This window comes from Nonlabens sp. YIK11 (assembly GCF_001413925.1).
In the GTDB taxonomy this organism is placed as follows: Bacteria; Bacteroidota; Bacteroidia; order Flavobacteriales; family Flavobacteriaceae; genus Nonlabens.
Genome location: NZ_LBMJ01000001.1, coordinates 1 through 115,343, shown reverse-complemented (window position 1 = coordinate 115,343; position 115,343 = coordinate 1). Strand labels below are relative to the sequence as shown.

The window sequence follows — 115,343 nt, the reverse complement described above, 5'->3', positions numbered from 1 at the left end:
GCTTTCCAGAAAGACAAAATATGGAATTAAGGCCTTATCGTTTTTGGCCAGGAATTCAAGTCAGACCACTTTTGCGATCGCTACTATCGCACAGGCAGAAAATATACCGCATAAATTTCTTGAAGCGATTCTTTTAGAACTTCGTAAAAATTCCATCCTGGGCAGTCGTAAGGGAAAAGGTGGTGGCTATTATTTGCTGCAGCCACCAGCACAGATCAGGATGTCCACGGTACACCGTATTCTTGAAGGACCCATTGCGATGTTACCTTGTGTAAGCCTCAATTATTATGAAAAATGTGAGGACTGTCCTGACGAGGACGCGTGTACCGTCAATCGATTAATGCTCAAGGTGCGTGACAATACCTTAGAAATACTTGAAAACCAAACTCTCGCCGACTTGATCGGTAATTAAACTGATTGCTCCACGATCTCAAACTATCATTATTACCCTAGTAACTATATAGGGTTTAAACATTATGTTGTTTATTTGTAGCTCAAATCGGTTTATGATTTTAGATCAGTTTTTATACACCTCGCGCAAGCAAGAACAAATACAGGATGTTAGTGCAGCTATGTCGCAGGATTCTACCATGCGCAGCGTGATCAAATCCATCACCTGGCGTGTTGTTGGGACGATGGATACCATATTGATTTCATGGATCTTGACAGGTCAGGTGCGCACGGCTTTTGCCATCGGTGGTGTAGAATTGATCACTAAAATGGTGCTGTATGTCGCTCACGAGCGCGTATGGAACCGCATAAAATTTGGCAGACGACCATGATAGATCAAAGCAATTATCAAGAATATAATTCCGCTTTCGCGAAAGCGGAACCCAGCGAAATCATTGCAACTATATTAAAACAGGCGCATAAACCAGTAGTTACTACCAACTTTAGACCCTACGAGGTTGCGATATTGCACGCCGTGTCAAACGTAGATGCTACTGTACCGGTCATCTGGTGCGATACAGGATACAATACGCCACAAACCTACAGACATGCTATTTATGTGATCGATACTTTAAAACTGGATGTGACCACCTTTGTACCAAAACAAACCGTCGCGTATAGAAATGAAGTGATGGGCTTGCCTACCGTAGATGATCCAAAACATGCAGAGTTCACCCAGCAAGTCAAACTAGAACCATTCCAGCGAGCTATGGAACAGTTTCGGCCGGATGTCTGGTTTACCAACCTGCGCGCGGGACAGACCAGTTTTAGGGACTCCATAGATGTACTGTCCTATAGCAAGGACGGCATATTGAAGGTAGCACCATTTTATCACTACAGTGATGCGCAGCTGGACGATTACTTGCAACAATACCAATTACAGAATGAGCACAGATATTTTGACCCTACAAAAGTCGAAGCGAACCGTGAATGCGGTCTCCATGCCTAAAGTTTTACCACTTAATGCACTAGAGGCAGAGGCGATTTATATCATACGCGAGGTCGTCGCGCAGTTTGAGAAACCGGTGCTATTGTTTTCTGGCGGTAAGGACAGTATCACACTGTTGCATCTTGCCAGAAAGGCCTTTTTTCCGGCTAGGATTCCGTTTCCATTATTGCATGTAGATACTGGTCACAACTTTCCCGAAACCATTGACTTTAGAGATGAATTGGTGGCCAAATATGATTTAGATCTGATCGTGGCTCATGTGCAGGACAATATCGATGCAGGAATCGTCAAGGAAGAAACCGGTCGTTATTCCAGTCGCAATCAACTGCAGACACAAACGTTGCTGGATGCGATTGAAGAACATGGGTTTGACGCCTGCATGGGCGGCGCCAGACGTGACGAGGAAAAGGCACGTGCCAAGGAGCGCATCTTCTCCGTACGCAACGATTTTGGTGAATGGGATGAAAAAAACCAGCGACCTGAACTTTTTGATTTGCTCAATGGTATGATCGAGCTAGGTCAGAATGTGCGTTGTTTTCCTATTTCCAACTGGACAGAGCTGGACGTTTGGAACTATATAAGAAGCGAAAAAATAGAAATACCATCGATTTATTATGCGCACGAGCGATCTGTTTTTGAGCGTGACGGTTTGATCTGGAGCGATTCACCTCATGTGTATCGCGACGATCATGAAGAGGTGGCAATTCGATGGGTGCGATTTAGAACCGTAGGCGACATGTCGTGTACCGCAGCGGTCGCAAGTACAGCAATAGATATTGATACGGTTATTGAAGAGATAAGCGGCAGTACCATTTCAGAACGTGGCGCACGTATTGACGACAAGCGCAGCGAGGCTGCCATGGAAACACGCAAGCAACAAGGATATTTTTAAATGGATGTATTGAAGATAGCTACCGCAGGTAGCGTAGATGATGGGAAAAGCACCTTGATAGGCCGTTTGTTGTACGACACGCAATCGCTGCCTACAGACAAACTGGAAGCCATTAAAAAGAGCAGTGAGAAGAAAGGCTACGATTACCTAGACCTATCACTGGCTACTGATGGTCTTGTGGCAGAGCGTGAGCAAGGAATAACCATAGACGTGGCGCACATTTATTTCTCGACACCAGACCGCAGTTACATCATTGCAGACTCGCCTGGTCATGTGGAATACACGCGCAACATGATCACGGGCGCCAGTACCAGTAAGGCCAGCATTATATTGATCGATGCTAGAAAAGGCGTTGTGGAGCAGACCTTCCGCCACTTTTATATCAACCATTTGCTGAAGACCAGCCATTTGATCATTGCGGTAAATAAAATGGATCTGGTGGATTATGAAGAGTCCGCTTTCGCGAAAACGGAACAACAATTCAGATCACTGCTGGATCAACATCCCTTGGAAAAACGAACCGTGCATTTTGTGCCGGTCAGTGCGCTCAAAGGCGAAAATGTTGTAGATATATCAGGTGCAATGCCTTGGTACACTGGAAGTACCATTTTGGAAATCCTGTCCAAGATCGATACAGTGGAAGAAAGCACGCAAGGATTTTTACAAGTTCAAAACGTGATACGTCCCAAAACCGAAGAATACCATGATTACCGTGGTTTTGCGGGTCGCATCAAAGGCGCGCACTTATCCACTGGTGACGAGATTACCGTGTTGCCTTCAATGAAAACCAGTACGATTGATGGTATTTATTTTAATGGCGATAGGTATGATGAGGCTCCAGTAGGCAGCTCAGTCAGTGTGACGTTGAGTGATGAAGTCAATGTGGATCGTGGTGATGTCTTGATGACGCAATTGCCAGCAGATTTTGAGCTGACTAAAACGATTCAAGCGACCATTTGCTGGATGGATAGCACACCACTACGTCCACGCACTAAATTCCATCTTCAATATGGAACGCAGCGCATGACTTGCCGTGTGCAACACATCCTTTCCAAAAAGTCTACCGATTTCCGCCAGGACATCACGGAAGTCGAGATTTTGGAACTCAACGACATTGCAAGGATTCAGCTTAAATTGAGCAAGCCCATTCCAGCAATAACCTACGATCAATCTAAAGAATTAGGTCGTTTCATTTTGATTGAGCCGCAAAGTAGAAACACCGCTGCGGTTGGGTTTATTGAGTGATTTATTAGGTCTTAGTTAAGCAATTACTACAAACTCTTGTTTCCTGTTTCTTGATTCTTATCACTGTCAAAACCATCATCATAAACACTTGTTTAGCTGCCGTTTGGTAACGACCTTTGCAATTCCTTAAAAAGGAAATTTATTGCTATGGAGAAAGAGATGATTACCACAGATATTTTAATCATAGGCGCTGGCCCTACAGGTCTTTTTGCGGTTTTTGAAGCAGGATTGTTAAAGCTAAAGTGTCATATCATAGACGCACTAGCCCAACCTGGAGGTCAGTGTACAGAATTGTATCCTAAAAAACCCATCTATGATATTCCTGGTTTTCCAGAAGTTCTAGCTGGTGATCTGGTGGATAATCTCATGAAGCAAATCGAACCGTTCCAGCCTGGTTTTACTTTGGGAGAGCGCGCCGAAACCATTGATAAACAAGAAGATGGTAGCTTTATAGTGACGACCAGTAAAGGAACTAAGCACCATGCTAAAGTAGTCGCCATTGCTGGTGGTTTAGGATCTTTTGAACCTCGCAAACCATCCATTGATGGAATCGAAAATTACGAGGACAACGGTCTAGCTTACATGATCAAAGATCCCGAGGTTTATCGCGACAAAAAAGTAGTCATTGCCGGTGGTGGCGATAGTGCTTTGGATTGGTCTATATTTTTGGCAGACGTCGCTAGCGAAGTAACTCTGGTTCATAGACGAGAGGAATTCCGTGGTGCGCTGGATAGTGTAGAGAAAGTAGAGGAACTGGTACAACAGGATAAAATAAGATTAGTCACACCTGCCGAAATCTTAGATATCAATGGAGAAGGCAAGGTCGAATCGGTGCTCCTACAGCACAACGACGAGGCAAAACGAATGGAAGTTATCGAATGCGATGCTTTTATACCGTTATTTGGTTTGGCGCCTAAACTAGGCCCAATAGCCGATTGGGGACTTGAAATAGAAAAGAATGCCATCAAGGTGGACAATACACTGGATTACCAAACCAACACTCCTGGAATCTATGCCATAGGTGATGTGAATACATATCCAGGGAAATTGAAACTGATCCTTTGTGGTTTTCACGAGGCCACTTTAATGTGTCAAAGTGCTTACCAGCGCATCTTTCCAGACAAACGCTACGTGATGAAATACACAACCGTTGGTGGTATTGATGGATTTGATGGTTCGCGCAAGGAAGCCGAAAAAGCAGTCGTTAAAAAAATAGGCAACAAGCAGAATGTCTGATATTAAAATGACCATCATCGACCGCGATGGCCAGCGCCACGAGGTCGATGCGCCTACGGACATGAACATGAACGTCATGGAAGTCTGCAAGGCTTATGATTTACCAGTACAAGCCGTTTGCGGCGGTATGGCCATGTGTGCCACTTGCCAGTGCTACATCATCAGTGATCATGATCTAGGTGAACGCAATGATGATGAAGAAGCCATGCTTTGGGAAGCCCAAAACGTCAAAGAGAATTCCCGACTAGGCTGCCAGATCCCGATAACCGAGGAATTAGAAGGATTGGTGATTGAATTGGCTCCTGAAGAATAGTGAATTACTAAGTTAGGCTTAGCCTGTCGAAATCAATTCGTTTTAGAAAAGTATCAAAAGGAGGCGCTCTGGTTTAAAAAATGGCTGGTGCCACAAGGTCGAAGTCTAAAGTATAGGTAAAATCAATTTTATTTTTCACTTTAATTTTGTTTTTGACTTTCCAAAGCCCATATTTGCATCAGTTCATTGCATTTTGAGTTATAAAGAAAGGTTCAGGGATTAGACCCGTTGAGACCTTGGCAACCCTACGATTGTAGAAGGTGCCTCATTCTACCATGCGATTGCGTGGAAAGATAACGAGCAAATTATCCGCACATCTTTCTTTAATATTTGATTTGTTTTCGCTTTCGCGAAAGCGATATCCAACTCAAACATCAAGTTTATCTGTAGCTCATGCTATGGATCCAACTTTTATGCAACTGGGCATGATCACATAAACACAAAGATTGAAGAATACTACATTATATAAGGCATTGCAAGAGCGCATCCTCGTACTGGATGGTGCCATGGGAACCATGTTGCAACGGCATAAATTCACAGAAGAAGACTTTAGAGGCGAGCGCTTTGCAGACTACGCATCTGATGTGAAAGGGAACAATGATTTGCTGTCTATCACTCAGCCAGAGGCCATTGCTGGTGTCCATGCCCAATACTTTGCGGCTGGAGCAGATATCGTAGAGACCAATACGTTTAGTGCAACGACGATCGCCATGGCAGATTATCACATGGAATTTTTGGTGGATGAACTAAATGTTGAAAGTGCTCGAATTGCCCGCAAAGTAGCCGACGATTTCACTGCAAAAGAACCACACAAACCTAGGTTTGTTGCGGGCGCCATAGGTCCGACCAACAAAACCGCCAGCATGTCGCCAGATGTCAACGATCCTGGCTATCGAGCCATTACGTTTGAAGAGTTGCGAAAAGCATACAAACAACAGGCGGCTGGATTGATCAAAGGTGGCGTAGATATTTTGTTGGTAGAAACCGTTTTTGACACACTCAATGCTAAAGCTGCTCTTTTTGCCATCGAAGAATTAAAGGAAGAACTTAAGCTTGATATACCAGTCATGGTAAGCGGTACGATTACAGATGCCTCTGGAAGAACCTTAAGCGGTCAGACAGCCGAGGCTTTTATGATTTCGATTGAGCATATACCGCTGTTGTCTGTTGGGTTTAATTGCGCCTTGGGTGCCAAACAACTCACACCTTATTTAGAGACCGTAGCTAGTAAGTCCAGTTATGGAATAAGTGCATATCCCAATGCGGGATTACCTAACGCCTTTGGAGAATATGATGAGTCGCCAGAGCAGATGGCTTCACAAATTAGAGAATATCTCGACAAATCTTTGGTCAATATCATAGGTGGTTGTTGTGGTACCACACCAGAACACATTGCCGCTATTGCAAAAATAGCTGCCGAATATCAGCCTAGAATTATTCCATCCCTACAAACTTTGGCGCATGGATAAGAAAGAATTTAGACCTCTAAAACTTAGCGGCCTTGAGCCGTTAGTCATAACTCCAGAAAGCAACTTTGTCAATGTGGGCGAGCGCACCAACGTTGCGGGTTCCAAGAAATTTTTACGTCTTATTAAGGAAGAGAAGTTTGATGAAGCATTAGATGTTGCTCGCGACCAGGTGGATAACGGTGCCCAGATCATTGACATCAATATGGACGACGGCCTGATCGATGGTAAAGCCGCCATGGTCAAGTTTCTCAACCTGATCGCTGCAGAACCTGATATTTCTAGAGTGCCTATCATGATCGATAGTTCCAAATGGGAAATTATTGAGGCTGGATTGCAAGTGGTACAAGGTAAATGCGTTGTCAATTCTATAAGCTTAAAAGAAGGCGAAGAAGAATTTATAAAACATGCTAAGGCTATCAAGCGTTATGGCGCGGCCGTGATCGTTATGGCTTTTGATGAAGTAGGTCAAGCAGACACCTATGAACGCCGCATCGAGATTGCCAAACGCAGCTATGATATTTTGGTTAACGAGGTCAAGTTCGCTCCAGAAGACATCATCTTTGACCTTAATATCTTTCCGGTAGCTACGGGAATGGACGAGCATAAACTTAACGCCCTAGACTTCATTGAAGGGACTCGATGGGTGCGTGAAAACTTGCCACATGCTAGTGTCAGTGGTGGCGTGAGTAATGTGAGTTTTAGCTTTCGTGGGAATGATAAAGTACGAGAAGCGATGCACAGTGCCTTTTTATATCATGCCATCAAGGCTGGTATGAATATGGGAATCGTGAATCCTGCATTGCTAGAAGTCTATGACGATATTGATAAAGAGCTACTCGATCATGTAGAAGATGTATTGCTCAACCGCCGTGATGACGCTACAGAGCGTTTACTGGATTATGCAGAAAACGTTACGCAAACCACACGCACGAGCACTATTGACAATAGCTGGCGGGAATTGCCATTACAGGATAGAATCACCAGAGCTTTAGTAAAAGGAGTGGACGCTTTTATCATTGAAGATGTAGAAGAAGCGCGAAAAGCCTCAAGCGCACCCATCGAGGTGATTGAAGGTCATTTAATGACAGGTATGAATGTCGTGGGTGACTTGTTTGGTAGTGGTAAAATGTTCTTGCCACAAGTGGTCAAAAGCGCTCGGGTTATGAAAAAGGCGGTTGCTTATCTGTTACCCTATATTGAAGCTGAAAAAGAAAAGAACTTGAAAGAAAACCCTGACTTTCTTTCCAGCACCAGTTCGCCAAAGGTATTAATGGCCACCGTAAAAGGCGACGTACACGACATAGGGAAGAACATCGTTTCGGTAGTTTTAGCCTGCAATAATTACGAGATTATTGATCTTGGTGTGATGGTGCCGCCAGAGAAAATTCTGGATGCTGCGATCGAGCATCAAGTCGATATCATCGGCCTGAGCGGTTTGATAACGCCATCGCTGGACGAGATGGTCTATATCGCCAAAGAAATGAAGCGCCGCAACTTCAATGTGCCACTCATGATAGGTGGCGCGACGACCTCTAGGGCACACACGGCCGTGAAGATTGCCCCAGAATATGATGGCACGATCGTTCACGTCAACGACGCCAGCCGCGCGGTAACGGTCGCTGGAGAATTGACAGGCGATAAGGATGAGGATTATTTCGCTTTCGCGAAAGCGAAAAAAGAAGAGTACTCAAAACTGCGTGATGAGTTTCTAGGTAGAGCCAAAAAGAAAGATTTCTTAACCATCGAACAAGCCAGAAAACACAAATGGACCACAAATTGGGATACCTATCAGGCTGTAAAGCCCAACAAATTGGGTGTTCACGAATTGACAAACTTGGACCTCAAAGAAATTTCAGAATATATCGACTGGTCGCCCTTCTTCCGTAGTTGGGATTTGCACGGTCGTTATCCAGATATTTTGACAGATCAGGTCGTGGGTGAGCAGGCTACAGATTTGTTCGCAGATGCACAGGAAATGTTGAAGCAGATTATTGATGAGAAATGGCTGGATGCCAAAGCGCTCTACGGTTTGTTCCCAGCAAATTCCAACGATCAGGACGACATTGAGGTACAGGGAATAGATGCTGAATTTATTTTTAGAACCTTACGCCAGCAGTCTAAAAAAGCCGCTGGAAAGCCTCAAATAGCACTATCTGACTTTATCGCACCGGCAGCTTCTGGAACACAGGATTACATTGGGGCTTTTTGCGTGACAACAGGTTTTGGTGTTCCAGAAAGAGCAAAACAGTTTGAAAAAGATCATGACGATTACAATTCCATCATGCTCAAAGCTCTTGCTGACCGACTCGCCGAAGCGCTAGCCGAATATCTGCACCTAAGAATACGCAAGGAATTCTGGGGTTATGCCAGCGACGAGCAGTTGGAAAACAATGACTTGATCAAAGAAGCCTATAAAGGCATACGACCTGCGCCAGGTTATCCAGCTTGTCCAGACCACTTAGAAAAAGAAACCATCTGGAAACTGTTGCAAGTGGAAGAAAAAATAGGAGTAACGCTTACAGAAAGTCTTGCTATGTGGCCAGCAGCAAGCGTTTCCGGATACTACATCGCGCATCCAGAATCACGCTATTTTGGATTAGGCAAGATCAAAGAAGACCAAGTGGAGGATTATGCTAAGCGGAAAGGAATCTCTCTTGCCAAAGCAGAAAAATGGCTCAACCCCAATATTGCGGATTAATACACAAAGGACTACATGAAGATTACCGACCATATCAAACAAGCAGATCAAGCGCTGTTTAGCTTTGAGATCATACCACCAGTAAAGGGCAAGTCTATACAGGAACTCTATAACAATATCGATCCCTTGATGGAATTCAAGCCGCCATTTATAGATGTGACAACTTCTCGAGAAGAGTTTATCTACATAGAGAAAAAAGGCGGTTTGCTGGAGAAAAAACTCACCAGAATGCGACCTGGAACGCTGGGAATTTGTGCTGCGATACAGAATAAATATGACGTAGATACCGTACCACATTTGCTTTGTGGTGGTTTTACCCAGCAGGAAACAGAATATCTTCTAGTAGACTGTCAATATCTTGAGATTGATAATGTCATGGCGCTGCGCGGCGATGCCCGTAAGGAAGAAAAGCGCTTTGAGAGTACAGATGGAGGTCATAAATATGCCATCGATCTGGTGAAGCAAATCAATGATTTGAATAAAGGACACTACTTGCATGATGTTATTGAAATTTCCTGTGATGTGGATTTTTGCATAGGCGTGGCTGGTTATCCAGAAAAGCATGAGGAATCACCCAGCATGAAAACCGATTTAAAGCGTTTAAAGGATAAAGTGGAAGCCGGTGCACATTACGTAGTGACCCAGATGTTCTTTGACAACCAGAAATATTTTGACTTTGTAAAAGCGGCTCGCGACATAGGCATCACCATACCTATTATCCCAGGAATCAAGCCTATCGCGACTAAGGCACATTTACAATTGCTTCCTAAAACGTTCCATCTGGACATCCCGCAAGATTTAGTGGATGCGGTAGAAAACTGTAAGACAAATAAAGACGTACGTCAGGTAGGCGTGGAGTTTTGCGTCGAGCAGTGCCGCGAGTTGCTGGCGCACGATGTACCGGTGCTGCATTTTTACAGCATGGGAAAAAGCGATAATATTTATGACATTGCCAAAGCTATTTTTTAATGTAGTTTCGCCCTAATGACGAACCGTTTTATCATTCTTGTGGTTTTTTTCGCTTTCGCGAAAGCGATAACAGCACAATCCCAAGAACAATTTCCTAAGATTGCGACCCTAGATGTATCCTTGATGCATGGGACTATCCTGCAGCACAATCCAGATATTTCCCATCTCATTACAGAGCATCCCAAAGGTGTTTTGCTTAGTTACAATCGCAAGACCTTTGGAGAAGAAGAATGGGAATCGCGCTACGGTTTTCCAGATTGGGGTTTCAGTGCTGCCTATCAGGACATGAAAAATTATAATCTGGGCGAGGCATATAGTGCCTATGCACATTACAATTTTCACTTCTTCAACAGGAATTTGCAGTTTAGAGTAGGTCAAGGACTGGCCTACATGACTAAACCATTTGATGTGGAGACAAACCCGCAGAACAATGCTTACGGTACGACCATCACCAGTTCTACCTATTTGGTGGCAAACTATAGAAAGGAGAACATCTACAAAGGTCTAGGTTTTCACGCTGGTGCGAGCATTATACATTATTCCAATGCTAATGTGCGTGCGCCCAACAATTCTACCAACACCTGGTTTTTTAACGCAGGAATCAACTATACCTTGAATCGTGACGAGATTCCAGAATATAAGATCTGGGAAAAACGTGGTTATACAGAGGCTATTGGCATCAACGCCATGGCTCGACTAGGTTTTAATGAGAGCGATTACCGCGGTAGCGGTCAGCATCCGTTTTATGATTTCTCTGTGTATGCTGATAAGCGCATCAATATCAAAAGCAGTTTACATGCTGGTGTGGAATTATTTGTAGCCGAGTTTCTTAGAGAATTCCGCGATTATCAAGCCAATAGTTTTCCAGAAAACGGCATCACCGGTGATGAAGATCATAAACGAGTTGGACTTTTTATAGGTCACGAGTTGCATTTAGGAAAAACGAGTGTGTTATCGCAATTTGGGTATTATGTGTACCAGCCTATCGAGTTCGAATCCAAATTTTACAATCGATTGGGATTACAAAGAAGGTTGACAGACAACCTATTTGCCAGCGTCACCGTAAAAGCACACGGCGCCAAAGCAGAAGGCGTGAGCCTAGGAATAGGCTATAGATTCAAAGAAGTCTTTAATTCTAAAGCGGAGTTATGAAGGAAGTTAGGAGTTCAGAGTTAGAAGCTTATGGTGTGTTCTTTGAAAAATTCAGAATGTATATTCACTACTTATTTCAATGTCTTTTCGAACCACAGCGCCGCACTGAGCCTGTCGAAGTGTCGAGAACAGTTCAGTTTCTACAGTTTTTTTCATTTGCAATAATCTGTTTAGTAGCAACTACCAGCTGCGACAGTGAAGAAGGCCTAAATTGCACTCAAACCGCTGGTGACATTCAAAGTTTTGAAGTAGAAGTGGAGCCTTTTGACAAGGTGGTCATTTTTGAGCGCATGGGCGCTACCTTCAAACAAGGTCCTGTTCAAAGAGTAGTGGTGACTACCGGCGAAAACCTATTCAATGACATAGATGTCAAGGTGATTGATGGGCAGCTGCAAATTGTCAATAACAACGGCTGTAATGTAATCAGAGATTATGGGATCACTCAAATTGAAATCACATCACCTAATCTTACCGAAATCAGAACCAGTACCGGCGAGGACATTAAAAGTGAAGGCGTTCTCAATTATCCCAATCTAACATTGCTTTCTGAAGACGCCAGCGTTGAGGAAGATTTTTATAATACAGATGGCGACATGCGTCTGGAACTCGACACGCAAAATCTCACGATTGTTTCCAATAACTTAAGCTACTTCTATTTGAATGGAACAGTAGAAAATGCAGATATCACCTTTCTAGAAGGCGATGGCAGAATCTATGCTGAGGATTTGGAAATTCAAAACGCCCAGATTTTCCATAGAGGAACTTCAGAATGGCGTATGGACGTAAAACAAAACATCGCCGGTACCATTAATGGCTACGGCGATGTAATATTAAAAACAAGACCTACAACCGTGGACGTGGACGTCACCTGGCAAGGCAAGCTGATCTTTTTAGATAACTAGAGAATCGTGATAGGAAGCTCAGCTCTATAAGTTCCCCAACCCATTTTCATATGCACAACGTTGTCGTTGTTAGGAGAATACAAGGCAATGCTCAGGTTTTCAAGACTTTTATCTTCTGTAGTTACAGGAATAGTTGTGGTCAACACATCCATCTCTGCCTTGTGAGAGAAATTTCCCCATCCATCATTTTCTGCATTGATGTGGAACGTCCACTCATTCTCAGTAGGTACTACAACAATAGAATAACGACCTGCTGGCAACACTTGGTCACCTATCATCGCGTTGGACATTAAGGTGATTTCTGTACTTTCATTAGCACCTAATCTCCATTTGGATCCATATTTTGTTATACCAGAACCTTTCTCGTCAGTTGCCGTGAATACGTTACGACCGTTAAGACTAGGTCTGCTGTATAGCACTCTGATTTGTGGTTGCAGGGCTGCTTTTTGCTCGTCCGTTTTCGCGAAAGCGCGCTTAGTAGCTTGCGCTGGATAGTAAGCGGCATCCATTGGGCTCTTGTCCAATTCAGCAAATTCCTGAGCGGTTGCTGTAAAAGTGATCGCCATGGCAGCTGCGGCTAAAAGTATGTTTTTCATGATGTTGTGATAAATTATTTGTTGGTACAATAATAAGCGGTAAGCGCTCTTACTGTGTTAATTCCGTTCTAAAAAGTATCAGTCCGCTGCTGGGAGCAATGTGCGATAAATGAATCTGATTGGAGCCATCTAGCGTTTGCTCGAATTCAGTCCAACTCATTTTTCCCATTCCCAGATCAAAAAGTGCTCCCATCATGAGTCGCACCTGGTGGCGTTTGAAACCTTTACCGCTTACGCGAAAGCAGAAACTCTCCTCAGGGAAAAAGTTTGCTGTAAAGAGATTGTTTTCTTCTATATAACAACTTTCTACCACGCTTGTCGTAGTGGTTCCCGCAGTAGGTTTATAGGTATAGGACCAGAAATCCTTCTCGCCCACAAACAGTCGGGCTGCTTTTTTCATGAGCTCAATGTCAAGTTCTGTTTTCATGTACACCATGAGCGGCGCGCAAAAAGGATGGAATTTCTCACCATGCGAGAAAAGATAGATGTACTCCTTGAGCTTGGGCGCATTGATGATATTAAAGTCTGCTGTGGTAGGCTCAATGCTCAATGCTCTAATGTCACTAGGCAAGTTGAGGTTGAATTCTTTTAGAAAGACCTCAAGATCGGCAATGGGATCGTCATCAAGAAACAATTCAATCGCCGTTTCATTGACGGACACTCGAGCATCTGTTCTACCTGCAGCAAGCACTTTAAAATTGGAATGATCAAAAACAAATCGCAACGTGCGCTGCACCATACGTTCCACGGTAGGAAGGTCCGGCTGCTTTTGCCAACCATGAAACCTGAAACCTAGGTACTGGAATTTGATTATATAAAAGTATCTTTCTTTTCTGAACATCCTGCAAAGATGTGGAATCCTTTTATATCAACAGGAATAATATTTTATACGTATATTTAAATAAAGTACACGTATCATGAAAAAGAAACTCACATTAAGTATCGACGAAGCTGTAATTCAAAAGGCAAAGGAATTTGCTCAAGGAACGGATCGTAGCTTATCTGAATTGATAGAAAGTACCCTTCAAAGGATATTGAATGGCTCAACTATAAACGAACCTGATACATCATATAGAACTGAAAACCGAAAACAGAAAAAACAAAATGGTGAATGGAAATTACCAGATTTTCTCAGTGGAATTGCGGGTGTCGCTCCTTTAGATATTGATTATGTAAAAGATCGTGATATGATTAGAGAAGAGCGTTATTCAAAGCAATAGGATGAAATATTTCCTTGACACCAACATACTAGTCGATCTTGTGACTATGAGAGCACCATTTGGAAAGGTTGCCGCTCAATTATTTGAAACCGCAAAAAAGGAAAAGTGGGAGCTATTTTCCTCTGCGATTAGTATCACGACAACACACTATATCTTGTCTAAATCATTGGACAATAGATCTGCTACAGAGGTTATTGGAAAAATTCTAGATCTGTTGACCATTGTTCCCGCAGATTCTTCCATCTTACGTAGAGCGGTTTCTCATCCAATTAGCGATTACGAAGACGCTGTACAATTTGAATGCGCTGCATCCCTAAAAGGCGTCGATGGCTTCATTACCAGAAACAAAAAGGATTTTAAACACGCCAGCATTCCAGTGTTTGCGCCAGAAGAGGTTTTGTTTTAGGTTTTTTGTTATTTAGTAAGAAGTACAAAGGACAAAGTTAGATTTTTATTCACCCGTCAACTCCTGAAACATCGCTTCCAGATTCTTGTTTCTTTTATTTAAGGAAAGAATCTTCAATTCATTATCATGGGCAAAATCAAAAACGCCGCTGCGCTGGTCTTTTTTGGTTTCAAAACGCAATCGGTAATTGAAGCCGTGAAGTTCTTTGACTTCGCGCACTAGAGGTATGCGCTGTAACAATTCTGGTTCCACACGATAGTCAAACTCAACATCGATTACCTGGATCTCATCGCTTTTGAGATTCTTTAGATAATCATCGGCGACGATTTGTCCTTTATTGATGATGATCACTCGATCACACATGGCCTCAACTTCTTGCATAATATGCGTAGAAAGTAGGATGGTCGTGTTTTGGGATACTTTGCGTATCAGACTGCGTATCTCTACCAGTTGATTGGGATCTAGACCTGTGGTAGGTTCATCAAGGATCAAGACTTTGGGCTCGTGCAGCAAGGCATTGGCCAGACCTACACGTTGTTTGTAACCTTTGGAAAGCTCTTGGATCTTTTTGTTCTTATGTGATTCCAGACCCGTTTCCAGAATCACGGCTTCAATGCGCTGGGAAGCGTTTGAAACCTTATAAATACTAGCGCTAAATGCGAGGTATTCCTTCACATACATATCTGGATATAGCGGGTTGTTCTCTGGCAGGTAGCCTATGGAACTTTGTACCGCTCTGGATTCAGTCGTTACATTTTTTCCATTGACTGTCGCGGTGCCTTCATCTGCATTGAGATAAGTCGTTAGAATACGCATCATGGTAGATTTTCCAGCACCATTGGGCCCCAAAAAGCCAACGATCTCTCCAGATTTAATGGAGAATGAAACGTCATCCAGCGCCTTTTGGCTGCCGTATGTTTTAGTGATGTTGGAAACTTCAATAGACATAAGGTAAAGATAGGAATTGTGAAGAGTTCGCTTTCGCGAAAGCGATAACATTATCCACAACAATAACGTTATCGTAATCTTTTTATTTAAATATTAAGTTTTTTCTATGTGTTTTAAATAAAGTATTTTACATTAGCCACTTATTATGAATTCAACAACTTACTTCTGGTCACGTTACTACTTCTATTTTATGGAAGAACGGACTCTATTGAAGTAATTTAAAATATATCACTCACAATAAAGTCCTGAATCATTCAGGACTTTTTTTATAGGACCAAATGAAGGTTGCAATACAAGGTGTAAAGGGATCGTACCACCATCAAGTGGCTGATCTATTGTATGGAGAGGTCGAGCTGCTGGAGTGCAGCACTTTTGACCAATTGAGTCGTGCCGTGGCTCAAGGCGATGTGGATAAAGGCGTCATGGCCATAGGCAATTCCATCGCTGGTAGCATCTTGCCTAATTATACACTGATTAGTGAAAATGGGCTGAACATTACTGCAGAGTGCTATCTGGACATTGACCACCAACTCATGGCTCTCAAGGGTCAATCACTGGATGATATTGTCGAGGTGCAATCGCATCCCATGGCTTTGTTGCAATGCAAGCCATTCTTTAGAGACTATCCTGAAATAAAACTGGTAGAAACTGATGATACTGCGGCAGCGGCCTACCGTATACAGCGCGATGGCAAAAAAGGTATCGCAGCCATAGCGTCCAGCATCGCAGCGACCATCTATGATCTGGACATTATTGCCAGTGACATTCAAGAAATCAAAAACAACGCTACCAGATTTGTAGTGGTAGAAAAGGAACAAGAGGATCAACAGGAACCCAACAAGGCGACGATCAACTTTGTGAGCAGTCACGAGGCTGGATCGCTGGCGCGTATATTGACGATTTTTGGCGCACAGCGCATCAACCTTACTAAAATTCAGTCCATTCCAATTGTGGATAAGCCTTTTCTATTCTCTTTTGTGGCAGACCTAGAATTTGAGGCATTAGATCAATTTACCAAAGCAAGACAGCAAATCCAGCCGTACATAAAAGAGTTGACGGTCTTAGGAATTTATAAAAGCGCTACATTATGATAGCAACAGCAAAAAGACTTGATAGCGTTCAAGAATATTACTTCGCCACAAAATTACGCGAGGTACGCGCATTGATGAATGAAGGCAAACCTATTATCAATGCAGGTATAGGCAGTCCAGACTTGCTGCCTCCAGATCATGTGATCCCAGCACTAATAGAAGCATTGCAGGATGACAAGGCGCACGGCTACCAGAGTTACCTGGGCTTGCCAGAATTGCGCCAGGCGATGGCAGATTTTTATCAGTCGTACTACCATGTTCAGCTTAACCCAGAGACAGAGATCATACCCTTGATGGGAAGTAAAGAAGGTATTTTGCACATCTCACTTGCATTTTTAAATCCAGGCGATCAGGTCTTGATTCCAGATCCTGGCTATCCTACCTATGCGAGTGCGACCCAATTATGTGAGGCGCAAGCCGTGACTTACCATCTTACTGCAGATCACCACTGGATGCCAGATTTCGAGGCTCTGGAACAATTGGATCTATCCAAAGTAAAACTTATGTGGACCAATTACCCCAACATGCCTACAGGTGCCGCGGGAAATATTGAAGTTTTTGAAAAACTAGTCGCGTTTGCGCGCAAGCATGATATTCTGGTCGTTAACGATAATCCATACTCTTGTGTAGGTTATGAAAAAAAGATCAGCATCCATCAAGTAGAAGGATCATTGGATTGTGCGCTGGAGCTTAATTCCATCAGTAAAACCTTCAACATGGCTGGCTGGCGTGTTGGGATGTTGACAGGAAATGCAGAAGTATTGAAAGAAGTTCTTAAAGTCAAGACCAATATGGACAGCGGTATGTTCTACGGTGTACAAAAAGGCGCCATCGCAGCCTTAAAAACCGATGCGCTATGGCTAGCAAATCAAGATGAAACCTATACCAAAAGAAGAGAATTGACACTACAAGTTGCACATGCTCTCAACCTAAAACCAGAACCGCAAACTGGTGGTTTATTTGTATGGTGCAAGTTACCAGATGGCATACATGACGATAAGGAGTTTGTGGATGATGTGTTGCATAACAAGCACATCTTCATTACACCAGGAAGTATCTTTGGTAAGAACGGTGCTGGCTACGTTCGGTTTTCTCTTTGTGTAAAGGAAGAGGAAATAGCTACAATGCTTGATAGGGTATCCAAAAAAGAGAACGCATGAAAAACGTATTTCTTATAGGAACCGGCCTGATAGGTGGATCCATGTTGCTAGACTTGCGGGAGCATTTCAAGGATGCTGTTTTTTACGGTGTTGATCAGAATGAGTCGCATGCAAAACGTGCGGTAGAAAATGGTATCGTGGATCAGGTAGCTAGTATAAAAGACGTGGTTAATGCAGACCTTGTTTTGATTTCGGTTCCTGTAGATGCAGCTCTTGAAGTATTGCCACAGGTGCTGGATCTTGTGCCAGAACTGGCGCTGGTCATGGATGTGGGCTCTACTAAAGAAGAGATTTGCAAAACGGTAGAGAACCACAAGAATAGAAGACAGTTTCTCGCGGCACATCCCATTGCGGGAACAGAGTTTTCTGGGCCAGACGCCGCGATAAAATCCCTGTTTAATGATAAAACCATGATTGTTTGCGAGGTAGAAAAAACCGCATTCAAGCTGCAAGAAATGGCCAAAGAAATATTTGACGTACTTGGAATGAGAGTGAGATACATGACGCCACTTACTCACGATAGGCACATCGCATTTGTTTCCCACCTATCACATATCTCAAGCTTCATGTTGGGAAAGACGGTGATACAGGAAGAACAAGTAGAGCAGGACATTTTTGACCTCGCCGGCAGTGGTTTTGAAAGCACCGTACGCCTGGCCAAAAGTTCGCCAGCGATGTGGACGCCCATTTTTGCGCAGAATAAGAAACACGTCCTGGACTCGCTGGACGGATATATTGAAAATTTAGTTCGCTTTCGCGAAAGCGTAAACAACAATAACTACAAAGCCATATTTGACGATATGGAACAAACCAACCGAATAAAAACGATTTTAAAAGGAATACAAAATGGAAAATAAGAAAGAGTACAGTAACTGGCTGGACGCCCATCAATTGAACCATCCGTTAGTAATCGCGGGACCTTGTAGTGCAGAAACTGAAGAACAAGTCCTCAAGATCGCCCATGAACTGAAGGAAAGTGATACCACATATTTACGTGCAGGAATCTGGAAACCTAGAACACGACCAGGAAACTTTGAAGGAGTAGGCGCCATAGGATTGAAGTGGCTTCAAAAAGCCAAAAAGGAAACTGGACTGCTTACCGCTACCGAGGTAGCCAACAAAGCCCACGTGGATCTTGCTCTAGAACACGATATCGATCTTCTATGGATAGGTGCACGATCTACCGTGAGTCCATTTATTGTCCAGGAAATTGCAGATGCACTGGAAGGAACTGATAAAGTGGTTTTGGTAAAGAATCCAGTCAATCCAGATCTAGCTTTATGGATTGGAGCTTTGGAGCGATTATATACTGCAAACATCAAAAATCTAGGTGTGATCCATAGAGGTTTCTCCACCTATGATAAATCAAAGTACCGTAACAATCCAGAATGGCAAATTGCTGTGGATTTTCAAACGAAATATCCAGACATACCGCTTATCTGTGATCCATCACACATTACGGGAAAACGTGATATGATTCTAGAAGTATCCCAAACCGCGCTTGATCTTAACTATGATGGTTTGATGATCGAGACGCACATAGATCCAGACAATGCCTGGAGTGATGCCGCACAGCAAGTAACACCATCGAGTTTGATCCAGATCACCAAGGATTTGAAAATACGTAAAGAGATGGACGATGAGGCTGGATATCAAGCAAAACTGGGACAATTGCGTGCACAGATTGATGTAATTGACAATGCCCTAATTGAGACGTTGGGCAAGCGTATGAAAACGGCAGACTCCATAGGTGAATTGAAAAAATCCAGAAACGTAGCCGTATTACAATCCAAAAGATGGAACGAGATTCTAGGGAAAATGATCCTGGAAGGTGAAGGTCATGGTTTAAGTGAGGAATTCATTCTTAAGGTTTTCAAAGCGATACACCAGGAATCCATCAATCACCAAGAGAAGATTGTAAACATTTCAAAATAAGAAGCATTGAAGCAAAGGTGTTTGAGAAGAGTTTACTTTCTCTTTTCAAATACCTTAATTTTGAATATGAAAAACTCACTCAAAAACTAAATGACGGGAATCGTTTACAGGTCGACCGGTAGTTGGTACGAGGTAAAAGGAACTGATGGTGCTTTTTATTCTTGTAGAATCAAGGGTAAATTCCGTTTAAAGGGAATCAAGAGTACCAATCCTGTTGCTGTAGGTGACCAAGTTGATTTTGAGATCGAGAAAAAAGGTGATGAAGAAATAGGCATCATCAATGTCATTCATGAGCGCGAGAATTACATCGTTCGCAAATCAGTAAACCTTTCTAAGCAAACGCACATCATCGCGGCAAATGTCGATCAGGTTTTTCTTCTGGTCACCTTAAATAATCCGCCAACATTTACCTCGTTCATTGATCGATTTTTAGTCACGGCAGAGGCGTATCATATTCCTGCTGTTTTGGTATTCAACAAAATTGATACCTATAATGACGATCAGGATCAAGTTGCCATCGATAAAGAAACGGGTGAAGAGATGCTCACGATGACAGAGCTTGATGAGGTGCGCTACCTCATGCATCTCTACAAATCTATAGGGTACGAGTGCATCGCCATAAGTGCAGAAACCGGTAAGAACATAGATCAGGTAAAAGAGAAAATGCAGGAAAAAACGAGCATGTTTGCTGGCCACAGTGGTGCTGGAAAAAGCACGTTAGCAAACGCAGTCGAGCCCGGACTGGACTTAAAAACCAAAAAGATTTCTGACCAGCACCAGCAAGGTCAACATACGACGACCTTTGCCGAAATGTTTGACCTAAGTTTTGGCGCTCGTTTGATCGACACGCCTGGAATCAAAGGTTTTGGAGTTGTGGATATGGAAAAAGAAGAAATAGGCGGCTATTTTCCAGAGATCGCATCGCGTCAACAAGACTGTAAGTTTCATAATTGCTTACATATAGAAGAGCCTAAATGCGCCGTCAAGGAAGCTGTTGAGAACGATGAAATCCACCTAAGTCGTTATGAGAGTTATGTCCAGATCGTCAATGGCGATGAGGATAATTACCGCACTGATAAACACGCCATTCAATGAGAGTAGTCGTACAGAGAGTTTCTAATGCCAGTGTGCATAGTGGTGGACAAAGCCTAGGTTCCATTAATCGTGGATTGCTGGTTTTGATTGGCATCACGGCCACAGACACCAGTGAGGACATCGATTACCTGGTGCGCAAGATTTGTGGCTTACGCGTATTTGCCGACAATACTGGAAAGATGAATTTAAGTATTGATGAGATTGACGGCGATATCTTGGTGGTATCCCAATTCACTTTGTATGCACAAACTAAAAAAGGGAATCGTCCCAGTTATATCAATGCAGCAAAGCCAGAAGTTGCCATACCATTGTACGAGGCTTTTGTGAGTTCGCTTTCGCGAAAGCGAAATAAATCCATTCCCACAGGTTCCTTTGGGGCAGATATGCAAGTGAGACTGGTCAATGATGGTCCTGTCACTATAATTATCGATAGTAAAGAAGAATGATTATCGATTAATAGAAAGACATCCTTTAACAGTGCGTTAAGTTTTGTATTGTTCTTTAACAAAACCTAAAAAAGCCATATTTTGTCGTTTGTATGAAGAATATTACAACTCCACTCTTATTTTTTTTCCTTTTTAGTTTTGCCTGGTGCCCAGCTCAAATGGATTCCAAACTTGTCTCGATAACCATTCCTTCACATTTGAAGGAAAATACGAATGCGGTTATCCGCAAGCAAGATGTAGTTGTAGAAATAGATGATATCGATGAGATAACAGTAACTGAAGATAGGGTTGTGACGGTCTTCAATGAGACCGGCATGAACTATGTCAACGCATATCAAGGCTATAGCGATACGAGAAAAATTAAGGATTTAGAGGCTGTTATTTACGATGCCTTAGGCAACGAGATAAATAAATTTAAGGAGCGAGATTTTAGAGACGCTAGCGCCGTGAGTTCTGGAACCTTATATGCAGATGATAGAGTCAAATATTTGGAATACACACCACGATCTTTTCCTGTCACTATTCATTACACCGCCGAAGTACAACTAAGGTCTACTGCCTTTCTACCTCAATGGATGCCATTAGAGAATTTTTATTGCAGTACAGAGTCCAGCACTTTCAAGATCATTAATAACTCAAGTACCCAGGTCAAATACAAGGAAAACAACTTGGAAGGTTATGGCATTAAAAAACTGGGTGATCTACATTATGAAGCTAAAGAACTAGCTGCTATCAAAAGTGAAGCCTATCGACCAGATTTTAAAAGCTTTGCACCGCACGTCAAATTTGCGCTCAAGGATTTTGTGATGGAAGGCGTTACAGGAATCAATAATGATTGGAATGATTTCGGTAAATGGATGCACGATGAACTTTTAACAGGAACAGAAGCGTTACCTGATGAGGTCAAACAGGAAATTCTTGAATTAACTAAAGATGCCAAAACAGATAAAGAAAAGGCTCAAATAGTCTACCAATACGTTCAGGATAGATCTCGATATATAAGCGTTCAAGTTGGAATAGGTGGTTGGAAACCTATCGAAGCCGCAGAGGTTCACAAAATGGCATATGGAGACTGTAAAGGTTTGTCCAATTACACGATGGCCTTAATGAATACAGTTGGTGTTACATCCTATTATGCAGCAATTTATGGTGGTAGAGAAAAGATAAGCATGGATAAGGACTTCTCTATGACTGAAGGGAATCATGTGATTCTCTATCTACCAGAGCTTGAAGGGGAAAAGGATTTCTGGCTGGAATGCACGAGTAAAACGGCACCATTTGGTTACATGTCAGATTTTACAGATGATAGAGATGCGCTGGTAATCACGCCTCAAGGTGGAAAACTGGTACGAACTTCAAGTTATGAACCTAATGAAAGTGCGCAGCATACAACAGCCTTGTTTAAAATCAATCAAGAAGGCAGCGTAACTGGAGACGTCAATATAAAATCAGAAGGAGTGCAGTTTGCCTGGCGCAGTCACTTAGGCTTTCAAAACAGCTCAGATCTCAAAAACAGTTATTTAGAACAGTGGAGTTACCTGAATGGACTTACCATACTTGAAGCTAGTAATTCAAGCGAGAAATCCATCCCTATGTTTGAGGAGGATCTATCTATCAAGATACCGAGTTATGGCTCCAAGACCGGTGACCTTCTCTTATTCCAACCCAATGTTCTTAATAGAAACACCGTAGAGCCACCATCATATACAAGCCGCAATTTAGATTTTGAAATTGATAGGGATTATGTGGATGAAGATCATTATGAGATAAAGCTGGAAGATGGTTTAAGCGTTGATGCTTTGCCAGATTCGGTTGCGTTGGATGCAGAGTTTGGTAAGTACCAATTATCTTTTCAAATAGAAGATGATCATACAATTGTTGTCGATCGTCACTTGGAAATATTTTCAGGGATTTTTGATAAGTCAAAGTATGAGGATTTTAGAAAATTTAAAGCAGAAATAGTGAAGCACGACAACGCCAGAGGAGTGCTCAAAAAATTGAATTAATATGAGATTATTTTTACTAATAGGTGTTCTTTTCACCACATTGACAGCGTTTGCACAGGATTATCGTTTTGGAAGAGTAGAGGAAAGTGATTTTGAAACGACCACTATCGCCGGCGAAGAGCTTCCAAGTGCAGAAGTTTTATTTAGAAAAGAACATGTCACGTTTAGATATGTTCAAGGAACTGGATTCATTCAATACAGAGATGTTCATGAACGTATCAAAATCAATACTGATGAAGGTCTTGAATACGCTACCAAAAATGTTAGACTCTATGACGAGAGCAGTTCTAAAAGAGAACGCTTGAAGAATTTGAAAGGCTACACGTACTCCCTAAATGATGGAAAGGTAGAAGATGTCAAGTTGCGCAGCTCAGGTGAGTTTGAGGAAGAGATAAATGAGTACTGGAAAAAATCAAGCTTCACAATGCCAGATGTCAGAGTTGGGTCAATAATTGAATATGAGTATTCCATTGTTTCGCCTTTTATGGCTATCGATGACCTTGACTTGCAGTATGACATACCCATCAAAAAATTAGATGTTAGAATAGAGATGTTAGAATACTACACGTATAATGTTCTCTTTAATCCTAGAGCTTCATACGTCCCAAGTTTAGAGCGATCTGTAGCTGCTGATAAAATTAAGATCAATTCTAAGACTCGTTCTGGAGGTGATATGGGCAGTCCCGTAAGTACAAAATTTTCTTCACAGCAATACGAATTGAGTAATCAGGTTCTTGTTCTTGATACTGAAAATATTCCAGCGCTTAAAGATGAACCCATGGCTGGAGATCTTTCACTTTATCGATCTAAGATTATTTTTGAACTTGCTGCAATCAAATATCCTACTGAACCTATTGAATTATTGAGTACCAATTGGGAGTCTGTCGCAAAATCCATCTATGAACTTGATACGTTTGGTGACCAATTGAAAACCAAACCGTTTTATGAGGATGAACTTGAGTTTGCCTTACAAGGATCTACCAGTGTTGATGATAAAATCCAAAAGGTATATGACTTTGTAAAACGTAAAGTAAAATGGAATGGATATTATGGATTCACTTCAAGAAACGGAATAAAGGACGCCTATAAAGAGGGTTCTGGTAATGTAGGTGACATCAACTTATTACTTACATCCATGCTGCAAAATGCAAATATTGACGCACATCCCGTATTACTTAGTACAAAGGACAACGGCATACCACTTTTTCCAACAAGAAACGGTTTCAATTATGTGGCTACAGTGATAAATATGGGCGATAAAACATTGATGCTCGACGCTACTGAAGAGGTTTTGCCAGTAGGTTCACTACCATTAAGAGCAATGAACTGGCAAGGAAGAGTCTTATTACCTAATGGCGAATCATACTGGCTTGATATTTCCCCTAAAAACCATTCTAGCGAAATGTCTCAGATCAAAGTTGCCATTGACGAGGATATGGTAATCAAAGGGACTTCTAAAAAACGTCTTACCAAGCAATTGGCCTACTCATACCGTAAGGATCATTCAAGAAGCGATGAGGAAACCGTCACTAAATATTTGAAAGATGATGTACCTAGGTTAGAGATTTCTGATTTGGAATTGAAAAATGTTGATGTGATCAATAAACCGGTCGAATTCTCTTATCAAATTGCGATGGATGGAGCTGCAGAAAAAATTGGAGACAAGATTTACATATCGCCATTACTTAACGAGAGCAACATAGAAAACCCATTTAAAATGGAAGATCGCAAGCTGCCAATAGTTTTGGGGTATCCATTATCCACTAAAACCTTTGTGACTTTTGAAATTCCTGATGGTTATGAAGTAGCGTCTTTACCAGAAAGTATCAAATATGAATATAATAATGGGCGTGGTTCTTATCAATTCTTAACATCTTCACGCAGCAATGTCGTTACCGTATCAGCTAATTTTGAAATGAATGATCTGGAAGTCCTGCCTGGAGATTACCCACAATGGAAAGATTTTTTCACAGCTATAGTGGCAAAAGACGCAGAAAAAATCGTCCTCAAGAAAATTTAAATGAGCCTCAAACAAATACAAGAACAAGTAGACGCCTGGATTAAGAATCACGGCGTGAGATACTTCAATGAATTGACAAACATGGCGCAGCTCACTGAAGAGGTTGGTGAAGTAGCCCGCATCATAGCGCGACGATACGGCGAGCAAAGCGAGAAGGAAAGTGATAAAAACAAGGATCTAGGAGAAGAACTGGCAGATGTGATGTTTGTTGTTCTTTGCCTTGCTAACCAGACAGGAACGGATCTGGAAGCCGCTTTCGCGAAAAAGTTGCAAATCAAAACAGATCGCGATCACGATCGTCATCATAACAATGACAAGCTCAAGTAATCTATATGAATCTAAAACTTAGAGCTTCTCAATCCAAAGTTCAGGAACCTGTAGAGATCAAGATCACAGGCTCTAAAAGCGAAAGCAACCGCTTGCTCATACTCCAGCAGCAATATCCTAACCTAAGTATAGCAAACCTTTCCAATAGCGACGATACCGTCCATTTAAAACACGCGCTGGAAAGCGATGCCCAGACGCTGGATATAGGACACGCGGGAACTGCAATGCGTTTTTTGACCGCTTACCTGGCAAACCAACCAGGAAAAAAAGTTATTCTCACCGGTAGCCAGCGCATGAAGGAGCGTCCCATCGGTATCCTGGTAGATGCTTTAAGATACCTAGGAGCCCAGATCGATTATGTTGAAGAAGAAGGTTATCCGCCATTGCAAATTGAAGGTAAATCGCTCAAAGGTGGTGAAGTGACTATGGATGCTGGCGTTTCCAGCCAGTATTTGAGTGCATTGTTGCTCATAGGTGCACAGATGGAGAATGGTCTGCATTTGCGACTTTCAGGAAAACTCACCTCGAGACCTTATTTAGAAATGACCACCACCATGTTGACCGACATAGGTTTACAGGTAACCTTTGAAGATAATCACATAAGCATACAGCCTCAAAAAAATATTGATCAAGTAGAAGTGACCGTTGAGTCAGACTGGAGCAGTGCCGGCTACTGGTATGGTTGGGTAGCGCTGCAGCCTGCGGGATATACCGTTAAACTGAGTGCCTACAAACAGATAAGTCTTCAAGGTGATGCCCAGCTGTCTAGCATTTATGAAAAAATGGGCGTGAAAACCCAATACGGTACCAACGAGATCACGCTCACAAAGTCTCAAGAGTTTGAGCAACCTGACGGCCTGGAATTTGATTTGACTGAGCAGCCAGATCAGGCGCAAACTATTTTTGCTACCTGTTTGGGTTTGGGTATCGACTTAAAAATGACTGGTTTGCACACCTTACGTATCAAGGAAACAGATCGTATCGCTGCAATGGAGGTTGAAGGGGCACGCTTTCGCGAAAGCGAAATAACTTCCACCTCTAATTCTATCCATCTTCATTTTCCCAGCGACAGTCCGTTTAACAAGACCGTACGAATCGACACCTACAATGATCATCGCATGGCACTGGCTTTTGCGCCTTTGTGTCTCAAAACAGATCTGATAATCAATGATGCAGGTGTGGTTTCTAAAAGCTATGGCGACTACTGGGATGATTTGAAGCTTGTAAACGTCGATATTACAGAAATTTAAGTCCTCATTTACTTGACAACGCCTATTTCAGGATCGTATATTTGCAAATTATAATTAAATCAATTTAATGAAGTTATCACAATTTGGTTATAAGCTGCCAGAGGAGCTTATAGCGCAACATCCCGTAGAGAATAGAGACGAGTCGCGCCTAATGGTACTGCACAAGAAAACAGGCGAGATAGAGCACAAGATGTTCAAGGATGTCATCGATTATTTTGATGAGAAAGATGTATTTGTGATGAATGATACCAAGGTTTTTCCCGCCAGATTGTATGGTAACAAGGAAAAAACAGGAGCACGCATCGAGGTATTTCTTTTAAGAGAATTGAACCCAACGACTAAGTTGTGGGACGTTCTTGTAGATCCAGCTCGTAAGATCAGGATTGGTAACAAACTATATTTTGGTGAGGACGAGAGTCTCGTGGCTGAGGTAATTGATAACACGACCTCACGTGGGCGAACCTTGCGCTTTTTGTACGATGGGACTTATGAGGAGTTCCGCAAGAAATTGCGTGAGTTGGGTGAGACACCACTTCCTAAAGAATTGGGTCGTGATGTAGAACCAGAAGATGAGGAACGCTACCAGACGATCTATGCCTCTAACGAAGGTGCCGTAGCCGCGCCAGTGGCAGGATTACACTTCTCTAAGCACTTGCTCAAGCGCATGGAGATCAAAGGCATTGATGTAACCAGTGTGACCATGCACATAGGTTTGGGAACCTTCTCACCAGTTGAGGTGGAAGATCTTTCCAAACATAAAATGGACAGCGAGCAAGCTTTTATATCTCAAGAAACTTGCAACATCGTGAATAAGGCCATTGATGAGAAAAGAAATATTTGCGCGGTAGGAACAACGACGATGAGATCATTGGAAAGTGCCGTTAGCAGTGACGGTCACTTAAATACTTTTGATGGATGGACTAATAAATTCATCTTCCCAGAATATGAGTTCTCTATCGCAAATGCGATGATCACTAACTTCCATCACCCTAAATCAACACTCATGATGCAGGCCGCTGCATTTGCAGGTTATGATTTTCTTAAAAAGGCCTATGATGTGGCGATGAAGGAGAAATATAGATTCAGTACCTATGGCGACGCCATGTTGATCATCGATTAATTGAAACTAAAAGTTTAATAAAAAGCCCTTTGTTCGTTTTGAATAAAGGGCTTTTTAATTTCAAATCGTATATTTCCATCACCCCAAAATAATTACCATGAAACATACTTTGTTTTTATTTCTATTCTGCATAGCCTTCTGTACCACAGCGCAGGTGACTAATGAGGTTGCTCCAAGAAGTTGGTCTATGATTGAGAAATCATTGACTAAACCAGAGCCTATAATTTTGCCCAAAGTTGATGTGCTTTCTCTCCAGGCAGAAGATAAGACCAGTAATGCCGATGGTATCAATAAGGCGCTGCGCATAGGAGCGGATGTGCCTGTTCAATTAGATCTATACAATAGTGGAGCTTGGACTGATCTGCCTAATGGAGATCGACTTTGGAAATTAAATGTAAAGTCAAATGGTGCTTACTTCATGAGGGCAATCTTTGATTTGTACAGCATACCAACTGGAGGTGAGCTATATCTTTATAATGAATCCAAAACGGATAAAATTGGACCCTATACTTCTAATGAAAATTCAGAAAGTGGTGTGCTGGGAACTTGGATCATAAGTGGTGACAACTTCTGGCTGGAATATTATGAGCCTAAAGCAGTAAAAGGATTAGGGCGTTTGAGTATTGAAAAAATTACGCATGGTTATATAGATGTATATGCTAATGAGAAAGTGGGAAATCTAAACGATTCATTTGCGTGTAATGTGGACGTGCTATGTAACCCAAACCAAGGTTCACGGACTTCTAAAAACTGGACCGCCGCTAGAGATAATCATATTAATTCAGTTGGTCGATTACTTATTTCGAGTTCTCGAGGCACAGGTTTTTGTTCAGGATCATTGGTAAACAACGTGACAGAGGATGGTACACCCTATTTTTTAACCGCAAATCACTGCTTAGGTACTGGGTCTAATAAACCTGTCAATGGAGTAGGAGCGAGTTACTCAAATAATTTTGCCTTTGGTTTTCAATGGTTTACCGACACGCCTGATTGTGCCACTTTTGCGGGTACTAATGGGCCTTCTCAACCTACTCGAGTTTTAAGTGGTGGATCAGTGAAAATGAATAACGATAATAGCGACATGGCGCTATTATTAATTAATCAGATGCCTCCTGCGGTTTGGGATTTATATTATGCTGGCTGGAATAATAGTAACGTATCCGTTCCAACTACGCAAATGGGGTTGCATCACCCATCAGGAGACATCATGAAACTTTCAAGAAACGATGAAATATCATCAAGAACACCTTTTAATTTCAATGACAATCCTAGTACTCAAGTCTGGTTGATTAATGATTGGGAATATGGCGTGACGGAAGGTGGATCTTCTGGTAGTATGCTACTTAATCAAAACGAACAAATTATCGGAGTGCTATCTGGAGGTTCTGCAGCGTGTAATGGTACCTCAGATAACGGTGGTTTTGATATATATGGTCGAGTTGATAACAATTGGTCTAATGGTCCCAACGCTGCACAGCGACTTAGAGATTGGTTAGATCCTAATAACACAGGAGCCGTATCCATAGAAGGATCTTATTTCTCTACTTTGAGTAACACTACGTTTGAATCGCCTAGAATGGATATAAGGATTTACCCAAATCCATCCAGCGGCATATTCACCATAGACAGCGATCAACAGGTAGCCTATCAAGTATTCAATTTGAACGGTCAATTGATTGTGGAGTCTGCTGCGGGAATTTCTAACAACACATTGGATTTATCTAACGCAGGAAATGGTTTGTATTTCATCAAGCTTACAGCAAACGGTCAAACCGTCACTAAAAAGATTATCAAGCAATAAGCTCTTTAAAACCTTAAGTGCGTCGCGAGATTTCTTAATTTTGCGACGCATTTTTTATGGAACAAACTCAAACAAATAAAATCGATATCAGGTCTCTGGACCTAGTACAATTACGCCAATATTGTGTGGATCGTGGTGAGAAAGCTTTTAGGGGCAATCAGATCTATGAGTGGTTATGGAAAAAAGGGGCACATGATTTTGATGACATGACTAATATCTCAAAATCTACCAGAGCGTTCCTTGATCAACATTTTGTGATTAACCATATTAGGGTGGACGACATGCAGCGCAGTAGCGATGGTACCATAAAAAATGCCGTAAAACTGCACGATGGTTTAACGGTGGAATCTGTTATGATCCCAACGCCTACGAGGACCACGGCTTGTGTTTCCTCGCAGGTAGGGTGCAGTTTGAATTGCGAGTTTTGTGCCACGGCACGTTTAAAACGCATGCGCAACCTCAATCCAGACGAGATTTATGACCAAGTAGTGGCAATCGACCAGCAAAGCCGCGCCTATTATAATCGTCCCTTGTCAAACATTGTATTCATGGGAATGGGCGAGCCGCTCATGAATTATAAGAATGTCATTAAGTCCATTGATAAGATCACAGGTGATGACGGGCTAGGCATGTCGCCTAAACGTATCACACTTTCTACCAGTGGTGTTCCTAAAATGATCAAGAAATTGGCAGACGATCGTCCCAAGTTCAACCTCGCACTTTCACTGCACAGCGCCATTGATGAGAAACGCGTTAAGATCATGCCATTCAATGAGCAATTCCCACTAGATGATATCAAAGAAGCCCTGAAATACTGGTACGAGAAAACCGGTACCAGAGTCACCTATGAATACGTCGTGTGGAAAGGGATCAATGATCAAATGGAAGATGTCCAGGCGCTCGTAGAATTTTGTAAAGTCATTCCCTGCAAGGTCAATATCATAGAATACAACAGTATAGATGACGCACGATTTGAGCAGGCGGCTACCAAGGCTATTGATATGTATGAGCACGAGTTAGAGAAGAATCGCATCGTGGTCAACATACGCCGCAGTCGTGGTAAGGATATCGATGCAGCTTGCGGTCAATTGGCTAACAAATCTTCCTAGAATATTTATTTCGCTTTCGCGAAAGCGAATAACTTACACATTCAAAAACACCTTTCTAAACCGGTTTTCAAGCAATATCACGGTAAACAATTGCCCGTGTTTTTTTCTACAATTTCCAGGCGTGCAAAAATAGCTAAGCATTCGATTTCTAAATCAATGACGCCTATCTTTGAAACATGAAGATCGTAGAACAGATCAAGCAGCCTATCGCCTATGAGATGGAACTCTTTGAAGAGAAATTCCGTTTATCGATGGCGTCGCGCATACCGTTGCTCAATCGCATTACCTACTTTATCGTCAACCGCAAGGGCAAGCAAATGCGTCCTATGTTTGTGTTCCTAACGGCCAAAATGGTAGGCAATGGTCAGGTCAATGACCGCACCTATCGTGGTGCCGCGGTAATCGAGTTGATTCACACGGCAACCCTAGTGCATGATGATGTGGTGGACGATAGCCTCAAGAGACGCGGATTCTTCTCAGTCAACTCTTTGTGGAAGAATAAAATAGCCGTTCTAGTGGGTGATTATCTGCTTTCTAAAGGCTTGCTTCTAAGTATTGATAACAAGGATTTTGATTTGTTGCAAATCATTAGCGTTGCAGTGCGTGAGATGAGTGAAGGTGAATTGTTGCAAATAGAAAAAGCCAGACGACTGGACATTACGGAAGAGGTTTACTACGACATCATCACTAAAAAGACAGCCACGCTCATTGCCGCTTGTTGTAGCTTAGGTGCCTGTGCGGTATCACCTGATAGCCCTAGCGTTGAGAAGATGCGCAAATTTGGTGAACTTATAGGTGTGGCCTTTCAAATCAAAGACGACCTCTTTGATTATGGCAACCAGCGCATAGGGAAACCTACTGGGATTGATATCAAGGAGCAAAAGATGACCTTGCCGCTAATCTATACGCTCAACAACGCTTCCAAAAAGGATAAAAAGTGGCTCATAAACTCTGTAAAGCGACATAACCGTGATAAAAAACGGGTTAAAGAAGTGATACAGTTGGTGAAGGATGCAGGTGGTTTGGATTATGCCGTCAAGGCCATGTACGACTACAAACAGCGCGCTTTGGACATACTCAATACCTATCCAGAATCAGAATACAAACAATCCTTGCTCACGATGGTGGATTATGTAATCGACCGTGAGAAGTAGCAGTGGTGTTGGATAAATTTCGCTTTCGCGAAAGCGAACTCTAAAACAATCCCAACCGCAAATAAATAGACTGTAAGAGTCCACACATTCTATCGTTAATTGCAGCCGTTGCGCACTTTAAAAAAATTACCTTTGCAGCTGCAAAAGCAGGATTATGAGTATTGTAGCAATTGTTGGTAGGCCCAACACTGGTAAAAGCACCCTTTTTAATAGATTGATCAAGCGTCGTGAGGCTATCACAGATGCGGTTAGTGGTGTCACAAGGGATCGTCATTATGGGAAAAGCGACTGGAACGGTCGTGATTTTTCGGTTATCGATACCGGTGGTTATGCCATAGGTAGCGAGGATGTTTTTGAAGAGGAAATCGACAAGCAGGTAGAACTTGCTATTGATGAGGCAGATGTTATTCTATTCATGGTGGATGCCGCAGATGGTATCACACGCGAGGATGAAGATGTCGCGCAGTTACTGCGTAAGGTCAAGAAACCTGTACTGTTGGTCGTCAATAAAGTAGACAACCCATCTAGGGAACAAGAGGCTTATGAATTTTATAATTTGGGATTGGGTGATTATTATTCGATCTCAAGTATAAGTGGTAGCGGTACTGGTGATTTGCTGGACGCTGTTGTAGAAAATCTGCCAGAGCCTAGAGAAGAAGTAGAAGAGAATCTGCCAAGATTTGCTGTTGTAGGACGTCCTAATGCAGGTAAATCTTCCTTTATCAATGCACTTATAGGCGAGAATAGATATATCGTCACTGACATTGCCGGTACGACCAGAGACTCTATTGATACAAAGTATAACCGATTTGGTTTTGAATTCAACCTGGTAGATACGGCTGGAATACGTCGCAAGAAAAAAGTCAAGGAAGACCTAGAATTCTATAGCGTGATGCGCAGCGTGCGTGCCATTGAACATTGTGATGTTTGTATGGTGGTACTAGATGCTACGAGAGGTTTTGACGGACAGGTGCAAAATATTTTTTGGTTAGCAGAACGCAACCGAAAAGGTATCGTGATCCTGGTCAATAAATGGGACCTTGTAGAAAAAGAAACGAATAGCGTGCGTGATTATGAAAAACGCATACGTCAAGAGATGGAACCTTTTACAGATGTGCCTATAGTTTTTATATCGGTATTGAACAAGCAACGTATTTTTAAAGCTATTGAAACAGCAGTTGAGGTCTACAAAAACCGAAGCAAGAAGATCAAAACCAGTAAGCTTAACGAGGTGTTGTTGCCTATTATAGAAAATACGCCACCACCATCACTTAAAGGAAAGTTTGTAAAGATCAAATTTATAACTCAGCTGCCTACACCACAGCCACAGTTTGCCTTCTTCTGTAATTTACCGCAGTACGTACGTGAACCTTATAAGCGTTTCTTAGAAAACAAACTACGTGAAAACTTTGATTTTCATGGTGTTCCCGTCAGCGTATATATGAGGAAGAAGTAATAATTGCTATTCCTACACGTTGAAGGAATGGACTATACAGACTAATGAAGAGAATTTTATCTACCACAGCGTTTTTGCTTTTAAGCGCATTAACGTTCGCACAGCAATTTGAAATAACAGGATCTATTGCCGATTCACTTACGAGACAAAAACTACTAAGCGCTACCGTTTTCCTAGAATCAGTTGAGGACTCTACTTTGATCACGTATTCCATCACAGATATTGATGGAAAATTCAACCTGACAGGGAATACCAACTACGAACTTTTAAACTTTTACACCTCTTTCCAAGGCTATCAAGAGATAGCTAAGGTCATCGATTTGAGTAAAGGTCGGCAGATCGATATGGGAACTATTTTACTTAGCAATGACATAGAATCGCTGGGCGACGTTGTCGTTACTGCGAGAAAGGCGCCTATAACCCTCAAGAAGGACACTCTTGAATTTAATGCAAAATCCTTCAACACTAGAGCAGACGCGACGCTTGAAGATGTCATCAAGGAATTGCCAGGAGTTGAACTGGACACAGATGGAAACATCACCGTGAACGGTAAATCTGTGACTAAAATTTTAGTAAACGGTAAAGAGTTCTTTGGCGATGACCCACAAGTTGCTCTTAAAAATTTACCGAAGGAAATTATTGATAAAATTCAGGTAACTGAGTCCAAAACTGACGAACAGCGTCAATCTGGTGATGATGGCGATGATAATGCGAGCGAGATCAATATCACCATTGACGAGGATAAAAATAAAGGCTGGTTCTCACGACTCACTGCTGGCGGTGGAACTGATGACCGCTACTCCATGAGTGGTATTGTAAATTATTTTAAGGAGGATCTTAGGGTAAGTGTTCTAGGAAGTAGCAATAACATCAACAGTCCAGGTTTTTCATTTGATGAGGTTTATGATGCTATTGGCAATAGCGTTTTCTCTGGAGGCCAAGGCGGTTTGTCTGGGCTTTATAACGGTAACAATTCTGGAATCACGAGCAGCAGGTCTGCAGGAATGAACATCAGTAATGAATTTGGAGAAATTGTTGAAGCTGACGGGAATTACTTTTATGGGAAATCTGATAACCGCTCTGAAACAGAGACTAGAAGAACTACTTTTTTACCAGATCGTACCTTTTCAACCAATAGTAGTAATGCGAGTAATAGAGTAGGTGACAATCATCGTTTTGGTGGTCGAATTGAAGTAAAACCTGACACGCTAACTTCTATAACATTTAGACCTGGCGGTACCTTATCCAATAACTCTGATTTTTCTGAAAGATCATCTACCTCATTTGATGAAGATGGTAATACCATTAACAACTTAAATTCCACCAGTAGTTCAGAATCTGACAACAGGAATTTAGAAGGAAATATCTACGTAAGCCGCAGATTAAAAACAAAGGGAAGTTTTGTAAGCTTTTATGCTAGCGTTGAAGATGACCAAAATGATTCACAGGATCGTTTTAACTCTGAACGTAATACCTTTTCAGGAAACACACCTACCACAGAGATTCAAAACCAGATCATCAATCAAAAAACGACCAATACCCGATACAATTTTAGCCCTAGATACCGACAAGCTTTAGATAGCAATTGGAGAGCCTCTGTAGAGTATAATTATCAATACAGAGATCAAAGCAGTGAACGTAGTGTTTTTGATATTGAAAACGCTTCTGGGACTAGGACCTTCAATCAAGCTTTGAGTAATGACTTTGATGTGAATAGCGTCCAGCAACGTCCAGAAATAGGTGTTGAATACGAGAAGAATGACCTACGACTGGAATTCAATACAGGATATATTTTTCAAACCCTTGAAAGTGAAGACGTATTGCAGCAGGTGAGTTTTGATAAAAGCTTTGAGAATATATTCCTGCAGGCTAGCGTGCGACAAAGAATTGGGAAATTCGGTAGGGTTAATTTGAATTACAACAACAGTGTAAATGTACCTAGCGTTAGACAACTGCAACCTGTTGTTGACAGAACCAATCCATTGAACCTTGTCCAAGGTAATCCAGATCTCGATGCATCGGTAACCCATAGCATCAGGATTAATTTGAGTAATTACAATTGGGAAAAAGGAGAAGGTTTTTTCATGGGTGGTAATTATGACATCAATACTAATGATGTCGCTGCGATAACCACCACAGACCAGGATTTGATACGTACGACTACCTATGTCAACGTCGATGGAAATCGTAGAGGATTCTTATACAGCAGTTACAATAAAAAATGGAAAAAGGATAAACGTGACATAGGTGGGAATCTTTCATTGAACGGAAACTATAACCGCAATGTATCCTTTACTAACGGACAGCGATTTAACAGTGAAACCTTTGGAATAACTCCAGGTGCTAGATTCGAATATTCCATTCGTGATATTTTTGAATTGACTCTGGACTACAACTTAAATCTCAACTCAACATCCTATGATATTAGTAGTATCCAGGATCAAGAGTTCACCAATCATAATTTGAATATTGACTTGCTTACTTTATGGCCAGAGAATGTCACATTGGGACTTAGAGGAGAATACAATCGCTATGGTAATGTTTCTGATGAATTTGATAATGACAGTTTTGTCTTGATAGGTAGTTTGGGCTACAAGTTTGCAAAGGATAAGGCAGTTGTAAAATTAAAGGCCTACGATATTTTAGATCAAGTTATTGGTACCCGTCGTGTAGCTACTCAAGATTATGTTCAGGATACCAGCAGCCTGGTATTGGAACGTTACTTCATGCTTAGTTTCACCTACAAATTATCGAAGTTTGGTGGGTCAGATCCTAATGATAGAAATACTCGTTTCAATTAATTTATGGTAGTTCGCTTTCGCGAAAGCGAATTCCTTCATAGGCTATCCAACATTCGCCTAACTATTGTAAAATAGTTCCCAGTTAGCAGGATATTCTTCCCATTAGCCGGTTACCAAAGCCTGTTTTCTATAGGTTTGCCATAGATTTGCAACAGCAAGTGAAACCTACTTTTTCGATTTTCTGAGTCAATTTGGAGTGTTCTTATTTGTGATTTTAAAAAACAGCTATTGCCGCGTCCCAATACGATCATCAATGTTATCATTCCTGCCTTTAACGAGGCAGACTCCATCGGTCTTGTCCTAGCAGATATTCCTGCAATGGTAGATGAAGTCATCGTCGTGAGCAATAATTCTACTGATGCCACAGAGGCCAATGCATCTCAAGCTGGTGCCACAGTTTTAAAAGAATCCAGACGTGGCTACGGTTTTGCCTGTCTCAAGGGTCTGGAGTACGTGGCCCAAAAGGAAAACAAGCCAGACATCATCGTATTTTTAGATGGTGACTACAGCGATTATCCAGAACAACTTACAGAACTTGTAGCGCCTATCATAGAATCCAATGTGGACTTGGTCATTGGCGCCCGCAATAAAAAACTTAGAGAAGCTGGATCGATGACGTTCCCACAAATTTTTGGAAACTGGCTCGCCACCACATTGATGAAGCTGTTCTTCAATTCAAGATTTACAGACTTGGGTCCTTTTAGAGCGATCAAATATGACAAGTTGGTAGCCTTAAACATGGAAGATGAAACCTATGGCTGGACGGTAGAGATGCAATTAAAGGCGCTGAAAAAAAACTATTCTTATGAAGAGATTCCCGTGCGGTATCGCAATAGAATAGGCGTTTCCAAGGTGTCAGGAACGGTCAAAGGTGCTATCTTTGCAGGTGTTAAAATTTTAACATGGATCTTCAAATACGGCCTTAAGAAATGATCTTGGAGTGGATTTGCATCGTGGTATATTCGGCATCATTGCTCATGATCTTGTTCTATTCTTTTTCGCAGCTCAATTTGTTGATCAATTATCTCAAGGCGCAAAAGAAAAACAAGCAAGCCACCGTTTCTGTTCAACAAACAGACGATCTACCATACGTCACTATACAGCTGCCCGTATTTAATGAATTATACGTCATGGAGCGCTTGCTGGATAACATGGCTTTTCTGGAGTATCCCAAAAACAAATTAGAGATTCAGGTACTGGATGATAGTACAGATGAATCGGTTGAGATTACGGCCTTAAAAGTCAAAAAGCTTCAAGAGCTAGGTTTTGATGTTAGTCACATACAACGTGAGAATCGTACCAGTTACAAAGCAGGCGCACTCAAAGAAGGACTCAAAATCGCCAAAGGTGATTTTATCGCCATCTTTGATGCCGATTTTTTACCAGAGGCAGACTGGCTACTCAAAACCATTGGCCATTTCAAGAATCCTAAAGTTGGTGTCGTACAAACGCGATGGTCGCATCTCAATAGAGATTACAGCATCTTGACCCAAGTGCAGGCATTTGCCCTGGACGCTCACTTTACTCTAGAACAGGTAGGTCGCAATTCTAAAGGTCACTTCATCAACTTTAACGGTACGGCTGGCATATGGCGCAAACAAACCATTTTTGATGCAGGAAACTGGCAAGGCGACACGCTTACCGAAGATCTGGATTTAAGTTACCGCGCCCAACTCAAGAACTGGAAATTCGTTTATCTAGAAGACGTCACCACTCCAGCTGAATTGCCCATGGTGATAAGCGCAGCGCGTTCACAGCAATTTAGATGGAATAAAGGCGGCGCAGAGAATTTCCAAAAAATGTTCAGGAAAGTGCTGTCCAGTAAAAACCTTTCCTTCAAGACTAAATTTCACGGGATCCTGCACCTTCTCAACAGCACGATGTTCTTGAATGTCCTCATCGTGGCCATTTTAAGCATTCCCATGTTGTACATCAAGAACGAGTATGAACATTTGAGGATCTACTTTATCGTGATGAGCTTTTTTGTCATTAGTACCATCATCTTTTTCATTTGCTACTGGTTCATGTACCGCAATATCTACGGCGGCGGTTTCAAGAATTTTGTCACGTACATCGGTATGTTTTTCACGTTTTTCAGCATCGCGATGGGCTTCTCGTTACACAATTCCATTGCCGTGATAGAAGGCCATCTGGGCAAGCGCAGTGAATTTGTACGCACGCCTAAATTCAATCTGGCCGCGGTAGGCAGTAATTGGAAGACCAATAAATACCTGCGTAAAAAAGTAAGTCCCAATGTGGTTATCGAGGGCTTACTCATGCTTTATTTCATGTTTGGGCTGTACTCTGCATTTATTGTGGGCGATCAAGGTGGCGATTTCGGGCTATTTCCATTTCATCTCATGCTCGTCATTGGGTTTGGGTTTGTATTTTTCTCCAGTTTAACAGACAAGCAGTAAATGAAGACGCGGCTGCAAAATGGCTTTGGGATCCTTCTCATCCTCAGCTTTTTTGGCTATGCTATTTTTAGTTCGCTTTCGCGAAAGCAGTTTCTCGACAATCTTCTCCTTTATTCGGGACTGTTTGTTTTATTCTTGGGCTTTTACTGGATCGCTGACTATTCCCGTAAAAAGGAGTTACAGCTATTTCCAGAATGGCTTTCTTTCAAAACACAAGCTAAGCCACATATTCTAGCCTGGTTGTTGGTAGGTGTGGCCTTGCGATTGGTTTTCTTATGGGATACACCCAATTTATCGCAGGATTTTTTCAGATTCATTTGGGATGGACACATGCTCCTCAATGGTTACAATCCATACCTATATCTGCCCGATGAGCTCATTGCAACTGGTGTAGACTTCATCCCCAATGCAGATTTACTGCATGCCTCCATGGGCGAACTGTCCAGTGGGCACTATACCAATTATCCGCCATTCAACCAGCTATTTTTTGCTGCAGCCGCTTTCTTAGGAGGCAACAGCATTGTTATGACAGTAGTCTGGATGCGGATTTTTATCATTGTTTCAGAGGTTTTGATCTTTCTATACGGTATCAAATTACTTCGTATTCTAGGCAAACCAGAACAATTGATTTTACTCTATTACCTCAATCCTTTTATTTTGATTGAATTGACGGGCAACCTTCATTGGGAAGGCGTCATGGCCTGTTTAATGCTCATTGGAGTCTATCATTTCATCTGTTACGATAGAATCAAGAGTCCCATTTACTTGGGCTTAGGAGTACTTTTAAAACTATTGCCGGTGATCATTTTCCCGTTGCTGCTGAAGTCCTTGAAGTGGCGTAAGCTTTTTTTATTTTTCGGTATCCTGGCGATCGTTGTTATTGCTGGCTTTGCACCATTTCTATCTGAAGAATTGTTTGAAAAATATGGCTCTAGTGTAGGGCTATGGTTCAATAGCTTTGAGTTCAATGCGAGTGTTTACTACGTTATCCGAGCCATAGGCTATGAAGTCACCGGTTATAATATTATAGGAACGGTCGGAAAAATTTTACCGTTAATTACGTTGGCTTCTGTTATTTTGATGGCGGTATTGAGGAAGAATCAGTTTCCAGAAATCTTGCTAGGTAGTATTCTTTTCTCGTTCACGATTTATTTGCTGCTGTCCACGACGGTTCATCCATGGTATTTGACGATACCACTTTTGTTTTCGGTTTTTACGAGATATAGGTACATGATGGTCTGGAGTTTTTTGGTGTTTGTCAGTTATTCGGCCTATTCAAACGCATCCTATCAGGAAAATTTGTGGTGGATTGCGGTGGAATATTTATGTGTTGTTGGGATGTTGGTGTTTGAGTTGCTTTCGCGAAAGCGAAATAAAGACCTAATGCTTAACTAGCCTAAATCTCTCTAGTAACAGCCTTGATTATATTTGTAAATGAACTGATCAACGTCACCTTCTTCAAATCGTTTTTTCTCGCGAATGGATTTCACCAAGTCCATACAGTCAGACATCAAAACATCTGCATTTTTGCTTAAAAATGAGGCTTTGGAACCCTTTTCTCTGTAAATGGTGCCATCATAAGTTTTATAGAAATATCTACCGATATCAAAAGTATATCTCGATCCGATTGGAACTGGGTATGACCCAGCGCCCATTCCACCAACAGAATTAATATATTCGGACTTTTCTTTAGCGGTAATGTGATAGCCATAATAGGACAGATCGCCAGAAATAATTTCCTGAGCATACACCCATTCTGGCTTCTCTTCTGTTCCCAAATTATAACTTACTAAATAAAGTCTCTCCTCTTCATCTTTTGGATTTTCTGGAAAGAAAAAATTACTTTTTGCAGTGACTAAAATATCAAGGATAATATATTCAATTTCATGCGGTTGCAAGACCAGTTGTGAATCAAAATCTGATTGTTTTAAGATTATGGGTTGATTCGTTTTTTTAGGTATTTCAGCCCTTCCATAAAGTTCCTCGCCATTTACCAAGCCGATAACAAGATCTGTTTCATAAACTTGTGCTGTTGAAATAAAACAGGCCACAACCAAAAATAGACACCAATTTTTCACGAAATCTAATTTAAAATTGACTTTTAAATATCATCTATTAAGATCTAAATCGCCTAAATCCAATCAAGGTAGTTTCAAAACAAATGCAATGAAAAATCCAGATATATAATTTATAATAATTGAAGTTTATTCTATGTAGGCTACAGATTCACCTAAAGTATATCGCAGCCGTTTCATTTTTCCTTTGCCAGAAAATCGAATCTCACCATCGATACTGAATTCTATATATCCAGTGGCAATAATCTGTTTGGTTATTTCGTCGTAAATAATGCGTTTGGCATTCTTGATCGTCAGTAAATCTGTCTTTAGATTTACGTTACCAGAATAGGTGTTCAATTTTAAGTCAGGATCTATAGTAACACTCTCGGATTCAAATTCAACCAACGGTTTTTCTTTCTCTTCAGTCTTGTTTTCTTGTCCGTAACTGAACGTCCCAATTGCTAATACAATTACTACCAATAGCTTTCTCATAGTTCTTCAATTTTACCTTAAGATAGTAATTAATTGCTTATAGTTTACTTCTTTACGACATTGTATCGATCTTAGGACTTTTTGTCAATTTTCTAAACCTAACTCTGGTCAGATTAATCACCAAAACAAACAACTCCTTCTCGACACCGTCGGGAAGGAGTTGTTTGTTATTAAATGAATTGAAGCAGGATTCTAGATAAATGAAAATTGACTTTTAAAAACCATTCATTTAGAACTAAAGCTTCCGAACCCGATATAAGCAGTTCCCAGACAAATAGCCATGAATATTCCACCTACCAGTTCCCAGCCGTTATATTTTATCGCAGCGGTGGCTATCATCAGCAATGTAAGGAGTATCGCACCCGTATTTTCAATTTTCTTTCTCATACTTAAATATACTGAAAACCTTTAACTTCCTTTGAAATCTACTTTTTCACCACCTCGTAAAGATCTTTACGTCTATCCTTGAGATTCTTTACTGCGCCGTTGTGGTGCAGTTCTTTAAGTAAATCCATGTCCACATCTGCGACAAGGATCATCTCTGTATTAGGTGTGGTTTCTGCTTTGACACCATTGGAAGGGAACGCAAAATCACACGGTGTGAATACCGCGCTTTGGGCATAAGAAATATCCATATTCTCAACCGCGGGCAGGTTACCAACGCTTCCAGCAATCGCCACATAACATTCATTCTCTACCGCTCGAGCCTGGCAACACAGTCGTACGCGCGCATAGGCATTTTGGGTATCTGTCAAGAAAGGAACAAAAAGAATTTGCATGCCATCCTGCGCCATGATACGACTTAGTTCTGGGAACTCACTGTCATAACAAATAAGAATTCCTATTTTACCGCAGTCGGTATCAAAGGTTTGGATCTTGCTACCGTTGCTCAAACCCCAAACTTTTTGCTCGTCTGGAGTGACATGGATCTTTTCATATTGTTCCACTCGACCATCACGATGGCATAAATTTCCAATATTATATAGGTGTCCATCGATAATTTCAGGCATGGAACCTGTGATGATATTGATGTTGTATTTAATGGCAAGGTCAGAGAATTTGTCTCTAATCATAGCCGTGTATTTGGCCAGTTCACGTATGGCGTCGCTCACGCTATGATCATTATAGGCAGCCATAAGCGGAGCATTAAAATACTCTGGGAACAACGCAAAATCAGATCTATAGGCGGCAAGGCTATCCACAAAATATTCTACCTGTTGCATCAATTCTTCAATACCAGAATAAGGACGCATTTGCCACTGAATCAAACCGAGACGCACGGTACTTTTTACGGTTTTTGTATCGTCTGCTTTAAGTGGCGCGGTATAATAAATATTATCCCATTCAAGTAAAACAGCGTATTGTTTTGAAGCGGCGTCCTCATCCAGATAGTTTTTCAAAACTCTGGATACGTGAAAGTCATTACTCAGCTGAAAGTTTAATACAGGATCGTTGATCTCTTTCATGCGCACCTTCTCAATATATTGTTTAGGTGTCAACTCCTTGGCATAATTGTGATAGCCTGGAATCCTACCGCCAAAAGCGATTCCACGCAAGTTCATGTTCTCACACAATTCCTTGCGGTAATCATACAATCGACGACCCAATCGCATCCCACGGAACTGCGGTTTGATAAACACCTCAATACCATAAAGCACATCACCTTCATCATCATGCGTGGTAAACTTATAGTTGCCCGTTACCTGTTCATAGGTGTAATTGCCTTTAAAATCTTCGTACTTCACGACAATGGATAGGGCACAAGCGACGATTTCTTCATTGACTTTTAAGACGACCTGACCTTCAGGGAACTTGTTGGTCAAGGCCTTGATTTGCTCTCTACTCCAGATGGAATCTGGCAGATTGGTATAAGAGTCAATCATCGCGTGCTTCAATTGCTCATAGTCTTCCAACTTGAGAAATTCAAGGGTTAAATTGTCAATTTTATCAATATTTACGGTGCTCATTGTCATATGAATTAATGGTTGCAAAGGTACTGTAGATGCTGTTTTTAGGTTACCTAGAAGCTGTTAATTAATAGGTACAAAAAAACCTGTAGGATTTGAAACGTACAGGTTGTTTTGTTTTAGTTGCTGCTTGAGCGATGTGCATCAATCTTCAGTACCTTCATAGTCGATTCTTTTATTGCACTCGCGGTAGCAGGCAAACGATAGTTTGTTCCAACCTGTATCACGTATACGTTCAAGAGTCAGGCCATTGTCTGTTTTGGCAATAGTGAATTTAAAATCGGGTAGGTCGTCGCTTAGATCTGCTAGCGTGTTGATAGGATCTGTCATACCATAGGCATCAATGCCTTGAGGTTTATAATTACTCAGCGTAAAGGAAAGTTCATTCCAGGCACAGCCTTGGATACATTTCAATTTGACCTCGTCGTTGTAAACTGATAGGATCTCAATATTGAAATCTCTGCTTACCTTATTTGTGTCTTTTTTGGAACCACAACTGGTAAGTACGAGTGCGATAGCAAAAAGTGTCAGTATATTTTTCATGATGTTTTTTTAATTAGTGATGGATGGTTTTGTTTTCGCTTTCGCGAAAGCGAACTCCATTTTACATTTCCAATAAATAGGCAAAGATCAACGGTGCCACAATGGTGGCATCACTCTCCACGATGAATTTAGGAGTATCGATGTCTAATTTTCCCCATGTGATTTTTTCATTGGGAACGGCACCAGAATAACTTCCATAACTTGTCGTAGAATCAGAAATTTGACAGAAATAGCTCCAAAATGGCGTGTCCGTGCGCTCCATATCCTGATACAACATAGGCACCACACAAATAGGGAAATCGCCTGCGATACCACCACCTATCTGGAAAAATCCTATGCCGTTCTCGCTGTTGTCCGTGTACCAGTCTGCGAGATAGGTCATGTATTCAATACCGCTTTTCACGGTGCTTGCCTTGAGCTCGCCTTTAAGGACGTAGCTAGCAAAAATGTTTCCCATGGTACTGTCTTCCCAACCTGGGACGACAATAGGTAAATTGGCTTTGGCGGCTGCGTACATCCATGAATTCTCGATAGGGATTTCATAGTATTCTTCCAGCACGCCGCTCAACAACAACTTGTACATGTACTCGTGTGGGAAGTAGCGCTCGCCTTTGGCTTCGGCATCTTTCCAGATCTTGACGATATGTTCTTGCAATCTTCTAAAGGCTTCTTCTTCTGGAATACAGGTATCTGTTACTCGGTTCAATCCTTTTTCCAATAAATCCCATTCATCTTGCGGAGTCAAATCACGATAGTTGGGCACGCGTTTGTAGTGCGAGTGCGCCACAAGGTTCATCAAATCTTCCTCAAGGTTGGCACCAGTACAGGACACGATGTGAACTTTTTCCTGGCGAATGACTTCGGCAAAAATCTTCCCTATTTCGGCAGTACTCATGGCACCAGCTAGTGAAACCAGCATTTTTGAGCCATTGTTGAGTTGGTCCTCATATCCTTTTGCAGCATCTACTAACGCAGCGCCGTTAAAGTGTAGGAAATATTTTTCTATGAAATCAGTAATTGGTTTACTCATGGATGTGTTTTTGAGGATCTAGTCCTCGTTGATATTTTTCATTTTCTTAAGTCCGGCTTTTGCAAAACCTTTGTCTGCATCATAGCCTTCTTCACCTTCTAAAGCGATATCCTTGAATTTGTAGCTCAGCATCTTGTAGTACAATTTTGCCGCAAGAAAATCTGACGACTTCTCATTAGGATTAGGGCATAATTCTACAATGTCAAAACCTACGACGTTTTTTTCTTCAAAAACGCCTCTCAAAAAGTCTAGGGTCTCGTACCAAAATAAGCCGCCAGGTTCTGGTGTACCGGTAGATGGGCAAATGGATGGGTCAAAACCGTCAAGATCGATAGTGATAAAAACGTTTTCAGTCAACGCTTCAGTAGCTTTTTCTGACCAGTAATCATCCTGCACCATTTCATGGGCATAGAATATTTTTTCTTCATCATTGATGCCTAGCTCAATGCTGTCCATACTGCGTATACCTACCTGCACCAGATTTGTGTTTTGGCTGGCTTCATATACAGCACATGCGTGGTTGTAGCTGCTGCCATCATAGGTTTTACGTAGATCTGCGTGAGCATCGATCTGGAGTACGCTCAAGTTTTCAAACATCTCGTTAAAGGCGCGAATGCTACCTATGGAGATGGAATGCTCGCCGCCAAAAAGCGTTACAAACTTATTTCTCTTGATGTATTTTTTAGTTGCGGCATGAACGGCATCCACCATTTTTTCTGGAGAAGAGTTCTCTGAAACTGGATCTGCCAGATAGATACCGTGTTGATACACTTCAGTATCTGTTTCAATGTCATATAATTCCATGTTGCGACTCGCGTCGAGAAAAGCATCTGGACCTTTATCGGCTCCTTTTTGCCAGGTACTGGTTCCATCATAGGGAACAGGGATCAAAACTATGGATGCGTTATCCAATCCAGCATATTGATCCTCGATGCCGGCATAGTTAGATGTACTCATGATAAATTATTTAATGTCAAAGGTTTAAATATAATAAATATGACTTGAGGATTTAGTATCCCAAAATTTCAAGCATCTGTTCAGAGGTTTGTTGGTCTCTAAACAACTCTGTCACGATCTCGCCATTCTCATCTCTATCGATCAAAACATGCTTAGGCGCTGGTATCAAACAGTGCTGTATACCACCATAACCGCCTATGGTTTCCTGATATGCACCTGTGTTGAAAAAGCCTATATAAGTAGGTTTGTCCTTGTGATATTTAGGTAGGTAAATAGCATTGACGTTTTGCTCACTGTTGTAGTAATCATCACTATCGCAAGTCAATCCGCCTAAAAGAACGCGTTCATATTCATCATTCCAGCGATTAAGAGGCAACAAAATAAAGCGTTTGCTTATCGCCCAGGAATCTGGTAATGTGGTGATAAAAGAGCTGTTGATCATGCTCCATTTCTCACGGTCGTTTTGCTGCTTTTGGTGCAGAATCTTGTAGATCGCGCCGCCGCTTTCTCCAACGGTAAAAGATCCGAATTCTGTAAACAGATCTGGAACCGGCACTTCTGCATCGTCACAAACGATTTTGATCTGGCTCACGATCTCTTCAATCATGTATTCATAATCAAAATCAAAAGCTAGACTGTTTTTGATAGGAAACCCACCACCTATATTCAAGCTGTCTAGAGATGGGCATATTTTTTTAAGACCTATGTAAACCTTCAAACACTTGTGAAGTTCGTTCCAGTAATAAGCCGTGTCGCGTATACCGGTATTGATAAAAAAGTGGAGCATTTTGAGCTCTACTTGATCGTTACCTTCAATCTGGTTCTTGTAAAATGCATTGATGTTTTTATAGCCTATTCCCAATCTACTGGTGTAGAATTCAAATTTTGGCTCTTCCTCACTGGCAATACGTATTCCTACTTTGAATTTCTTTTCCGTCGCTTGTTGTAGTAACGGCAACTCTTCATGATTGTCAATTACAGGAATACAATTGTGCTGTCCAGAATCAATCAGGCTAGCAATATTTTCTATGTACAAATCACGTTTGAAGCCGTTGCAAATCACAAAAGTATCCTTGGTGATCTTACCGCTTTCTCTAAGGCTCTTTACAATGTTGATGTCAAAAGCACTGCTGGTCTCGACATGGATATCATTTTTGAGCGCCTCATCCAGCACGTACTTAAAATGGGAACTCTTAGTGCAATAGCAATAACGATATTTTGCTTGATAGTCCGCTTTCGCGAAAGCGGATTCAAACCATCCTTTTGCACGGTTGATGTTCTCTGAAATTTTAGGTAGATACGTGAACTTCAATGGGCTGCCATATTCCTGGACCAGTTTCATGAGGTCAATACCGTGGAAGTGCAGTTGCTTTTCTTTGATGTCAAACTCTTCCGTAGGAAAATGGTAGGTCTGATCAATGAGATCGATGTACTTAGTATTCAATAGGTTGTTTTAAATGTAATTTAAAAGGCTAATATCTTATTTGCTCGCAACTTCTATGTTATACAAATATTAAATTATGCGAGCATTTTTAGGTTGATAATCTCTTGTTTGCTTAGTAATCTATAGTGACCACGAGGCAAGTCTTTTTTAGTCAGGCCTCCTATAACAACACGATCCAGAGTCACCACTTCATAGCCTACACTATCAAAGATACGTTGTACGATGTTGTCCTTGCCGCTGTGCACCTCGATACCTATCTCGTTGTTTTTGCCGCCTTCCACATAATTAATGTCTTCAACTTTAATTTCTTCGCCCTCGATGGTGACACCGTTGCGTATTTTCATGAGATCTTCATGCTTGAAGCTGCGGTCCAGAGCGACATGATATATTTTGCGCAAGCGCTTTTTAGGATTGTTCATGATATTTGCGATCTCTAGATCGTTGGTAAATATCATGAGCCCTAATGATTTTCTGCCTAGTCGTCCTATGTAGTGCAATCTGCTGGATGAGGCCGTTGCCATCAAATCCATCACGGTTTTGCTTTGCTTTTCTCCGGTTCTAGGTGTGATAAAGCCTTTAGGTTTATTGAGTAGGAAGTATTCTTTTCTTTTAGGCTCTATGGAACGGCCGTCAAATTTCACCTCGTCAGACGGCTGCACTCGGAAACCCATTTCGGTTACCGGCTTGTCGTTTACGGTTACGCTTCCTGCAGCGATGTAGATGTCGGCATCGCGACGGCTGCAAAGACCACTGTTCGCTATGTATTTATTCAATCTTATTCCAGTTGCAGAGCTCTTTTTGCTGGTAGAGTTCTCTTTCTTCTTGCGATTGATGTATTCCTTTTTGGTTACTGGATTTCCAGATCTGGAAGTACCTATCACCTGGTTTTTACCACCGCGTGTATTTTTTGTAGATGCTCCACCACGACCTGAGGTGTTACTTTTATGGTCCTGAGAACCAGCATTTCTTCTGTTTCCGCCTTTACTACTGGATCCAGCCTTGCCGCCTTGACGGCCACTGCCTTTACCACTAGATCCTTCATTGCCTCTGCTCATCACTGTAATTTTTTGCAAAGATAACTTTTTGATAAATGCAAGATTCAAAAGAAATTTTAAATGAATATGCTGATCCTAAAATAAATAGAAGGCAACTGGAGAGAATAGTAGCAGATGTCCTTATGATTCTTATCATACTTCCATTTTCGTACTTCAAAACGCAGCTATTTTGATCACTTCATCAACGCATCAGGATATCAATCCTTAAACTTCACTGTTGTTTGTCGCTCTCTATTGACGTTTAACTGTGTGACATCAGGTCTGGAATAATGGCCGGCAGCGTCAAAATTCTGGCGTTCTTCAAACACCCGATTTAGATCTAGTGTGGCATAAAGTATTTCTTCCTTGCCTATTTGTGGCTCGATGATCCATTCGCCATCTGGACCTGCGATGCAACTGCCACCATTGGCCAGTACGGCTGGTGCATTTACCAGGATTTCTTCCAGATGCGGAGTGCCAGCAGGAAAATCTTCCTTGAACATCATGCAAGAAACCGACAACACATAGGTTCTTCCTTCTCGTGCGACAAATCTCGTGATGTCCTTTGTGTTGTGATCGCTTCCAGGCCAGGCTGCCACATGCAGGTTGGTACCTTGCGCATACATGGCAGCTCGAGGTAAAGGCATCCAGTTTTCCCAGCAGTTCAGGCCACTTACCGTAAAGTCCTTGAGTTTGTGTGTTACCAGTCCATTACCATCGCCAGGCGACCAGGTAAGTCGCTCGTCATAGGTGGGCTGCAGTTTGCGATGAACGCTTTGAATTACACCGTTTTGGTCAATGTAAACAAGGCTCGCGTACAGGGAATGACCACCACGATCGCTAGGACGTTCAATGATTCCTAGATAGATGGCTATTTGGTTCGCTTTCGCGAAAGCGCAAACATCCTCCAAATCTCCACGGTCGATATCCACAGCATGGAGCGCATAATGCCTGTGCAGTTCCTTCACCACGCTTTTGTTCCACGCAGCGCCATCTGTTAAGGCCAACCAGAACGGATAACCCGGCAATAGTGCCTCACCGAAAACCACCAGTTCAGCGCCGTTTGTTTTGGCTTCTTTCAGGGTTTCCAAAATTTTATGCAGTGTGGCAGCGTGATCCAGCCATACTGGAGCTATCTGTGCGAGAGCTACTTTGATGGTGGAAAGACTCATAAAAAGGTTTGTATTCTATTGACGATGGCTGGTAAATCTATAAGTAAAATGGAAAAGACGCCAGCTACAATAATCACTTTGAGGATGAAGTGAATGAGTAAATACTCGCGCTTGCGTCGTGAGGACCATAATAGCGGTAAACAAACGAGCAAAGCACCGGTTATGAACGCAAAATAGTAATTCATGTAACCGGTTTCAAACCTCAATATGAGTGCTGCTATAGGAACAATGGTAATTACGGTAAGTACTGTGTAGAACTTCTTTGAGGCACGCTCGCCCAGTACCACAGGCAAAGTCTGGTAATTTTGGGCCAGATCGCCGCGCAGGTTTTCCAGATCCTTGATCAATTCGCGCATACCTATGATGAGAAAGAGAAACAACCCATGAACCAAAATGACCGGATAGAAATTTTTATAGTACATGAACAACACAAAAAACGGACTCACCGCCAGTGCTGCGGCCATCAAGTTCCCTACAAAAAGTACTTTCTTGATCTTGTGTGAATACAACCACATGGCAGTAATATAGAGCGCATAAAAAAGCCCAGCGCGCCAGGAAACGATCATTCCCATCACAAACGCCGCGCCATTGAGTGTGAAATAAACAGTCCATAAAGTGGACTGCTTCACCTGATTTTCCAAAAGCGTTTTTTGAGGCCTATTTATCAAGTCTTTCTCGCGGTCGTAAAAGTTATTGATGATATAACCACCAGCGATCGCTGCGGCAGATGCGATTATGATAAGCCATAACCTGTAGTCGCTTAAAATTTCTAATACCGGTGTATCTGGCGCGATGATAAAAATTGTAGCAAACAGCTGAGCGATAGCTATTAGACCTATGTTATACAAGCGAACGCTAGAAAACAAGCTCAATACCTTGACGGTAAGAATCCGCGTGCTGGATCTGTTTTTAGTCATCGTTTGTGTTGCTGGCATGAATCAAAGTTAGCAATTTTAATAGGCCTTGAAGATCGTGTTGAGATATGTTTAATCTTTTTAAAATGAACACAGGTTCATCAGTGAATGACACGTAAAATCAATTTTCAAAAAGACCCCATAAAACAAAAAACTCCGAGTCTTAAAAGAATCGGAGTTGGGTTATATCAATGTTGCAGATTTTAGAAATTATAAACTACTTCCAGTTTATAATCCTTTAATGCTTTTTGTGCTTTGGGCAAATCTTCAGTAAAACCTAGGATGTAACCACCACCACCAGATCCACATAGTTTTAAATAGTAATCACCAGTGTCTAATCCTTTTTTCCACAGTTCGTGGAACTGTGCGGGAATCATAGGCTTGAAATTGTCCAGTACGGTTCCAGAAAGCTTTTTGACATTGCCAAAAAGTCCTTTCACATCGCCACTCAAGAAATCCTCCACACAAGAATCGGTGTACTTTACAAATTGCTCCTTCAACATCTTACGGAAACCTTCTTTCTTCATGTTTTCCATAAAAATATTGACCATAGGTGCTGTTTCTCCCACAACTCCAGAGTCCAATAAGAAGACCGCTCCATTACCGGTTGCAAGTTGCGATGGTATGCCAGCAGGTTCAATGTCCTCCTTACTATTAATAAGAATAGGAAGGCTCAAATAACTGTTTAGTGGATCCAGGCCAGAACTTTTCCCGTGGAAAAAACTCTCGATCTTGCCAAAAATATCTTTCAAGATCAATAGTTTTTCACGCGTAAGGTTTTCTAACACCGTGATTTTATTGATCGCATACTTGTCATAAATAGACGCTACAAGAGCACCACTACTTCCTACACCATAACCTTGTGGTATACTGCTGTCAAAGTACATACCTGCATCAACATCTGCTCTCATGGACTTGATGTCAAACGCTGGGAAGTCCATGTCGTTCTCTACCAGTTGTTCAATATGGTCTGCAAGTCTGGCAAGGCTAGCGTTGGATGCTAGAGCCTTTTCATCTGGTGTATCTGCGATTTTAAGCGCTCCTTTGTAAAAATTGTAGGGAATGGAAAGTCCTTTGGAATCCTTGATGATGCCGTACTCGCCAAAAAGAAGAATCTTTGAATAGAATAATGGTCCTTTCATAAAATATGGTCTAAACAGCGCTGGCGCCGTTGCCTATATGATCACAAATATAATGTTCATTTTGACAATACTGCGCTAATTTACTCTTAATCAATTCTTCAACAGCCTGCTTATGCGCCGCAGGATAAAGCATGTGTACGTTTGCACCAGCGTCCAGCGTGAAACACACAGGCGTATTTGTTCTCGATCTAAATTTCCAGATCTCCTCGATGATCGACAGCGTATTGGGCTTCATGAGGATAAAATAGGGATGCGACGTCATCATCATGGAGTGCAGCGTGAGTGCTTCACTTTCGGTGATTTTAATGAATCCTTCCAAGTCGCCGTTGAATAAATATTCCTTGATTTTTGATAAGTTGGAATGGGCTTGTTGGAATCTCGCTTTCGCGAAAGCGTGCCCGTTCATAAGCTCATGACCTACCGTGGAACTTACGGTTTTCTCGCCTTTGTCCACTAACAAGATGGTGTCTTGAAAATCCTGAAAGATAGGATGAAGCTTCTCGCTCACGTCTATACCGTATAGATCTGAACTGCCTGCGGTGTCTTCATGATTACCCCAAACGACCAGTTTACCTTCAAGACTTCTACAAGCGCTTCCAGAGCCCAAACGTGCCAAAAAACTGGCTTTTTTCTTGTCAATGGCGTTATCTGTTAAGTCACTTTCCATGGCAACAATACAGGACGACATGGCAGCCATGCTGCTCGCACTACTGGCGATACCGCTGCTGTGCGGGAACGTGTTGCTGGTCTCGATCTTGAAATGATAGTTTTTGATCCATGGCGAGTAGGCCTCAATACGCTTGAAATAAGCTTCGATTTTTGGCGCAAAAGAAGGCTTTAATGTGCCGTCTAACAAGACTTCAAAACCGTGTTTTTCAGATTGAGTAGCGGTCATGGTAGTGATCGTACGACAATCATTGAGTGTAAAACTAATCGACGGATTTGCAGGCAACTGCATGCCATGCTTGCCCCAATATTTGACTAACGCAATGTTGGATGGTGCTTGCCAAGAAGCACTAAGTTGTGATTTGAGTTGAGGTGTCGCGATTAGTTGAAACTGTTCTTCCAAGAGAGTTGGGTTTGCTGCAAATATAGTAGTTAGGAGTAAAGAATGGATGCGGTTGAGCGCGATTCCATTTCTTACATTCCGGTGCGGATAGCCTCTACAGGATCCATGCGCGAAGCAGAAATTGCAGGAATAATTCCAGCTAATAATCCTATGGCTGCTGATATGCTGGTGCCTAAAATAATGTTGTTGATGGATAGTATGAACTGAAAATCTTCAGCAATGGAATTTGCCACTACCGTTCCCAGCCAGACAAAAAACAAACCGAATAGCCCACCAAAAACGGCAAGTATGATAGATTCAAACAAAAATTGAGAAAGGATGAAACGGCTCTTGGCGCCCAAGGACTTCTGAATTCCGATCAAATTCGTTCTTTCTTTGACGCTCACAAACATGATGTTGGCAATTCCAAATCCGCCTACCAGCATCGAGAATCCAGAAATGATAACACCTATCAAGGTCATGACTCCAGTGACTTGATCAATAAAATCTGCAAAACCCTTTAATGGATTGATAAAAAAGGTGTTGATGTCTTCACTTTTCAATCCTCTGGCAGTGCGCAATCGTTGCTCTACCGTTGCCATGAACTCATCAAGATCAGTTCCTGGCTTGGGTTTCATGATCATGGCGGTGGTTGTGTTTTGGTTTTTATCGCTGTAGATACGACGTATGAAGTTTACGGGAATGTAGGCAGACTCATCTTTTCCTGGTCCCATGCTCACTCCAGATGCTCCTTCTTTTTCCAGTACACCTATAACGGTAAACTTATTGCCGTAAAGCCTAACGCGTTTCCCGATGGGATTTTGGTTGTCAAATAGATTTTGGGCTATTTCATAACCTAAAACGACGACTGGAGAACCGCTCAAATCTTCTGACTCATTAAAAAAGCGACCGTCCACCAGTTTTAGATTTTCCAGATCATAGAAATCTGCCGTATGCGGTTGAATATTAACGCCAGTCACGGTTTTATCTTCAAACTTGACGTTTTCTGGAGACGTAAAGAAGGTATAGCTTATGGCGGCTAGATCTGGAACGCTGCGTTTGAGCATGAGATATTCCTCGTAAGAAACATTGGGGAACTTTTGGTATTGGTAAGGCTCCAAATCTGTAGGGCCAAAGGATATTCGCAACACATAAATTGTTGAAATGTCTAGCGAGCTCAAACCATCCTGAATCTCATTTTCTAAGGAATCGATCGCTGCCAGTACACCTATGATCGCAAAGATCCCTATGGTCACGCCCAGCAATGATAAGAAGGTTCGCAACAAGTTGGTGCGCAATGCATTGAGTGCAAAAAAGAAACTCTCTTTAAGGACTCTAAGATAGATGAGCATGCGCGCGGTTTAATTCAGGTTACGGTTGATTAGACAAGGTGACTGGTAATATGTTACAAAAGTCCTGAAAAAATTGATGATCAATACAAGCTGGATCGCTCAAATGTTAACCAACGGTTCAAAACAGATGTAAGCTTATTCGCTAGTTTGACTTTTATAGAATGTCATTGCTTTATTTTTGTATGCTTCATTAACACGCTAGCCTAAAATCATGAGCCAAATCAAAGCAAAAAGTGCCTTAATATCTGTTTTTCATAAAGATGGACTCGCTCCAGTCGTCCAGAAAATGAATGAATTGGGAATCACTATTTATTCTACTGGTGGTACTGAAAAGTTCATCAAGGAATTAAATGTTCCTGTGACTCCAGTCGAGGATGTTACGAGCTATCCATCAATTTTAGGTGGTCGCGTGAAGACCTTGCACCCTAAAGTATTTGGTGGGATTTTGAATAGACGTGACCACGATGGTGATCAATCCCAAATTGAGGACTACGATATACCACAAATCGATATCGTAATCGTGGATCTTTATCCATTTGAAGATACGGTAGCGAGTGGCGCCAGTGAGCAGGATATTATTGAGAAAATTGATATAGGTGGTATCTCATTGATACGCGCCGCTGCCAAAAACTACAAAGACACCGTTTGTGTGGCTACCATGAACGATTATGAAGAATTGCTGGACGTTCTAGAAGCTGGAAACGGTGAAACGAGTCTTGAGCAACGCAAGAAATTTGCTACGACGGCATTTAATATTTCCTCGCATTATGACAGCGCGATCTACAGTTATTTCGCTGGCGATGATACAGAAAAGGCCCTTAAGGTAAGCGAGCCGCATGTGATGCCGTTGCGCTATGGCGAGAATCCACACCAGCGTGGTTGGTTTTACGGAAACTTTGATGAGATGTTTACCAAGCTTCACGGTAAAGAATTGTCTTACAATAACTTATTGGATGTCGATGCCGCTGTCAATCTGATGAGCGAGTTTGTGGATGACCAACCTACGTTTGCCATTTTCAAACATAACAATGCCTGTGGAGTAGCGCAGCGCGACACGATCCACCAGGCTTATGTAGATGCTTTGGCGGGCGATCCGGTTTCTGCCTTTGGAGGTATTTTGATATCCAATACTGAAATTGATGTCCCAACAGCAGAGAAAATTCACGAACTCTTCTGCGAGGTAGTAATCGCGCCATCTTTTGACCCTAATGCACTAGATATTTTGATGGGTAAAAAGAATAGGATCATGCTGGAACTTGTAGAAGGTGCGCTTTCGCGAAAGCGAGATACCAACAAACTGGAAGTGCGAGCTTCATTGAATGGTTACCTGGTCCAAGATCCTAACCTCAAAACCGATGAAAAGCAAGATTTGAAGAACGCTACAGAGCGAATTGCCACAGATAGCGAGATTGAAGATCTTCTTTTTGCTTCTAAAATTTGCAAGCATACGAAGTCGAATACCATCGTGCTTGCCAAGGGAAAACAACTTTGCGCCAGTGGTACTGGGCAAACCTCACGTGTTGATGCTTTAAATCAAGCCATTCACAAGGCACAATCCTTCAAATTTGATCTAGACGGTGCGGTCATGGCGAGCGATGCATTTTTTCCTTTCCCAGATTGCGTAGAAATCGCTGATAACGCGGGAATCAAGGCGGTCATCCAACCTGGTGGCTCGATAAAGGATCAACTTTCCATCGATTATTGCAATAAAAATCAAATTGCCATGGTTTTTACGGGTACAAGACACTTTAAACACTAGAATTGTTTTAGTTTTGCAAGACCCTAATAACTAATGTTTTTCCACTGATTTTTATGGGATTTTTTGATTTTCTTACTGAAGATATTGCCATCGATTTAGGTACGGCAAATACACTCATTGTCCACAACGGTAAAGTTGTCGTGGACAGTCCATCCATTGTCGCTCGTGATCGAACTACAGGCAAGATCATTGCTGTAGGCAAGGAAGCTGCGATGATGCAGGGAAAAACGCATGAAAATATCAAAACCATTCGCCCATTGAAAGATGGTGTTATTGCAGATTTTGATGCCAGTGAAAAGATGATTTCCATGTTTATCAAGGAAATTCCTGCTCTTAAGAAAAAACTCTTTACACCATCCTTGAGAATGGTGATCTGTATACCTTCAGGAATTACTGAGGTTGAAATGCGTGCGGTAAAGGATAGTGCAGAGCGTGTGAATGGTAAAGAAGTGTACTTGATACACGAGCCTATGGCAGCAGCGATAGGTATAGGTATTGATATAATGCAGCCTAAAGGGAACATGATTGTGGACATAGGTGGTGGAACAACGGAGATTGCGGTCATCGCTTTAGGAGGTATCGTTTGTGATAAATCGGTCAAGATTGCGGGTGATGTATTTACCAATGATATTGTTTACTACATGCGCACCCAGCACAATTTATATGTAGGTGAGCGTACTGCAGAGAAAATCAAAATCCAAATAGGAGCAGCGACTGAAGACCTTGAAGTGCCGCCAGAAGAGATGAACGTTCAAGGACGTGACTTACTTACCGGTAAACCTAAAGAAGTGAAGATAGGTTATCGCGAGATCGCCAAAGCACTTGATAAATCCATCCTGCGCGTTGAGGATGCAGTTATGGAGACCTTATCCCAAACGCCGCCAGAACTCGCAGCTGATATCTACAATACCGGTATTTATCTTGCCGGTGGTGGATCCATGTTAAGAGGTCTTGATAAACGACTGTCGCAAAAGACAGACCTGCCAGTTTATATTGCAGAGGATCCATTGCGAGCTGTAGTAAGAGGTACTGGACTAACGCTCAAGAATCTGGATAAATACAAAAGCGTATTAGCTAACAAGTAATCCACAATGCAACATATCATCAATTTTCTGATCAAGTACAGAAACTTGCTGTTGTATCTATTCTTGTTTTCTGTAGGATTGGTGTTTACCATCCAGTCGCATGAATATCATCGCAATTCTTTTATTCACTCCACGGGTAACGTGACGGGAAACATTCTCCAAGTGAGAAATGACGTTTATTCCTATTTTGATCTGAACAGACAAAACACCTATTTAAGTGAGGAGAATGCTAGACTGCGCATGAGATTACTGGCTGTAGGTGATACTCTGTTAGGAGATGAAGCTACATTAATGTTTTCGGACGGTCTTCCTTATAAAGTGATGCCTGCTAGAGTTGTCAAGAATAGCTACGATAAGTTGGATAATTTTATAACGCTGGATATAGGTTCCAATGAAAATATCCAGCCCGACATGGGTGTGATCACCAGCAACGGAATTGTGGGTATCGTTGATGTTACAAGCGATCAATTCTCAAGAGTTATTTCGGTTTTAAATTCTGAGATATCACTCAACGCTCAAATCAAAAACACGGCGACCATAGGTTCATTAGTTTGGGATGGATCTGACCCTTATAAGATGAGCTTGATTGACGTCCCAAGACTGGCAACAGTTTCTAAAGGTGATACCATTATTACTGGACAACAATCCACGACGTTTCCACCAGATATAGAAATAGGAGTCATTGAAGATGCAGAGCTTATTGACAACGGTTCCAGATATAGAATTGATGTGAGGTTATTCAATGACATGACAGATTTAGGTCATGTCTATGTCATCAAAAATCGAGACACTGAGGCGCTCAAGGTAATAGATACGTTGACTAATGAATGATTTTCTTAAGATAGCGTTTCGTTTTATAGGGCTGCTATTCGTGCAGATCTTTGTCATGGATCAAATTAATTTCTTGGGATTCATCAATCCCATGATTTATGTGCTATTTATTTTCCTTTATCCCTTTGAAAATAACCGCTTGGCATTTTTATTGATCTCTTTTGGATACGGCTTGATTATGGATACATTTCAGGATACAGGTGGTGCTCATGCCGCAGCTTGTGTCACCTTGACTTTTTTTAGACCATACTTATTAAAATTGGTGTACGGAGAAAGTTATTTGATGAAAAACATTAAAGTATTGACTACAAGTCTGGATAGAATATTTCTGTTCCTTGTTATTGGTATTTTTCTGCACCACTTAGTCTTTTACGGCTTGGTGATTTTTAACGCTTCCCAGATGTGGGAATGGCTTAAAATGACGTTTGCTGTCGGGACTGCGTCAGTAATTTTAGGAATGGTATTGCTACTTATTATTAAACCCAAGCGTTCTTAATACATATGAAAAAATTATTGCTTCTCTTTTTTGTTACACTCACAGGAGTCATCTTCTTGGCAAGATTGATTTACCTGCAAGTTTTTAGTGAAGAACTGAAGCTCAAATCTGAACTTAACGCTGTAAAAACCGTATTTGATTATCCAGAACGCGGTTTTATCTACGATCGAAATGGGAAATTAATGGTCGCTAACCAGACCGCTTATGATGTCATGGTAGTGCCTCGTGAGGTCAAAGTTTTTGACACGTTGGAGTTGTGTAATCTTCTCCAAATGGAAAAACCAGATTTGATCAAGCAAATTGAAAAGGCAAAGAATTGGTCCTGGCGCAAACCTAGTGTCATCATGCCACAGCTTACTCAAATGGAATATGCTCCATTACAGGAAAAGCTCCGCAAATTTCCAGGTTTCTATACGCAACGTCGATCCCTTAGAAAATATTTGGTAGATCACAGTGCTAATGTTTTAGGTTATATACGTGAGGTAAATCAAACTGAGATCGATAGGGATGATTCCTATGAAATGGGTGACTTGAAGGGTAAAAGCGGTATCGAGGCTCAATATGAAAAGGAATTAAGAGGCAAAAAAGGAGTAAAAAGATACTTGAGAGACAACTTTGGTCGACCTATTAGCTCTTATGAGAATGGCTTATATGATACCATACCGCAGGCTGGTGTAAACCTTACAATTACATTAGATAGTAAGTTGCAGGAGTACGGCCAGCAGTTAATGCAAAATAAGCGCGGTGGTATTGTGGCGATTGAACCTAAAACGGGTGAGATTCTAAGCCTTATCTCAGCACCATTTTATGACCCGAGTATTACCATGGGTCGCGACCGTTCTAAAAATATCAATGCCCTTATAAGAGATACGATCACCAGACCAACGTATGATCGTGGTCTCCAAGCTCAATATGCGCCTGGATCTCCATTCAAGGTGTTGAATGCACTTATCGGGCTCCAAGAGAATGCTGTAAAAACTACGGATCGATTTTATTGTGCCCATGGTTATGCCTATGGTGGTAGAAAAAAACTAGGTTGTCACAGCCATAGCAGTCCGTTGTCCATGGAGCGAGGCATCGCCGAGTCCTGCAACGCCTATTTTGCTCAAGTGTACCGCAGGATCATAGAAGGACACAAAAACAGCCATGAAGGTATGGACGCCTGGAGTGACCATGTAAAATCCTTTGGTTTAGGTAATTTTTTGGGTTACGATTTACCAGCTGGTAGAAGAGGCAATGTACCTGATAGTGAGTATTACGATAAGTGGTATCCAGATGGGAATTGGTACGCTACCACGACCATATCCAATAGTATAGGACAAGGTGAGGTATTAGCGACGCCTATACAACTCGCTAATATGACAGCGGCAATCGCTAACCGCGGTTATTTTTATACACCTCACATCGTTAAAAAGAAGGATGGAAAGGATATTTCAGATCCTAAATACACTTCAAAAAGATACACTACCATAGATGCAGAACATTTTGAACCGGTCATCGAAGGAATGAATCAAGTGTACAAAACTGGGACGGCTTCTACCGTTCAGATTCCAGGAATTGAGATTTGCGGTAAAACAGGAACAGCAGAAAATTTTGCCAAAATCGACGGTGTCACCACACAGTTGACAGACCACAGTGTATTCATCGCTTTTGCTCCTAAAGATGATCCGCAAATCGCTATTGCCGTATTTATTGAAAACGGATATTGGGGATCACGATATGCTGCAAAAATTGCCAGCTTGATGATAGAGAAACACTTAAAAGGCGAGATCACCAGAACAGACCTGGAAAGTTGGGTACTCAATCACACGCTGGAGCAGGAATATGAAAAACCATACAGTGGTAAACCTTTCCAGATCAATGGACCACCAGTTCCTATTGACGGTCCCAAGGTCACCATTCAAGATCCTTCCTTAATTTTATTTTAGTGTTAGACAGTGCCATAGGTGACAAGCCCAAGTTTGACGTCAGTATTATCCTGATCTATCTGGCATTAGTACTGATGGGTTGGGTAAGTATCTATAGCGCGGCACCCGTAGAAAGCCACGGTTCCATTTTTGACATCAACGAAGTTTACGGTAAGCAATTCTTACGTATCATACTGGCGATCATTATGATCGTTGTCATTTTTGCAATTGAGGTAAAGTTCTTTGAACGTTTTGCAGGAGTGATTTATGTCATCTCTTTGATTTCGCTTTTGGGGCTGTTCGTCTTTGGAGTAGAGATTTCTGGAGCGCGATCGTGGTACGGCTTTGGTGGGTTGCGGTTACAGCCCAGTGAGTTTGCAAAGTTTGCCACGGCACTGGCATTGGCAAAATATTTAAGTCAGCTGGATGTTTCTGTCAAAGAAGTGAAGCACTTTTTGATCGTTGCGCTTATCGTGCTGCTACCAGCCATTTTGATCGTGCCACAACCAGATCCTGGAAGTGCACTTATTTACGTTGCCTTTTTCTTTGCACTACATCGCGAAGGCTTATCGGTCTGGTTCCTCATGTTGGGACTTATCGGGCTCACTGTTTTCTTGGGCACCATCTTAGTAGGTCCATGGTGGATCGTTGGAGCTAGTGTTGTTGTGGTGGCGGTACTTTTTTCGCTTTCGCGAAAGCGATATAAAAAAAGGCTTTCCAAAAAACCTAAAATATCACTTTATCTATTAGCCATGATTGCCTGCATAGGCCTTGCATTTGCCGTAGGTCCTATTTATGAAAATGTTTTTAGTGAACGGCACCGTAACCGTATCGATATCGTGCTGGGTAGGGTTGAGGATAGTCAAGGAATCCAGTACAATATTATTCAAAGCGAGATCGCGATAGGCAGCGGCGGCATTACCGGTAAGGGATTGCTTAAGGGAACGCAAACGCAAGGCCAGTTTGTTCCAGAACAACATACAGACTTCATATTTTCTGCGATAGGAGAGGAATTTGGATTGCTGGGTGCAGGTCTGGTGGTTATCCTTTTCATGTTACTCATCTACCGATTGATCATCATGGCAGAGCGCCAGCGCAACCAGTTTGCTAGAATTTATGGCTACAGCGCCGCAGGAATCTTTTTCCTGCACTTTTTTGTGAATGTAGGTATGGTGCTGGGACTTTTGCCTACGGTAGGTATCCCATTGCCCTTTCTAAGCTATGGTGGTAGTAGCTTGTGGGGTTTTACTTTGCTACTGTTTATTTTTGTGAAGTTGGACGCTCATAGAATGAGTTACCAGCATTAGTACTACCAACCCGACCGGTCTGTGCTTTTCTCCAGCTCATTTTCTATGGCATCAGGTAATTGTGCAAAGAAATCGGTTCCCGTGATTTGCTCAATGGAATCTACTGGCACCACAAAATCATAGATGGATCGTGAGGTCTCTTGATGCGGCACCAAGAAAGCCAGCATGGATGGTTTGCCATTTTGTTGCTTGTAAATGATCTTGTAAAACTGCTCAGGTACGCTCACATTTTCTGATCCTATACTTTCCAGGCCATCTTCCAAAATGGATCCAGTGACTACATAAATAGCATCATTACGTTGGGCATAATACCTCACTTTTTGCTCCAACCTATTCCATATTCCAGAATTGAAATCATGACGTTGCGGGCTTATATTGCTCGTTAAAAACGTTTCCTCATAATCTTCATAGGATCCACGCCTGTCGCCAGCAGGAACTAAATGGCCGCGATCATAACCACTATTTTTGTAGTTGCGCCAGCTTGCCGCACCAGTGCTGACCATATCATCTATCTCAAAATAGGGTCTTTCATAGTCTACGTCTTTAATATCGCTGGGTCTTAGAACATGGACGGTCCATTCGGCTTGTTCGTGTTGCTCATTATAGGACAAACTATAAGACTTATGGTGTACGATCTGGTTGTTGGAAACAGGAAGGAAATCGGCGCGAGATAGATCTGTATTGTTTCGTGAAGCATTCTCGATATTCTCATTGGAAATGCTCGTGTTCTGATAGCGTTGTACAAAAAACAAGGCGACCAAAATCCCAATGGCAATTATGGTATAAACGACTTTCTTCATGAGGTAGATTTCACATCCAGCGCATCTCTTAGAGAATTGCCCAATAGCATAAACGCCATGACTAAAACCATAATGGCAACGCCAGGAACGATCGCTAGATAGGCTTTGTCGAGTATGATGTATTGATAATGGTCCTTGATCATGCTACCCCAAGAAGGTATAGGCGGCTGCGCACCCAATCCCAAAAAGCTAAGTCCAGCTTCTATCAAGATGGCGGCAGCAAAATTTGCTGCACTGATGACAATCACTGGCGCTAAAATATTAGGCAGGATATGCCTGGTAATGATGCGCAAATCGTTAAATCCTAGAGCTCTTGCTGCAGTGACGTATTGATATTCTTTGGCAACAATCATTTGTCCTCGCACTACACGAGCGATTTCTACCCACATGGTCAAGCCTACGGCAATAAACACGGTAAGAAATCCTTTGCCCAGCGCAATACTGATAGCGATGACCATCAACAAGGTTGGAATGGACCAAGTAACATTAATGATCCACATGATGGCGGCGTCTACTTTACCACCGTAAAATCCAGCAATCGCTCCCAACGGGATTCCGATCAATAAGGAAATAAGCACAGCCACAAACCCAATACTAATGCTTACTCGTGCACCAATAATCATGCGACTAAGCAGGTCTCTACCATACTTGTCTGTTCCTAGTATAAAAGTTTTTTGGGTAGTGTAGCTTTCGCGAAAGCGAGATAACGACGTCTCTTTTGCAACTGGAGATTCCAGCTTTTGAAAGGGTTGTTGCTGGCCATCTACATCATAGGGTCGATAATAAATACCATCTGGTTTTCTTTCTATGGCCTCGTATGGTATTTCAGTAGTGCTGGCGTCATGGCCATTCCAGAAGTCCGTTAGGGAAGTGGACTGGTTTTGTGCTGGTAATTGTATAAAGTCTGCGGTAAAACCAGGTGGCTGCGAGTGGATGGAAATGTGCATCTGGTTAGCATACCTACTGCTATCTGGTGCGATAACGTATGCAAACAATGCTATCGCAATGAACACCAAAATAATGGATAAACTCAAAACGCCCCAGAAACTACTTCTTAGTTTCTGGAGCGTTTTAAATGCTACTGAATTGCTTACCGCCATTATTAATTTTTGATGGTCATGCCGTTGTCCTTGATGGTATTGGTCTTTAAATCTTTCAAGACATTTACGGCTTCTTCAATGTACATATCCTGATTGATGGTCTCGTGCCATCTCTTACGTTTGTTTGCAAGGCTAGAGTCTTTCTCGATCAATAATTTTTCATCCTTTAGGGAATTGACCGTTAGCGAATTTTTATACTCATCTAATTTGTTGAATTGATCCGTTTCATCTTCCAATTTTTTCAAACGCTCCTGATAGGATTTGATGCTCAATGGAATTTCATTTTCATCACGCTGGTCTGCCAACCATTTTGCGTTTTTATCAATCAATTGAAAATATTCATTGTTGTCGATTCGTTTTTGGGAAGCCGCGATGCTTTCTGCAAGATTGAGGTAACCCTTGAATTTTTTGTATTTCGCTGGGGCAATCTCATCATAAGGCAATGGATAATCCTCATCACGTTCACCTATTTCTATATAACTGTAACGATCTGGAGCTACTACATCACTTTTGACACCTTCCAACTGCGTACTACCACCATTGATTCTATAGAACTTCTGGGTAGTTAACTTTAGGGCACCTAGGTCACCAAATTCTGAAGTTTGTACGTAACGATTCAAATCATCAAAATTTTGAACAGTTCCTTTACCAAAGGTTTGCTTGCTACCTATTACAATCGCGCGATCGTAATCCTGTAATGCCGCTGCTAGAATTTCTGAAGCGCTGGCACTTAATTCGTTGACTAGAATCACTAATGGACCATTCCATAATACAGCACCATTATCATCGTCATTTAAAGTTTGAGTGCGGTTATTTTTTAAGCCAACTTGGACTACTGGACCATCTGGAATGAAAAGTCCAGCCATCTCTATTACTTCTCTCAAAGATCCACCACCGTTATTTCTCAAATCAATGATGAGTCCTTCCATGCCTTCTTGCTTAAGTTTGACGATTTCTTTTGCCACATCGTCACCTGATGCTCTAGCCTCACTATTTTCTGTACTAAAATAGAATTTAGGCAAGTTGATGATACCATAGTTGATCGAGTCATCTTGTATCAAGGCAGTTTTTGCAAATGTTTCTTCAATAAGAACCACGTCTCTTACTAGAGTCACATCTTTAATACTACCGTCGACTTTTTTCAGGGTAAGAGTAACTTTAGTTCCTTTAGGTCCTTTGATCAAGTCAACAGCATCACTAATGCGCATTCCTACAATACTTGTGGCAACCGTATCTTTTTCTTGAGCTACTCTTAAGATTTGATCACCTTTTTCTAGCTTACCACTCGTCCATGCCGGTCCACCAGAAATGATTTCCAAAATTTCAATGTTATCCATCTTCTTTTGAAGTCTGGCACCAATTCCTTCTAAAGTACCGCTTATGGAAGTATCAAATCTATCCTTGGATTGCGGTGCAAAATAATTGGTATGTGGATCAAAGTGAGTCGTGATGTTGTTCAAGAACAAAGAGAAATAATCCAATCGCTCCACATCGTCATTCAAATCAAAATTTTCTTCCATGGATTTTTTGACTTCCATGCGAGCCTCATTTTCTAACTCGGCTAGGGATTTCTTTTTGTCTAGTGACAACTCGCCATTTTTGATTTTTTCTTCTTGGGTTTCAATCTTGTCGTTGAAAATCACAATCGTAGAACGCTTTAACAGTTTCCTCCAGTGATCTTTGAGTTCCTTGCGGTTTTTCGCATAAGGCATTTTCTCAAAATCGGCATCTATGCTTTCTTCTACGGTAAAGTCAAAAGGTTTGTCAATGACTTCCTTGAATATTTGTTCAGATTCTTTTTCTCTTTTAAGTAAACGTTCATAAACAATGTTGAACAAGTCCACACGTCCATCGCGTATCTGGTCGTCTATTAAAAATTCAAATGTCTTGAAGTCCTCATAATCGCTCGCTAGGAAATAACGTTTGGCGGGATCGAGTTCGTAAACAAAATTTTTGAAGACATCCTGCGAGAATTGATCGGTGAGATCTGCGGGCTGATAGTGGTTGCGGCGCAACACGTGATTGATCAATTCTATAAGAAGTTCTTCCTTTTCCTTATCTCCTGGATCAATATCATTATTTATAAAACTGCAGCTTGCAGTAGCTACCATAAGCGTGATAATACCTATAGCAATATTATTTTTTAGGAAACTCATAAGTTTGTTCATTTTCTCTTTCTTCAGATGTAAAAATCGTGCCACACTGCAATTGTTGAAAGTAGGTAGCAAAACGGACAGATGACGGCTAATTTACTTAATTTTAACCACCTTAAAGAAGCTATGAAAGATAAAAAAAGACCATTGATACTGGTAACCAATGATGATGGTATTACCGCAAAGGGAATCAGGACACTGGTAGACATTGCAAACAAGTTAGGAGATGTGGTTGTAGTCGCTCCAGATAAGCCGCAAAGCGCCATGGGACATGCGATCACGATCAACGACACGCTTTATGTTAAGGAGTTCAAGATGCATGATTATGACCACAAGGAATATACGACCAGTGGTACACCGGTCGATTGTGTCAAGATGGCCAGTCATGAAATTTTAGAAAGAAAGCCTGATTTATGTGTGAGTGGTATCAATCACGGCAGCAATAGTGCGATCAACGTGATTTACAGCGGTACCATGAGTGCTGCAATGGAAGCCGGCATTGAAGGTATTCCTGCCATTGGATTCTCACTTTGTGATTATGACGCAGATGCAGATTTTGAACCAGCTCGTCCCTTTGTTGAAAACATTATTAAACAAGTTTTGGAAAACGGAATGTCCAAAGGCGTCATTCTAAACGTCAATATTCCCAAAGCCACTGCCGAAGAATTAAAAGGAGTGAAGATATGCCGACAGGCTAATGCCTACTGGGAAGAGGAGTTTGACAAAAGAACCAATCCCTATGGTAAAGATTACTACTGGTTGACCGGTAAATTTGTCAACGATGATAAAGGAGAAGATACTGATGAATGGGCACTGGAACACAATTATATTTCTATCGTACCTACTCAATTTGACCTAACGGCGCACCATTACATCAAGGAATTAAACACTTGGGAATTTGAGAATTAAGATTCTTAAAGGATTTATTCTAGGACTGTTAGCAAACGCTACAGGTACATTTCTTTATGTATATTTTTTTAGTGACAAGCAGTTTGAATATGTAGTTGAAAAAGGAATCGAGCAAGGTTTTATGGGCTCACTCATTGGTTTGGGCGCTCTTTTGAATGTACTTTTATTCTTCTTTTTCCTTACAGGAAGAATTGGAAAATTTCGCAAGCCAGTGCAACCTTATGAAGCTCGTGGCGTTATCATGGCTACCATACTTGCCGCATTTGTTGTTTTATACTTTGAATTTTAATCCATGAAATACTATCTCATTGCAGGCGAGGCCAGCGGCGACCTTCATGGATCACTCCTTATGAAGGAGTTACAGAAAACCGATCCCGATGCCACTTTTAGATTTTGGGGTGGCGACTTGATGGAACAAGTTGGCGGGACACTCGTCAGACATTATAGGGATCTTGCCTTCATGGGATTTGTAGAGGTGTTGGGAAATCTCAGGACGATTTTGCGTAATATCAACGAGTGCAAAAAGGATATTGAAGAATTTGCGCCAGATGTGATCATTTACATCGATTACCCAGGATTCAACTTTAGAATCATGAAATGGGCGCGATTGAAGGATTACCGCAACCATTATTATATCTCACCACAGATATGGGCGTGGAAGGAAAGTCGCATCAAGGCCATAAAGCGTGATGTAGATGAGATGTATGTCATCCTACCATTTGAAAAGTACTTTTATGAGCAAAAGCATCAATTCCCTGTTCATTTTGTAGGTCATCCACTTATCGATGCGATTCATGAGAGAAAACAGGTAGATCACGAGGTTTTTTTTAAGGAACATGGAATGGACGATCGTCCTATTATTGCTTTGTTACCAGGCAGCCGAAAGCAAGAAATCAAGAATATGTTGAGCGTCATGCTACGCATGGTAGATCGATTTGAAGATTATCAATTTGTGATCGCCGGTGCGCCAGGACAAGAAGCTCAATTTTACACCAGTTTCCTCAAAAAGTACGACGTCAAGCTAATCATGAACAGGACTTACGACTTGTTGAGCCTTTCTCATGCCGCGCTGGTTACTTCTGGAACCGCAACTCTGGAGACAGCGCTTTTCAAGGTTCCGCAGGTGGTTTGCTATAAAGGCAGCATGATTTCCTACCAGATTGCAAAACGCATTATCAAGCTGGATTACATCTCGCTCGTGAACCTCATTATGGATCAACCCGTTGTGACAGAGTTGATTCAAAAGGAATTCAAGCCTGCAGACCTGCATCGAGAGTTGGATCACATCTTGGATCCGACACATCGCAACCGCATTTTTGCCGATTACTACCAGCTAGAGAAAAAACTGGGTGGTGTTGGCGCCAGTGAAACCACAGCAGGTCTTATTTATAAAGCTATTCATATTGAAGATGGTAAATAGAATTTCGCTTTCGCGAAAGCGAACTCATTCAACCGCTACGTCTCTATTTTTGAGAATAGCGTTTCTCTTGGTCTTCACAGCAGCCTTGGTTTCCTGTGGTAGCCAGAAGCCACAAGTAATCACCACAAAAGCGGAAGCTCGAGAATTAAGCTCACAAGACCGCACTACCCAAAACACCAATGTCGTTCCCACACGATCAAGAAGAAAGGAGACGACTAATGACGAGATCGAGTCAGAAATAACCGAAGAGGAAATCGCAGAGTCCACAGAATCGCTCACCACCATTGATTCTGCCATCCAGTATGCCATGGAGTATCAAGGGACGCGTTATCGATATGGCGGTTCTACAAATAAAGGGATGGACTGCAGCGGTTTGATCAACGTTTCTTTTGACAAGGCAGGAGAGCAGGTGCCACGCACCAGTATGAGTTTGTTCCAGGCGACACAGCCTATCGACATCAAAGAAATCCAAAAAGGCGACCTAATGTTTTTTGCTACAGGTAGAGATCGCAAGAAGATCAATCACGTTGCTCTCGTGACCGAAGTCACTCCAGCCGAAATACGATTTATCCACGCCACGGTTTCCCAAGGCGTAACCATTTCATCCTTAAATGAACCTTACTGGCTAGGTAAGTACCTGAGCAGCGGCCGATTATTTTAATTAAATTAGTCCATGAAATTGATGGACTATCCGTTTTACAGGCTCACAGCATTCCTTATTCTGGGGATTCTGGTCCAGTATTTTCTCCATTTGTCTTTTGATTTTTGGTCTGTTGCAAGTGCTATATGTTTCACGATTTGCTTGCTGGCTTATTTTATTAAAGCTTTTTCAAGTTTTAGCAAATTACTATTTACTGGTTTTGTGCTCTTGTTTTTTACTGGATTAGGTGGCTTGATGCTATCACTTAAATCCAGCATCAAATCAGATGAACATTACACGTACCTTGTAAAGAAAGGCGAGGACGCAATGGTTGAAATCCAATTGCTGGAGCAATTAAGTTCCAATTCCTATAACCACAGATTTTACGCAATGGTCCAACGCATTAATGACCAGCCTACAAATGGTAAAGTCTTAGTGCTTTTCAAAAGATCTGATAGTGTTGCATTCAAGGCAGGACACACTTTGCTGGTTTATGATGATATCAACGATGCCAGCAATGGTCGCAATCCTGGCGATTTTAACTACATGGAATATTTGGAAGGCATTGATGTTTATGGGCAAATCTATGTTGACAAACCTAGAATCTTAAGCATAGATTTTAGAGCGTCGTCACTGCCATGGTATGTGCGTTATCGCAATAAATTACTTCAAGAGCTTGAGAATTCAAACCTGTCCCGTGATTCACGTTCTTTAGTCGAAGCACTAGTTTTAGGGCAGCGACAAAATGTCGATCCCACCATCACCCAAAACTTTAGAGATGCTGGAGTGATTCATATTCTAGCTTTGAGCGGTTTGCATGTGGGAATATTGTTGTTGATCCTGCAATTTTGTCTCAAGTGGTTAAAAAGATGGCCTTATGGCATCTGGATTCAAACCATCGTTATTCTTGTTCTGCTGTGGTGTTTTGCCTTGTTGACTGGAATGTCGCCTTCTATCTTGAGAGCCGTCACGATGTTTTCTTTTGTAGCCATTGGGATGAACATTAAACGAAATAGGTCTGTGTTCCATAGCTTGACCATCTCGGCATTTTGTTTATTGATATATGATCCACGGTTGTTGTTTCAAGTAGGCTTTCAGTTGAGTTATACGGCAGTACTGGCTATTGTTTTGCTTCAGCCATTATTCATGAGGCTTTTTCCTAGGATAAAGTATTGGTTGCCTAATAAGATGGTCCAGATCTTTGCCGTGACTCTTGCCGCACAAATAGGCGTCGCACCGTTGAGCGTGTATTATTTTCATCAGTTGCCGTTGGCCTTTTTGGTTGGTAATCTTGTGTTGCTTTTTGTATTACCGCTTATCCTGGCATTGTCATTAAGCTATATCGCGCTTTTACAATTGGGTGGTCCAGTAACCTATTTGGGTGATCTGCTCAATTTGATTTTTGAAAGCATTATATCGTTTGTAAGTTATATCAGCAGTTTCAAAGGTTTTGTCTTGAAAGACCTCTACTTAAGGCTGGATCAATTGATTCTGATTTACGTTCTGATTCTATCGATGGTTTTGTTCGTGTCGCCAGTATTGCGACGTAGTAGGCGAGAGCGCTTTAAAATTCAAAGAGCCAACTACGGATTACATGTCGCTCTCATAGCGCTGATTTGCTTGGTAGGCCTTGATGCGATTTTTGATTACAAGAGCGAAAATAGCTTTATGGTACTGCATCAGTCCCGAGGCAGTGCTGTGGCGATTTCCAATTCACAGCATTCGCAATTATTGGTTTATTTCCCTAGCATGGATAAAGAAAGACGCGAGAACAGCTTGACCCGATTGAAACAAATCCAGACTTTTAGAGACACTCAGCTAGTGGTGGATTCTCTGCCAGCAATGATTAAATATCAAGAAATACCGCTAGTCATCATTGATGAATCGACAGCCCATACAAAAACAGAAAGCCGCGAACCCATTTTACTGATTTCCAATTCTCCTAAAATAAATCTGGATAAGGTGATCACTACGTTAGAACCTAAGTTGATCATTTCAGACGGGTCTAATTACCGCAATTTTGTGGAAAGGTGGAAAGTGACTTGCGAGCAGCGTGGCGTAGACTTCATAAATACTTATGAGGCTGGCGCTATCGACTTACTACAGTATTAATCCTGCAACTGGTAGTTAAAACTGGCTTGATAATCTGCCCAGTCTTTACCAGTTCTGATTGATTTGTACGTATCATCAGCTAGCATGGTGATATAGATTTCCAGTTTTTTTGGTCCCATTTTACCAGGTATTGGATTGATGACATCGGCATTTTCATCAAAGAAAATGAGTGTAGGATATTCAAAGATCTTCATGGCTTCTGCAAACTCGTGTTGCGCGCCAGGGAATTTTTTGTAGTTCTTGTTACCGTAGCTTTTGCCCTTGTACGTGATCGGTTCCTTTCCTTCGGCATCAAATTTCACGGGATAATAGTTGGAATTGATGAAAGACGCTATTTCCGCTTTCGCGAAAGCGTGCTTATCCATCCACTTGCAATTAGGACAAGTCTCTGTATAAGTCTTGAACAGGATCTTGCGAGGCTGCTTTTTCTGTGCCGCCAAAGCTTCATTCATCGTCATCCAATTCACCTGCGCAGAGCAAATCCCTGCCGAAAAAAGAAATATGATAAAAAGAAATCGTGTCATGCTGCAAATTTACAGTCTACCAAAGCAAAAAACGCACCAAAGAGGTGCGTTTTGAAATATGAATGAGTGCCAATATTAACGAACACCGTGCATCTTTGAAATCATCCATTTATTGATAGCAAGCATCACTAGGCCAGCTGCGATTGGAATGGCTGCAAAAATCCCAAAGAATGTGGCGAGGCCATATCCTTCTACAATAGGATCCAAATAGCTTGCGGTCCATCCAGCTGTAAGGTTTGCGATAAAGTTTGCCGTAAACCAAATCCCAAACATAAGTCCAACCAATTTTACAGGAGCCAACTTACTTACATAAGATAAACCTACCGGTGATACACATAATTCACCTAGGGTGTGGAGCAGATAAGCAACTACCAAAAATATCATACTCAATGATGCTGTTTTTGCTCCTAATGGTACACTCATAGATCCATAGGCCAAGAATCCAAACCCTAATCCCAACAAGATTAATCCAACCGCAAACTTAACGGGTCCAGATGGATTGTATTTGCTTTCCCAAATTTTAGAAAACAATGGTGCAAAGGCGATGATAAAGAAAGAGTTCAAAATTCCAAACCATGAGGCTGGAACCTCTGGTGCAGGATCGTTGAATTGCTTAAACAGCATGTATATCACGATGATCCAAATGATAACAAAACTAATCGCCAGCAATATATTAGCCAGTCCGTATTTGCTAAAGGTCTGTCTAAATAACATGAGCAAAACGTAGGTGATGATTAACATAGGTCCTACGGTAAGTAATGTATTAACTACCTTGAAAGCTACGGCGCCATTTCCTTCCAGTACGCGATCTGTATAATCGTTGGCAAAGATGGTCATGGAACTTCCTGCTTGCTCAAAGGCCCACCAAAAGAATATCGTAAAGAAGGCAAAAACGCTTATTACGATCAAACGATCCCTGGTAACAATGGATCTTTTGGCTTCATCTGCGATTTCCTCAACAACCTCAGTTGTTTTCTCGTATTCATTCTCTACTGCATCGTCAAAATCTTGAGTTTTAGAAGGCGACAGGCCTATTCGTCCAAAAATCTTTTGTGCAAAATAGAATTGTAGCATACCGAAAAACATAAAAATTCCAGCAAGACCAAATCCATAGTGCCAACCCCAATCAGGAGACTCGCCTATATAACCACAAAGTAAAATTCCTAAAAATGCACCAGCGTTGATTCCCATATAGAAGATCGTGTACCCTGCATCCTTTTCTTTGCCTTGCGATTTGTATAATTGGCCCACAATGGAAGATATGTTTGGCTTGAACATTCCGTTACCTAAAATCAACAAGGTCAATCCTAAGTAGAAAAAGTTGCTCGTGAATCCTTCCAGAGCCATACTGGCATGACCTAAGGTCATCAATAGTGCGCCGATTATGATCGCATTGCGATACCCAGTGAATTTATCGGCTATGAAACCTCCAATGATAGGAGTAAGGTACACTAGTCCAGTGTACCAACCATATAATAAGGTTGCGTCAGCACGTTCCCAGCCCCAACCACCATCTATGACAGTTGAAATAAGGAAAAGTACCAATAAGGCTCGCATTCCATAGTAGGAAAATCGTTCCCACATTTCAGTAAAGAACAATACAAATAAACCAGAAGGATGTCCTAATACTGTTTTCTGATTGGTAATCGAACCACCGAATTTATATTCCATAATTATTTATTGTAGTTAGAATTTTTAAAGGTTTTCCTTAATAAAGTTGGTCATCTTGTTATACAAGTGAATGCGTGTGTTACCGCCATAGATGCCATGGTTTTTGTCTGGATAGATCGCCCAGTCAAATTGCTTGTTAGCTTGAACCAAAGCTTCAATCATTTGCATGGTATTTTGCACATGGACATTATCATCAGCGCTACCGTGAACCAGTAGATAATTCCCTTTTAGTTTATCTACATGGTTGATAGGGCTATTTTCATCATAACCGGTAGGGTTTTCTTGTGGTGTGGTCATATAACGTTCCGTGTAGATTGTATCATAATATCTCCAGTTGGTCACCGGTGCGACTGCGATGGCAGTACTGAAAACATCATTACCTTTTAAAATACAGTTGGAACTCATAAATCCACCATAACTCCAGCCCCAAATACCTATGCGATCTGCATCAATGTAATCCATGGCGCCCAATTGTCTTGCGGCCTGGATTTGATCTTCAACCTCATATTTACCCAATTCCTTTTGGGTCATTTTCTTGAAATCGGCACCTTTGTAGCCTGTACCTCTAGGATCTACGCATGCAATGATATAACCTTCATTTGCTAACATGCTGTGCCAGTAATCATTGGAGCCGTACCAAGAATTTGATACCGATTGGGAACCTGGACCACTATACTGAAACATCAATACAGGATATTTTTTAGCAGGGTCAAAGTTCAAAGGCTTCATCATATACATGTTCAAATCATTGCCATTGACGTTGATGGTAGAGAATTCTTTAGGAGAAAGTAGATAATCTTCTAGCTTTACCAACAGACCATTGTTGTTCTGTATCTCGCGTACCTGCTTTCCATCTTTAGCTTGGTTCAAGGTATATACAGGTGGTCGGTTTGCGCTGGAATAGGTGTTGATGAAGTAGGTAAAGTTGTCGCTAAAGGTAGCACTGTTGGATCCGATTTTAGAGGATAGTTTTTTCTTGCCTTTCGCCTTGAGCGATATGGAATAAATACCACGATTGATGCTACCATCTTCTGTACTTTGATAATAGATGCGTTTAGATTTAGGGTCATAACCGTAATAAGAGGTAACGTCCCAATCACCGCTCGTGATCTGGCTTTTCTCTTTACCGTCTGCATCATAAAGGTAGATGTGTCTCCAGTTGTCCTTCTCGCTGGTCCATAAAAAGCTGCCATCATCTAAGAATGTAAGATCGTCGGTCACATCAACATAGGCATCATCTTTTTCTGTGAATGCGATGCTGGCATTTCCTTGTTGGTCTACATAGTAAAAATCTAACTCGTTCTGATAGCGGTTTAGTACTTGAGCGGCAAGTTTGCCGTTAGGTGAATAGTTGATGCGGGCGATGTAAAATTCTCCATCACGATCTAGATCAATCTCTTTTCTGGTTTTAGAAGCGACGTCGTAAACGTTAAGGGCAACGACACTATTATTTTCACCAGCTTTAGGGTATTTAAATACGTAAGGTCTTTGATACAATCCAGTTCCATAAACATCCATCGAGAATTCTGGAACTTCAGTTTCATCAAAAGAAATAAAAGCAATTTGTTTTCCATCTGGGCTAAACTCATAGGCGCGTACCAGAGAGAATTCCTCTTCATACACCCAATCGGTCACACCATTAATCAATTGGTTGGTAACACCATCATCGGTCACTTGCACGGTTTCACCGTTAATCAAATCCTTGTAATACAAATTATTTTCAAAAACATACCCTACTTTCTTGCCGTCTGGAGAGAAAGAAGCGCTACGCACAAGGTTCTCACTCAATGGCGTTAGTGTTTTAGTATTCAAGTTATAGACATGCACCATACTGTTGGCAGACCTTCTAAAAATTGGGATGCGCTGTGATACGATCAACATTTGTTGCTCGTCCTCGCTCAAGATGTAATTGCGTATAGGTAGGTTCAAGTCATTGCTGGAAACTAGCGTTGCGATTTTTTCACCAGTTTCATAGCTATATTTATCCACGGTCTGGCTGCGATCTGCATTGTAGTTCAATACCAGGTATTCCGTTCCGTTTTTTAGGGAATTAAGGGATTGAAGTCCGTTAGTTGAAAAAGTTCCCGTGTAAATATCTTCTACCGTAATATTTTGCTGCGCAATGGCATTGCCGCCGACCAGCAAAAAGGTCAGTAGAAAAGCGATGTTTTTAATCATGAAATAGGTTTAAATTGTTCGTAAAGTAGAAATCCTCGACAAGGCCTTCAATTTTAGTAAAAATTTCCCAATTATTGAGGGTTTTTGAGCGATTATACGCCGGACGGCTTTCTACTACGCATCGTATATTTACATATTTAAACGCCATTTATGAACCAACCCATTCAAGGTTTTTCCAAACTCTCCAAATCTGATAAAGTAGACTGGTTGATTTCCAACCATCTTGACAACGATGCCACCGCTCGAGAAACAATTTTACAATACTGGAACACCCATGAGAAGTTGCAGGAACTGCACGACGGTTTTAGCGAGAATACGATTACCAATTACTATTTGCCCATGGGTCTGGCACCCAATTTTCTGATCAACGGCCAGCTCAAGACCATCCCTATGGTCATTGAAGAAAGTAGTGTTGTGGCTGCAGCAAGTAAAGCGGCCAAATTCTGGTTGGATCGCGATGGCTTTAAAACGACCATCAAGGGCACCACAAAATCTGGGCAAGTGCATATCAAATATAATGGATTGCGCAGTGAGATGGAAGCATTTTACGCTTTCGCGAAAGCGGACTTACTACAATCTATAGAGCTTATCAACGCCAGCATGAAATCTCGAGGTGGCGGCTTGCAAGAATTGCGATTGGTAGATAAAACGGAAGCATTAAGAGGTTACTACCAACTGCATGCGACCTTTGACACACGCGATGCGATGGGCGCCAACTTCATCAATACAGTCCTGGAGCAACTGGCAACAACCTTCAAACAAAAAGCTGCCGATTTTCAAGGTTTCTCCATCGCCCAACCAGAAGTGATCATGTCCATTTTGAGTAACTACGTCCCAGAATGCGTGGTGAACGTCAAGGTTTCATGTCCTGTGGAAGATATAGGCACGATAAACGGTGTTACAGGTGAAGAATTTGCCCGCAAATTTGTGGAAGCAGTGGAGATCGCAACGGTAGAACCTTATCGCGCGGTCACCCATAATAAAGGAATCATGAATGGGATTGATGCCGTGGTTCTTGCTACCGGTAATGATTTTAGAGCCGTGGAAGCTGGCGTTCATGCCTATGCTGCTCGTAGTGGTCAATATCGCAGTCTTACCGCAGCTCGAGTAGAAGATGGAACATTCACTTTTGAAGCAGATTTCCCGCTAGCGTTGGGAACCGTAGGTGGTTTAACCTCTTTACATCCACTAGCAAAGTTGTCGCTGCAGATTATGGAGCAACCTGATGCGCAAGAATTGATGTCCATCACGGCAGTATGTGGTCTTGCACAAAACTTTGCCGCTTTGCACTCCTTGGTAACGACCGGCATCCAGTCCGGTCACATGAAAATGCACCTAACCAATATGCTGGAGCAGATAGGAGCAACAGATGAAGAGAAAAGGGTCTTAAGAAAGGAGTTTGCAGACAAGACGCCTAGCTTTACTGCATTGAAGGAAACCCTACAAAAGTTGCGATAATGAATCCCGAAGCCTCTTTGTTTCTTGTCAAGAAAGCATCTTTTTCTGCTCACGGTAAGTTTTTGCTTACTGGAGAGTATGCTGTACTGGACAATGTGGACGCACTAGCCATACCTCTAAAGTTGGATCAGCGATTGGAGATTGATCCACGAACAGACGAGCTTATTACATGGACCAGCTACAATGCAGACGGTTCAATATGGTATGAAGATAGTTTCCTGATAAGTCAGCTGACTGATGTAAGATTCAAAGGTGATAAGGAAGTCACCAAAAAACTGGTACAAATATTACGTACTGCTTTAAAACTAATAGAGGCTACCAATTTTGATCAAGGATTTGACGCAGTGACTCGATTGGATTTTGATTATCAGTCTGGAATGGGAACAAGCTCCACGTTAATTTCTATGGTCGCGCAATGGTTGGGTTGTGATGCTTATGCCTTGCAGTTTGAATGTTTTGGTGGTAGCGGCTATGATATTGCATGTGCCCAAGCAAATTCTCCAGTAGTGTATAATTATAATGATGGACAGCCACAAGAAGTTCCCATTAGCTACGAGCCATCGTTCAAGGATCAATTATATTTTATCTATCTCAATCAAAAGCAAAACAGCCGCGATTCTATTGCCAGCTTTGATCCACAACATCTCACCGATGAGAATAGAGAACGGTTGAATGAAATGCCCAAAAAGTTCTTAGAAACCGAAGACGATCTAGAGGCCTTTCAAGAGGTAATTGAGAAACACGAACAAATCATTGGTGAACTGATAGGAGTAGAGCCAGTAAAACTACGGTTGTTTCCAGACTATAAAGGAGCCATCAAATCCCTAGGCGGTTGGGGCGGCGATTTTGTTCTAGTCACTGGAGATGAAGAAGCTATGAAATATTTTCAGGAAAAAGGATATCAAACGATGTATCGCTGGAAAGAAGTGGTATTGGATTCTTAAAAATCGATCTGGTTTAAATTAAAAAAGCCTTTACGTGAATCGTAAAGGCTTTTTTATGGAACTGAGTTTTCTATTAATAGAAGACTGCTCTCTTATCCTCAATATCTGTAGCTTTTTTCAAAGCCTCCACTAAGGCAGAAGTGGATTGATTAGCCGTACGCTGTGCTACTGTTCTAGCATCACTGGTATAGTTGTCTAGATCTGGAGCGTTGTCAATGCCAGTAAGTTTGATGACAAAAACACCTTTCTCACCTGCAATAGGTCCAGAAGTTTGACCTTCTTTAAGGCCAAAAGCAGTTCCTACTACTTTAGGCTCTTGACCAACACCTGCAAGAACTGGTGACTTGCGGTTCACTGCATTTGCAGTACTAACTTGTTGCTTCTGGTTGGTAGCGATGGTGTTAAGATCGGTAGACTTGATTTTAACCATGATCATCTCCGCTTTTTTCTTGTTTCTCAAAATAGGAGTTACCGTTGGACTAGCTTCTTCTACACTCATAAGACCTTCTTCACCTATGCGAGTCAATCGAGCTACTACATAACCTCTAGGAGTTTCAAAACGCTCTACATCGCCCACTTCACGCTCATTGTTAAATGACCATTTCACGATGTCACGGTTACGGCCTAAAGCAGGAAGACTCTCGTCAAGCGACTTTAAGTTTCTAACAGGCGTAGCAGTCACTTCATATTCCTTGGCAAGCGCCTCAAAATTTCCTTTCTCTGCTGCTTGTTGGAATTTTTGGGTTTTAGTGTACAAGGATTTGCTGGTTGCTTTTGATGCGTTTACTTTTTTAGCAACGGTAGCAAGTTTGATAGCTTCTCCAGCGCCAGCGGTCTCATCAATTCTGATGATATGGTAGCCAAAAGAACTTTCTGCAACACCAACTGTACCTTCATTGTTGTCGTATAGGAATTTTGTGTAACCTGGAGCGAATTGCGCTGCGTTACCAGAGTAAACCACCCAACCTAAATCTTGCGCTAAGATTTGCGGTTCATTTTCTTGATAGTACTCATATTTCTCGTCGTAGTTGTCTTTACTTTGACCTATGGTCGCAAGAATGCTGTCTGCCATTTTCTTTGCAGCCGCCTTGTCACGGGTTACGTCAGATCCAGCTCTAGAAGCTCCAGCAAAAGGAACTAGGATATGTCTGTTCTTAACGCTGTCGTTGATGGTTTTTCTGTCTTCAACTTTAGAGATTTTAGCATACTCACCATCGTTGTAAGGACCGTAGATTTCGCCTACATTCACATTGTTAAGTTCACGTTGGGCTGGTGTCAAGCTAGAAACCATGGTGTATCTGTTAGAGTAAGGTAAATCAGAATTAGCGTTGATGAAAAGCTCCACATTGTTAGTGTCTCTCAATCCCGCAACGGTTTCTGTTTTTTTAGTTTGCTCATTGTACTGGTTTTCTTTGCCGTTGATCAAAGCATTCAATTCTTTGTTAATCGCAGCAATATCCTCAGTAGAGGCTTTGTCTTCAAAAAGTACGTATTCAATATCACGTTGGGCATCTGCTTGAAACTGCTTCTCGTGCTTCTTGATGTAATCTTTAATGTCTGATTTTGTAATCTCTACGGCAGAGTCTGAAATGGTAGAATAAGGGATGTTGACATATTGAAAGTCACGCTTATCGTTTTCCAGTCTATAGGCAAACTCACCATCAGTTCTTGTACCTATTACACCACTTTTAAGTAATGTAAACAACTTTTGCTGGCGCACTTGATTCTCTGCACTGGCAAGATCCTGTGCCCATCCTTCTGGGTTTTGCGTTGCGGCTTGATTCACATATTGTGCAAATAAAGCGTCAGAGAACTGTCCGTTTTCATCTTGAAATTGCGGGAATCTAGCATAGGCAGCCTTCATGTAGTTGGAAACCTCTTCATCAGTGACTTGGATACCGGCATCCTCGACTTGCTGTTTCAAAACAGCGTCGCGTACCTGCTGGTCCCATACACCATTAACGGCTTGGATGGTAGACATTCCAGAACGTTGGTTCATGGTAGCTTCTACCTGTCTGGTAAATTGTTGACGATCCAGCTCTGTATCGCCCACATAACCTATGACGTTTTGATCCTCACTTGTAAAACTTCCCTGACGTATCAAATCACCTATGATAAAGGCAAAAAGCGCTAGTGCAATAATGATGATCAGGATCAATCCTTGAGACCTGATTTTACCTAAAATGGCCATGCTCTGTATTTTAAATTTAAACGGTGGCGAAAATAACGTTTTCCACCCAATTATGGAAGCCGTAACTTCTTTAAAAGTCCTGTTTTAAAAGGATCGCTAATTACTTGTTATTGTGGTAGGTGTGAAGGGTACGCTTTCGCGAAAGCGAACTCATTTTAAACTCTAAGACAATTCTAAAAATGTGGAACTAAAAAATAGCTCTTGCGATCTACTCTTCTGGGATAATGTTGAGTTCTACCAGGTCGATTTTGTTGTTGGACTTCTCTAGAATTTTGAAGGAATATTGATCGACGATGACCTCTTCTAATTCGGCTGGGATATTTTCGGTTTCATGGACGATGAGGCCGCCTATGGTCTCGTATTGCTCACTTTCTGGTAGGTCCAGTTTGAAGCGTTCGTTCACATAGTCCACCTCAAGTCTGGCGCTCAATTTGAAGCAGGTATCGCTCAACTGGCTCTCGATAAGCTGGTCAGAATCGTGCTCGTCTTCAATCTCTCCAAAGAGTTCTTCTACAATATCCTCAACCGTGATAAGTCCTGAAGTACCACCATATTCATCCAGAACGATAGCAATGCTTTTATGGCGTTTGATCAAGAGGTTCAAGACGTCTTTGACCAGCATGGTTTCTGGCACATTGATCACATCGCGACGCACATCTATAATGGATGCTGGCGATTTGAAAAGGTCAAAACTATGCACATAACCACTTATATCGTCAATGGTATCTACGTGTGTCAATATCTTGCTCAGGCCAGTGGAGACAAACTTTTTGCTTAATTCTTTAATGTCTGATGTCTCTTGAACCGAAATCATCTCAGTACGTGGAACCATTACCTCGCGGGCCTTAAGACCACCGAAGTCTAGTGCGTTCTGAAATATTTGAATCTCTGTATCTACATCTTCTTGTTCTTGGGCACTTTCCATCTGTTCTGTGATGTAGTTCCCTAGCTCTAGTTTGGAAAACGAGAGTTGAACCTCATCGCCTTTGGATTTGAAAAAGGTTTTCAATACAAAGTCTGATAGCTGGATACAAAACCAAGAAACACCCCAAAAAAGCAGATAAAAAAGATAGGCTGGAATCGCAAAGAACTTAAGCAATTCGTTGGCATAGATTTGAAAGAACACCTTAGGTAAAAACTCTGCCGTCAATAGAATGACCAAGGTAGAAATCACCGTTTGAATCAATAACAACTGGAAAGCATTATTTACAAGTGCCGGATACCAAGTTGACAGTTGTACCGTCAATAAATCACCCATGGCAAAACCATAAATAACCAGAGCCACACTGTTACCTATGAGCATGGTGATGATAAACTTAGAAGGTTGCACGGTCAAATTGCGCAGTACACGACCTATAAAATCCTGCTGTCGTTTTTCAAGTTCAATGTGGATTTTATTGGAAGAAACATAAGCGATCTCCATCCCAGAAAAGAACGCGCTCAAAATGAGCATGCTTATGATAAGAAGTATCTGTTCGAGCATTACTGTTTGTTGCGATCTTCAAATCTACGACGAAAACGTCGTTTGAAGAAAAACATAAACACGGCTAGACCAGCCATTCCAAACATCAAGTAGGAACGTTGCGGTGTGTCACCATATTCATAAATACCGGTCGCTATAAACAGCACGGCAAAGAATAAATAGGCGTACTCAAAATATTTGAAGAATTTACTCATTGATAGGTTTTACGTAGTATTGGTCTCTGGCGTTGCGCACGAGTGCCTGAGTCAGTTTCTCGTTGGAATCGATAATATCTCCAGAAGTCTTGCTACTATTTTTTAAATCTGTATTGAAGGGCTCATTGGTAAAAATCCACTTTGACTTTTGATCCCAATATAGCTGGTCCCCATAAAAAGTATTCCCATCAGACGTGACAATGGTCACATTACCTATAAGATCCACAAGGTCGGTATCATTATAGATCACACCATAGTCTGAGGTAATGGTCGTTTTTTCAGCCGGTGATTTCTTAGTGTCATAGACTTCAACTTGAAGACCTTCTGGAAACTCGGTATAAGGAAACTCATCATTAGAATAATCCAACATAAGTTTGCCGGACAACGTGATTTTAAGCATACCGCTATCGGTATGTTTGAGTAATAGGTTTTCTACCTCGTTAGTGGGCTCATTAGAGACCGTATTCATTTTGGCAATTTCTTCCAGATTATCTGTACATGCTAAAAAACAGATCACGGCAAGTGCCGTGATCGTGAATTTTAATATGTTGTTGAATGCTGTCACCTATGGTACTCTTACAGATTCACCAACCCAACAGCTAAAGGTGATTGTCTTTCCAGACATGTTCTCCATGAAGATATCCTGCTTTTGTGGAGCTCTACCATTATAACTAGCTGCTGCTTGAGCCGCATTAGATTTAATAGAAGGATCTACTGCTGCCGCTTTGTTAGCATATCTTGCAGCAACCCAGTTGATAGCTCTCTTCTCAAAGATGGTGTTTCCACAACTATTAGCGCTGCTAGCGATCATGTTAGCAATTTGCAAGAATGGTGCACCAAAAGATGGTTTTGCATTATTTGCTGCAATAAATTCTCTTTTAGCACTGCTGTATTGACCTTGATCTTTATAAGCTACACCTTTTTTGTAGTGGATTCTTGACTCTAGGTCTTTACTTACACCTAAGGAAATCGCTTGATCCCAGTACTTGAACTTCTCAGCTTGGCTACTGGCAATGTTTCCTAAACCATAAGCCGTATTTGCACTCGGCTTGATCTCGTGCAACGCTTTTACAGATGCGATATATAAAGGAGCATCAGTACATTCTTTTGCTTGAAGTCTTCTCAATACGTTAGATAACCATTTCTCATCGCTCTTTTTATTGTCAAATTCTGCTTCATATAATGGGATCAACTTATCACAATCTGCTAGAGAACCTAGGGTAGCATTTACACTACCCATAACGATACCATAGTTTTTGATGTTTGTTTCTTGCGCCTCTTTGTCGCTCAACTCATCATCAGTCAACGTCCCTGCAGCCTCTTTGTCTAGATAATTGTTAAGGATCATACCTCTTTCATCTTGAACATTCTCAATTTGTAGCGTCAATTCATCATAGATGTCAAAGAAACCTTGTAGGTCAATTTTCTGGTCGTTGTAACGATTTTCAGCCAGTTTGAAGTAAGTGATCATCGCGTTAGGATCTGTGAATTCCTCAGGATTATCTCTAAACTCTTTGTCAAGAATAGCATATACCTCATCTTGTGTACCGATGTTGTACTTGTACATCGCACGAGCTTTTTCAACCATCTTTTTACTCACGTTGATCTTGTCCGCAAATCGGTTGATTTGCCCGTCAAACATGGCGATTAGTCCAACTGCGTTTTCGTTCTCGGTTCCTATATTGTTTCTAAGTCTGTGCTCATAGATGCGCTCACCGTATTGATATATGGCGGCACTTGCATCTGGACAATTGGTTACTAGTGGTGCTAGTTGCTTGTATGCCTCGTCATAACTTCTGGCCTTTGCGTTTTCTGCAAATATTTGAAGCATTACCGTACAGTCGTCTGCTTCTTGCGCTTTCGCGAAAGCGAAACTGAAAACAGCTATAGCTACTAGTAAGATGCTTTTCTTTTTCATAGTAATGGTTTTATGGTAATTGTTGTTTTTTGGTTTCTAATTGTATCTTCTTTTCTGGAACCAGCGGTCATTAAATGATAAACCGATGGATAAGCTAAAAAAGTCTTCTTTGATTAAACCTGCGTTTTGGGTGCCTCGCTGTCCGTATTCAAACCCGATGTTTGCGTTTGAGAAAGCTCCTGCACGTCCTATGGGTAATCCTAATCCAAAAGATATGCCAAACTCATTGATCTCTTCATTGTTGATGATAAGACCATTCTCTTCATAGCGTACGCCAGCTCTATAAACAACTCTATCCCAATAGCTTGAGATACTGTTGTAGTTAGGGATATAATATCCACCTACACGATAGGAGGAAGCATCTGTAAAGGAACTGTTGTCTGGAGCAAATGATCTAGCGGCGCTTGAACTTGAGCCACGCAATGAATATTCTGCCGCAAGATTCCATTTGCGCGGCAATCCATAACCTACACCTACAGTTACCTCGCTAGGTAATTGAAGTTCCTGTCGGGTCTCATCGCCAACTCTGGTTCTATTAATGGACTCGTTCAAATCTGTGGTCAGAACAAATGTGCTAAGCCTGCGCACATTTCTAGCAGTGATATCACTTTCTGGCTGGTACACGACGGATGCGTTGAAGCTGTGTCCATCAGCCAGGATAGTATCATAATTAAGCGCAAGGTTGAAGGAGATGCCGCTTAGATCGGTTTCGTTTTCTTCATTGGTTCCCAACTCTACGCCATTTATAAAAATGCTTGAGGAGTTTATTTCTTCACCAAAGTTGTATCTAAATTCACCACCTATGCTCAGGCCTTTGAACAATTCATGGCCCAAAGAGAAATAGGCGCGGTTCAAAGAACCTTCTCCAGTAAAATTGGTGTAAACGCCGTCTTCGATCCCGCCAATTCTATATCCAACCGATTGGAAAGGTACCAGTCCAAAACCAAAGGCCGTTTTAGAACTCACTGGTATACCTATACTGATGTACTCGATAGAAGTGGCGTCATATTGATCGTCGCCTTCATCTGCACGGGCAAAAGTTTCTGTATGCTCCAGTCCTATGGCATAGGTAGTTAGTCTAAGCTTGCTATACGATGCCGGATTTTGAAGATTCATATGAATACTGTCAGAATAGCTGCGTATGCCAGCCATGCTACGATTCTCTATGGTGCCTCTAAACGTCTGCTGACCTAATCCAAAAAAGGAATAAGGTGAGGAAGTACGTGATTGCGCCCAGCTACCCGTTAGGGCCAGAAGGAAAATCACGGTTAAAATACTTCTTATCATGAATTGATTTTGTAAATGTTATGGATGCCATACAGCATCAAAAAAGGCGTGGCAAAGAAACGGTTTTTCATTTGCTTTACCAACAGATCTGCATCACCGCCGGTTATAATTACGTTAAGATCTGGATGCTGTTTTTTGTATTTTTTGACCATGCCCTTAATCTCAAAGGTGAGACCATTGACCACACCACTTTGAATGGAAGTGCTGGTCGTGTTGCCTATCAACTGTTGATTAGGTTCTGGTTGTAGTAACGGTAAGTTTTTTGTGAAATTATGCAAGGATTCAAATCTTAGTCTCAATCCTGGTGATATCGCACCGCCATGATAGGTGTTGGTATCATCAATAAAGTCATAAGTGACGCAGGTGCCTGCATCAATGATGAGCGTATTCTGGCCTTTGTTTTTTACTGCTCCAGCAACTAACGCCATGCGGTCATTCCCTAGGCTATCAGATTGATAGTTGTTGGAAAAAGGTAGTTTGGAGTCTTTGGTTATATAAGTCACATTCAGTAGACGCTCTAAACTATCCAAAAGTTTAATGTCAATGGAACCTACTTGACAAATACAGGCATCGGTAAGGTCTGGATAACTGGAACAAAAGGATTTGACATGGTTGATAAACTCCTCTTGTGACGTGCGAATAAGATCGTAAACCGAAACGTCATCAACTACTGCTAGTTTGATGGCCGTATTTCCTATGTCTACTGCCAGTATCATACAACTTGAATCGTGTGGAATACTGGATTCGAACCAGTGACCTCTACCCTGTCAAGGTAGCGCTCTAAACCAACTGAGCTAATCCCACTATTAAAAAGACCAATGTCTTTCAACAAAAAACCCAATCATCGCGATCGGGTTTACTGTGGTACCTCCAGGAATCGAACCAGGGACACATGGATTTTCAGTCCATTGCTCTACCAACTGAGCTAAGGTACCTTTTGCTTTTAAAGCGGTGGCAAATTTACATAAATTATGTTTTGACAAAAGGAAATAAGCGATTTTATTTCAGGTTTTTTCAAGTCGCTCTATATCAGGTCCAGAACCCGTTCTAGTGCCATGCCACGCGATCCTTTGATTAAAATCACTTTGTTAGAAGAAGAATCCAGTGGAGTCCAGGACTTTGAAAACGTATTGAAGTTCTCATATTTCTCAAGGGATCCTGCATTTGTCTTATAGAAATTCTCGCCTATAAGGATGACTCTGTCTATTTTAAGTTCGTCAGCGAGGTCTGCGATATTTTGATGCTCATCACTAGCATATATACCCAACTCGAACATATCGCCCAGTATTGCTGTTTTATGTCCAGACTGCTGCGATAGGTTTTCTAGAGCAGCCCGCATGCTCGTTGGGTTTGCATTGTATGCATCCTTAATGATCGTCAGCCCGTTCTTTTTGATTATTTGAGACCTATTGTTTTCAGGAGTATAGAGGCTTAGGCCTGTAACGATTTTCTCTTTTGGTATATTCATTTCAAGACCTATGGCCGCGGCAAGTTCCATATTGCCCACGTTATAGATGCCGGTTAGATTGGTTTGAAATTCCAGATCGTCCCATACGATGCTAAGTGGCTGCGAGGATTGAATTCTAAAGATAGGAGCGAGGCGCCTGTCGATATCAGCGCTTCTCTTGAGTTGCTCTGCATCTTGTTGTCTTACCATCACTTTTCCCTTGTTGCCAGCGATATAATCGTAAAGCTCGCTTTTACCTCTTTTGACTCCTTCAATGCCGCCAAACCCTTCTAAGTGTGCTTTACCAAAGTTCGTTATCAACCCATAATCAGGTGCTGCAATCTCGCTCAAGGCCTTGATCTCTTTAAGATGGTTGGCACCCATCTCGACCACACCTATCTCAGCAGATTCATCAAATGACAACAGAGTCAAGGGAACTCCAATATGATTATTTAGGTTGCCTTTAGTAGCACTGACCTTATATTGTTGGGATAGAACGCTAACGATTAGTTCTTTGGTAGTCGTTTTACCATTACTTCCAGTTAAAGCCACGATGGGAGCTTTAAGTTGCTTGCGATGATAGTTGGCAAGCTCTTGTAGGGTCTTGAGGGCATTCTCTACGACCGTGACATTCTTATGGTCCGCATGGGATTTATCGGTGCAGATAATGTGATGTGCGCCTTTTTCAATAGCGGTAGATACGTATCGATTTCCATCAAAATTATCACCAGACAGTGCGACGAACAGCTCACCTTTCTTAAGTGTTCTAGTATCTGTTGAAATACCTTCGCTTTCGCGAAAGCGATTATATAATTCTTCTATTTGCATAAAATAAAATTACAGAACTTGACACGAATTTTATCTAAATAATAAAGCCGAATTCCAACGGAATCCGGCTTTTAATTTATTCGTTTCAATTCTTAATTACGTGGGCTCTTTGATTTTTTTGATTTAGAACCTATACGTGACATCGCACAACGGAATCCTAAATCATCCTTTGCCATGTCTTGTGGGTAGAATCTACGTGTAGCTGGATCCAACCAATATTCACGATCTCTCCATGAACCACCTTTGATCACGCGCACCTCATTATCAATAAGTGTGCTTCTAGTGTTGGCCTGGTCGTATTCTCTAATGACGTTACCATCGGCATCCACACTTACACGGTGTTGCGGTGAATCGTACATTCTTTGATCTGGATCAAGCTCATCTGCCGTACCAAAATATTTAGAAGACTGTGAGTCACCATCACGGAAGTTTCTGTTGTCGCTACGGTCAAAGTTGGTTCTCAAATAGGTTTCTTCATCATCGACAGCAACTTGCTTAATCTCACCAGGAATGGTTCTAGCAATCAATTTACCGTTACTCAAGGTGTCGTAGTCTATAGAGTCTGCAGATACTACTTCAACTTTACCATCAGGACCTATACTGTTTTTAGTATACACGTTACCACGGTAGTAGTTAAAGTCATTGAATTCATCATCAACGATAGGACGGTAAACGTCTGCAACCCATTCAGACACGTTACCTGCCATGTCATAGACTCCAAAGTCATTAGGCTCATAGGATTTTATAGGTGCTGTGATGTCTGCACCGTCATCACTCCATCCTGCAATACCACCATAGTCTCCATCACCTTGCTTAAAGTTAGCTAAATGGTCACCTCTTGTTTTGCGGTCACCGCTACGCGTGTATTGACCGTTCCATGGATATTTCTTTCTACCACGGTAAGCATTGTATTCTCTAACGCTTCCCATGCCTAGAGCAGCATATTCCCATTCTGCCTCAGTTGGTAGACGGTAGGCTCCTGGTAAAAGAATTCCATCTTCTCTTCTTACATAAAGACCTGTAGTGTCTGTATCGCGACGCTCTGCAAGTTTTCCTCTCGTTTTTTCAAGTTGTTCAGATCTTTTTCCACCACGGGTAATGCTATCATTCCCACCATATACTAAGGTAGGAGCGTTAAGGTAGGTTTCAGTATTAAAAAGTTCTGTGGCTGTAGCTTTTCCTAATTGGTCTTTAGGAACATAGCCTTGATCTACTAATATTTTCTCGTTAACACGGTCTGTTCTCCAGTTACAGAATTCTACTGCTTGAATCCAGGATACACCTACTACAGGATAGTTGGCATAAGATGGAAAACGTAAATAGTTTTTGGTCATTTCCTCGTTGTACCCTAGACGATTTCTCCAAACAAGAGTATCTGGTACAGCGCCATTATAGATGCCACGATATTGCTCATCTTCTGGTGGGAAAACTCTTTTTACCCAGTCCAGCATTTCAAGGTACATACCATTGGTTACCTCAGTCTCGTCAATATAGAAGGATTGCACGTGTTGCTGGTTGGGTGTATTGTTCCAGTCGTGCATAGGGTCATCCTTAACGCGACCCATGGTAAACGTACCACCTTCAACAAACACAAGTCCTGGAGCTGCGTCCTGGTCTTTGTATTTAGTTTTAAGTTCAAAACCGTTCTTGCCGGTAACATCCCAGCCAGTACCTCTTGATGTGTTAGTGTAATCGTTACCACCACCACAGCTCACCATAAGGATGGAGCACACTGCAATTGCGGAAAGATGAATTATAGAGTAATTTTTCATTTACAATTATGATTTGAAAATCGACACGCAATATAATAACTTCGCTCTTTAGATAGTAGGGTTTTGCGTTTATTAAAAAATTTGCGCTGTTAAAAAATAAAAAACGTTCCATAACCCTCTTTATTTTATTCCATTCCATTTTTTTTAAAATCGGCGGGATAATATCTCTACGAGCCTAACGTTTATTCCTTAATGAAGCACTTATCCATTCTCGTATTCCTTATTATTACTGCGATGGGCGCTGCCCAGCAGCAAACGATCAATCTGGAATGGAATGGCAGTACCGCTTTACAAATAGGTGATCAACGCATTGATTTGCCGTATTTTGAGAACGGATTTGTCTATGAATCTGAAAAGTTAAATTTTTCACTGCTTTTATCGACGAACGGTAAAATTGATCCATTATCGGCAGTTTTTTCCAATATTGACTCTCAACCTATCTCTAATTCTGAGTTGCTGGATCTCGACCGATCACAGATTCCTACCAGTGCAGAAATGATGTTGAATAATGCGCTTTCGCGAAAGCGTAATTACGTTCACATTCAAATGAACCCTATATATAGATCAGGAAATACGTATCGCAGGATCAATTCTTTTACGGTGAGTTACAAGACGGCTCCACCGGAAGCGGTTGCCAAAAACAGCAGCTTTACCAACTCTGCCCTTGCCAGTGGTGACTGGTATAAATTCAAAGTGGAAAAAACAGGTGCGCATCGCATTACTCGCGGTTTTTTGGAAAACTTGGGAATGGATGTTTCCAGAATAGATCCTAGAAAACTTAAGATTTACGGACAAGGTGGTACGTCCATGCCGCTAATCAATCAGGAGAATTTATATTATGATCCTGCTCAGGTTGCGATAACCGTCACTGGCGCAGAAGATGGTAGTTTTGATAATGGAGATGAGATTCTATTTTATGGTATTGCGACCGACACAGAATATGTGGCGGAGAATGACAGCTTCATCAACCCTTACACTGACGATTCTATCTATTACATCACTGCCAGTGGTGGTGATGGCAAACGTATTTTACCTCAAATCAATGCTGGTGGTACACCTGCAGTGACCTATGATTATTACCAATCAACCAAATTTCATGAGGTGGATGAACGCAATATAGGGCTCATAGGACGCATATGGTATGGAGAACGTTTTTCGATTGAGCCAGAACAGACTTTTGAGTTTGAATTTGATAACCTTATTACTAGCCGTCCAGCGACGGTACGTATCGCTACTGCTGCTATAAGCGATGTAGGCACTAGAATGACTTACACGATTAATGGACAAGCACTGGGTACTTCTACTTTTACTGGTTTGGCAGGTGATAACAATTCGGTTGCTCGCAGGGCTTTGTTAGTCGATCCTAATGTGACTCTTTCCAACGGGAACGTGTCTGTGAATCTGGCTTATGACAATGGTGGCATTCCTGCATCCCAAGGCTATCTGGATTATATCAGGATTGATGCTTTTGAGTCATTGACGGGAACTGGAGAGCAATTTAGCTTTACGGTGCCTGAGGCGGCAACTGCAAGCGGTTTAGGTAGGTATCAGTTGAGCAATGCCTCAGAGATAAGTGAAGTTTGGGAAATAACCGATAGATTCAACATTACCAAGATTGAGAATACAGATGGTTTAAGTGATTTCTCATTTACCAGTTCATTAGGAACGGCTAGAAAATTTATAGCCGTCGACAGATCTGATCTTTATGCGCCAGTTTCATTAAGAGATTCTAGAGTGCCCAATCAAAACCTGAAAGGAACGATTTTTAATGATGTTTCTGGAAGTTTTAGGGATATTGATTATTTAATCATCACACGACCATTCCTGCAAAGCCAGGCGCACCGACTGGCTAATTATCACATTAGAGAAAGCAACCTCAATGCAAAGGTGGTGCTGCTGGATCAAATTTATAATGAGTTTTCTGAAGGCAAACAAGACATCAGCGCCATCCGGAATTTTGTTAAATACGTCTATGATAATGCATCAGATCCTTCCAGGAGAGTTCAATACTTGAACATGTTTGGTGATGCTAGTTATGATTATAAAGATCGCATTCCTGTAGAAGACAATATTGTTCCGTCTTTTCTTTCTGCAAATAGTACCTCCCTAACCAGTTCTTACGTAACTGATGATTTCTTCACCTATATGGATCCGCAGGAAGGTACGGTGGCGACCAATAATCTAATGGACCTTGCCGTAGGGCGTATGATTGTAAGTACGGTACAAGAAGCCAGAGAAATGGTAGATAAAATTGAAAGCTACACCTCAATTCCTGCATTTGACAGATGGCGTAATAATGTTACCTTAATAGGAGATGATGTAGATGAAGCTGGTGATGCCATCCTGCAAAAAAGTGTCAATCAGCTGGGTGACGATATTTTTAGTAATAGGCCTGATTATAACGTTCGTAAAATATTACTGGACAGCTATGAACAAATCAATACAGCTGGAGGTCCACGATATCCAGAAGCAGTGGACGATATCAAAAATGCCTTTGAACAAGGATCGCTAGTGATCAATTATTTTGGACATGGTAATGAAGATGGACTTGCCCAGGAGTTTGTAATTACTCAAACCTTGGCAGAGCAGCTTAGAAACCCTACCACTTTACCGTTATTCATAGCAGTAACTTGTGAGTTTACCAGATATGATAATCCGCAACGGGTAAGTGGTGGAGAACGCACCTATTTGAATCCTAATGGTGGTGCCATCGCTATTGTTGCCACGAATAGATTGATTTTTATATCTACTGGTGTCACCTTAAATGATACACTGGATGAATATCTTTTTGGGTTTGAGAATGTCGAGCCTATTTCTATGGCAGAAGCCTTGCGTCTTGCCAAAACAGATCCATCGTTAGCTAATAACGGGACCAGAAGAGTGGTGGCATTTATAGGTGATCCAGCATTAAAGTTAGCTTTTCCTACACCTAGAGTAGTTTTAACCCAAGTCAACGGACAACCTGTTAGTTCCAGTGCGCCGCTTCGAGCATTGGATCGTGTTAACCTTGTTGGTGAGGTCAGAACGATTTCAGGCAACCTAATCAATGATTATAACGGTGAAGTAAGTATTACCGTTTTTGATAAAGAGATTGAGCGAACTACCTTAGGAAACGATGGCGTTGTCATAGGTGGAACCCTGGAGCAAATTGATTTTAGACAGCAAGGTGAAGTGCTTTTTAGAGGGCAAGCCACCGTAGAAAATGGTTTGTTTAGTGTGGATTTTGTGATGCCTCGCGATACACAGATTCCTTTAGGAAATGGACGAATTTCCTTTTACGCTAAACGAGCCAACCTACCTGAAGATCAAAATGGATTTTCTGAAGATGTTCGTATAGGTGGAATTAATGAAAATGCACCGCAGGATGATTTGGGTCCAGAAATAGAACTATTCATGAACGACCGCAACTTTGTTTCGGGCGGTATTACAGATGAAAATCCTTTTATTTTAGCTTTTTTAAATGATGTAAGTGGGATCAATACGGCCAGCGGTATAGGACACGATATCATAGGGATCATAGACGGCGATAAGACAAATCCATTTGTTCTCAACGATTATTATGAGGCAGATGTAGACGACTTTACATCTGGAAAGGTGTATTTTCCATTGAGAGGTATTGCTCCAGGTTTACACACCTTGACGGTTAAAGCTTGGGATACCTATAATAATAGCTCCACTCAAGAAATTCAATTTGTTGTGGCTAGCGGTGAAGGTATCGAGTTGACTAGAGTGCTCAATTACCCTAATCCATTCACGACTTACACAGAGTTCTGGTTTAATCATAATCGACCTTTTGAACCTTTAGAAGTTCAAGTGCAAGTGATGACGGTTACAGGAAAAATTGTTTGGACTCAAAATCGATCGGTAACCACATCTGGATTTACTTCCAGAGAAATTACTTGGGATGGCGTGGATGATTTTGGGCAACGTTTAGGAAAAGGTGTTTACATTTATAAGATTACCGTAAAAAGCACGTTATCCAATGAGACTGCGAGTAAAATCGAGAAACTCGTCATTCTATAAAGTATCATTACCATATATTTACGGATATTAAACCAACTTCATGAAAAGAGTTTTTTTACAGTTTTTAGTAGTCATAATGTTTTTTGCAGGTCTTTTGACGTTAAAAGCTCAAGTCAGAACTCAGGATTCTAGGGTAGTTACAACAGCACTACCTTTCTTGAGAATTGCAGGCGATCCTAGATCAGCTGGTATGGCAGATATGGGTGTTGCTACAAGCCCAGATGCTTGGAGCCAACAATGGAATCCTGCTAAATATTCCTTCATGACTCGAGAGCAGGCTGTAGGAGTGGCTTACACGCCTTACCTGGGACAGTTGGTAAACGATATAGGAATCGGTCAATTAGCTTATGCTAACCGTATCAATGAGCAAAGTGCTTTTGCGGCTAGTTTGAGGTATTTTGGTTTGGGAACTATTTTTATTACTGAGGACGGAGAAACTGGATTTGAAGAAAATCCAAATGAATTTATACTTGATGGTTCTTACTCACTCAAATTATCAGACCAGTTTTCCATGGCGGTGACCGGTCGTTTTTTACGCAGTGATTTGAGATTCCAGGCCACTGATCAAGATGCAAGCGCGGCAAGTAGTTTTAGTGTTGGAATTTCTGGTTATTATCAAAGTGAAGAAGTGGCTATAGGCGATATGTATGGAAGATATCGTGGTGGATTTAATATTTCCAACATCGGTCCAAAGATATCCTACGATGTAGGCGGTAGAGAAGATTTTCTACCTACTAACCTAGGATTAGGCGGTGGCGTTGACTTCTATCTCAACGATGGTTTTAGTAAAATAGGAGTTACCGCAGAGTTTAATAAACTTTTGGTTCCAACTCCACCTATTAGAGAAGATGGTGACGAGAACATGAACGGCACGCCTAATGAAATTATTGAAGGTCAAGATGACGATGTGAGTTTTTTTAGTGGCATTTTCCAATCCTTTGGAGATGCTCCAGGCGGCTTTTCTGAAGAGTTGAAAGAAGTTACCTGGGCTCTAGGTGCAGAATATACCTATGACGATAGCTTCTCTTTAAGAACAGGTTACTTTAATGAGGCAGATGAAAAAGGCGGTCGTAAATACCTTTCCTTGGGAGCTGGCTTTAAGTTTTCAGAAATCAATGTAGATTTATCCTACTTATTCTCAACCAGTCGTGTAAGATCACCGCTTGAAGGAACCCTAAGATTTGGGTTGACCTTCAACTTTGGGGATGAGTACCTAGAATACTAGACTATCAAACAAATCACCATAAATACAGTCATCGATGTTTACGATGACTTGAAGGAGCTGGATCCAGAGGCACAAAAGCTTATGGAGCAAGCTATTGAAGCAAGGTCCAATGCCTATGCGCCATATTCCAAATTCACGGTAGGATGTTCGTTATTGTTGGAAAACGGCGAGATCATCAAAGGTAATAATCAGGAAAATGCAGCCTATCCATCAGGATTGTGTGCAGAGCGTGTAGCCATATTTGCAGCCGGTGCAAACTATCCAGGAGTGTCGATCACGAGAATGGCCATTACCGCGAGCCCTGTAGATGACAGCTTTGCAAAACCAGTGCCGCCTTGTGGTGCCTGCCGTCAGTCCATTGCAGAGTATGAGTCCAGACAGCAACAGCCTATTGAGATTTTCTTCATGGGAGCCTCTGGCACCGTCGCAAGATCCAACTCGCTGGCCGATTTGTTGCCGCTCATTTTTGACCGTAATTATCTTTAAATAATTCCGCGGGATTTAACCGTTCAATTGGTTTTCCCTTATTCTTTTTTCAGTTATTTTTGTTTTCCTTTGAGAAAAGATAGAACTGGTTGTCCAGATGGATGATGTTTAGTTCGCTTTCGCGAAAGCGAAATAAAAACCAATACCTTACATGAAAAAAGTAACTAAAGAAGTCTTACTGAACTGGTACGAGGACATGTTGTTCTGGAGAAAGTTTGAGGACAAACTGGCGCAGGTGTATATCCAGCAAAAAGTACGCGGATTCCTGCATCTTTACAACGGTCAGGAAGCGATTCTTGCAGGTGCATTGCACGCAATGGAACTGGGCAAGGATAAAATGATTACAGCATACCGCAACCACGTGCAGCCTATAGGAATGGGCGTAGATCCCAAGCGTGTCATGGCAGAACTTTATGGAAAAGCTACCGGTACATCGCAAGGTCTAGGTGGTTCCATGCACATATTTTCAAAAGAGTTTAATTTTTATGGTGGTCACGGTATCGTTGGTGGGCAAATCCCGCTAGGTGCTGGTATCGCTTTTGGTGATAAATATCACGATCGTGATGCGGTAACCTTGACCTTTTTTGGGGATGGTGCTGCAAGACAAGGATCTCTTCACGAGACATTCAACCTTGCCATGTTATGGAATCTTCCCGTAGTATTCTGTGTGGAAAACAACGGTTATGCCATGGGAACCAGTGTCGCAAGAACTGCCAACCATACTGATATTTGGAAGCTAGGTTTAGGATACGAGATGCCATGTGGTCCAGTGGATGCCATGGATCCTGAGAAAGTAGCCGAGGCTATGCATGAAGCTATCGAGCGCGCACGATCTGGCGGTGGACCAACATTTTTGGAGCTTAAAACTTATCGTTATAGAGGTCACTCCATGAGTGATGCTCAAAAATATCGTACTAAGGATGAGGTTGCAGAATATCAAAAAATTGACCCGATCACACAGGTCAAGGATCGATTGATGAAAGAGCACAACGTCAAGGAGGACGAGATCAAAGCAATCGATAAGCGTGTCAAGGCAAAAGTTTCTGAATGTGAGAAGTTTGCAGAAGAGTCTCCATTCCCAGAGAAAAGCTTGATGTATGACGCTGTTTATGAACAGGAAGACTATCCATTTTTACCTTCAAAATTATAATCAATGGCAGAAGTAATCAATATGCCACGCTTGAGCGACACCATGGAAGAAGGTGTGGTAGCAACGTGGTTGAAAAAAGTAGGAGATAAAGTAGAAGAAGGAGACATTCTTGCAGAAATTGAGACCGATAAGGCCACAATGGAGTTTGAATCGTTCTATAATGGAACCTTGCTTCACATAGGAGTTCAAGAAGGTGAAACTGCACCTGTGGATCAATTACTTTGTATTCTAGGTGAAGAAGGTGAGGATATTTCTGATTTATTGGACGGATCAGCAGATGCTGGAAAGAAGGAGTCCAAAGAAGAAGATAAAGAAGATGATGATGAAGAGTCGGATTCAAATGAATCTGAGGCCGATTCTCAAGATGAAGAAGAATCCAGCAATGAAGACAGCTCTGACGATGCAGATAGTGACGATCTTCCAGAAGGTGTAGAGATCATTACCATGCCACGATTGAGTGACACCATGGAAGAAGGTACAGTTGCATCATGGCTCAAAAAAGAAGGTGATGAGGTGGCAGAAGGCGATATCCTTGCTGAGATTGAGACCGATAAAGCTACCATGGAGTTCGAATCCTTTTATAAGGGTACTTTATTAAAGATTGGTATTCAAGAAGGGGAAACTGCTGCGGTAGATTCTTTGTTAGCCATCATAGGCCCAGAAGGAACTGATGTTTCTGGAATTGATTTGAAAGGTGGATCTTCAGGTGGAGCCAAAAAAGAGACCAAGAAAGAGGAGCCTAAAAAGGAAGAACCTAAAAAGGAATCAAAATCAGAACCAACTGCAGACAAGAAACAGCAGTCGGTTCCAGATTATTCGGGACCTAAGGAAAGTTCAAAAGAGTCTACAACTCAAAGTAACGATGGCGGTCGCATTTTTGCATCACCACTTGCCAAGAAAATGGCGGCAGATAAAGGTATCGACCTAGGTTCTGTGAAGGGAACTGGAGAGAATGGTCGTGTAACCAAAAAAGATATTGAAAACTACAAGCCTAGTGCGTCCTCTGCAGGTTCTGCAGCAGCACAAGACTATCAGCCTGTAGGTCAGGAAGAATGGGAAGAAGTTCCTAACTCACAAATGCGCAAGACGATCGCCAAGCGTTTGGGACAATCTAAATTCACGGCACCACATTACTATTTAGGTCTAGATCTAGATATGGATAACGCCATTGCAAGTCGCAAGGCGATCAATGAGTTGCCAGATACTAAGATTAGCTTCAACGATATGGTGATTAAAGCTGCAGCTATGGCGTTGCGTAAACACCCTAAAGTAAACACCTCTTGGACTGACGCTGCTACAAAAGTGGCCAAGCACATTCACATAGGTGTTGCCGTAGCCGTTGATGACGGTTTGCTAGTACCGGTATTACCTTTTGCAGACCAAATGAGTATGCAGCAAATAGGTGGTAAAGTGAGAGAACTGGCCGGCAAGGCACGTGACAAGAAGCTACAACCTAAAGAAATGGAAGGAAGTACGTTCACTATTTCTAATTTGGGAATGTTTGGTATTACAGAGTTTACCTCGATCATCAATCAGCCCAACAGTGCGATAATGTCCGTAGGCGCCATTGTTCAAAAACCAGTGGTCAAGGATGGTCAGATCGTTATAGGCAACGTGATGAAGATCACGCTAGCTTGTGATCATAGAACCGTAGATGGTGCTACAGGAGCAGCATTCTTGCAAACATTCAAATCTTATATTGAGAACCCTATCGTCATGTACGTATAGGTTTTGTATAGATAATAGAATTAAAACGCTGGGCATTTATGACCAGCGTTTTTCTTTTCTGGACTTTGTCAGTCTAGACATGCATTCGGTCTACAATTCCTTATTTTTATCAAATAAATATTTTCCATGAAAAAAATGATTTTTATCCTATTGGCAGCAACTTTAGTCGCCTGTGGAACCTCTAATCGTATCGATCAACTGTCTACGGAAACGTCGACCAGTAAAAAGCAACGTGTAAAATTGCCATCGAGTAACCCTACGCAAATCGCCATAGATGTACAATATTTATCAAGTGATGAGCTTCAAGGACGCGATACGGGTAGTGAAGGCATTGAACTGGCAGCCACTTATCTCAAGGAACGTCTTGAATCATTAGGGATTGAGCCTTATGGAGATTCCTATATGCATCCATTTCAAACCGATAAAGCAACTGGTAACAATGTGGTGGCTGTGCTTAATGGCTCTGACAAGGAATTGATGAAAGAAACCATCGTTATAGGTGCACATTATGACCATATAGGAATTATACAAGCCGTTGCCGGTGATAGCATCGCAAATGGTGCTAATGATAACGCTACGGGAACAGCGAGCGTTTTGGCGGTGGCAGAAATGTTTAAAAAGCTGGACTTTAATCGTCGCAAGGTGGTTTTCGCATTGTTCTCTGCTGAGGAAAAAGGCCTAGTAGGCTCTCGCGAGCTAGCTAAACAAATGAAGGCTAATGGTGAGAATGTGGTCGCGATGATCAACTTTGAAATGACGGGAACTCCTATGGTTGGAAAGGATTACATCGCTTATCTAACAGGTTACGACACCTCAAACATGGGCGATATCTTCAATAAGGAAAATGAAACCCGAACCGTAACGGCAAAACTTCCTGCGGCAGCCCAAATGAATCTTTTTGTAAGATCCGACAATTATGCGTTCTATGAAGTGTTTAAAGTGCCGTCTCAGACGTTGAGTACCTTTGATTTTACCAATTTCAACGAATATCATAAAGTTGGTGACGACATCACAGGCGTCAATGCACAGCACATGTCGCAAGTCGTAGACGCCACTTTTCCTGGGATATTTTTTATGGCAAACGAGCAAGGTTTGAAATTGAAAGCAATGACAAATGAGTAAAAACATAGTGATTACCGGCACCAGCCGTGGTATAGGATTTGAGCTGGCACAACTTTTTGCAGGTAATGGTGATCAGGTAATGGCGCTTTCGCGAAAGCGAGATTCCATCAATCAGCTGCAAAACGATAAAATCACTGCCATTCATTGTGACCTTGCAAGTGAGTCCAGTGTTACCGAAGCTGTAACTGAAATCCAGAAGCAGTTTGATAGTGTCGATATCTTGATACATAACGCTGGAATGCTCGTGAACAAACCATTCACAGATTTGACGAAAGCAGATTTTCTTAACTGTTATGAAGTCAATGTGTTTGGTGTTTCCCTATTAACGCAATCTTTGTTACCATTAATGAATGCTGAATCGCACGTAGTCGCGATCAGCTCGATGGGTGGCATCCAAGGTAGTGCAAAATTCCCTGGACTTGCAGCATACTCCAGTGCAAAAGCTGCCGTAATCACACTTTTCGAACTTCTTGCTGAAGAATTTAAAGAAAACGGTCCGTCATTCAATACACTTGCCCTAGGCGCCGTACAAACCGAAATGCTTGCAGAGGCTTTCCCAGGTTATGAAGCACCACTGCAACCCAAAGAAATGGCCCAATACATCATGGATTTTGCGCTAACTGGGAATAAATTTTATAATGGGAAGACGTTGGAGGTAAGTAGTAGTACGCCGTAAATAAAAGAGCTTTTCGAGAGTTACGACCAACTAATTTATGATACACAAAAGAGCGTAGGGCTTTAAAATATTTCTAAAATTATGAAGGCTTTACGTGTTACTTTTTGCTTGATTTTATTCTTTCTTTTTTACAGTTGTAAAGATGACTACCCTGTCTCAAATCAAATGGACAGTAAAGATCATTTAAAAATAGAAGAGAAAGTCGAAAAACAAAAGACAGGCGAATTTACTTTTGAGAATATTGATAGATACGATAAGCTTATTGATAGTTTAGTTAACCTTTATCCTGATCCGATTTCAAAGTTTAACTTGAGACAAGTTTCTTGCAAAAATTTGAATGATGACTTTTTAAATATTTATTACAAGGATCAAAAAGTGAGAAATGAGGGTGTAGGTAATATGGAAACTGTTGACCACGAAAATCTACAAAATCTTGTGTCAATTATTGAAAAATGCGGTTTTCCTAAAAGTGGACAACTTAGAGATTTTAGAGGATATCTAGGAATATTTGTAGTGCTTCAACATTCAGATCCCGAGTGGATTGCTTTTTACTACAATGATTTCAAAGATTTGGTAAATAACTGCAGCATTCCAAGAGACTTTCTTGCGTTGCTCCAAGATCGCTTTTTATTGTTAAATGATCAACCTCAAATTTATGGAACTCAAATGCAAAATGGGAAACTATATAAATTAGTTGATCCAGAAAGTGTAGGGCAGCGCCGCCGCAATATGGGTTTTGCTGAAACTTTAAGCGTTTATTTATCTAGGCATGGATTAAAATTGAAAGATGAACTTAAAAGATTGAGCAGCATAAAATAATACTCAAAGAATTCAAGAAAGTGATTTTTTGACAGCAATAGAGCTGTTATTTTTTCTTAACTCTTAACCAGCAAGAGCAACAACCTTAATCTTCCCTTTCACAACCTCTGCCAGCTCACGGGCTTTTTCAATCTCTTTTGCCACGATTGTGACATGGCCCATTTTTCTAAAAGGTCGCGTCTGCTTCTTCCCGTAAATATGTGGTGTTACGCCATCCATGGCGAGAATTTCCTCAATACCGTCATAAACGACATTTCCTGTATGACCTTCAGCGCCTACAAGGTTGACCATAACGGCAGGTAGCACAGTGTCAGTTGAACCTAGAGGTAAATTCAGAACACAACGCACCTGTTGCTCAAATTGATCAGTCACTGCACCTTCAATAGAGTAGTGTCCACTGTTATGCGGCCTAGGAGCGACTTCGTTTACCAGAATGTCGCCGCTTTTAGTGAGGAACATTTCGACTGCAAGTAGCCCCACATGATCAAAAGCTTCAGAAACTTTTAAAGCAAGATCTCTGGCTTTTTTAGAAACCTCTTCAGGGATTCTAGCTGGGCAAATCACATATTCCACCTGGTTGGCCTCTGGATGAAATTCCATCTCGACTACTGGGTAGGTTTTCATCTCGCCTTTAGCATTGCGAGCGACAATCACGGCAAGTTCCATATCAAAATCCACCATGTCTTCATAGATGCATTCCGCAGCTGGAAGCTCTTTAAGGTCTGCTGCAGATCTGATGACTTTAACGCCTTTACCATCATAACCACCTTCTGCACTCTTCCAGATAAAAGGGAACTCTCTTGAAGTATTTACGTCGGGTTGATCCATCGCTTCAAAAGGCGCGGTAGGCAAACTGTTTTCTTGGTAGAACTTTTTTTGCGTCGCCTTGTTGCGTATCAAATTGAGCACCTTAGCACTGGGCGACACGGCGATGCCTTCATCTTCCAGATCTTGTAGCGCCTGGACGTTGACGTTTTCGATTTCTATGGTAAGCACATCTACTTGACGGCCTAATTCCATCACGGCTTCATAATCCATGATGTCTCCTTCAAAAAAAACGGAACAACCCTCAAACGCAGGTGCGGTATCGTCTTTATCCATCACGTAGGTCTGGATGTCCCATTTGCGCGTGGTGTATAACATCATCTTGCCCAGCTGTCCACCACCAAGAATTCCAAGTCTAAAATCTGAAGAGAAAAGTGTTTGTTCCATGGGATAAAAATACAAGTTCCCACTTGGATTTAAACTACATTTCTTGACGAGCTAACCTTGCGTTAGTGATTGTAGTGAAAATCCTTTTTTATAGTCGTGCATCATATGCAACGACTATCAAAAAGATTGTAACGCAAAGCACGGCCGCAGGCAACGCCCTTAAAACTTTTAAATACGATCATAATAGAGAGTTCAAGGTGCTTACAAATACTGCTGGCTTCAAAAAGTCTCGTGCGGTCAAATCATTATCTTTGCAGAAAATTACCACAGTGATCCAACTTCATGATCTATATTTCAAGCCGTTCCTAAGCTTTCATGAGATCGATAGTGCCGTAGAGAATCTTGCTTACCAAATCAACAGGGATTTAAAGGATAAAACGCCTGTTTTTCTAGGGATTCTTAATGGTAGTTACATGGTCCTGGCAGATTTGACCCGCAAGTTCAAGGGCGACTGCGAGATAGGTTTTTTGCGCACCAGTAGTTATTCTGGAACCGCATCGACCGGCGAGATCAGGCTGGATATGGAACTGGATATTGATTTGACAGATCGCGTGGTGGTTATCGTGGAAGATATTGTGGATAGTGGATTGACGGTAGAGGCGCTTTCGCGAAAGCTGAAAATCCACAATCCTGCTGCTCTTTACATAGCTACCTTGTTCCTCAAGCCAGAGGTTTACAACCGGGATTTGAAAATAGACTATGTGGGACAGAATATTGAGAACAAATTTGTCGTGGGATACGGCATGGATTATAATAACCTAGGGCGCAACCTGCCCGAATTATACGTACAGACCAAACCAATGAAAAACATCGTACTTTTTGGACCTCCAGGAGCAGGAAAAGGAACACAGGCCGAGCGCTTGAAGGAAAAATACGGACTGGTGCATATCTCTACCGGCGACGTTTTTAGATACAATATCAAAAATGCCACAGAGCTGGGAACACTTGCTAAATCCTTTATGGATAAAGGCAATCTGGTGCCTGATGAAGTGACTATTAAAATGCTCAATGCAGAGGTGGAAAAGCATCCAAATGCGGCCGGGTTTATTTTTGATGGTTTCCCTAGAACAGATGCACAGGCAAAAGCGCTAGACGAGTTGTTGGAGAGCAAGGATACGCAAGTGAGTGGAATGGTAGCTTTGGAAGTGGATGACGAGATCTTGGTCCAGCGTCTGTTGGAACGTGGCAAGAGTAGTGGTCGTCCTGATGATGCCAATGAGACGGTCATACGCGATCGCATCAAGGTATATTACAAACAGACCGCACCACTCAAAAACTATTATCAAGCTCAAGACAAATATTACGGTGTTGATGGTGAAGGCTCGATAGACGAGATCACAGATCGCTTGAGTGCGGAGTTTGATAAATTATAGACCATAAATATTCCGAAATTGCGATTCGTGATTTCTAACTAATACACGTTCTGTTTACGGACGATAAAGAAACAACCATGACTGAAGGAAATTTTGTAGACTATACTAAGGTTCATCTGGAATCCGGTCGTGGCGGTAAGGGAAGCACGCACCTGCATCGTGAAAAATATATTGATAAAGGTGGTCCTGATGGTGGTGATGGCGGTCGTGGAGGACACATTATCATTAGAGGTAATAAAAACTTATGGACCTTGTATCATTTCAAGTACAAGCGACATTTTAAGGCTTCGCAAGGTGGTAATGGTGCTAAACAGCGCCGTACTGGTGAAGATGGTGAGGACATTTATATCGACCTACCCTTAGGAACCGTGATCAAGAATACAGAGACCGGTCAGATCATTCATGAAGTACTGGATGACGGTGATGAATTCATCATTGCAGAAGGTGGCATGGGCGGTAAGGGAAACTGGCATTTTAAAAGTTCTACCAGACAAACGCCACGATACGCACAACCAGGAACTGAAGGTGAAGCACTAGAAGTAACTTTTGAGCTTAAGATTCTGGCAGATGTTGGATTGGTTGGATTTCCCAATGCCGGTAAGTCCACATTATTGTCTGTTGTAACCGCGGCAAAGCCTAAAATTGCCAACTATGAGTTCACGACCTTAAAGCCCAATTTAGGAATCGTGGAGTATCGGGATTTTCAGACTTTTGTCATGGCAGATATCCCTGGAATTATTGAAGGAGCTGCCGAAGGTAAAGGTATAGGCCACCGATTTCTGCGTCATATTGAGCGTAATTATACTTTATTGTTCATGATCCCGGCAGATGCTAAGGATATCAACGAACAGTATCAAATTCTGCTTAACGAGTTGCGTGAATACAATCCAGAAATGCTGGATAAAGAACGCTTCGTTGCGATTTCCAAATCTGATATGCTTGATGAGGAATTAATGGCTGAGATGAAGGAACATTTAGACAATGAAGGCGCTTTTGACGGCGCTCCATATATGTTCATAAGCGCCATAAGCCAATACAACATCCAGCAATTGAAAGATCGATTGTGGCAGATGTTGAATGAATGATCTTTAAACCAAGTGAAAGGAGGCGATTGTCTTTCTGCTGCCGTATCATGTCTATCAAATTCTTATAAGTAGATGATAATTTAGATTTTGATATCAGATTTTACCATTTTTAAATCGTTGTGTTGAAATGCTCCTACTCGTCTAGTCTAAATCGACTTTTGAATAGAGACACATCGAATATCAACCACTTTGATCCAATCTTTCAGTAAGAAACTCTCCGATTGATTAGTTATGTTTGTTGTTTTACCATTGCAATTATAATGAGTTCTACAGCAAACTTCTATCCACCTAGTCCGTTATCTATACCTAAAAACTTTACAAAGCTACCTATTAGTTATAAGGTTAAAGCCGCGTTAGCTATCCTAGCTGTTATTGTTTTTTTTCTATTGTATTTGGGTCTTATCGCTGCCACCCTATGGCTATTTTATCAAGCAGTTATAATTGATGTAAGTATAAGCTTATACCCTATACTGCTCAAATTGGGCGCCATTGCTGGCGCCGGGATGTTATTTGCTTTTACCCTCAAATTCCTTTTTAAACTGAGGAATGTACAGCCTGAAAACCGAATAAAAGTAGAGTTAATCAAAAACCCAAAACTTAAGGAATTTGTATTGCAAATATGTAAAGAGACTGGAGCGCCAAAACCTAAATATGTCTACATCGATCCAGACGTCAATGCTTATGTATCGTACTCAAACCTATGGCTCAGTTTAATATTTCCCACGCGCAAGAATTTGACAATTGGTTTCGGGTTGGTGGCATGTTTGAACATGACAGAATTTAAAGCGGTTATTGCTCACGAGTTTGGTCATTTTGCACAGAACAGTATGAAAATTGGTAGTTATATTATTTCGGCAAACACTATTATTCACGATATGATCTATACGCGAGATTCTTGGGATCAAGCCTTGGATAAATGGCGTTCAACCGACTTAAGACTCGCTGCTGCTGCCTGGATAATAACGCCTCTTATTTGGTTGATCCGCCAACTATTAGGATTATTCTATCAGTTGTTGAGTTTTGTTTATTCGTCCCTAAGCCGTGAAATGGAATTCAATGCCGACAAAGTGGCTATTAGCACTACGGGTAGCGAGCCAATAATATCTTCTTTGTGGAAACTCGATCACGGTTCTGCCTGTTGGAACGTCACCGTACAGAATGCCTATCTGGCAAGCCAAAAAGATCTTTATGTAGATAATATCTACACACATAATGATATTGCTTTAGCAAAAGCGAAACAGGTAATGGTCAAATCTATAGATCAAATGCCAAAGGATTCAAGAGGTGGCAAACTCTTTTTTGAGAGCTCAAAACATTCCGTGGTGAGTATGTATGCCAGTCATCCACCCAATGATCACAGGGAAACCAATGCAAAAACCCCATTTATCAAATGTGATATTGATGATAGATCTGCCTGGATACTGTTTGAGCAAAAAGAAGAGCTTCAGCAAGCTCTAACTAGTTTGATCTATAAGAATTATTTCAACAAGACACCTAGTCAAGAATTGTCGGTAAACGACTTTCAGTACTTCATCAAGGCAGAATCTGCAGGATCAGAATTGTTGGAAGAGTATTGTAACACTTTCAGAGATCGATTTGTAAATCCACCTGATAGAACTGAACTTATCACATTATCCAGTAAAATTGAAGATGCTGAAATGGTTATTCAACAACTTAAAACAAGACTTCAAGATTTGATGAAACCAGTTGACGAGTTGGAAAAAAACCTAATAAGTATTCAGGAAATTGCATCTGGAACAAGCAAGCATAAAACATTTACTTATCGAGATAAAACCTACAAGAAGAGACAAATGCAGGAGCTCTTCGACAAAGTTTTTACTGATAGGGAAGATCTTATGTCGAGCACGTTTACCGACTGGGATCGAGAATTTTTTGCGGTTTATTATAAAATAGCAAGAAGCAATAAGAATGAGGATGAGTTGCTGGCCTACTACGCGCAGCATAACAAAATAAGTAAGTTTTATAAAAGGTTAATTACCTCAAAAAATGATATTTATAAGAAACTTTATGCCTTGCAAAATGATAGTGAGGCAACACAGTTTCAGGTAGATGAATTAAGTGATGAGGTAGCCATTTGTTTTGAAGGCCTTAATAAAGGACTGCTATCATTTGATGATGAAGGATTCATCCCGCTACCTAATATTGACACGGTGAACGATCTCAAAAATGCCATTATCGATGGCGGTAATTTTGAGAATGGCGGCAGGTCAATGTTTAAGACCGGTAAGTTTGATAGGATGATGCAGAATCTAGATATAGCCATCAACCACTTGCAACGCTTAGATCAAAGAAGTATCGCTACCATACTAACATTTCACCATGATTTGTTGGAAAAAGATTCTAAACCCCGAACTGCCTGAAATGGTGGTCCAGATGCTTCCATTGCAGCATGCCCCATTGTTCTTTAGAAAATGTTCCAAAAACAGGGTGCGGTCTACGATTCTCATTGTGACGATCATACCAAAGTTCCTGCATCCATTGATCCAGTTTTTCTTTTTCGCTTTCAAAATCCTTAGGATCAGCCACCTTTAAGGAAGGTGCTGTGGGCAGATTTTTACGAAATGGTTTTGGGGAATACAGTGATTTTTTGAAAAACACCTTTGCTAGCCAATTAGATTTTAAACCAACCTTTTCCTTGCCCATGGCAATTTGAATAGGGAATTGACAGTGCTTGAGCATTTGCGCCGCGTCCATTTTGCCCCATTCAGGCGACTTGCTGGCATCTATATTTTGCAACCGTTCCCGCAATTTTCGATAGGTGGATTCTTTAAAAAAGGATTCCATAGGCACAAAGTTTTGGTTAGTCGTACAATAGGTATTTCTCTCGGGTGATCATAAAATCTTCAAGGCCTTCCTTCCAGGTGGCTGCAATTTCTTCCGCACTCATTCCTTTCTCGATCTGTTTTTGCAATAGGTCGGTACCTGCGAGTTTTGTAAAAAAGGAATTGAAGAAGGATTGTTTGTAGGGCGCTTTCGCGAAAGCGTCTACCACAAACTCCAGGTTCAATCGATCCAGCTTGGGATAATCCCTCAAATCCACACCGAAGCATTTTTTACCGTTGAACAATGGTCTTTTAGCACCACGATTGGGCGTAGGTGTGAAAGCAAAGTCTCGGTATTTTGCCAGTGACGGTGAGCCATACACTTGGAATTGCATGTCTGTGCCGCGACCTACGCTTACATCAGTACCCTCAAAAAAGCACAAACTGGGATATAAGTTGATGGACTGCGCATTAGGCAAATTAGGCGATGGCGCGATGGGCAGCTCGTATGGCGTGTCGTGAGTATAATCCTTTATAGGCAACACAATTAGATCTGCTTTTTTACCGTATTCCAGCCAGCCTTCACCATTGATCATTTGCGCATACTCGCCTATGGTCATGCCATGTACCACTGGTACGGGATGCATGCCTACAAAACTCTTATGATCGCTATCGAGAATAGGACCATCTACATAATGGCCATTGGGATTAGGTCGGTCTAGGATGTAAACCGTTTTATTTTGCTCAGCAGCTGCTTCCATTACATAGTGTAAGGTAGAAATGTAGGTGTAGAACCTGGCGCCTACGTCTTGAATATCAAACAGTATCACATCGACATCTGCTAGCTGTGCTGCGGTAGGCTTTTTATTGCTGCCATATAATGACACAATGGGTAGGCCAGACCTTTTGTCCACACCATCTGCAATCGCGGCACCAGCGTCTGCATCACCTCTAAAACCATGTTCTGGAGCAAAGACTTTTTTTACGGCTACACCTCTGGATAATAACGTGTCCACGAGATGAACATAACGTACTTTAATGGCTTGATCCCATGTACGGCGCTCTTTGATGGAACTACTGCTAACAACGCTGGTTTGATTGCCCACGATGGCAACGCGTTTGCCATTCAGCTTTTGAATCCAGGTTTCCAGCTGGTCTGCAGCAGGAATAGGTTTGTTTTGCAAGGGCTTTAACAATCTAGTACTATCAATTGTGTTGTTATCCAGATCTACGATATCATTGGGCTGCGTTTTATTCTTGTTATTGATGCCTGCATCGCAGGAAGTAAGCACCAAAGCAAAAGCTATTATGGTATATTTGAAAATTGAAGGAAAAGTATTGAATCTAGAGTATTTCATAGCGCGTCGCGTACAGCATAGTACAGAATATAAAAATAGCGTAAGTGCGCCGATAATTAAAATCGCCACTGCAGCCATTGCCATAGGAATGATTGTAATGATCATCGCCGTTGCGACCGGTGTAGGCCTACAAAAAAAGATTAGGGAAAAGGTGAGCGCTTTCAATGGCGACATTACCATATCACTATTTGATCGCAATAACTCCATCACGACCGTCAGGCCTATTGATATCAACCAAGAATTTTATCCTGATTTTACAAGTGTGCCGCAGGTCACGCATGTACAAGCCGTGGCGACTAAAGGAGCCATGATCAGGACGGCGACAGATTTTGAAGGCGTTATCCTTAAAGGTGTTGGAACCGATTACCGCTGGGAAAGCTTCAAAGATTTTCTGATTGAAGGATCTTTACCAGATGTATCTCAAGAGGCTACCTCAAAAGATATTTTAATCTCTGATGACATCGCAAGGCGTTTACAGCTCAAGGTAGGAGATAAGGCACCTACCTATTTCATGAAGGAAAATGAAGAACCTCTTGCACGGGCGTTCAATGTCATAGGCATTTACGATAGTGGCCTGGCCGAATATGATACCAAATTCATTGTAGGCGACATACGCAACATTCAAAAAATCAATAAATGGGATGACAGTGAGATAGGAAAATTTGAGGTGTTCATTGATGATTTTGGAAACGTTGATGAGATAGGAAGGAACGTCTTTTTACAGGTTCCGCAGCTTCTCGATGCCAGGACTATTAAAGATCAGTATCCAACCATCTTTCAATGGTTAGCTTTATTGGATAGTAATGTCTACGGGATTATCGCGATTATTTTGATCGTTGGAATCATCAATATGATTACCGCTTTGCTTGTGCTTATTTTAGATCGTACTGGTATGATTGGATTGCTTAAATCGTTAGGCGCTACAGACTGGACCGTACGTAAAATATTTCTCTACAATGCCATGACCTTGATTCTGCGAGGCTTGTTTTGGGGCAATCTGATTGGGTTGGGCTTGGTAGGATTACAATACTTTTTTGCACCGCTCACGCTGGATCCATCGACCTATTACGTAACCGAAGCTCCTGTGTACATCTCTTGGTGGCACGTGCTGGTGCTCAACGCGGGCACTTTTGTGATTTGCCTGCTGGTGCTTATCATTCCTACCTATATCGTTAGTCGCATCTCGCCAGTCAAGGCGATGCGTTTTGAATAGAAAGTTTTTAGTTCGCTTTCGCGCCTGCCTGCCGGTCAGGCAGGAAAGCGAAACCATCAACCTTCCTAACCATAGAAATAAGCTGTAGGTTTTACCTGCAAACCTTGCTGCAAAATCCTAAATTTGCAGCGCAAAATAAGATCATGAAGTACGCTGAAAATATACTGGAAACTATAGGCAACACGCCTTTGATAAAAATGAATAAGTTGGTTGAGGACCTACCTTGTCTGGTTCTGGCCAAATATGAAACCTTCAATCCAGGCAACAGCGTTAAAGATCGCATGGGACTCATGATGATTGAAGATGCAGAGGCTGACGGCCGTCTAAAACCAGGTGGGACAATTATTGAGGGAACCAGCGGTAACACAGGAATGGGTCTTGCGCTGGCTGCGATCATAAAGGGATACAAATTGATCTGTGTGTTGAGCGATAAGCAATCCAAAGAAAAAATGGACATACTACGCGCGGTAGGCGCAGAGGTGCATGTATGCCCAACCGATGTAGCTCCAGACGATCCGCAATCCTATTATTCCACCAGCAAGAGGTTGAGCGAGGAAATTCCTAACTCTTGGTACGTGAATCAGTATGACAACCCGTCGAATTGTAAAGCGCACTACATGAATACTGGTCCAGAGATCTGGGAACAGACTGATGGTAAAGTGACGCATTTTGTAGTAGGAGTCGGTACTGGTGGTACCATTTCTGGTGTAGGGACCTATTTGAAAGGCAAGAATCCTGATATTAAGATTTGGGGAATCGATACCTATGGATCTGTATTTAAAAAATACCACGAAACCGGAATTTTTGACGAGAATGAGATCTACCCATACGTCACCGAAGGAATAGGCGAGGATATCTTGCCCAAAAACGTGCGTTTTGAAGTGATCGATGGCTTTACTAAAGTCACTGACAAGGATGCGGCTGTCTACACGCGTCGTCTGGCCAAAGAAGAAGGAATGTTTCTGGGGAACAGTGCCGGCGCAGCCATCAAAGGATTGTTGCAAATTCATGAAGAAGTTGGATTTACCAAAGATGATGTTGTCGTCATTCTTTACCATGATCATGGTTCCAGATACGTTGGTAAATTCTTTAATGATGAATGGATGGCAGAGAAAGGCTGGCTGGAGTAAATTGCCTGTTGCCCGTTGCCAGTTTTTAGTTATCAGTTACCAGTTGTCGGTTACCTGTTGCCAGTTGGCCGATTGTCTATTTTCAGTTCCCAAGCCCAAAAATTTGCATAACTCTCAAATTCACTAGAGCTAAGCACAAGTTTGTGAGCACGATTTTTTAAATTTTCCTCATTCCTCATTCCTCATTCCTCATTCCTCATTCCTCATTCCTCATTCCTCATTCCTCATTCCTCATTCCTCATTCCTCATTCCTCATTCCTCATTCCTCATTCCTCATTCCTCATTCCTCATTCCTCATTCCTCATTCCTCATTCCTCATTCCTCATTCCTCATTCCTCATTCCTCATTCCTCATTCCTCATTCCTCATACCTCGAGCTGTAAATCCTAAAACTTCTTAACTTAGTCCATTCACCTAGTGGCACATGCGGGAAGATTTTATCCATTACCTCTGGAAGTTCAAAAAGTTAAGTGGTCTACAGCTGCGTACCACTAAGGATCAATTGGTAGTGATCAAGACCCTAGGGCATCATAACCACCATTCCGGACCAGATTTTTTCAATGCACAGGTCGAGATCGATGGTCAGTTATGGGCTGGAAATGTAGAGATGCATGTAAAATCCAGTGACTGGTATAAGCATGGCCATGATGATGATCCAGCTTATGACAACGTCATCCTACACGTGGTCTGGAAGCACGATGCAGAGATCACGAGGCGCAGTGAGATCGATATACCAGTCCTTGAGGTATCGACATACGTGCCTGATGACGCGATTCTCACCTACACAAAGCTATTCGCCTACAAAAATGATCAATTCATCAATTGTGAGAAACTCATCCATCAGGTGGATTCTTTTCAGGTTGATATGTGGCTGGAAAAGGTCTACATTCAGCGACTGGAGCAGCGTTACCGTCGCATAGAGAAAAGCCTGAAACAGAACAATAATGACTGGGAAGCCACCTTTTTCCAAATGCTGGCGCGCAGTTTTGGGACTAAGGTAAATGCAGATGCTTTTGAGCAAATCGCAACGGCTATGGATCAATCTGTAGTGCGTAAACTGGCTGCCGACGCTTTCCAGCTGGAATCTGTTTTGATGGGCTTATCGGGATTGCTGGACACACCGCGAGAAGATCGATATTTTAGCCTACTTGAGAAGGAGTTCGCTTTCGCGAAAGCGAAATTTCGATTAAAACCTATACCAACAGATTTAAAGTTTTTCAGGTTGCGACCAGCAAATTATCCAACCATTCGCCTATCTCAACTTGCTATGTTGTATCATAGAAATCCTATGCTGCTTGCTCAGGTCATTTTGGCGAAATCCAAAGCAGAAATTAGCGCGCTGTTTGACGTGAAAGCTGCAAAATATTGGGACACACATCATGTATTTGACAAACAAACCGAATCTAGAGAAAAGGTCTTAACACAATCCTTTATCGACCTGTTGATCATCAATTGCATCGTGCCCATCAAATTTGCCTATGCTCGCCATCATGGAAAAGATACAACCGATGAATTGCTGGGAATCATAAGAGATATCCCTATGGAAAAAAATACCGTGACACAAGGATTCAAAAAATTGATTGGCATTAAAACTGCTCTGGAATCTCAGGCTGTGCTGCAGCTCAAACCCAATTATTGTGATCTGAATTTATGTCTTAAATGCGATATAGGTGTACGATTAATGAGCGGTCAATAGCTAGGAAATATTAGGTTCTATAGAGTACATTTGACATATGGGCGTTGTTACAGAATTAAGGCATTACATGGAAAAGTATGGTTTCTATGTGAGCACACGTATGGCAGACCGATTGGGCATGCGTGCACGTAATGTGCGCATCACATTCATCTATTTTACATTTGCTACTCTAGGAGCTGGATTTGCAGTTTATTTGATCATGGCGTTTTGGTTGCGCATAAAGGATTTGATTTATGTCAAACGCAGTTCTGTTTTTGATTTATAGGCACCACTATGCGTAACAAAATAACGATAGCGATAAGCCTTCTAACCTCGGTCATGGTAACGGGTTGTTTAGGGTATAAATTCATGCTGGGCTTGTCATGGATTGATGCCTTGTACATGACGGTGATCACTATTACAACCGTTGGTTATCGTGAGATAGGAGATCCTAGTCCAGAAGCTAAACTATTCACCATATTCATCATCTTGACTAGTGTGGTGATAGTGGGTTATTCAGTATCTGTAATTTCCGAATATCTGCTAACTAGAAACTCGCTACAGGCAAGAAGAGCTCGCGAAAAGAAAAAATATCTTAACTCTATGGAAAATCACATCATCGTTTGCGGCTACGGCCGTAATGGGAAACAGGCAGTGGCTAAACTACAGGATTACAAGCGTGATTTCATAATCATTGAAAAGGATCAACAGGTGATTGATGATTGCCAGCTCGATAACAAGTATTTCTACCGCGGTAATGCTAATGAGGATGAGGTATTACAATCTGCTGGGATAGATAAGGCATCTGTTCTGATTACGGCACTTCCAGACGATGCAGACAATCTTTTTATTGTTTTGAGTGCTAGACAGCTAAATAAGGATCTCAAAATCATTTCTAGAGCCAGTGAAGAAACCAGTTATAAAAAACTAAAACTCGCTGGTGCTGACAATGTCATACTTCCAGACCAAATAGGAGGCCAGCATATGGCATCACTAATTGTAAGTCCGGATTTGATTGAATTCTGGGATAATTTGAGCTATGGTGGTGATGATGGAGTCAATCTGGAACAGGTCTCATTTGAGCAGATGTTTGACCACCAGAATAAATGTACTATCATCGATCTCAACCTGCGTCAAAAAACGGGCTGTACTATTATAGGGTACAAATCTCCTGACGGAGAATATGTAGTAAATCCAAGTCCAGAAACCGTCATTGGTACTGGGTCTAAAATCATCGTTGTGGGAAATTCCCAACAGATTGCCCAGCTACAAAAATCTTATCGAATTCACGAGTAGCCTGCTATAGCTTTACTATTTCTTAACAAAACTTTTAAAAGGCAAGATTTTTATGCATCTTGCTTGCTTAATCAAAAAAACGAGTTCTTAATAGATGAAAAATCTTAACAAAATTGTCCTATCGCTAATGGCATTGATGCTCTCAACGGCTGTGTTTGCACAAGAGCAACAAGAAGAAAAAGGAATTGACGAAAAGATAGATGACGCCTTTGGTTGGGCCACTGGTGATTATGTCGCAGGAGTCTTTTATCAAATTCCAATGGGAACGGTTGAAGATGAAATGACTATTGAACTGGATGTTCTTGATAGACTCGCGATACGTGATCCAGATGATCGTTTTGCGGTACCTAGTTTCAATGCCCCAGATGGTGTTAGATATACTTTAGAAAACGATTCTCTTAACGTCAACAGAATTTCTCTTTCTGGAGATCAAATCGCAGAGGAGATTGAGCTCAAAACAGCTAATCCAAATATTGTTGTTGACGGCGGTACATTCAAAATCGCAACAACGGATATAGTTCCAGGTTCTAGTGTGGGAAATTGTAGCCTCTGCACCATTTACTAGAGTTTATTGGGTGCTTTTCCCATTAATCCTAGGAGCGCTCTTCTTTACGATATATTTTAAATTTATCAACTTTTCAGGGATTTGGAGAGCCATTCAGGTGGTTCGTGGTAAATACGAGGACATTGAAAAGCATGGAGCAGAAATGCTTTATGGAGAAGATGGTATTGCCAACGGTGTTGACATTAATAAGGTAGACAGTCTTGAAGATCATATTGACGAGGTAAGTGACGAGATCACTGTCGATGGAGATATTAAGGACACCATTAGGGATGAAAGTTCTGATGGTGAGGTTAGTCACTTTCAAGCTTTAACCGCGGCACTCTCTGCAACCGTAGGTTTAGGAAATATTGCAGGTGTTGCCATCGCAGTTTCTGTAGGTGGTGCAGGAGCAACCTTCTGGATGATCGTTGCAGGATTTCTAGGGATGGCTTCTAAGTTTGTAGAGTGTACTCTAGGTGTAAAATATCGTGATGTAGGTCCAGATGGAACCGTTTATTGGTGGTCCCATGTATTATTTGACTAAAGGTTTGAGATCCATGGGTCTTGCTGGATTAGGTAAAGTTCTTGCTGTTCTTTTTGCGATTATGTGTATTGGTGGATCCTTTGGGTGGTGGTAACATGTTCCAGGCCAACCAGGCAGCACAAATGGTCGAAAATATTACAGGTGGATCAGAATCCTTCATGTTTGGATATCGTTGGGTATTTGGATTATTGATGGCCATTTTTGTGGGTATCGTCACATCATTGGGGTATCAAATCCATTGCAAAAGTGACAGACAAAATTGTACCATTCATGGTAGTAATTTATGTTGGGGCGGCCATCTGGGTGATCATAGCTAATTATGACCTAATAGGATTTGCATTTACAGAGATCATCGATGAGCATTTAGTCCAGAAGGTGTTGCTGTGGCCATTGTTTTTAGTACCAAGGATTTAGAAGAGCAGCCATTCTCAATGAGGCTGGTGTTTTGGATCTGCTTCCTTGCACACTCTGCGGTAGACAAAATATCCTGACAAGTGGAAGGTCTCGTAGCATTATGGAGCCATTCAGTTGATACCGTAGTAGTTTGTACGATGACAGCCGGTGGTATTATTAAATCACTGGAAATGTCGATCCAGCAAACGCTGGTCTTGCAGATGCAGATGCCATCTGGTTGACTCAGATCATTTGTTCTGTAATAGTTGGTTCCCATAGTATTGACCTAGCAGTAGTAATGTTGATTTTTCCACCATGATTTCTTGGTCCTACCTAAGCTTTAACCGCGGCACTCTCTGCAACCGTAGGTTTAGGAAATATTGCAGGTGTTGCCATCGCAGTTTCTGTAGGTGGTGCAGGAGCAACCTTCTGGATGATCGTTGCAGGATTTCTAGGGATGGCTTCTAAGTTTGTAGAGTGTACTCTAGGTGTAAAATATCGTGATGTAGGTCCAGATGGAACCGTTTATGGTGGTCCCATGTATTATTTGACTAAAGGTTTGAGATCCATGGGTCTTGCTGGATTAGGTAAAGTTCTTGCTGTTCTTTTTGCGATTATGTGTATTGGTGGATCCTTTGGTGGTGGTAACATGTTCCAGGCCAACCAGGCAGCACAAATGGTCGAAAATATTACAGGTGGATCAGAATCCTTCATGTTTGGATATCGTTGGGTATTTGGATTATTGATGGCCATTTTTGTGGGTATCGTCATCATTGGTGGTATCAAATCCATTGCAAAAGTGACAGACAAAAATTGTACCATTCATGGTAGTAATTTATGTTGGGGCGGCCATCTGGGTGATCATAGCTAATTATGACCTAATAGGATTTGCATTTACAGAGATCATCGATGGAGCATTTAGTCCAGAAGGTGTTGCTGGTGGAGCCATTGGTGTTTTAGTACAAGGATTTAGAAGAGCAGCATTCTCAAATGAGGCTGGTGTTGGATCTGCTTCCATTGCACACTCTGCGGTAAGAACAAAAATATCCTGCAAGTGAAGGTCTCGTAGCATTATTGGAGCCATTCATTGATACCGTAGTAGTTTGTACGATGACAGCGGTGGTATTGATTATCACTGGAAATGTCGATCCAGCAAACGCTGGTCTTGCAGATGCAGATGCCATCTTGTTGACTTCAGATGCATTTGTTCTGTAATAAGTTGGTTCCCATATGTATTGACCCTAGCAGTAGTAATGTTTGCCTTTTCCACCATGATTTCTTGGTCCTACTATGGTTACCAGGCTTGGGCT

General features: G+C 41.7%; 96 protein-coding genes, 2 tRNA genes, 2 pseudogenes and 1 riboswitch (1 of these 101 running past the window's edge). Of the genes and pseudogenes, 64 read left to right on the top strand and 36 right to left on the bottom strand.

Annotated features, from left to right (window positions below; all coding sequences use genetic code 11):
- From AAU57_RS00505 to AAU57_RS00450, 12 genes are all read left to right on the top strand, one after another.
- A protein-coding gene (locus tag AAU57_RS00505) for an RrF2 family transcriptional regulator (protein ID WP_055411052.1) crosses the window boundary here: on the top strand, positions 1–412 show its 3' portion. The gene continues 2 nt to the left of window position 1, outside the view; the window shows 412 of its 414 coding nt (coding positions 3–414); only part of the start codon is in view: it crosses the left edge, with 1 base visible at position 1; the stop codon is at positions 410–412.
- A 94-nt stretch (positions 413–506) separates the two neighbouring features.
- The gene (locus AAU57_RS00500; RefSeq protein WP_055411051.1) at positions 507–782 is read left to right on the top strand and encodes a DUF2061 domain-containing protein; all 276 of its coding nucleotides are present in this window, start codon (positions 507–509) and stop codon (positions 780–782) included.
- Positions 779–1,399 (top strand): phosphoadenosine phosphosulfate reductase family protein, encoded by a 621-nt coding sequence (locus AAU57_RS00495; protein ID WP_055411050.1) that lies wholly within the window; start codon positions 779–781, stop codon positions 1,397–1,399. The genes AAU57_RS00500 and AAU57_RS00495 overlap by 4 nt, the downstream gene beginning before the upstream one ends.
- Positions 1,392–2,291 carry a sulfate adenylyltransferase subunit CysD gene (gene cysD, locus AAU57_RS00490; protein WP_055413621.1) on the top strand — a complete coding sequence of 300 codons (900 nt, stop codon included), beginning with the start codon at positions 1,392–1,394 and terminating at the stop codon, positions 2,289–2,291. Before AAU57_RS00495 ends, cysD begins: the two co-directional genes overlap by 8 nt.
- Entirely contained in the window at positions 2,292–3,536 is a 1,245-nt protein-coding gene (locus AAU57_RS00485; RefSeq protein ID WP_055411049.1) for a sulfate adenylyltransferase subunit 1, read from the top strand. It abuts the gene before it with no gap.
- A 159-nt stretch (positions 3,537–3,695) separates the two neighbouring features.
- Positions 3,696–4,772: an NAD(P)/FAD-dependent oxidoreductase gene (locus AAU57_RS00480; RefSeq protein ID WP_055413620.1), complete on the top strand. Its 1,077-nt coding sequence runs from the start codon at positions 3,696–3,698 to the stop codon at positions 4,770–4,772.
- The gene (locus AAU57_RS00475; protein ID WP_055411048.1) at positions 4,765–5,085 is read left to right on the top strand and encodes a 2Fe-2S iron-sulfur cluster-binding protein; all 321 of its coding nucleotides are present in this window, start codon (positions 4,765–4,767) and stop codon (positions 5,083–5,085) included. Before AAU57_RS00480 ends, AAU57_RS00475 begins: the two co-directional genes overlap by 8 nt.
- Before the next feature lie 195 nt (positions 5,086–5,280).
- Positions 5,281–5,385, top strand: a riboswitch (SAM riboswitch).
- Positions 5,386–5,531: 146 nt separating this feature from the next.
- A complete protein-coding gene (locus AAU57_RS00470; RefSeq protein ID WP_055411047.1) occupies positions 5,532–6,554 on the top strand; it encodes a homocysteine S-methyltransferase family protein in 1,023 nt (340 codons plus the stop codon).
- Positions 6,547–9,252: a methionine synthase gene (metH, locus tag AAU57_RS00465; protein WP_055411046.1), complete on the top strand. Its 2,706-nt coding sequence runs from the start codon at positions 6,547–6,549 to the stop codon at positions 9,250–9,252. Before AAU57_RS00470 ends, metH begins: the two co-directional genes overlap by 8 nt.
- Before the next feature lie 15 nt (positions 9,253–9,267).
- On the top strand, positions 9,268–10,221 hold the full coding sequence (gene metF / locus AAU57_RS00460; RefSeq protein ID WP_055411045.1) for a methylenetetrahydrofolate reductase [NAD(P)H]: 954 nt from the start codon (positions 9,268–9,270) through the stop codon (positions 10,219–10,221).
- A 15-nt stretch (positions 10,222–10,236) separates the two neighbouring features.
- Positions 10,237–11,373, top strand: coding sequence for an acyloxyacyl hydrolase (locus tag AAU57_RS00455; protein WP_055411044.1), 1,137 nt, complete (start codon positions 10,237–10,239; stop codon positions 11,371–11,373).
- On the top strand, positions 11,370–12,275 hold the full coding sequence (locus tag AAU57_RS00450; RefSeq protein WP_231717742.1) for a head GIN domain-containing protein: 906 nt from the start codon (positions 11,370–11,372) through the stop codon (positions 12,273–12,275). The genes AAU57_RS00455 and AAU57_RS00450 overlap by 4 nt, the downstream gene beginning before the upstream one ends.
- On the opposite strand, the gene AAU57_RS00445 is transcribed toward AAU57_RS00450, so the two are convergent.
- Positions 12,272–12,871 carry a DUF2911 domain-containing protein gene (locus AAU57_RS00445; RefSeq protein WP_055411043.1) on the bottom strand — a complete coding sequence of 200 codons (600 nt, stop codon included), beginning with the start codon at positions 12,869–12,871 and terminating at the stop codon, positions 12,272–12,274. The two genes, AAU57_RS00450 and AAU57_RS00445, sit on opposite strands and share 4 nt — an antisense overlap.
- Before the next feature lie 49 nt (positions 12,872–12,920).
- Positions 12,921–13,712 (bottom strand): tRNA pseudouridine synthase A, encoded by a 792-nt coding sequence (locus AAU57_RS00440; RefSeq protein WP_055411042.1) that lies wholly within the window; start codon positions 13,710–13,712, stop codon positions 12,921–12,923.
- Between the two features lie 76 nt (positions 13,713–13,788).
- Here AAU57_RS00440 and AAU57_RS00435 point away from each other — a divergent pair, with 76 nt between their 5' ends.
- Together AAU57_RS00435 and AAU57_RS00430 are read left to right on the top strand one after the other, a co-directional pair.
- Positions 13,789–14,091, top strand: a complete 303-nt coding sequence (locus AAU57_RS00435) for a DUF6364 family protein (protein ID WP_055411041.1) — start codon at positions 13,789–13,791, stop codon at positions 14,089–14,091.
- Between the two features lies 1 nt (position 14,092).
- Positions 14,093–14,497: a type II toxin-antitoxin system VapC family toxin gene (locus AAU57_RS00430; RefSeq protein ID WP_055411040.1), complete on the top strand. Its 405-nt coding sequence runs from the start codon at positions 14,093–14,095 to the stop codon at positions 14,495–14,497.
- A gap of 45 nt (positions 14,498–14,542) precedes the next feature.
- Here the strand turns inward: AAU57_RS00430 and gldA are convergent, their stop codons facing one another.
- Positions 14,543–15,445, bottom strand: a complete 903-nt coding sequence (gldA, locus tag AAU57_RS00425; protein WP_055411039.1) for a gliding motility-associated ABC transporter ATP-binding subunit GldA — start codon at positions 15,443–15,445, stop codon at positions 14,543–14,545.
- A 278-nt stretch (positions 15,446–15,723) separates the two neighbouring features.
- Here gldA and AAU57_RS00420 point away from each other — a divergent pair, with 278 nt between their 5' ends.
- The 19 genes from AAU57_RS00420 to AAU57_RS00330 all read left to right on the top strand — a co-directional run bounded on the left by AAU57_RS00420 (position 15,724) and on the right by AAU57_RS00330 (position 40,028).
- The gene (locus AAU57_RS00420; RefSeq protein WP_055411038.1) at positions 15,724–16,536 is read left to right on the top strand and encodes a prephenate dehydratase; all 813 of its coding nucleotides are present in this window, start codon (positions 15,724–15,726) and stop codon (positions 16,534–16,536) included.
- On the top strand, positions 16,533–17,696 hold the full coding sequence (locus AAU57_RS00415; RefSeq protein ID WP_055411037.1) for a pyridoxal phosphate-dependent aminotransferase: 1,164 nt from the start codon (positions 16,533–16,535) through the stop codon (positions 17,694–17,696). Before AAU57_RS00420 ends, AAU57_RS00415 begins: the two co-directional genes overlap by 4 nt.
- The gene (locus tag AAU57_RS00410) at positions 17,693–18,553 is read left to right on the top strand and encodes a prephenate dehydrogenase (RefSeq protein ID WP_055411036.1); all 861 of its coding nucleotides are present in this window, start codon (positions 17,693–17,695) and stop codon (positions 18,551–18,553) included. Before AAU57_RS00415 ends, AAU57_RS00410 begins: the two co-directional genes overlap by 4 nt.
- Positions 18,543–19,631, top strand: a complete 1,089-nt coding sequence (locus AAU57_RS00405) for a bifunctional 3-deoxy-7-phosphoheptulonate synthase/chorismate mutase type II (RefSeq protein WP_055411035.1) — start codon at positions 18,543–18,545, stop codon at positions 19,629–19,631. The genes AAU57_RS00410 and AAU57_RS00405 overlap by 11 nt, the downstream gene beginning before the upstream one ends.
- 90 nt (positions 19,632–19,721) lie before the next feature.
- Positions 19,722–20,726: a ribosome small subunit-dependent GTPase A gene (rsgA, locus tag AAU57_RS00400; protein ID WP_055411034.1), complete on the top strand. Its 1,005-nt coding sequence runs from the start codon at positions 19,722–19,724 to the stop codon at positions 20,724–20,726.
- Complete coding sequence (gene dtd, locus AAU57_RS00395) at positions 20,723–21,172, top strand: D-aminoacyl-tRNA deacylase (protein ID WP_055411033.1); 450 nt, start codon at positions 20,723–20,725, stop codon at positions 21,170–21,172. Before rsgA ends, dtd begins: the two co-directional genes overlap by 4 nt.
- A gap of 158 nt (positions 21,173–21,330) precedes the next feature.
- Complete coding sequence (locus AAU57_RS00390; protein WP_055411032.1) at positions 21,331–23,178, top strand: DUF3857 domain-containing transglutaminase family protein; 1,848 nt, start codon at positions 21,331–21,333, stop codon at positions 23,176–23,178.
- Position 23,179: 1 nt separating this feature from the next.
- Positions 23,180–25,198 carry a DUF3857 domain-containing protein gene (locus AAU57_RS00385; protein ID WP_055411031.1) on the top strand — a complete coding sequence of 673 codons (2,019 nt, stop codon included), beginning with the start codon at positions 23,180–23,182 and terminating at the stop codon, positions 25,196–25,198.
- Positions 25,199–25,525, top strand: a complete 327-nt coding sequence (locus AAU57_RS00380) for a nucleotide pyrophosphohydrolase (protein WP_055411030.1) — start codon at positions 25,199–25,201, stop codon at positions 25,523–25,525.
- 5 nt (positions 25,526–25,530) lie between these two features.
- On the top strand, positions 25,531–26,775 hold the full coding sequence (locus tag AAU57_RS00375) for a 3-phosphoshikimate 1-carboxyvinyltransferase (RefSeq protein WP_055411029.1): 1,245 nt from the start codon (positions 25,531–25,533) through the stop codon (positions 26,773–26,775).
- A gap of 67 nt (positions 26,776–26,842) precedes the next feature.
- Positions 26,843–27,895, top strand: coding sequence for a tRNA preQ1(34) S-adenosylmethionine ribosyltransferase-isomerase QueA (gene queA / locus AAU57_RS00370; RefSeq protein WP_055411028.1), 1,053 nt, complete (start codon positions 26,843–26,845; stop codon positions 27,893–27,895).
- A gap of 97 nt (positions 27,896–27,992) precedes the next feature.
- Complete coding sequence (locus tag AAU57_RS00365; protein WP_055411027.1) at positions 27,993–29,696, top strand: T9SS type A sorting domain-containing protein; 1,704 nt, start codon at positions 27,993–27,995, stop codon at positions 29,694–29,696.
- Positions 29,697–29,752: 56 nt separating this feature from the next.
- Positions 29,753–30,805: a 23S rRNA (adenine(2503)-C(2))-methyltransferase RlmN gene (gene rlmN, locus AAU57_RS00360; protein ID WP_055411026.1), complete on the top strand. Its 1,053-nt coding sequence runs from the start codon at positions 29,753–29,755 to the stop codon at positions 30,803–30,805.
- Between the two features lie 176 nt (positions 30,806–30,981).
- Positions 30,982–31,959 carry a polyprenyl synthetase family protein gene (locus AAU57_RS00355; RefSeq protein ID WP_055411025.1) on the top strand — a complete coding sequence of 326 codons (978 nt, stop codon included), beginning with the start codon at positions 30,982–30,984 and terminating at the stop codon, positions 31,957–31,959.
- A 151-nt stretch (positions 31,960–32,110) separates the two neighbouring features.
- A complete protein-coding gene (gene der, locus AAU57_RS00350; RefSeq protein ID WP_055411024.1) occupies positions 32,111–33,415 on the top strand; it encodes a ribosome biogenesis GTPase Der in 1,305 nt (434 codons plus the stop codon).
- A gap of 44 nt (positions 33,416–33,459) precedes the next feature.
- The gene (locus tag AAU57_RS00345; RefSeq protein ID WP_055411023.1) at positions 33,460–36,216 is read left to right on the top strand and encodes an outer membrane beta-barrel protein; all 2,757 of its coding nucleotides are present in this window, start codon (positions 33,460–33,462) and stop codon (positions 36,214–36,216) included.
- Positions 36,217–36,444: 228 nt separating this feature from the next.
- The gene (locus AAU57_RS00340; protein ID WP_055411022.1) at positions 36,445–37,149 is read left to right on the top strand and encodes a glycosyltransferase family 2 protein; all 705 of its coding nucleotides are present in this window, start codon (positions 36,445–36,447) and stop codon (positions 37,147–37,149) included.
- On the top strand, positions 37,146–38,633 hold the full coding sequence (locus tag AAU57_RS00335) for a cellulose synthase family protein (RefSeq protein ID WP_055411021.1): 1,488 nt from the start codon (positions 37,146–37,148) through the stop codon (positions 38,631–38,633). Before AAU57_RS00340 ends, AAU57_RS00335 begins: the two co-directional genes overlap by 4 nt.
- Positions 38,634–40,028, top strand: coding sequence for a glycosyltransferase 87 family protein (locus tag AAU57_RS00330; RefSeq protein ID WP_055411020.1), 1,395 nt, complete (start codon positions 38,634–38,636; stop codon positions 40,026–40,028).
- An 11-nt stretch (positions 40,029–40,039) separates the two neighbouring features.
- Here AAU57_RS00330 and AAU57_RS00325 read toward each other — a convergent pair whose 3' ends face one another.
- From AAU57_RS00325 to AAU57_RS00265, 13 genes are all read right to left on the bottom strand, one after another.
- Positions 40,040–40,711 (bottom strand): hypothetical protein, encoded by a 672-nt coding sequence (locus AAU57_RS00325; RefSeq protein ID WP_156339966.1) that lies wholly within the window; start codon positions 40,709–40,711, stop codon positions 40,040–40,042.
- A 126-nt stretch (positions 40,712–40,837) separates the two neighbouring features.
- On the bottom strand, positions 40,838–41,182 hold the full coding sequence (locus AAU57_RS00320) for a hypothetical protein (protein ID WP_055411018.1): 345 nt from the start codon (positions 41,180–41,182) through the stop codon (positions 40,838–40,840).
- Between the two features lie 425 nt (positions 41,183–41,607).
- Positions 41,608–43,149, bottom strand: a complete 1,542-nt coding sequence (locus AAU57_RS00315; protein WP_055411017.1) for a bifunctional GNAT family N-acetyltransferase/carbon-nitrogen hydrolase family protein — start codon at positions 43,147–43,149, stop codon at positions 41,608–41,610.
- Positions 43,150–43,293: 144 nt separating this feature from the next.
- A complete protein-coding gene (locus AAU57_RS00310; RefSeq protein ID WP_055411016.1) occupies positions 43,294–43,692 on the bottom strand; it encodes a hypothetical protein in 399 nt (132 codons plus the stop codon).
- Positions 43,693–43,753: 61 nt separating this feature from the next.
- The gene (locus AAU57_RS00305; protein ID WP_055411015.1) at positions 43,754–44,722 is read right to left on the bottom strand and encodes a deoxyhypusine synthase family protein; all 969 of its coding nucleotides are present in this window, start codon (positions 44,720–44,722) and stop codon (positions 43,754–43,756) included.
- An 18-nt stretch (positions 44,723–44,740) separates the two neighbouring features.
- Positions 44,741–45,679, bottom strand: a complete 939-nt coding sequence (gene speB / locus AAU57_RS00300; protein WP_055411014.1) for an agmatinase — start codon at positions 45,677–45,679, stop codon at positions 44,741–44,743.
- Positions 45,680–45,731: 52 nt separating this feature from the next.
- Positions 45,732–47,123 carry a decarboxylase gene (locus AAU57_RS00295; protein ID WP_055411013.1) on the bottom strand — a complete coding sequence of 464 codons (1,392 nt, stop codon included), beginning with the start codon at positions 47,121–47,123 and terminating at the stop codon, positions 45,732–45,734.
- A 74-nt stretch (positions 47,124–47,197) separates the two neighbouring features.
- Positions 47,198–48,196, bottom strand: coding sequence for a pseudouridine synthase (locus AAU57_RS00290; RefSeq protein ID WP_316931640.1), 999 nt, complete (start codon positions 48,194–48,196; stop codon positions 47,198–47,200).
- A gap of 179 nt (positions 48,197–48,375) precedes the next feature.
- Positions 48,376–49,329, bottom strand: coding sequence for a carbon-nitrogen hydrolase family protein (locus tag AAU57_RS00285; protein WP_055411011.1), 954 nt, complete (start codon positions 49,327–49,329; stop codon positions 48,376–48,378).
- The gene (locus AAU57_RS00280) at positions 49,326–50,264 is read right to left on the bottom strand and encodes a geranylgeranylglycerol-phosphate geranylgeranyltransferase (protein WP_082438498.1); all 939 of its coding nucleotides are present in this window, start codon (positions 50,262–50,264) and stop codon (positions 49,326–49,328) included. Before AAU57_RS00280 ends, AAU57_RS00285 begins: the two co-directional genes overlap by 4 nt.
- A 182-nt stretch (positions 50,265–50,446) precedes the next feature.
- Positions 50,447–51,385, bottom strand: coding sequence for a mevalonate kinase (locus AAU57_RS00275; protein WP_055411010.1), 939 nt, complete (start codon positions 51,383–51,385; stop codon positions 50,447–50,449).
- A gap of 10 nt (positions 51,386–51,395) precedes the next feature.
- Positions 51,396–52,454, bottom strand: coding sequence for a diphosphomevalonate/mevalonate 3,5-bisphosphate decarboxylase family protein (locus tag AAU57_RS00270; RefSeq protein ID WP_055411009.1), 1,059 nt, complete (start codon positions 52,452–52,454; stop codon positions 51,396–51,398).
- A gap of 71 nt (positions 52,455–52,525) precedes the next feature.
- Complete coding sequence (locus AAU57_RS00265) at positions 52,526–53,785, bottom strand: ABC transporter permease (protein WP_055411008.1); 1,260 nt, start codon at positions 53,783–53,785, stop codon at positions 52,526–52,528.
- A gap of 211 nt (positions 53,786–53,996) precedes the next feature.
- Between AAU57_RS00265 and purH the strand changes: the two genes are divergently transcribed.
- From purH to rodA, 6 genes are read left to right on the top strand one after another with little or no spacing between them, the layout of a single operon-like run.
- Complete coding sequence (gene purH, locus AAU57_RS00260; RefSeq protein WP_055411007.1) at positions 53,997–55,544, top strand: bifunctional phosphoribosylaminoimidazolecarboxamide formyltransferase/IMP cyclohydrolase; 1,548 nt, start codon at positions 53,997–53,999, stop codon at positions 55,542–55,544.
- 53 nt (positions 55,545–55,597) lie between these two features.
- Positions 55,598–56,629: a rod shape-determining protein gene (locus tag AAU57_RS00255; protein WP_055411006.1), complete on the top strand. Its 1,032-nt coding sequence runs from the start codon at positions 55,598–55,600 to the stop codon at positions 56,627–56,629.
- Positions 56,630–56,635: 6 nt separating this feature from the next.
- Positions 56,636–57,460 (top strand): rod shape-determining protein MreC, encoded by an 825-nt coding sequence (mreC, locus tag AAU57_RS00250; RefSeq protein ID WP_055411005.1) that lies wholly within the window; start codon positions 56,636–56,638, stop codon positions 57,458–57,460.
- 55 nt (positions 57,461–57,515) lie between these two features.
- Positions 57,516–57,956 carry a hypothetical protein gene (locus tag AAU57_RS00245; protein WP_231717741.1) on the top strand — a complete coding sequence of 147 codons (441 nt, stop codon included), beginning with the start codon at positions 57,516–57,518 and terminating at the stop codon, positions 57,954–57,956.
- 5 nt (positions 57,957–57,961) lie between these two features.
- Positions 57,962–59,884: a penicillin-binding protein 2 gene (gene mrdA, locus AAU57_RS00240; RefSeq protein ID WP_055411004.1), complete on the top strand. Its 1,923-nt coding sequence runs from the start codon at positions 57,962–57,964 to the stop codon at positions 59,882–59,884.
- Positions 59,884–61,170, top strand: a complete 1,287-nt coding sequence (gene rodA, locus AAU57_RS00235) for a rod shape-determining protein RodA (RefSeq protein ID WP_231717740.1) — start codon at positions 59,884–59,886, stop codon at positions 61,168–61,170. Before mrdA ends, rodA begins: the two co-directional genes overlap by 1 nt.
- Positions 61,171–61,172: 2 nt before the next feature.
- On the opposite strand, the gene AAU57_RS00230 is transcribed toward rodA, so the two are convergent.
- From AAU57_RS00230 to AAU57_RS00220, 3 genes are read right to left on the bottom strand one after another with little or no spacing between them, the layout of a single operon-like run.
- On the bottom strand, positions 61,173–61,970 hold the full coding sequence (locus AAU57_RS00230) for a DNA/RNA non-specific endonuclease (protein ID WP_055411003.1): 798 nt from the start codon (positions 61,968–61,970) through the stop codon (positions 61,173–61,175).
- A complete protein-coding gene (locus AAU57_RS00225; protein ID WP_055411002.1) occupies positions 61,967–63,070 on the bottom strand; it encodes an ABC transporter permease in 1,104 nt (367 codons plus the stop codon). Before AAU57_RS00225 ends, AAU57_RS00230 begins: the two co-directional genes overlap by 4 nt.
- Before the next feature lie 2 nt (positions 63,071–63,072).
- A complete protein-coding gene (locus AAU57_RS00220) occupies positions 63,073–65,226 on the bottom strand; it encodes a carboxy terminal-processing peptidase (protein ID WP_055413615.1) in 2,154 nt (717 codons plus the stop codon).
- Between the two features lie 123 nt (positions 65,227–65,349).
- Between AAU57_RS00220 and surE the strand changes: the two genes are divergently transcribed.
- The 5 genes from surE to AAU57_RS00195 are packed head-to-tail and all read left to right on the top strand — an operon-like array spanning position 65,350 to position 70,304.
- On the top strand, positions 65,350–66,132 hold the full coding sequence (gene surE / locus AAU57_RS00215) for a 5'/3'-nucleotidase SurE (RefSeq protein ID WP_055411001.1): 783 nt from the start codon (positions 65,350–65,352) through the stop codon (positions 66,130–66,132).
- On the top strand, positions 66,122–66,421 hold the full coding sequence (locus AAU57_RS00210; RefSeq protein ID WP_055411000.1) for a hypothetical protein: 300 nt from the start codon (positions 66,122–66,124) through the stop codon (positions 66,419–66,421). The genes surE and AAU57_RS00210 overlap by 11 nt, the downstream gene beginning before the upstream one ends.
- 3 nt (positions 66,422–66,424) lie before the next feature.
- Positions 66,425–67,552 (top strand): lipid-A-disaccharide synthase, encoded by a 1,128-nt coding sequence (gene lpxB, locus AAU57_RS00205; RefSeq protein ID WP_055410999.1) that lies wholly within the window; start codon positions 66,425–66,427, stop codon positions 67,550–67,552.
- On the top strand, positions 67,542–68,213 hold the full coding sequence (locus AAU57_RS00200; RefSeq protein WP_082438497.1) for a C40 family peptidase: 672 nt from the start codon (positions 67,542–67,544) through the stop codon (positions 68,211–68,213). Before lpxB ends, AAU57_RS00200 begins: the two co-directional genes overlap by 11 nt.
- Positions 68,214–68,225: 12 nt before the next feature.
- The gene (locus tag AAU57_RS00195; RefSeq protein WP_082438496.1) at positions 68,226–70,304 is read left to right on the top strand and encodes a ComEC/Rec2 family competence protein; all 2,079 of its coding nucleotides are present in this window, start codon (positions 68,226–68,228) and stop codon (positions 70,302–70,304) included.
- On the opposite strand, the gene AAU57_RS00190 is transcribed toward AAU57_RS00195, so the two are convergent.
- The 3 genes from AAU57_RS00190 to AAU57_RS00180 form a co-directional block, all read right to left on the bottom strand.
- Positions 70,301–70,828, bottom strand: a complete 528-nt coding sequence (locus AAU57_RS00190) for a thioredoxin family protein (protein ID WP_055410996.1) — start codon at positions 70,826–70,828, stop codon at positions 70,301–70,303. The genes AAU57_RS00195 and AAU57_RS00190 overlap by 4 nt on opposite strands.
- Positions 70,829–70,903: 75 nt before the next feature.
- Entirely contained in the window at positions 70,904–72,499 is a 1,596-nt protein-coding gene (locus AAU57_RS00185; RefSeq protein WP_055410995.1) for a peptide MFS transporter, read from the bottom strand.
- A gap of 24 nt (positions 72,500–72,523) precedes the next feature.
- Positions 72,524–74,677 (bottom strand): S9 family peptidase, encoded by a 2,154-nt coding sequence (locus AAU57_RS00180; protein ID WP_055410994.1) that lies wholly within the window; start codon positions 74,675–74,677, stop codon positions 72,524–72,526.
- Positions 74,678–74,827: 150 nt separating this feature from the next.
- Between AAU57_RS00180 and AAU57_RS00175 the strand changes: the two genes are divergently transcribed.
- A complete protein-coding gene (locus AAU57_RS00175) occupies positions 74,828–76,135 on the top strand; it encodes a hydroxymethylglutaryl-CoA reductase, degradative (RefSeq protein ID WP_055410993.1) in 1,308 nt (435 codons plus the stop codon).
- Entirely contained in the window at positions 76,135–77,079 is a 945-nt protein-coding gene (locus AAU57_RS00170; protein WP_055410992.1) for a GYDIA family GHMP kinase, read from the top strand. The genes AAU57_RS00175 and AAU57_RS00170 overlap by 1 nt, the downstream gene beginning before the upstream one ends.
- Positions 77,080–77,152: 73 nt before the next feature.
- Here the strand turns inward: AAU57_RS00170 and AAU57_RS00165 are convergent, their stop codons facing one another.
- The 11 genes from AAU57_RS00165 to gldJ form a co-directional block, all read right to left on the bottom strand.
- Positions 77,153–79,270: a SurA N-terminal domain-containing protein gene (locus AAU57_RS00165; protein ID WP_055410991.1), complete on the bottom strand. Its 2,118-nt coding sequence runs from the start codon at positions 79,268–79,270 to the stop codon at positions 77,153–77,155.
- Between the two features lie 208 nt (positions 79,271–79,478).
- Positions 79,479–80,753, bottom strand: coding sequence for a hemolysin family protein (locus AAU57_RS00160; protein WP_055410990.1), 1,275 nt, complete (start codon positions 80,751–80,753; stop codon positions 79,479–79,481).
- Complete coding sequence (locus AAU57_RS00155; RefSeq protein ID WP_055410989.1) at positions 80,753–80,947, bottom strand: hypothetical protein; 195 nt, start codon at positions 80,945–80,947, stop codon at positions 80,753–80,755. The genes AAU57_RS00160 and AAU57_RS00155 overlap by 1 nt, the downstream gene beginning before the upstream one ends.
- Positions 80,940–81,512 carry an LPS export ABC transporter periplasmic protein LptC gene (gene lptC / locus AAU57_RS00150; protein ID WP_055410988.1) on the bottom strand — a complete coding sequence of 191 codons (573 nt, stop codon included), beginning with the start codon at positions 81,510–81,512 and terminating at the stop codon, positions 80,940–80,942. Before lptC ends, AAU57_RS00155 begins: the two co-directional genes overlap by 8 nt.
- Positions 81,513–82,865 (bottom strand): hypothetical protein, encoded by a 1,353-nt coding sequence (locus AAU57_RS00145; RefSeq protein ID WP_055410987.1) that lies wholly within the window; start codon positions 82,863–82,865, stop codon positions 81,513–81,515. It abuts the gene before it with no gap.
- Positions 82,866–82,901: 36 nt separating this feature from the next.
- Positions 82,902–84,152: a hypothetical protein gene (locus tag AAU57_RS00140; protein WP_055410986.1), complete on the bottom strand. Its 1,251-nt coding sequence runs from the start codon at positions 84,150–84,152 to the stop codon at positions 82,902–82,904.
- Positions 84,149–84,868, bottom strand: coding sequence for a type III pantothenate kinase (locus AAU57_RS00135; RefSeq protein ID WP_055410985.1), 720 nt, complete (start codon positions 84,866–84,868; stop codon positions 84,149–84,151). Before AAU57_RS00135 ends, AAU57_RS00140 begins: the two co-directional genes overlap by 4 nt.
- Positions 84,869–84,881: 13 nt before the next feature.
- Positions 84,882–84,956 (bottom strand) — tRNA-Val (locus tag AAU57_RS00130).
- Between the two features lie 58 nt (positions 84,957–85,014).
- Positions 85,015–85,087: transfer RNA gene (locus AAU57_RS00125), tRNA-Phe, on the bottom strand.
- Between the two features lie 89 nt (positions 85,088–85,176).
- Positions 85,177–86,427 (bottom strand): UDP-N-acetylmuramoyl-tripeptide--D-alanyl-D-alanine ligase, encoded by a 1,251-nt coding sequence (locus AAU57_RS00120; protein ID WP_055410984.1) that lies wholly within the window; start codon positions 86,425–86,427, stop codon positions 85,177–85,179.
- A 92-nt stretch (positions 86,428–86,519) separates the two neighbouring features.
- Complete coding sequence (gldJ, locus tag AAU57_RS00115; protein WP_055410983.1) at positions 86,520–88,199, bottom strand: gliding motility lipoprotein GldJ; 1,680 nt, start codon at positions 88,197–88,199, stop codon at positions 86,520–86,522.
- A 192-nt stretch (positions 88,200–88,391) separates the two neighbouring features.
- Here gldJ and porU point away from each other — a divergent pair, with 192 nt between their 5' ends.
- From porU to AAU57_RS00075, 8 genes are all read left to right on the top strand, one after another.
- Positions 88,392–92,222, top strand: a complete 3,831-nt coding sequence (porU, locus tag AAU57_RS00110; protein ID WP_156339964.1) for a type IX secretion system sortase PorU — start codon at positions 88,392–88,394, stop codon at positions 92,220–92,222.
- 40 nt (positions 92,223–92,262) lie between these two features.
- Positions 92,263–93,447, top strand: coding sequence for a type IX secretion system outer membrane channel protein PorV (porV, locus tag AAU57_RS00105; RefSeq protein WP_055410981.1), 1,185 nt, complete (start codon positions 92,263–92,265; stop codon positions 93,445–93,447).
- 3 nt (positions 93,448–93,450) lie between these two features.
- Positions 93,451–93,933: a cytidine deaminase gene (cdd, locus tag AAU57_RS00100; RefSeq protein ID WP_055410980.1), complete on the top strand. Its 483-nt coding sequence runs from the start codon at positions 93,451–93,453 to the stop codon at positions 93,931–93,933.
- Positions 93,934–94,084: 151 nt separating this feature from the next.
- A complete protein-coding gene (pdhA, locus tag AAU57_RS00095; protein ID WP_055410979.1) occupies positions 94,085–95,083 on the top strand; it encodes a pyruvate dehydrogenase (acetyl-transferring) E1 component subunit alpha in 999 nt (332 codons plus the stop codon).
- Between the two features lie 3 nt (positions 95,084–95,086).
- A complete protein-coding gene (locus AAU57_RS00090; RefSeq protein WP_055410978.1) occupies positions 95,087–96,811 on the top strand; it encodes a pyruvate dehydrogenase complex dihydrolipoamide acetyltransferase in 1,725 nt (574 codons plus the stop codon).
- A gap of 126 nt (positions 96,812–96,937) precedes the next feature.
- A complete protein-coding gene (locus tag AAU57_RS00085) occupies positions 96,938–97,933 on the top strand; it encodes a M20/M25/M40 family metallo-hydrolase (RefSeq protein WP_055410977.1) in 996 nt (331 codons plus the stop codon).
- On the top strand, positions 97,926–98,609 hold the full coding sequence (locus AAU57_RS00080; protein ID WP_055410976.1) for an SDR family NAD(P)-dependent oxidoreductase: 684 nt from the start codon (positions 97,926–97,928) through the stop codon (positions 98,607–98,609). The genes AAU57_RS00085 and AAU57_RS00080 overlap by 8 nt, the downstream gene beginning before the upstream one ends.
- Positions 98,610–98,774: 165 nt before the next feature.
- Positions 98,775–99,428: a hypothetical protein gene (locus AAU57_RS00075; protein WP_055410975.1), complete on the top strand. Its 654-nt coding sequence runs from the start codon at positions 98,775–98,777 to the stop codon at positions 99,426–99,428.
- A gap of 63 nt (positions 99,429–99,491) precedes the next feature.
- Here AAU57_RS00075 and purK read toward each other — a convergent pair whose 3' ends face one another.
- Positions 99,492–100,640 carry a 5-(carboxyamino)imidazole ribonucleotide synthase gene (gene purK / locus AAU57_RS00070; RefSeq protein ID WP_055410974.1) on the bottom strand — a complete coding sequence of 383 codons (1,149 nt, stop codon included), beginning with the start codon at positions 100,638–100,640 and terminating at the stop codon, positions 99,492–99,494.
- Between the two features lie 269 nt (positions 100,641–100,909).
- On the opposite strand from purK, the gene AAU57_RS14755 reads away from it, so the two are divergent.
- From AAU57_RS14755 to AAU57_RS00055, 3 genes are all read left to right on the top strand, one after another.
- Entirely contained in the window at positions 100,910–102,013 is a 1,104-nt protein-coding gene (locus tag AAU57_RS14755; protein WP_082438649.1) for an adenylate kinase, read from the top strand.
- A 77-nt stretch (positions 102,014–102,090) separates the two neighbouring features.
- The gene (gene obgE, locus AAU57_RS00060) at positions 102,091–103,098 is read left to right on the top strand and encodes a GTPase ObgE (RefSeq protein WP_055410973.1); all 1,008 of its coding nucleotides are present in this window, start codon (positions 102,091–102,093) and stop codon (positions 103,096–103,098) included.
- A 260-nt stretch (positions 103,099–103,358) separates the two neighbouring features.
- Positions 103,359–105,479, top strand: coding sequence for a M48 family metallopeptidase (locus AAU57_RS00055; protein WP_055410972.1), 2,121 nt, complete (start codon positions 103,359–103,361; stop codon positions 105,477–105,479).
- Here AAU57_RS00055 and AAU57_RS00050 read toward each other — a convergent pair.
- Together AAU57_RS00050 and AAU57_RS00045 are read right to left on the bottom strand one after the other, a co-directional pair.
- Complete coding sequence (locus AAU57_RS00050; protein ID WP_055410971.1) at positions 105,460–105,903, bottom strand: DUF1569 domain-containing protein; 444 nt, start codon at positions 105,901–105,903, stop codon at positions 105,460–105,462. The genes AAU57_RS00055 and AAU57_RS00050 overlap by 20 nt on opposite strands.
- Before the next feature lie 16 nt (positions 105,904–105,919).
- Positions 105,920–107,239: an exo-beta-N-acetylmuramidase NamZ domain-containing protein gene (locus AAU57_RS00045; protein WP_231717739.1), complete on the bottom strand. Its 1,320-nt coding sequence runs from the start codon at positions 107,237–107,239 to the stop codon at positions 105,920–105,922.
- Between AAU57_RS00045 and AAU57_RS00040 the strand changes: the two genes are divergently transcribed.
- The 7 genes and pseudogenes from AAU57_RS00040 to AAU57_RS00005 all read left to right on the top strand — a co-directional run.
- Positions 107,190–108,452 carry an ABC transporter permease gene (locus AAU57_RS00040; protein WP_231717738.1) on the top strand — a complete coding sequence of 421 codons (1,263 nt, stop codon included), beginning with the start codon at positions 107,190–107,192 and terminating at the stop codon, positions 108,450–108,452. The genes AAU57_RS00045 and AAU57_RS00040 overlap by 50 nt on opposite strands.
- 143 nt (positions 108,453–108,595) lie before the next feature.
- The gene (locus tag AAU57_RS00035; protein ID WP_055413611.1) at positions 108,596–109,582 is read left to right on the top strand and encodes a PLP-dependent cysteine synthase family protein; all 987 of its coding nucleotides are present in this window, start codon (positions 108,596–108,598) and stop codon (positions 109,580–109,582) included.
- Between the two features lie 423 nt (positions 109,583–110,005).
- A complete protein-coding gene (locus AAU57_RS00030) occupies positions 110,006–111,277 on the top strand; it encodes a DUF2851 family protein (protein ID WP_055410970.1) in 1,272 nt (423 codons plus the stop codon).
- A gap of 37 nt (positions 111,278–111,314) precedes the next feature.
- The gene (locus tag AAU57_RS00025) at positions 111,315–111,542 is read left to right on the top strand and encodes a PspC family transcriptional regulator (RefSeq protein ID WP_055410969.1); all 228 of its coding nucleotides are present in this window, start codon (positions 111,315–111,317) and stop codon (positions 111,540–111,542) included.
- A gap of 8 nt (positions 111,543–111,550) precedes the next feature.
- Positions 111,551–112,552: a potassium channel family protein gene (locus AAU57_RS00020; RefSeq protein WP_055410968.1), complete on the top strand. Its 1,002-nt coding sequence runs from the start codon at positions 111,551–111,553 to the stop codon at positions 112,550–112,552.
- Between the two features lie 94 nt (positions 112,553–112,646).
- Positions 112,647–114,375, top strand: a pseudogene (locus tag AAU57_RS15345) (alanine/glycine:cation symporter family protein); the annotation flags it as partial.
- Positions 114,371–115,343 (top strand): annotated as a pseudogene (locus AAU57_RS00005) (alanine/glycine:cation symporter family protein); the annotation flags it as partial. The pseudogenes AAU57_RS15345 and AAU57_RS00005, both read left to right, overlap by 5 nt.

What these genes read in the sequence shown, in the direction of transcription:
- AAU57_RS00500 (WP_055411051.1), top strand. Translation starts at nt 507, where the DNA reads ATGATTTTAGATCAGTTTTTATACACCTCGCGCAAGCAAGAACAAATA.
- AAU57_RS00495 (WP_055411050.1), top strand. Translation starts at nt 779, where the DNA reads ATGATAGATCAAAGCAATTATCAAGAATATAATTCCGCTTTCGCGAAA.
- cysD (WP_055413621.1), top strand. Translation starts at nt 1,392, where the DNA reads ATGCCTAAAGTTTTACCACTTAATGCACTAGAGGCAGAGGCGATTTAT.
- AAU57_RS00485 (WP_055411049.1), top strand. Translation starts at nt 2,292, where the DNA reads ATGGATGTATTGAAGATAGCTACCGCAGGTAGCGTAGATGATGGGAAA.
- AAU57_RS00480 (WP_055413620.1), top strand. Translation starts at nt 3,696, where the DNA reads ATGATTACCACAGATATTTTAATCATAGGCGCTGGCCCTACAGGTCTT.
- AAU57_RS00475 (WP_055411048.1), top strand. Translation starts at nt 4,765, where the DNA reads ATGTCTGATATTAAAATGACCATCATCGACCGCGATGGCCAGCGCCAC.
- metH (WP_055411046.1), top strand. Translation starts at nt 6,547, where the DNA reads ATGGATAAGAAAGAATTTAGACCTCTAAAACTTAGCGGCCTTGAGCCG.
- metF (WP_055411045.1), top strand. Translation starts at nt 9,268, where the DNA reads ATGAAGATTACCGACCATATCAAACAAGCAGATCAAGCGCTGTTTAGC.
- AAU57_RS00455 (WP_055411044.1), top strand. Translation starts at nt 10,237, where the DNA reads ATGACGAACCGTTTTATCATTCTTGTGGTTTTTTTCGCTTTCGCGAAA.
- AAU57_RS00450 (WP_231717742.1), top strand. Translation starts at nt 11,370, where the DNA reads ATGAAGGAAGTTAGGAGTTCAGAGTTAGAAGCTTATGGTGTGTTCTTT.
- AAU57_RS00445 (WP_055411043.1), bottom strand. Translation starts at nt 12,871, where the DNA reads ATGAAAAACATACTTTTAGCCGCAGCTGCCATGGCGATCACTTTTACA.
- AAU57_RS00440 (WP_055411042.1), bottom strand. Translation starts at nt 13,712, where the DNA reads ATGTTCAGAAAAGAAAGATACTTTTATATAATCAAATTCCAGTACCTA.
- AAU57_RS00435 (WP_055411041.1), top strand. Translation starts at nt 13,789, where the DNA reads ATGAAAAAGAAACTCACATTAAGTATCGACGAAGCTGTAATTCAAAAG.
- AAU57_RS00430 (WP_055411040.1), top strand. Translation starts at nt 14,093, where the DNA reads ATGAAATATTTCCTTGACACCAACATACTAGTCGATCTTGTGACTATG.
- gldA (WP_055411039.1), bottom strand. Translation starts at nt 15,445, where the DNA reads ATGTCTATTGAAGTTTCCAACATCACTAAAACATACGGCAGCCAAAAG.
- AAU57_RS00420 (WP_055411038.1), top strand. Translation starts at nt 15,724, where the DNA reads ATGAAGGTTGCAATACAAGGTGTAAAGGGATCGTACCACCATCAAGTG.
- AAU57_RS00415 (WP_055411037.1), top strand. Translation starts at nt 16,533, where the DNA reads ATGATAGCAACAGCAAAAAGACTTGATAGCGTTCAAGAATATTACTTC.
- AAU57_RS00410 (WP_055411036.1), top strand. Translation starts at nt 17,693, where the DNA reads ATGAAAAACGTATTTCTTATAGGAACCGGCCTGATAGGTGGATCCATG.
- AAU57_RS00405 (WP_055411035.1), top strand. Translation starts at nt 18,543, where the DNA reads ATGGAAAATAAGAAAGAGTACAGTAACTGGCTGGACGCCCATCAATTG.
- rsgA (WP_055411034.1), top strand. Translation starts at nt 19,722, where the DNA reads ATGACGGGAATCGTTTACAGGTCGACCGGTAGTTGGTACGAGGTAAAA.
- dtd (WP_055411033.1), top strand. Translation starts at nt 20,723, where the DNA reads ATGAGAGTAGTCGTACAGAGAGTTTCTAATGCCAGTGTGCATAGTGGT.
- AAU57_RS00390 (WP_055411032.1), top strand. Translation starts at nt 21,331, where the DNA reads ATGGATTCCAAACTTGTCTCGATAACCATTCCTTCACATTTGAAGGAA.
- AAU57_RS00385 (WP_055411031.1), top strand. Translation starts at nt 23,180, where the DNA reads ATGAGATTATTTTTACTAATAGGTGTTCTTTTCACCACATTGACAGCG.
- AAU57_RS00380 (WP_055411030.1), top strand. Translation starts at nt 25,199, where the DNA reads ATGAGCCTCAAACAAATACAAGAACAAGTAGACGCCTGGATTAAGAAT.
- AAU57_RS00375 (WP_055411029.1), top strand. Translation starts at nt 25,531, where the DNA reads ATGAATCTAAAACTTAGAGCTTCTCAATCCAAAGTTCAGGAACCTGTA.
- queA (WP_055411028.1), top strand. Translation starts at nt 26,843, where the DNA reads ATGAAGTTATCACAATTTGGTTATAAGCTGCCAGAGGAGCTTATAGCG.
- AAU57_RS00365 (WP_055411027.1), top strand. Translation starts at nt 27,993, where the DNA reads ATGAAACATACTTTGTTTTTATTTCTATTCTGCATAGCCTTCTGTACC.
- rlmN (WP_055411026.1), top strand. Translation starts at nt 29,753, where the DNA reads ATGGAACAAACTCAAACAAATAAAATCGATATCAGGTCTCTGGACCTA.
- AAU57_RS00355 (WP_055411025.1), top strand. Translation starts at nt 30,982, where the DNA reads ATGAAGATCGTAGAACAGATCAAGCAGCCTATCGCCTATGAGATGGAA.
- AAU57_RS00345 (WP_055411023.1), top strand. Translation starts at nt 33,460, where the DNA reads ATGAAGAGAATTTTATCTACCACAGCGTTTTTGCTTTTAAGCGCATTA.
- AAU57_RS00335 (WP_055411021.1), top strand. Translation starts at nt 37,146, where the DNA reads ATGATCTTGGAGTGGATTTGCATCGTGGTATATTCGGCATCATTGCTC.
- AAU57_RS00330 (WP_055411020.1), top strand. Translation starts at nt 38,634, where the DNA reads ATGAAGACGCGGCTGCAAAATGGCTTTGGGATCCTTCTCATCCTCAGC.
- AAU57_RS00320 (WP_055411018.1), bottom strand. Translation starts at nt 41,182, where the DNA reads ATGAGAAAGCTATTGGTAGTAATTGTATTAGCAATTGGGACGTTCAGT.
- AAU57_RS00315 (WP_055411017.1), bottom strand. Translation starts at nt 43,149, where the DNA reads ATGAGCACCGTAAATATTGATAAAATTGACAATTTAACCCTTGAATTT.
- AAU57_RS00310 (WP_055411016.1), bottom strand. Translation starts at nt 43,692, where the DNA reads ATGAAAAATATACTGACACTTTTTGCTATCGCACTCGTACTTACCAGT.
- AAU57_RS00305 (WP_055411015.1), bottom strand. Translation starts at nt 44,722, where the DNA reads ATGAGTAAACCAATTACTGATTTCATAGAAAAATATTTCCTACACTTT.
- speB (WP_055411014.1), bottom strand. Translation starts at nt 45,679, where the DNA reads ATGAGTACATCTAACTATGCCGGCATCGAGGATCAATATGCTGGATTG.
- AAU57_RS00285 (WP_055411011.1), bottom strand. Translation starts at nt 49,329, where the DNA reads ATGAGTCTTTCCACCATCAAAGTAGCTCTCGCACAGATAGCTCCAGTA.
- AAU57_RS00280 (WP_082438498.1), bottom strand. Translation starts at nt 50,264, where the DNA reads ATGCCAGCAACACAAACGATGACTAAAAACAGATCCAGCACGCGGATT.
- AAU57_RS00275 (WP_055411010.1), bottom strand. Translation starts at nt 51,385, where the DNA reads ATGAAAGGACCATTATTCTATTCAAAGATTCTTCTTTTTGGCGAGTAC.
- AAU57_RS00265 (WP_055411008.1), bottom strand. Translation starts at nt 53,785, where the DNA reads ATGCTCATCTATCTTAGAGTCCTTAAAGAGAGTTTCTTTTTTGCACTC.
- purH (WP_055411007.1), top strand. Translation starts at nt 53,997, where the DNA reads ATGAGCCAAATCAAAGCAAAAAGTGCCTTAATATCTGTTTTTCATAAA.
- AAU57_RS00255 (WP_055411006.1), top strand. Translation starts at nt 55,598, where the DNA reads ATGGGATTTTTTGATTTTCTTACTGAAGATATTGCCATCGATTTAGGT.
- mreC (WP_055411005.1), top strand. Translation starts at nt 56,636, where the DNA reads ATGCAACATATCATCAATTTTCTGATCAAGTACAGAAACTTGCTGTTG.
- AAU57_RS00245 (WP_231717741.1), top strand. Translation starts at nt 57,516, where the DNA reads ATGGATCAAATTAATTTCTTGGGATTCATCAATCCCATGATTTATGTG.
- mrdA (WP_055411004.1), top strand. Translation starts at nt 57,962, where the DNA reads ATGAAAAAATTATTGCTTCTCTTTTTTGTTACACTCACAGGAGTCATC.
- AAU57_RS00230 (WP_055411003.1), bottom strand. Translation starts at nt 61,970, where the DNA reads ATGAAGAAAGTCGTTTATACCATAATTGCCATTGGGATTTTGGTCGCC.
- AAU57_RS00225 (WP_055411002.1), bottom strand. Translation starts at nt 63,070, where the DNA reads ATGGCGGTAAGCAATTCAGTAGCATTTAAAACGCTCCAGAAACTAAGA.
- AAU57_RS00220 (WP_055413615.1), bottom strand. Translation starts at nt 65,226, where the DNA reads ATGAGTTTCCTAAAAAATAATATTGCTATAGGTATTATCACGCTTATG.
- surE (WP_055411001.1), top strand. Translation starts at nt 65,350, where the DNA reads ATGAAAGATAAAAAAAGACCATTGATACTGGTAACCAATGATGATGGT.
- lpxB (WP_055410999.1), top strand. Translation starts at nt 66,425, where the DNA reads ATGAAATACTATCTCATTGCAGGCGAGGCCAGCGGCGACCTTCATGGA.
- AAU57_RS00200 (WP_082438497.1), top strand. Translation starts at nt 67,542, where the DNA reads ATGGTAAATAGAATTTCGCTTTCGCGAAAGCGAACTCATTCAACCGCT.
- AAU57_RS00195 (WP_082438496.1), top strand. Translation starts at nt 68,226, where the DNA reads ATGAAATTGATGGACTATCCGTTTTACAGGCTCACAGCATTCCTTATT.
- AAU57_RS00190 (WP_055410996.1), bottom strand. Translation starts at nt 70,828, where the DNA reads ATGACACGATTTCTTTTTATCATATTTCTTTTTTCGGCAGGGATTTGC.
- AAU57_RS00185 (WP_055410995.1), bottom strand. Translation starts at nt 72,499, where the DNA reads ATGGAATATAAATTCGGTGGTTCGATTACCAATCAGAAAACAGTATTA.
- AAU57_RS00180 (WP_055410994.1), bottom strand. Translation starts at nt 74,677, where the DNA reads ATGATTAAAAACATCGCTTTTCTACTGACCTTTTTGCTGGTCGGCGGC.
- AAU57_RS00175 (WP_055410993.1), top strand. Translation starts at nt 74,828, where the DNA reads ATGAACCAACCCATTCAAGGTTTTTCCAAACTCTCCAAATCTGATAAA.
- AAU57_RS00170 (WP_055410992.1), top strand. Translation starts at nt 76,135, where the DNA reads ATGAATCCCGAAGCCTCTTTGTTTCTTGTCAAGAAAGCATCTTTTTCT.
- AAU57_RS00165 (WP_055410991.1), bottom strand. Translation starts at nt 79,270, where the DNA reads ATGGCCATTTTAGGTAAAATCAGGTCTCAAGGATTGATCCTGATCATC.
- AAU57_RS00160 (WP_055410990.1), bottom strand. Translation starts at nt 80,753, where the DNA reads ATGCTCGAACAGATACTTCTTATCATAAGCATGCTCATTTTGAGCGCG.
- AAU57_RS00155 (WP_055410989.1), bottom strand. Translation starts at nt 80,947, where the DNA reads ATGAGTAAATTCTTCAAATATTTTGAGTACGCCTATTTATTCTTTGCC.
- AAU57_RS00145 (WP_055410987.1), bottom strand. Translation starts at nt 82,865, where the DNA reads ATGAAAAAGAAAAGCATCTTACTAGTAGCTATAGCTGTTTTCAGTTTC.
- AAU57_RS00140 (WP_055410986.1), bottom strand. Translation starts at nt 84,152, where the DNA reads ATGATAAGAAGTATTTTAACCGTGATTTTCCTTCTGGCCCTAACGGGT.
- AAU57_RS00135 (WP_055410985.1), bottom strand. Translation starts at nt 84,868, where the DNA reads ATGATACTGGCAGTAGACATAGGAAATACGGCCATCAAACTAGCAGTA.
- AAU57_RS00120 (WP_055410984.1), bottom strand. Translation starts at nt 86,427, where the DNA reads ATGCAAATAGAAGAATTATATAATCGCTTTCGCGAAAGCGAAGGTATT.
- gldJ (WP_055410983.1), bottom strand. Translation starts at nt 88,199, where the DNA reads ATGAAAAATTACTCTATAATTCATCTTTCCGCAATTGCAGTGTGCTCC.
- porU (WP_156339964.1), top strand. Translation starts at nt 88,392, where the DNA reads ATGAAGCACTTATCCATTCTCGTATTCCTTATTATTACTGCGATGGGC.
- porV (WP_055410981.1), top strand. Translation starts at nt 92,263, where the DNA reads ATGAAAAGAGTTTTTTTACAGTTTTTAGTAGTCATAATGTTTTTTGCA.
- pdhA (WP_055410979.1), top strand. Translation starts at nt 94,085, where the DNA reads ATGAAAAAAGTAACTAAAGAAGTCTTACTGAACTGGTACGAGGACATG.
- AAU57_RS00090 (WP_055410978.1), top strand. Translation starts at nt 95,087, where the DNA reads ATGGCAGAAGTAATCAATATGCCACGCTTGAGCGACACCATGGAAGAA.
- AAU57_RS00085 (WP_055410977.1), top strand. Translation starts at nt 96,938, where the DNA reads ATGAAAAAAATGATTTTTATCCTATTGGCAGCAACTTTAGTCGCCTGT.
- AAU57_RS00080 (WP_055410976.1), top strand. Translation starts at nt 97,926, where the DNA reads ATGAGTAAAAACATAGTGATTACCGGCACCAGCCGTGGTATAGGATTT.
- AAU57_RS00075 (WP_055410975.1), top strand. Translation starts at nt 98,775, where the DNA reads ATGGACAGTAAAGATCATTTAAAAATAGAAGAGAAAGTCGAAAAACAA.
- purK (WP_055410974.1), bottom strand. Translation starts at nt 100,640, where the DNA reads ATGGAACAAACACTTTTCTCTTCAGATTTTAGACTTGGAATTCTTGGT.
- obgE (WP_055410973.1), top strand. Translation starts at nt 102,091, where the DNA reads ATGACTGAAGGAAATTTTGTAGACTATACTAAGGTTCATCTGGAATCC.
- AAU57_RS00055 (WP_055410972.1), top strand. Translation starts at nt 103,359, where the DNA reads ATGAGTTCTACAGCAAACTTCTATCCACCTAGTCCGTTATCTATACCT.
- AAU57_RS00050 (WP_055410971.1), bottom strand. Translation starts at nt 105,903, where the DNA reads ATGGAATCCTTTTTTAAAGAATCCACCTATCGAAAATTGCGGGAACGG.
- AAU57_RS00040 (WP_231717738.1), top strand. Translation starts at nt 107,190, where the DNA reads ATGGTATATTTGAAAATTGAAGGAAAAGTATTGAATCTAGAGTATTTC.
- AAU57_RS00045 (WP_231717739.1), bottom strand. Translation starts at nt 107,239, where the DNA reads ATGAAATACTCTAGATTCAATACTTTTCCTTCAATTTTCAAATATACC.
- AAU57_RS00035 (WP_055413611.1), top strand. Translation starts at nt 108,596, where the DNA reads ATGAAGTACGCTGAAAATATACTGGAAACTATAGGCAACACGCCTTTG.
- AAU57_RS00030 (WP_055410970.1), top strand. Translation starts at nt 110,006, where the DNA reads ATGCGGGAAGATTTTATCCATTACCTCTGGAAGTTCAAAAAGTTAAGT.
- AAU57_RS00025 (WP_055410969.1), top strand. Translation starts at nt 111,315, where the DNA reads ATGGGCGTTGTTACAGAATTAAGGCATTACATGGAAAAGTATGGTTTC.
- AAU57_RS00020 (WP_055410968.1), top strand. Translation starts at nt 111,551, where the DNA reads ATGCGTAACAAAATAACGATAGCGATAAGCCTTCTAACCTCGGTCATG.